107 protein-coding genes, 1 tRNA gene and 1 pseudogene (2 of these 109 only partly in view) are annotated in these 114981 nt (G+C 60.0%); 65 read left to right on the top strand and 44 right to left on the bottom strand.

Annotated elements, in window-relative coordinates:
* Positions 1-1385, top strand: the 3' portion of a protein-coding gene (locus tag CAQUA_RS09140) for an HNH endonuclease signature motif containing protein (RefSeq protein WP_196825404.1). 55 nt of this gene lie to the left of the window's left edge; only the last 1385 of its 1440 coding nucleotides appear in the window; the start codon falls outside the window, past its left edge; the stop codon is at positions 1383-1385.
* A gap of 11 nt (positions 1386-1396) precedes the next feature.
* On the opposite strand, the gene CAQUA_RS09135 is transcribed toward CAQUA_RS09140, so the two are convergent.
* The gene (locus CAQUA_RS09135) at positions 1397-2071 is read right to left on the bottom strand and encodes a hypothetical protein (protein ID WP_196825405.1); all 675 of its coding nucleotides are present in this window, start codon (positions 2069-2071) and stop codon (positions 1397-1399) included.
* A gap of 25 nt (positions 2072-2096) precedes the next feature.
* Positions 2097-3707: an SWIM zinc finger family protein gene (locus CAQUA_RS09130; RefSeq protein ID WP_196825406.1), complete on the bottom strand. Its 1611-nt coding sequence runs from the start codon at positions 3705-3707 to the stop codon at positions 2097-2099.
* A 23-nt stretch (positions 3708-3730) separates the two neighbouring features.
* Between CAQUA_RS09130 and CAQUA_RS09125 the strand changes: the two genes are divergently transcribed.
* Genes CAQUA_RS09125 through CAQUA_RS09095 form a run of 7 tightly spaced genes read left to right on the top strand, consistent with a single transcriptional unit; the run spans position 3731 to position 7974 of the window.
* Positions 3731-4165 carry a hypothetical protein gene (locus CAQUA_RS09125; RefSeq protein WP_196825407.1) on the top strand — a complete coding sequence of 145 codons (435 nt, stop codon included), beginning with the start codon at positions 3731-3733 and terminating at the stop codon, positions 4163-4165.
* Positions 4166-4187: 22 nt separating this feature from the next.
* A complete protein-coding gene (locus CAQUA_RS09120) occupies positions 4188-4922 on the top strand; it encodes a biotin--[acetyl-CoA-carboxylase] ligase (RefSeq protein WP_196825408.1) in 735 nt (244 codons plus the stop codon).
* Positions 4923-5372: a YdbT family protein gene (locus CAQUA_RS09115; protein ID WP_231375601.1), complete on the top strand. Its 450-nt coding sequence runs from the start codon at positions 4923-4925 to the stop codon at positions 5370-5372.
* A 23-nt stretch (positions 5373-5395) separates the two neighbouring features.
* Positions 5396-6547, top strand: a complete 1152-nt coding sequence (locus CAQUA_RS09110; RefSeq protein WP_196825730.1) for a 5-(carboxyamino)imidazole ribonucleotide synthase — start codon at positions 5396-5398, stop codon at positions 6545-6547.
* Between the two features lie 5 nt (positions 6548-6552).
* Entirely contained in the window at positions 6553-7053 is a 501-nt protein-coding gene (gene purE / locus CAQUA_RS09105; RefSeq protein WP_196825409.1) for a 5-(carboxyamino)imidazole ribonucleotide mutase, read from the top strand.
* Positions 7050-7535, top strand: a complete 486-nt coding sequence (locus CAQUA_RS09100; protein WP_196825410.1) for a YdcF family protein — start codon at positions 7050-7052, stop codon at positions 7533-7535. The genes purE and CAQUA_RS09100 overlap by 4 nt, the downstream gene beginning before the upstream one ends.
* Positions 7528-7974 carry a hypothetical protein gene (locus CAQUA_RS09095; RefSeq protein ID WP_196825411.1) on the top strand — a complete coding sequence of 149 codons (447 nt, stop codon included), beginning with the start codon at positions 7528-7530 and terminating at the stop codon, positions 7972-7974. The genes CAQUA_RS09100 and CAQUA_RS09095 overlap by 8 nt, the downstream gene beginning before the upstream one ends.
* Here the strand turns inward: CAQUA_RS09095 and CAQUA_RS09090 are convergent.
* Positions 7971-8204 (bottom strand): hypothetical protein, encoded by a 234-nt coding sequence (locus CAQUA_RS09090; protein WP_231375605.1) that lies wholly within the window; start codon positions 8202-8204, stop codon positions 7971-7973. The genes CAQUA_RS09095 and CAQUA_RS09090 overlap by 4 nt on opposite strands.
* Before the next feature lie 20 nt (positions 8205-8224).
* Here CAQUA_RS09090 and CAQUA_RS09085 point away from each other — a divergent pair, with 20 nt between their 5' ends.
* Positions 8225-8449 carry a hypothetical protein gene (locus CAQUA_RS09085; RefSeq protein ID WP_196825413.1) on the top strand — a complete coding sequence of 75 codons (225 nt, stop codon included), beginning with the start codon at positions 8225-8227 and terminating at the stop codon, positions 8447-8449.
* A gap of 248 nt (positions 8450-8697) precedes the next feature.
* Here CAQUA_RS09085 and CAQUA_RS09080 read toward each other — a convergent pair whose 3' ends face one another.
* Positions 8698-9039, bottom strand: coding sequence for an ArsR/SmtB family transcription factor (locus tag CAQUA_RS09080; RefSeq protein ID WP_196825414.1), 342 nt, complete (start codon positions 9037-9039; stop codon positions 8698-8700).
* A gap of 86 nt (positions 9040-9125) precedes the next feature.
* On the opposite strand from CAQUA_RS09080, the gene arsB reads away from it, so the two are divergent.
* From arsB to CAQUA_RS09065, 3 genes are read left to right on the top strand one after another with little or no spacing between them, the layout of a single operon-like run.
* Positions 9126-10199: an ACR3 family arsenite efflux transporter gene (arsB, locus tag CAQUA_RS09075; RefSeq protein ID WP_196825415.1), complete on the top strand. Its 1074-nt coding sequence runs from the start codon at positions 9126-9128 to the stop codon at positions 10197-10199.
* A gap of 31 nt (positions 10200-10230) precedes the next feature.
* Positions 10231-10662: an arsenate-mycothiol transferase ArsC gene (locus tag CAQUA_RS09070; protein ID WP_196825731.1), complete on the top strand. Its 432-nt coding sequence runs from the start codon at positions 10231-10233 to the stop codon at positions 10660-10662.
* Between the two features lie 48 nt (positions 10663-10710).
* Positions 10711-11133: a hypothetical protein gene (locus tag CAQUA_RS09065; RefSeq protein ID WP_196825416.1), complete on the top strand. Its 423-nt coding sequence runs from the start codon at positions 10711-10713 to the stop codon at positions 11131-11133.
* On the opposite strand, the gene CAQUA_RS09060 is transcribed toward CAQUA_RS09065, so the two are convergent.
* Both CAQUA_RS09060 and CAQUA_RS09055 read right to left on the bottom strand, forming a co-directional pair.
* Complete coding sequence (locus tag CAQUA_RS09060) at positions 11123-11794, bottom strand: TIGR03089 family protein (RefSeq protein WP_196825417.1); 672 nt, start codon at positions 11792-11794, stop codon at positions 11123-11125. The genes CAQUA_RS09065 and CAQUA_RS09060 overlap by 11 nt on opposite strands.
* A 15-nt stretch (positions 11795-11809) precedes the next feature.
* Positions 11810-13378: an LCP family protein gene (locus CAQUA_RS09055; RefSeq protein ID WP_196825418.1), complete on the bottom strand. Its 1569-nt coding sequence runs from the start codon at positions 13376-13378 to the stop codon at positions 11810-11812.
* Positions 13379-13455: 77 nt separating this feature from the next.
* Between CAQUA_RS09055 and CAQUA_RS09050 the strand changes: the two genes are divergently transcribed.
* From CAQUA_RS09050 to CAQUA_RS09040, 3 genes are all read left to right on the top strand, one after another.
* Positions 13456-14331, top strand: a complete 876-nt coding sequence (locus CAQUA_RS09050) for a glycosyltransferase family 2 protein (RefSeq protein ID WP_196825419.1) — start codon at positions 13456-13458, stop codon at positions 14329-14331.
* Positions 14332-14353: 22 nt separating this feature from the next.
* A complete protein-coding gene (manB, locus tag CAQUA_RS09045; protein ID WP_196825420.1) occupies positions 14354-15433 on the top strand; it encodes a mannose-1-phosphate guanylyltransferase in 1080 nt (359 codons plus the stop codon).
* A 292-nt stretch (positions 15434-15725) separates the two neighbouring features.
* Positions 15726-16016: a WhiB family transcriptional regulator gene (locus CAQUA_RS09040; RefSeq protein ID WP_269208583.1), complete on the top strand. Its 291-nt coding sequence runs from the start codon at positions 15726-15728 to the stop codon at positions 16014-16016.
* A 4-nt stretch (positions 16017-16020) separates the two neighbouring features.
* On the opposite strand, the gene CAQUA_RS09035 is transcribed toward CAQUA_RS09040, so the two are convergent.
* Entirely contained in the window at positions 16021-16476 is a 456-nt protein-coding gene (locus CAQUA_RS09035; protein ID WP_196825421.1) for a metallopeptidase family protein, read from the bottom strand.
* A gap of 50 nt (positions 16477-16526) precedes the next feature.
* Between CAQUA_RS09035 and CAQUA_RS09030 the strand changes: the two genes are divergently transcribed.
* Genes CAQUA_RS09030 through manA form a run of 3 tightly spaced genes read left to right on the top strand, consistent with a single transcriptional unit; the run spans position 16527 to position 19660 of the window.
* Positions 16527-17045, top strand: coding sequence for a DUF3499 domain-containing protein (locus CAQUA_RS09030; RefSeq protein ID WP_196825422.1), 519 nt, complete (start codon positions 16527-16529; stop codon positions 17043-17045).
* Positions 17042-18430, top strand: coding sequence for a phosphomannomutase/phosphoglucomutase (locus tag CAQUA_RS09025; RefSeq protein ID WP_196825423.1), 1389 nt, complete (start codon positions 17042-17044; stop codon positions 18428-18430). The genes CAQUA_RS09030 and CAQUA_RS09025 overlap by 4 nt, the downstream gene beginning before the upstream one ends.
* Before the next feature lie 24 nt (positions 18431-18454).
* Complete coding sequence (manA, locus tag CAQUA_RS09020; RefSeq protein WP_196825424.1) at positions 18455-19660, top strand: mannose-6-phosphate isomerase, class I; 1206 nt, start codon at positions 18455-18457, stop codon at positions 19658-19660.
* Here manA and CAQUA_RS09015 read toward each other — a convergent pair.
* Positions 19657-20226, bottom strand: coding sequence for a hypothetical protein (locus CAQUA_RS09015; RefSeq protein ID WP_196825425.1), 570 nt, complete (start codon positions 20224-20226; stop codon positions 19657-19659). The genes manA and CAQUA_RS09015 overlap by 4 nt on opposite strands.
* A gap of 136 nt (positions 20227-20362) precedes the next feature.
* Here CAQUA_RS09015 and CAQUA_RS09010 point away from each other — a divergent pair, with 136 nt between their 5' ends.
* From CAQUA_RS09010 to CAQUA_RS08960, 11 genes are all read left to right on the top strand, one after another.
* Positions 20363-20725 (top strand): DUF4259 domain-containing protein, encoded by a 363-nt coding sequence (locus CAQUA_RS09010; RefSeq protein WP_196825426.1) that lies wholly within the window; start codon positions 20363-20365, stop codon positions 20723-20725.
* A 28-nt stretch (positions 20726-20753) separates the two neighbouring features.
* Positions 20754-22205 (top strand): adenosylhomocysteinase, encoded by a 1452-nt coding sequence (ahcY, locus tag CAQUA_RS09005; RefSeq protein ID WP_196825427.1) that lies wholly within the window; start codon positions 20754-20756, stop codon positions 22203-22205.
* Positions 22206-22210: 5 nt separating this feature from the next.
* The gene (locus CAQUA_RS09000; RefSeq protein WP_196825428.1) at positions 22211-22846 is read left to right on the top strand and encodes a dTMP kinase; all 636 of its coding nucleotides are present in this window, start codon (positions 22211-22213) and stop codon (positions 22844-22846) included.
* Entirely contained in the window at positions 22843-23526 is a 684-nt protein-coding gene (mtrA, locus tag CAQUA_RS08995; protein WP_196825429.1) for an MtrAB system response regulator MtrA, read from the top strand. Before CAQUA_RS09000 ends, mtrA begins: the two co-directional genes overlap by 4 nt.
* A 99-nt stretch (positions 23527-23625) precedes the next feature.
* The gene (gene mtrB / locus CAQUA_RS08990; RefSeq protein WP_435383926.1) at positions 23626-25110 is read left to right on the top strand and encodes an MtrAB system histidine kinase MtrB; all 1485 of its coding nucleotides are present in this window, start codon (positions 23626-23628) and stop codon (positions 25108-25110) included.
* Positions 25103-26833 carry an LpqB family beta-propeller domain-containing protein gene (locus CAQUA_RS08985; RefSeq protein ID WP_196825430.1) on the top strand — a complete coding sequence of 577 codons (1731 nt, stop codon included), beginning with the start codon at positions 25103-25105 and terminating at the stop codon, positions 26831-26833. Before mtrB ends, CAQUA_RS08985 begins: the two co-directional genes overlap by 8 nt.
* 218 nt (positions 26834-27051) lie before the next feature.
* Positions 27052-27468, top strand: a complete 417-nt coding sequence (locus tag CAQUA_RS08980) for a ComF family protein (protein ID WP_231375609.1) — start codon at positions 27052-27054, stop codon at positions 27466-27468.
* A 124-nt stretch (positions 27469-27592) separates the two neighbouring features.
* Complete coding sequence (gene hpf, locus CAQUA_RS08975) at positions 27593-28282, top strand: ribosome hibernation-promoting factor, HPF/YfiA family (protein ID WP_196825431.1); 690 nt, start codon at positions 27593-27595, stop codon at positions 28280-28282.
* A gap of 89 nt (positions 28283-28371) precedes the next feature.
* Entirely contained in the window at positions 28372-30918 is a 2547-nt protein-coding gene (gene secA, locus CAQUA_RS08970) for a preprotein translocase subunit SecA (RefSeq protein ID WP_196825432.1), read from the top strand.
* Positions 30919-31467: 549 nt separating this feature from the next.
* Positions 31468-31914 (top strand): HAD-IA family hydrolase, encoded by a 447-nt coding sequence (locus tag CAQUA_RS08965; RefSeq protein ID WP_196825735.1) that lies wholly within the window; start codon positions 31468-31470, stop codon positions 31912-31914.
* The gene (locus CAQUA_RS08960; RefSeq protein ID WP_196825433.1) at positions 31914-32429 is read left to right on the top strand and encodes a DUF6912 family protein; all 516 of its coding nucleotides are present in this window, start codon (positions 31914-31916) and stop codon (positions 32427-32429) included. The genes CAQUA_RS08965 and CAQUA_RS08960 overlap by 1 nt, the downstream gene beginning before the upstream one ends.
* Here the strand turns inward: CAQUA_RS08960 and rsgA are convergent.
* Complete coding sequence (rsgA, locus tag CAQUA_RS08955; RefSeq protein WP_196825434.1) at positions 32426-33433, bottom strand: ribosome small subunit-dependent GTPase A; 1008 nt, start codon at positions 33431-33433, stop codon at positions 32426-32428. The two genes, CAQUA_RS08960 and rsgA, sit on opposite strands and share 4 nt — an antisense overlap.
* On the bottom strand, positions 33426-34727 hold the full coding sequence (gene aroA / locus CAQUA_RS08950; protein ID WP_376993185.1) for a 3-phosphoshikimate 1-carboxyvinyltransferase: 1302 nt from the start codon (positions 34725-34727) through the stop codon (positions 33426-33428). The genes rsgA and aroA overlap by 8 nt, the downstream gene beginning before the upstream one ends.
* A 25-nt stretch (positions 34728-34752) precedes the next feature.
* Between aroA and CAQUA_RS08945 the strand changes: the two genes are divergently transcribed.
* Positions 34753-35442, top strand: a complete 690-nt coding sequence (locus CAQUA_RS08945; RefSeq protein ID WP_196825736.1) for an SOS response-associated peptidase — start codon at positions 34753-34755, stop codon at positions 35440-35442.
* Here the strand turns inward: CAQUA_RS08945 and ybaK are convergent.
* The gene (ybaK, locus tag CAQUA_RS08940) at positions 35439-35906 is read right to left on the bottom strand and encodes a Cys-tRNA(Pro) deacylase (RefSeq protein WP_196825436.1); all 468 of its coding nucleotides are present in this window, start codon (positions 35904-35906) and stop codon (positions 35439-35441) included. The two genes, CAQUA_RS08945 and ybaK, sit on opposite strands and share 4 nt — an antisense overlap.
* A gap of 32 nt (positions 35907-35938) precedes the next feature.
* Between ybaK and CAQUA_RS08935 the strand changes: the two genes are divergently transcribed.
* Together CAQUA_RS08935 and CAQUA_RS08930 are read left to right on the top strand one after the other, a co-directional pair.
* Positions 35939-36577 (top strand): sigma-70 family RNA polymerase sigma factor, encoded by a 639-nt coding sequence (locus CAQUA_RS08935; RefSeq protein WP_196825437.1) that lies wholly within the window; start codon positions 35939-35941, stop codon positions 36575-36577.
* Positions 36578-36579: 2 nt separating this feature from the next.
* Entirely contained in the window at positions 36580-36849 is a 270-nt protein-coding gene (locus CAQUA_RS08930) for an anti-sigma factor (protein WP_196825438.1), read from the top strand.
* A gap of 73 nt (positions 36850-36922) precedes the next feature.
* Here the strand turns inward: CAQUA_RS08930 and CAQUA_RS11285 are convergent, their stop codons facing one another.
* Both CAQUA_RS11285 and CAQUA_RS08925 read right to left on the bottom strand, forming a co-directional pair.
* Positions 36923-36997: a 50S ribosomal protein bL37 gene (locus tag CAQUA_RS11285; protein WP_100227335.1), complete on the bottom strand. Its 75-nt coding sequence runs from the start codon at positions 36995-36997 to the stop codon at positions 36923-36925.
* A gap of 80 nt (positions 36998-37077) precedes the next feature.
* Positions 37078-37335, bottom strand: coding sequence for a WhiB family transcriptional regulator (locus tag CAQUA_RS08925; RefSeq protein WP_196825439.1), 258 nt, complete (start codon positions 37333-37335; stop codon positions 37078-37080).
* A gap of 458 nt (positions 37336-37793) precedes the next feature.
* Here CAQUA_RS08925 and CAQUA_RS08920 point away from each other — a divergent pair, with 458 nt between their 5' ends.
* Complete coding sequence (locus CAQUA_RS08920) at positions 37794-38264, top strand: hypothetical protein (RefSeq protein ID WP_196825440.1); 471 nt, start codon at positions 37794-37796, stop codon at positions 38262-38264.
* Here the strand turns inward: CAQUA_RS08920 and CAQUA_RS08915 are convergent.
* Both CAQUA_RS08915 and CAQUA_RS08910 read right to left on the bottom strand, forming a co-directional pair.
* The gene (locus CAQUA_RS08915; RefSeq protein ID WP_196825441.1) at positions 38254-39471 is read right to left on the bottom strand and encodes an Rv3212 family protein; all 1218 of its coding nucleotides are present in this window, start codon (positions 39469-39471) and stop codon (positions 38254-38256) included. The genes CAQUA_RS08920 and CAQUA_RS08915 overlap by 11 nt on opposite strands.
* Positions 39468-40805 (bottom strand): DEAD/DEAH box helicase, encoded by a 1338-nt coding sequence (locus CAQUA_RS08910; RefSeq protein ID WP_290178238.1) that lies wholly within the window; start codon positions 40803-40805, stop codon positions 39468-39470. Before CAQUA_RS08910 ends, CAQUA_RS08915 begins: the two co-directional genes overlap by 4 nt.
* A gap of 90 nt (positions 40806-40895) precedes the next feature.
* Here CAQUA_RS08910 and CAQUA_RS08905 point away from each other — a divergent pair, with 90 nt between their 5' ends.
* The 7 genes from CAQUA_RS08905 to CAQUA_RS08875 are packed head-to-tail and all read left to right on the top strand — an operon-like array spanning position 40896 to position 52295.
* Entirely contained in the window at positions 40896-41123 is a 228-nt protein-coding gene (locus CAQUA_RS08905; RefSeq protein ID WP_196825442.1) for a DUF3107 domain-containing protein, read from the top strand.
* Positions 41120-42007 (top strand): DUF3152 domain-containing protein, encoded by an 888-nt coding sequence (locus CAQUA_RS08900; protein WP_196825443.1) that lies wholly within the window; start codon positions 41120-41122, stop codon positions 42005-42007. The genes CAQUA_RS08905 and CAQUA_RS08900 overlap by 4 nt, the downstream gene beginning before the upstream one ends.
* 40 nt (positions 42008-42047) lie before the next feature.
* A complete protein-coding gene (locus CAQUA_RS08895; RefSeq protein ID WP_196825444.1) occupies positions 42048-42770 on the top strand; it encodes a hypothetical protein in 723 nt (240 codons plus the stop codon).
* 20 nt (positions 42771-42790) lie between these two features.
* The gene (locus CAQUA_RS08890) at positions 42791-45829 is read left to right on the top strand and encodes an ATP-dependent helicase (RefSeq protein ID WP_196825445.1); all 3039 of its coding nucleotides are present in this window, start codon (positions 42791-42793) and stop codon (positions 45827-45829) included.
* Positions 45822-49115 (top strand): ATP-dependent helicase, encoded by a 3294-nt coding sequence (locus tag CAQUA_RS08885; RefSeq protein ID WP_196825446.1) that lies wholly within the window; start codon positions 45822-45824, stop codon positions 49113-49115. Before CAQUA_RS08890 ends, CAQUA_RS08885 begins: the two co-directional genes overlap by 8 nt.
* A 34-nt stretch (positions 49116-49149) precedes the next feature.
* The gene (locus CAQUA_RS08880; RefSeq protein WP_231375990.1) at positions 49150-50244 is read left to right on the top strand and encodes a potassium channel family protein; all 1095 of its coding nucleotides are present in this window, start codon (positions 49150-49152) and stop codon (positions 50242-50244) included.
* 2 nt (positions 50245-50246) lie between these two features.
* A complete protein-coding gene (locus CAQUA_RS08875) occupies positions 50247-52295 on the top strand; it encodes an ATP-dependent DNA helicase UvrD2 (RefSeq protein ID WP_196825448.1) in 2049 nt (682 codons plus the stop codon).
* Here CAQUA_RS08875 and CAQUA_RS08870 read toward each other — a convergent pair.
* Both CAQUA_RS08870 and CAQUA_RS08865 read right to left on the bottom strand, forming a co-directional pair.
* Positions 52250-53197, bottom strand: a complete 948-nt coding sequence (locus CAQUA_RS08870) for a hypothetical protein (protein WP_196825449.1) — start codon at positions 53195-53197, stop codon at positions 52250-52252. The two genes, CAQUA_RS08875 and CAQUA_RS08870, sit on opposite strands and share 46 nt — an antisense overlap.
* Before the next feature lie 20 nt (positions 53198-53217).
* Positions 53218-54573, bottom strand: coding sequence for a zinc-dependent metalloprotease (locus CAQUA_RS08865; protein ID WP_196825450.1), 1356 nt, complete (start codon positions 54571-54573; stop codon positions 53218-53220).
* A 96-nt stretch (positions 54574-54669) separates the two neighbouring features.
* On the opposite strand from CAQUA_RS08865, the gene CAQUA_RS08860 reads away from it, so the two are divergent.
* The gene (locus tag CAQUA_RS08860; RefSeq protein ID WP_290178235.1) at positions 54670-55779 is read left to right on the top strand and encodes a YlbL family protein; all 1110 of its coding nucleotides are present in this window, start codon (positions 54670-54672) and stop codon (positions 55777-55779) included.
* Positions 55780-55781: 2 nt separating this feature from the next.
* Here CAQUA_RS08860 and CAQUA_RS08855 read toward each other — a convergent pair whose 3' ends face one another.
* Entirely contained in the window at positions 55782-56450 is a 669-nt protein-coding gene (locus tag CAQUA_RS08855; RefSeq protein ID WP_196825451.1) for a hypothetical protein, read from the bottom strand.
* A gap of 23 nt (positions 56451-56473) precedes the next feature.
* Complete coding sequence (locus CAQUA_RS08850; RefSeq protein WP_290178234.1) at positions 56474-57001, bottom strand: PPA1309 family protein; 528 nt, start codon at positions 56999-57001, stop codon at positions 56474-56476.
* 113 nt (positions 57002-57114) lie between these two features.
* Here CAQUA_RS08850 and CAQUA_RS08845 point away from each other — a divergent pair, with 113 nt between their 5' ends.
* Both CAQUA_RS08845 and CAQUA_RS08840 read left to right on the top strand, forming a co-directional pair.
* Positions 57115-60117 carry a UPF0182 family protein gene (locus CAQUA_RS08845; protein WP_196825452.1) on the top strand — a complete coding sequence of 1001 codons (3003 nt, stop codon included), beginning with the start codon at positions 57115-57117 and terminating at the stop codon, positions 60115-60117.
* A gap of 151 nt (positions 60118-60268) precedes the next feature.
* Positions 60269-60345, top strand: a tRNA-Met gene (locus CAQUA_RS08840).
* Between the two features lie 130 nt (positions 60346-60475).
* Here CAQUA_RS08840 and CAQUA_RS08835 read toward each other — a convergent pair.
* The 6 genes from CAQUA_RS08835 to mobF form a co-directional block, all read right to left on the bottom strand.
* The gene (locus tag CAQUA_RS08835; protein ID WP_196824321.1) at positions 60476-61660 is read right to left on the bottom strand and encodes an IS1249 family transposase; all 1185 of its coding nucleotides are present in this window, start codon (positions 61658-61660) and stop codon (positions 60476-60478) included.
* Positions 61661-61843: 183 nt separating this feature from the next.
* A complete protein-coding gene (locus CAQUA_RS08830) occupies positions 61844-63148 on the bottom strand; it encodes an ISL3 family transposase (RefSeq protein ID WP_196823808.1) in 1305 nt (434 codons plus the stop codon).
* 117 nt (positions 63149-63265) lie between these two features.
* On the bottom strand, positions 63266-64633 hold the full coding sequence (locus CAQUA_RS08825; protein ID WP_196825453.1) for a class I SAM-dependent methyltransferase: 1368 nt from the start codon (positions 64631-64633) through the stop codon (positions 63266-63268).
* A gap of 89 nt (positions 64634-64722) precedes the next feature.
* Positions 64723-65448, bottom strand: a complete 726-nt coding sequence (locus CAQUA_RS08820) for a hypothetical protein (protein WP_196825454.1) — start codon at positions 65446-65448, stop codon at positions 64723-64725.
* A 163-nt stretch (positions 65449-65611) separates the two neighbouring features.
* Complete coding sequence (locus CAQUA_RS08815) at positions 65612-67795, bottom strand: ATP-dependent DNA helicase (protein WP_196825455.1); 2184 nt, start codon at positions 67793-67795, stop codon at positions 65612-65614.
* Positions 67780-69255 (bottom strand): MobF family relaxase, encoded by a 1476-nt coding sequence (gene mobF / locus CAQUA_RS08810; RefSeq protein WP_196825456.1) that lies wholly within the window; start codon positions 69253-69255, stop codon positions 67780-67782. The genes CAQUA_RS08815 and mobF overlap by 16 nt, the downstream gene beginning before the upstream one ends.
* Positions 69256-70095: 840 nt before the next feature.
* On the opposite strand from mobF, the gene CAQUA_RS08805 reads away from it, so the two are divergent.
* The 4 genes from CAQUA_RS08805 (at position 70096) to istB (ending at position 73751) form a co-directional block, all read left to right on the top strand.
* Entirely contained in the window at positions 70096-70449 is a 354-nt protein-coding gene (locus CAQUA_RS08805; protein WP_082313300.1) for a pentapeptide repeat-containing protein, read from the top strand.
* 67 nt (positions 70450-70516) lie between these two features.
* Positions 70517-70921 carry a hypothetical protein gene (locus CAQUA_RS08800; protein WP_196825457.1) on the top strand — a complete coding sequence of 135 codons (405 nt, stop codon included), beginning with the start codon at positions 70517-70519 and terminating at the stop codon, positions 70919-70921.
* 611 nt (positions 70922-71532) lie between these two features.
* Positions 71533-73014: an IS21 family transposase gene (istA, locus tag CAQUA_RS08795; RefSeq protein WP_231375610.1), complete on the top strand. Its 1482-nt coding sequence runs from the start codon at positions 71533-71535 to the stop codon at positions 73012-73014.
* Entirely contained in the window at positions 73011-73751 is a 741-nt protein-coding gene (gene istB / locus CAQUA_RS08790) for an IS21-like element helper ATPase IstB (protein ID WP_331273463.1), read from the top strand. The genes istA (CAQUA_RS08795) and istB overlap by 4 nt, the downstream gene beginning before the upstream one ends.
* Positions 73752-73878: 127 nt before the next feature.
* Here the strand turns inward: istB and CAQUA_RS08785 are convergent, their stop codons facing one another.
* The gene (locus CAQUA_RS08785) at positions 73879-75183 is read right to left on the bottom strand and encodes an ISL3 family transposase (RefSeq protein WP_196823808.1); all 1305 of its coding nucleotides are present in this window, start codon (positions 75181-75183) and stop codon (positions 73879-73881) included.
* Between the two features lie 577 nt (positions 75184-75760).
* On the opposite strand from CAQUA_RS08785, the gene CAQUA_RS11230 reads away from it, so the two are divergent.
* On the top strand, positions 75761-76213 hold the full coding sequence (locus tag CAQUA_RS11230; protein WP_196825459.1) for a GtrA family protein: 453 nt from the start codon (positions 75761-75763) through the stop codon (positions 76211-76213).
* A 90-nt stretch (positions 76214-76303) separates the two neighbouring features.
* On the opposite strand, the pseudogene CAQUA_RS08780 reads toward CAQUA_RS11230, so the two are convergent.
* From CAQUA_RS08780 to CAQUA_RS08750, 7 genes and pseudogenes are all read right to left on the bottom strand, one after another.
* Positions 76304-77011: pseudogene (locus tag CAQUA_RS08780) on the bottom strand (IS30-like element IS1513 family transposase); the annotation flags it as partial.
* A 103-nt stretch (positions 77012-77114) separates the two neighbouring features.
* Positions 77115-77873, bottom strand: a complete 759-nt coding sequence (locus CAQUA_RS08775) for an ATP-binding protein (RefSeq protein ID WP_070839886.1) — start codon at positions 77871-77873, stop codon at positions 77115-77117.
* 14 nt (positions 77874-77887) lie between these two features.
* The gene (istA, locus tag CAQUA_RS08770; RefSeq protein ID WP_196824033.1) at positions 77888-79495 is read right to left on the bottom strand and encodes an IS21 family transposase; all 1608 of its coding nucleotides are present in this window, start codon (positions 79493-79495) and stop codon (positions 77888-77890) included.
* A gap of 280 nt (positions 79496-79775) precedes the next feature.
* Positions 79776-80246 (bottom strand): ATP-binding protein, encoded by a 471-nt coding sequence (locus CAQUA_RS08765; protein ID WP_435383925.1) that lies wholly within the window; start codon positions 80244-80246, stop codon positions 79776-79778.
* A gap of 99 nt (positions 80247-80345) precedes the next feature.
* Positions 80346-81538 (bottom strand): IS3-like element IS3502 family transposase gene (locus tag CAQUA_RS08760; RefSeq protein WP_196823694.1). Its coding sequence is split into 2 segments (ribosomal slippage): positions 80346-81250 and positions 81250-81538, totalling 1194 coding nucleotides; the frame shifts between segments, so codons are not numbered across the junction.
* Positions 81539-81601: 63 nt separating this feature from the next.
* Positions 81602-81874: a P-loop NTPase family protein gene (locus CAQUA_RS08755; RefSeq protein ID WP_231375611.1), complete on the bottom strand. Its 273-nt coding sequence runs from the start codon at positions 81872-81874 to the stop codon at positions 81602-81604.
* A 3-nt stretch (positions 81875-81877) separates the two neighbouring features.
* A complete protein-coding gene (locus tag CAQUA_RS08750) occupies positions 81878-82486 on the bottom strand; it encodes a Mu transposase domain-containing protein (RefSeq protein WP_196825460.1) in 609 nt (202 codons plus the stop codon).
* Positions 82487-82588: 102 nt separating this feature from the next.
* Between CAQUA_RS08750 and CAQUA_RS08745 the strand changes: the two genes are divergently transcribed.
* Positions 82589-83938 carry an IS256 family transposase gene (locus CAQUA_RS08745; RefSeq protein ID WP_196823902.1) on the top strand — a complete coding sequence of 450 codons (1350 nt, stop codon included), beginning with the start codon at positions 82589-82591 and terminating at the stop codon, positions 83936-83938.
* 33 nt (positions 83939-83971) lie between these two features.
* Here the strand turns inward: CAQUA_RS08745 and istA (CAQUA_RS08740) are convergent, their stop codons facing one another.
* Positions 83972-84547, bottom strand: coding sequence for an IS21 family transposase (gene istA, locus CAQUA_RS08740; RefSeq protein WP_231375613.1), 576 nt, complete (start codon positions 84545-84547; stop codon positions 83972-83974).
* A gap of 124 nt (positions 84548-84671) precedes the next feature.
* On the opposite strand from istA (CAQUA_RS08740), the gene CAQUA_RS08735 reads away from it, so the two are divergent.
* Positions 84672-85864 (top strand): IS3-like element IS3502 family transposase gene (locus CAQUA_RS08735; RefSeq protein WP_196823694.1). Its coding sequence is split into 2 segments (ribosomal slippage): positions 84672-84960 and positions 84960-85864, totalling 1194 coding nucleotides; the frame shifts between segments, so codons are not numbered across the junction.
* Here the strand turns inward: CAQUA_RS08735 and CAQUA_RS08730 are convergent.
* Positions 85861-86298, bottom strand: coding sequence for a hypothetical protein (locus CAQUA_RS08730; RefSeq protein WP_196825461.1), 438 nt, complete (start codon positions 86296-86298; stop codon positions 85861-85863). The two genes, CAQUA_RS08735 and CAQUA_RS08730, sit on opposite strands and share 4 nt — an antisense overlap.
* 75 nt (positions 86299-86373) lie before the next feature.
* Between CAQUA_RS08730 and CAQUA_RS08725 the strand changes: the two genes are divergently transcribed.
* On the top strand, positions 86374-87498 hold the full coding sequence (locus CAQUA_RS08725; RefSeq protein ID WP_196825462.1) for a leucine-rich repeat domain-containing protein: 1125 nt from the start codon (positions 86374-86376) through the stop codon (positions 87496-87498).
* A gap of 82 nt (positions 87499-87580) precedes the next feature.
* Here the strand turns inward: CAQUA_RS08725 and CAQUA_RS08720 are convergent, their stop codons facing one another.
* Positions 87581-88378 carry an ATP-binding protein gene (locus CAQUA_RS08720; RefSeq protein WP_196824893.1) on the bottom strand — a complete coding sequence of 266 codons (798 nt, stop codon included), beginning with the start codon at positions 88376-88378 and terminating at the stop codon, positions 87581-87583.
* A 7-nt stretch (positions 88379-88385) separates the two neighbouring features.
* Positions 88386-90020, bottom strand: coding sequence for an IS21 family transposase (istA, locus tag CAQUA_RS08715; RefSeq protein ID WP_196825463.1), 1635 nt, complete (start codon positions 90018-90020; stop codon positions 88386-88388).
* A 266-nt stretch (positions 90021-90286) separates the two neighbouring features.
* Between istA (CAQUA_RS08715) and CAQUA_RS08710 the strand changes: the two genes are divergently transcribed.
* The 3 genes from CAQUA_RS08710 (at position 90287) to CAQUA_RS08700 (ending at position 94329) form a co-directional block, all read left to right on the top strand.
* A complete protein-coding gene (locus CAQUA_RS08710) occupies positions 90287-91345 on the top strand; it encodes a hypothetical protein (protein WP_196825464.1) in 1059 nt (352 codons plus the stop codon).
* 22 nt (positions 91346-91367) lie between these two features.
* Complete coding sequence (locus CAQUA_RS08705) at positions 91368-92717, top strand: IS256 family transposase (protein WP_196825465.1); 1350 nt, start codon at positions 91368-91370, stop codon at positions 92715-92717.
* Between the two features lie 373 nt (positions 92718-93090).
* Complete coding sequence (locus tag CAQUA_RS08700) at positions 93091-94329, top strand: hypothetical protein (RefSeq protein WP_290178216.1); 1239 nt, start codon at positions 93091-93093, stop codon at positions 94327-94329.
* Positions 94330-94998: 669 nt separating this feature from the next.
* On the opposite strand, the gene CAQUA_RS08695 is transcribed toward CAQUA_RS08700, so the two are convergent.
* Entirely contained in the window at positions 94999-95274 is a 276-nt protein-coding gene (locus CAQUA_RS08695) for an anti-sigma factor (protein WP_376993128.1), read from the bottom strand.
* Between the two features lie 684 nt (positions 95275-95958).
* Between CAQUA_RS08695 and CAQUA_RS08690 the strand changes: the two genes are divergently transcribed.
* From CAQUA_RS08690 to CAQUA_RS08650, 9 genes are all read left to right on the top strand, one after another.
* Complete coding sequence (locus tag CAQUA_RS08690) at positions 95959-96513, top strand: ECF transporter S component (RefSeq protein ID WP_231375614.1); 555 nt, start codon at positions 95959-95961, stop codon at positions 96511-96513.
* Positions 96514-96620: 107 nt separating this feature from the next.
* Positions 96621-98867: an ATP-binding cassette domain-containing protein gene (locus CAQUA_RS08685; RefSeq protein WP_231375620.1), complete on the top strand. Its 2247-nt coding sequence runs from the start codon at positions 96621-96623 to the stop codon at positions 98865-98867.
* A 351-nt stretch (positions 98868-99218) separates the two neighbouring features.
* On the top strand, positions 99219-100397 hold the full coding sequence (locus CAQUA_RS08680; RefSeq protein ID WP_196825470.1) for a saccharopine dehydrogenase family protein: 1179 nt from the start codon (positions 99219-99221) through the stop codon (positions 100395-100397).
* Positions 100394-101437 carry an ABC transporter ATP-binding protein gene (locus CAQUA_RS08675; protein WP_196825471.1) on the top strand — a complete coding sequence of 348 codons (1044 nt, stop codon included), beginning with the start codon at positions 100394-100396 and terminating at the stop codon, positions 101435-101437. Before CAQUA_RS08680 ends, CAQUA_RS08675 begins: the two co-directional genes overlap by 4 nt.
* Complete coding sequence (locus CAQUA_RS08670; protein WP_034666004.1) at positions 101434-102186, top strand: ABC transporter permease; 753 nt, start codon at positions 101434-101436, stop codon at positions 102184-102186. Before CAQUA_RS08675 ends, CAQUA_RS08670 begins: the two co-directional genes overlap by 4 nt.
* A complete protein-coding gene (locus CAQUA_RS08665) occupies positions 102183-102920 on the top strand; it encodes an ABC transporter permease (RefSeq protein ID WP_052205195.1) in 738 nt (245 codons plus the stop codon). The genes CAQUA_RS08670 and CAQUA_RS08665 overlap by 4 nt, the downstream gene beginning before the upstream one ends.
* Before the next feature lie 73 nt (positions 102921-102993).
* Entirely contained in the window at positions 102994-103599 is a 606-nt protein-coding gene (locus CAQUA_RS08660; protein ID WP_196825472.1) for a class I SAM-dependent methyltransferase, read from the top strand.
* A 5-nt stretch (positions 103600-103604) separates the two neighbouring features.
* Positions 103605-105374 carry an ABC transporter ATP-binding protein gene (locus tag CAQUA_RS08655; RefSeq protein WP_290178207.1) on the top strand — a complete coding sequence of 590 codons (1770 nt, stop codon included), beginning with the start codon at positions 103605-103607 and terminating at the stop codon, positions 105372-105374.
* The gene (locus CAQUA_RS08650) at positions 105371-107155 is read left to right on the top strand and encodes an ABC transporter ATP-binding protein (protein WP_196825474.1); all 1785 of its coding nucleotides are present in this window, start codon (positions 105371-105373) and stop codon (positions 107153-107155) included. Before CAQUA_RS08655 ends, CAQUA_RS08650 begins: the two co-directional genes overlap by 4 nt.
* 5 nt (positions 107156-107160) lie before the next feature.
* Here CAQUA_RS08650 and CAQUA_RS08645 read toward each other — a convergent pair whose 3' ends face one another.
* From CAQUA_RS08645 to CAQUA_RS08625, 5 genes are all read right to left on the bottom strand, one after another.
* Positions 107161-107850 (bottom strand): SLAC1 family transporter, encoded by a 690-nt coding sequence (locus CAQUA_RS08645; RefSeq protein WP_231375621.1) that lies wholly within the window; start codon positions 107848-107850, stop codon positions 107161-107163.
* Between the two features lie 3 nt (positions 107851-107853).
* On the bottom strand, positions 107854-108045 hold the full coding sequence (locus CAQUA_RS08640) for a hypothetical protein (RefSeq protein WP_231375623.1): 192 nt from the start codon (positions 108043-108045) through the stop codon (positions 107854-107856).
* A 105-nt stretch (positions 108046-108150) separates the two neighbouring features.
* Positions 108151-108741, bottom strand: a complete 591-nt coding sequence (locus tag CAQUA_RS08635) for an anti-sigma factor (RefSeq protein ID WP_196825475.1) — start codon at positions 108739-108741, stop codon at positions 108151-108153.
* A complete protein-coding gene (locus tag CAQUA_RS08630) occupies positions 108741-109316 on the bottom strand; it encodes a sigma-70 family RNA polymerase sigma factor (RefSeq protein WP_196825476.1) in 576 nt (191 codons plus the stop codon). Before CAQUA_RS08630 ends, CAQUA_RS08635 begins: the two co-directional genes overlap by 1 nt.
* A gap of 3 nt (positions 109317-109319) precedes the next feature.
* Complete coding sequence (locus CAQUA_RS08625) at positions 109320-109595, bottom strand: hypothetical protein (RefSeq protein WP_231375628.1); 276 nt, start codon at positions 109593-109595, stop codon at positions 109320-109322.
* A 158-nt stretch (positions 109596-109753) separates the two neighbouring features.
* Between CAQUA_RS08625 and CAQUA_RS08620 the strand changes: the two genes are divergently transcribed.
* Complete coding sequence (locus CAQUA_RS08620) at positions 109754-111400, top strand: cytochrome c biogenesis protein CcdA (protein ID WP_196825477.1); 1647 nt, start codon at positions 109754-109756, stop codon at positions 111398-111400.
* 100 nt (positions 111401-111500) lie between these two features.
* On the top strand, positions 111501-112505 hold the full coding sequence (locus tag CAQUA_RS08615; RefSeq protein WP_196825478.1) for an LLM class oxidoreductase: 1005 nt from the start codon (positions 111501-111503) through the stop codon (positions 112503-112505).
* A gap of 429 nt (positions 112506-112934) precedes the next feature.
* Here CAQUA_RS08615 and CAQUA_RS08610 read toward each other — a convergent pair whose 3' ends face one another.
* A protein-coding gene (locus tag CAQUA_RS08610) for an alkaline phosphatase D family protein (RefSeq protein ID WP_231375629.1) crosses the window boundary here: on the bottom strand, positions 112935-114981 show its 3' portion. Its footprint extends 110 nt past the window's final position; only the last 2047 of its 2157 coding nucleotides appear in the window; its start codon lies off the right edge, out of view; the stop codon is at positions 112935-112937.

Genomic DNA, 114981 nt, shown 5'->3' with positions numbered 1-114981 from the left:
CCGAAGCGTTCTTTAGTACAGAGCGATTCAGCGACGAGATCGTCGCATCAGCGCACATCCTCCGGGAGGCCGAATACGCGCTGTTTTCATGGGCTGCGGAAGACAGCTGTTTGGTGGATGATCTCGATCTTGTTGTTGTTCGGATGCAGGCAAAAACTGGAATGGCCGCGAAGCGCATTAAGAAGGCCATTCTTGCGTACGCCCGGTTGCAAGAACTCCCGATGCTGAGGGCACTGCAGGAGGAATCGAAGCTGCTTGACCTTCCGCGATTGACGGCAATAGACGCAGAGCTTGAGACCTTGGGGAACTCGGTGAGCTACGGGACTTTGTCAGAAATCGACAATTATCTTGTTACGGAATACCTCGTGCCACGCTTCCCCAACCAGCCACTGCCCACCCAGAGGCAGATCAGAAACGCGCTGAGGCGCCTGATCTCTTCCCTCGACGCCGGCCGTGCGTTCGATGAGAAGAAGCGGGAGAAGCGCGAAAAGAAAAAGAAATCAGAAAAGGTCAACGTCCGTTTCCACTGTTCCGGCGGAATTCCGGCGATGGAGGTCACGGCGGATGCCACCTCGATGGCAATGATCAAAGCAGCGATCGAGGACATCGCGCGCGGCGAAAAGATTTCCTACGGCGATGCGTTGGTGAAGCTGTGTACGGGTGAAGTCGTGCCAACGCCGAGGCTCACGCTGTTTGGTTTCGTGCCTATGACGGCCCCACTAGAGCAGGGCGGGGAACCAATCGAGGGCGAAGCGATCTTCTTCCCTGATTCTGGTTGGACCGATTCTGCTGGCCTTGCAACGTTGGAAGACATCGGTGGCGTGGAAATCGCTCGGCTGATTGACTTAGACGGTGTCTCCCACGCGGAGCTCGAAGGCTACGTCCCATCAGCGGCCATGAAGGCCTACTGCAACGCCAGGGACCGATATTGCGTCTGGCCAGGCTGTTGGCGCCAAGCAAAGGACTGTCAGCTCGACCATCGGGTTCCGTTTGATGAAGGCGGCGCAACAACACCGGGCAACTTGTACACCCTGTGCCAGCACCATCACAACATCAAAACCGATCGCCGTGCCTTCTACATTGCTGATCCTGACTCAGGCGATGTCGTGTGGCTTTTCAATGACGGCACCTATGCCCTAGAGCATTCGGATGGATTCTTGAAGTCGCAGCTCACTCCGCGCAACCCGCGGTGGAAAAAATCCCTGGCAGACGTTCAAGAACAACGCCGGCACGTGGCGGACTTCTACGCCAAAGCCCACACGATCGCGGACAAAATTGAGAAGGCTAGTGATGAGGAACTCGCGGACCTCTACCTCGAGCTCCTCTCACTGGAGAATGAGTACGGATTGAGGTTTGAGTTTGATGTCTACAAACCACCGTTCTAGACCGACCTGGGTTACCTCTCGTCGTAGGTTCCCAATTGGTATTCGTTCTGCGGATCGTTCCACCGTTCGTTGAATTCAGCAATGTCTCCGTCGATAGCCTTGATGCTTCCGCCCGAGGCTTTTAAGGACACGCTGTAATGAGCGGTGATGCCTTCTGCTGTCGAGCCGGTGCGTTCGCCCCAGGAGAAGGTAGCCGTACCATCGCCGTCTGTCTCAACTCGTTCAATCGACGTGAACAATCGCATCTCACCGTCTGGGACGCCGTTCACGTAGAAGGCGATCCCGTCCGTAATGGAGGCTGCAGTGTGCGCGGGTTTCTCTACGTCGCCTAGGCCACCGCGGAACACCACCCAGCTAAGGGGATCGCAGGGGTCATACTGGTTGTCGATGTCAGAGATCCAGAAGTTGTAGTCCAGGTAGTCGACGGCAGGCATGCGGCCCGGTTGGGAATTCGATGGGAAGGCATCCCGCGGGTCGTTCCGCAGTTCTGCGCACTTTGGCTTGGCTCGCTCCGCCGGGGGCTTCGAAGTCGTTTTTTCTTCTTCTTCCTCCTCCGACGGTCCTTCGGTGGGGGCGTTGTGGGCTGAGAGGTGGATTTCCTCGTCGATAGGCTGGCTCTGCGAACACCCAGTTGCGGTGAGGCTGAGGGCAGCGAGTGCTGCGAGGATGGTGAGGCGGCGCTGCATTCTTTGCAGTCTAGTAACCATTTGCTCACAGTCCCCATTCTTCAAGTGCGATCGACAGCACAGGATCGCCTAGTGCTTGCTCCCGGAACGCTTTCATGTTGCTGTGCCAAGCCATCAGGGCCTCATCGCTGTTCGGCGCAGTCGGGCTAGCCAGTTTTTGGCGGAGTTCCCACAGCCGACCCACGGTGACGCGGGGATTAGCGGACTCTTTAATGATGCGCACCGAGTTGGAAAACATCAGACCCACGGCCCACTCGGGGTCATAGGCAATGCCGACTTTCTCGGCGAAGTCATCCACGAGCTCAGCCGAGGGTGCACCGTTGGTGATTGCGTCGAAGCCGGTGTCGAACCGATCGAACGTGGTGGCGGCGATGAGTGCGAACTCGTCGGACGAATCGTGGCCTGCTGCAGCCTCCATCGCGCGCTCAAACGTGACGTTGTGGGCGTGCGTCAGGTTGCTAAAGCTCTGCACGGTGGGGTCGAGGAGGAAGCGGTAGAGGAAGAATCGGTAGTCCGCATCCTCATCGAAGTACCGCTGGCATGAATCAAGCAGAAACTCGGGCGTGAACGTCACGGTGTCACGAGGGTCGAGGGCGCGTTCCAGGAGTTCTTCGGCTTCGGTGAACATGCAGCTTTCGTCGTAATACCAAAATAGTTGGTCCTGGTAGTCGGCGTCCGCGACGAGCCGCTGGAGTTCTTCGACGTCATCGAAGTAGATGGCGACGTCGCATGCAAGGTTGTGCACTCGTTCGGGGTGGAGGGGGAACTTCGCGTAGGCGTCGGAAAGCAGTTGGCGAACGTCGTCGTCGTCAAGCCATTGCGAGTATTCGTCGAATTCCGTGGGGACGAATGGTCCCGGCGCGAAGTACGTCTCCAGCAGCCATTCGCGCAGGTGCTCCGGCTCGGGTTCCACGAAGCGGCAGAGTGAAATGTGGTGGCGGTAGGCGGTGTCAATCACGTGGTGGAGGTCTGTCGGCCGCAGCGCCTGCTGCAACGCGCAGTCGTTCATGTCCAGGATCACCCTCTCCAACGCGCGGAGTAGTGGCACACCATTTGCGGGCTGACACGCGGAGTAAATGCGGTTGACCGCGATCATCCAATCGGCGGGGTCCTTCGTTTCACGCGCGCGCTCAATCGCTTCTTGCACTTCCACGAGGTCTTTTGTTTTCGCGTACCAGTGCGGCATCGCCAGGGTGGTCACGGTCGCCTCGATCGGCGGGTACTCCTGTCGCAGGCTGTTGATCAGTTTGAGCAGGTCGTGCCGGCTCATGCGTTCAAGCGCAGCGTCGGTCACTTCGGGCCGGGCGATCGTAAATTGCCACTCAGGTTCGCGCATCAGCCGCATCGCCACAGCGACCGCGTGCTTACACCATGTCGCTACCACCGGGCATGTGCAGCTCACGGAGGGCTCTTCTCTTATCGACGATTCCCGCCACCTAAACGTCACCACGTACGGATAGGTGCCTTGAACCTGTGCATGGAAAGTATCGGGCGTGGAGCGCAGCGCAGTCATGTCGGTATCCATGAGGTCCCGGGAATACATGAAGCTCTTGATGTCCGCGCGGACGGCTAAGCCAGCCTCGCCGATTGAGCGGATCCATTCCACCACGGGTGGCCGCGTGGGATTGTTGCACATGTCTTCAGTCTAAGGTGGTTGCCATGGGTGTGAAACGTGGGAAAAGTGCGATGGCAGTGGCGCTAGTAGTTGGGTTGTTGGCTGGGTGTTCGGGGGAGCCGCAGGGGGAGAAACCGGATGAGAATGTGGCTAGCAACCACCCGGTGGTGACGGAAAGTCCGTTGGATGAGGCACCGGATAGTGTTGCCAGCAGCGTGGCTCCGGAAGCTGGGGAGCCGATCCCGGACGGCACGTACCGTTCGGATGACGGCAAAGTGGAGTTGATCGTTGAGGGCCAGATGTGCTCGCTGAATGAAAAGGTGTGCCGGGTTGATCCGGACCGTTCCGTGCTCATGCGCGTGGAGAACGCGAAGGGCGACGGGGACAAGGATGTCATGCCGTACACGCTCGAGGGGGACACCGTAAAGATCAGCAATATCGGCGGTGATTCAGCGCAGAGGGTGCTCACCCGCTCCTAGATCGCGCCGTTATCATGTGGGCATGACCGTGCGCGATGTTCAACGTATCCAGACCGATGTAGCACAGTGGTGGACTCAGGTGGAGTTCGTGGAATCCACGGAGTCCACGAACACAGACCTTCTGGCCAGCGGCACTCCGGGGAGCGTTTTGCTTGCCGACGAGCAGGTCGGCGGTAAAGGCCGAAAGGGGCGCGTGTGGACGGCGCCGAAGGGCTCCTCACTGATTGTGTCCGTGTGCGTTGAAGCTAGTCCAGAGCTTGGCATCGCGTCGTTGGCGGCGGGGGTTGCCGTGACGGATGTTATCCCGACAGCCACGTTGAAGTGGCCCAATGACGTCCTCCTCGGTGAGAAGAAGGTGGCTGGAATTCTGTCGGAGGCGGATTTCTCCGGGGATGCACCGCGCGTGGTGGTGGGAATCGGGGTCAATGTGGCGTTTCGGCAGGAGGAGCTGCCTGTGGATACCGCGACGTCGCTGAACCTAGAGGGGATTGACGTGGACTGGGACCAGTTCGCGGTGGACCTGCTCATTGCGCTGGGGCAGCGTTTGAATCAATGGGCGACAGAGCCTGAGGCGCTGCTTGCTGATTACCGGGCTGTGTGCTCGACGATCGGGAAGAACGTCACTATCGATACTGGGGCGGGGACGGTTGAGGGGCTGGTGGAGGCCGTCGATAAGCATGGGTGCGTCGTGGTTGATGGGACCTCTTTCTCCGCGGGCGACGTGACGCACCTGCGGCCGAAGGGGAATGGGGCCTAGATGGCGCAATTTCGTCTCGGGCGCGACGAGGTAGTGCTGGCGGATATGTCGCCGCCGGCGTGGCAAATGGTGCGCCCGATTCTGGAGGTGCTTGCGGCCACCGCGTTATTTTGGCTGGCCATAGGCTTTCTGGACCGGCCGAGTACGGGCGTGGACGTGCTGATCCGCAACTGTGTCGTGGCGGCGTGGGCCATCGTGGTGCTGTGGCGGTTTCTTCTTCCGCTGCTGCGTACACGTGGGCAGCGATTCGTGGTGACCAACCGCAGAATCGTGGCGCTCAGTGGCACGTCGAATAAGGTCGATTCCATTCCGCTGGCGCAAATCCGCAGCGTGCACTGCTACCGCGGGGGCCTGAACGTGGGTCTGATTGGGTACCCGGCGCCGGTTTACTTTAAAAAGGTTGGGCGCGTACGGCGCGTGGAAGAGCTGATTAACCGGCAGCTACAGTAGGTAGCGTGAGAGACGCACACGGAATGCCCATCGTCGCGATTATTGGCGACGGTCAGTTGGCGCGAATGATGCACACGGAAGCGATTGAGCTCGGCTTGGCGCCGCGAGTTCTGGCCGGTTCGAAGGAGTCCTCGGCTGGCGAGGTCTTCGGGGACGTGCGCATTGGAGATTACAAAGACCTTTCGGATCTCACGGCCGCGTGTGAGGGCGCGTCGGCCGCGACGTTCGACCATGAGCATGTGCCGAATGAGCATTTGAGCACGCTTATCGACGGCGGGGTGAACGTGGAACCCCGTCCGCACGCGCTGATTTTCGCCCAAGATAAACTGGAGCAGCGGCGAAAAATGACAGAGATTGGTGCGCCGGTGCCTCTCTTCGCGCCGATCGAGTCTTCCGCGGATGCGGGGGAATTCTTTGAGCGCGTGGAGGGGCAGATGTGCCTGAAAGCCACGCGGGGTGGGTACGACGGCCACGGGGTGTGGTTCCCTACGTCCAAGGGGGACGCGATCGCGCTGGTCGGCGAGCTTCTAGAGAAGGGCGTGCCGCTGTACGCGGAGCGAAAAGTAGCGTTTGACCGAGAGCTGTCCGCCATGGTGGCGCGCACGCGTTCCGGTGACGTCGCTGCGTGGCCGGTGGTGGAGTCGCGGCAGCGTGACGGAATTTGCGTAGAGGCCGTTGCGCCTGCGCCGGGTTTGACCGAGGAGCAAGCGGCGTATTGCCAGAATCTTGCGATCACCGTCGCTGAAGAGCTTGACGTCACCGGGGTATTGGCGGTGGAGCTTTTTGAATGCGAGGAGGGAATTTTCGTCAACGAGCTGGCGATGCGCCCCCACAACACTGGTCACTGGACGCAAAACGGATGTGTCACCAGCCAATTTGAGCAGCACCTGCGCGCCGTGTTGAATTGGCCGCTCGGGTCCACGGCGACGGTTGCCCCGTACACGGTAATGATCAACACCTTGGGCGCGGATGAGGAACCGGAGTCACCGATGGAGGACCGGGTGGTCGCGGTGATGCGGCGCTACCCGCAGGCCAAAATCCACCTGTACGGCAAGGATTACAGGCCGGGGCGCAAGATGGGGCACGTCAACGTCACGGGTGAAGACCTCGAGGAGACCCGCAGAATTGCCAAGGCAGCGGCGCACTTCATTGTTCACGGGGAATGGAAGGATTAGACAAAATGGAACCGCTAGTGGGAATCGTGATGGGCTCAGACTCCGATTGGGAGACGGTGGCTCCGGCCGCGGAGGTCCTCGCCGAATTCGAAGTGCCGTTTGAGGTCGGAGTGGTCTCTGCCCACCGAACCCCGGAGAAAATGCTGGCGTATGCGAAGTCCGCGCACACTCGCGGCCTGAAGACGATCATTGCCTGCGCGGGTGGTGCAGCGCACTTGCCGGGCATGGTGGCGGCGGCGACACCGCTGCCGGTGATCGGAATTCCGCGTGCGTTGAAGGACTTAGACGGACTGGATTCGCTGCTATCTATCGTTCAGATGCCAGGCGGCGTGCCGGTTGCGACCGTGTCGATCGGCGGCGCGAAGAACGCAGGGCTTCTCGCGGTGCGAATTTTGGGTGCGGGTGATCCCGGGCTCATCGAAAGGATGGCGTCCTACCAGGAGGACATGGCCGCAGAAGTGGAGCGCAAGGACGAAGCGCTACGCGCCCGACTGTTGGGACAGTGATTCCCTTAGTCGTCCTTGGGGCGAGAGTGCGCGACGGCCAGCCGTCGAAAATGCTCGAAGCGCGGCTCCGTACCGCGAGGGATGTCTTAAGCGTCAGCGGTCGGCGGCCGGTCGTGGTCACGGGCCGGGGTGAAGCGGACGTGATGGCGGCGTGGTTGGTAGCTCACGGGGTTGATGAGAAAGACATCATTATTGAGCCGTGGGCCACGTCCACCAATGAGAACTTAGAAAACTCGTGGGGGTTATTTGCCCGCGCGGTGGGCTCGCCCGTCGAACAGTTGGAAGTGGTCACGAATGGCTTCCACGCGGCGCGGACGCGAGTATGGGCGTGGCATTTGGGTGTGCCGATTACGGTGACATCTGCACCAACTCCCCGACGGTCACGGGCGAAGAACTACGCGCGTGAGGTTATTGCTACTCCTCATTCGCTCGCGCGTGTGGTGTGGCGCAAGGTGATGCGTAGACTTAGGTGCCATGCGTAAACAGTCAAAGATTTTTGCAGGTGTGGCAGCCGCCATCATGATAGCATCGAGCCTTTCTGGCTGCGGTGTTTTCAAAGAGAGCCTCAACGGAACGTACGAGGCAGAGGTCGATGCTTCGGAGCAGGCGGGAGTGGACGCTGAATCCCTCGAGATGCTCGGATCAAAAGATCTGATGAGGATCAATTACGTCCTCGAAGTTGATGGTGATAAGTGCATGCTCCGAGTGAGCAACGAGCTAGTAGGTACCCACTCGCGTGACTGCACCGTCGATGAAAAAAACAAGATTCTGCACTTCCCGGAAACGAACGAGGAAAATGCAGACAAGGTGTTTGGTACTGGGGCCCAAGATGTCGAGTATGAGAAAGATGGGGACATTCTGAGCCTCACTTCCACTGCAGAGGGCGGGGAGACGATCGAGATGACCAGGGTCACCGATTAAGTGTCTGCTTTTTCCGCTGTAGCGATGTGCAAAAGTCGGTCGGTAGAGGCCATTCCGGTCACAACGACGACTGAGCCGCCCGTGGCGAGCGGAGCCATAATCTGTTGATTGAATTCCGCGATGTTCGACCATCCGGTGACCAACCTGCGTGCGCCTGGTGTGAGGTTCGGTGCTCGTTCCCTCGTAATGGTCGCCGTAGAAGCGGACAGTGGGGCCGAAATCACATTCACGATCTACCAAAGGAGCGACGATGACAGCAGGTTTTGTCCCAAGCAACGTCCGTCATTGGACGCTGGCGGAAGCGGTAGAAGCTCGAGATCGTGTCGCGGGGAAGATTGAAGCTAATGGCAAAAGCGTGAAGGAACTTCGTTTCCGCGCATCTGAGTGGTCTCTCAGTGCTGAGGAACTCAATCTTCTAGCTGAATACGAGCGACTTGAACGCATGGTTAAGTTCGCTAAAGGCGAGTCGGTCTAAAACTCCTGAGTATGCGAGATACCGCTAGGTCTATTGACCTCCAGGCCTCAGATTTTGCAGAAGACATAACGCGCTTAGCAACGATCTTTGCCGGAGAAAAGGCTTGTTTCTGCTCTTGGTGCTCGGCATGGGCAGACAGGTACGTACCGAGGGTGCGGATCTCGGCGTAGAAGCCGGTGTCGAGGTGCCCGGAGCCCAGGAGTCGGGAAAGCTGGCCATCCGCTGGGTCCGGTCGCTCGGATGGCTGGCTAATCCATCTGCAATACCGTGCGCAATTCAGCGAAGGGTCCGGGAAGAACTTGGTGGGTGACTGTTTTTCCCTGCCGGGTTTTGCTGGTCAGGCCGGCGTCGGTGAGCTTCTTCAAGTGGTGGGAGACTGTGGGCTGGCTCAAACCGGATTGCGCGGCGAGCTCGGAGACGCTGATGGGGCCGCAGCCGTCTTCGGCGAGTTGGGAGAGCAGCCGCAGGCGGGTGGGATCGGCGAGCACTTTGAAGAGCTGGGCGTAGCGGTCGGCTTCTGCATGAGTGAGTAACCCAGCGCTCAGGGAGCAGCAGGTAGAAACTGTCGGAGGGGTAGTCGGGGCGGCCATGATTCCCACTCTTTCATATTGACAGGGATCAATAAAAGTTTTAGATTTCATATTGATAGTCGTCGATACGAAAGGTGCCCGCCCGCATGTCATTCCTCGATCGCTTCCTGCCCGTCTGGATCCTTCTTGCGATGGCGCTGGGGCTGGGGCTGGGCAACTGGTTCCCAGGTTTGAGCGGAGCGTTGCAGGCCATGGAGGTTGGCAGAATCTCGCTTCCAATCGCGCTGGGCCTACTGGTGATGATGTACCCGCCGTTGGCGAAGGTGCGTTATGACAAGACCAAGGAGATCGCAACGGATAAGCGGCTCATGGCGGTCTCCATCGTCCTCAACTGGATCGTCGGCCCGGCGTTCATGTTCGCCCTCGCCTGGATCTTCCTGCCCGATGCGCCCGAGCTGCGCACGGGTCTGATCATTGTGGGCTTGGCCCGGTGCATCGCCATGGTGCTCGTGTGGTCTGATCTCTCCTGCGCCGACCGTGAAGCCACCGCCGTGCTGGTTGCTATCAACTCGGTCTTCCAAGTGCTTATGTTCGGTGTGCTCGGGTGGTTCTACTTGCAGATCTTGCCTGCATGGCTGGGGCTGCCCACGGCGTCGGCAAGCTTCTCCTTCTGGGCGATCGTGACCTCCGTCTTAGTCTTCTTAGGCATACCGCTACTCGCAGGTGTTCTATCCCGGATAATCGGTGAGAAAACCAAGGGCAGGGACTGGTACGAAGAGAAATTCCTCCCGGCGATCTCCCCGCTCGCGCTGATCGGTCTGCTGTACACCATCGTGTTGCTGTTTTCCCTGCAAGGAGAGCAGATCATCGCCCGTCCTTGGACGGTGGCTCGAGTGGCAATACCGTTGCTCATCTATTTCGTGGGAATGTTCGCCGTCGCGCTCATCGTGGCCAAGGCTTCGGGGATGGGTTACGCGCAGTCGGCGTCGGTGGCGTTCACCGCCGCGGGCAACAACTTCGAGCTGGCCATCGCTGTGGCCATCGGTACTTTTGGTGCCGAGTCCGCGCAGGCGCTCGCGGGAACGATCGGGCCGCTCATCGAGATCCCGATTCTGGTCGGCCTCGTCTACGTCATGCGGGGAATCGGACCGAAGCTGTTCCCGGGAGACCCCACTCTGCCCGAGGAACAAAAACCGGCCGCGAGGAGCTCGGCCGTCTAAGCCTAGAGTTCAAGCCTAGAAAGGAAGCATGATGTCAACTACTCCGAAGGTGCTGTTCGTGTGTGTGCGCAACGGCGGGAAATCGCAGATGGCCGCCGCCTTGGCGGAGAAGCATGCGGGAGACAAACTCGAGGTTCACTCGGCTGGGACGCAGCCGGGAACGTCGATCAATGCGGAATCTGCCGCATCGGTGGCAGAAGTCGGTGCGGACATGTCCGCCGGTACGCCGAAGCCTATTGATCCGGAGATTCTCCGCACCGCGGACCGCGTGATCCTCATCGGGCAGGAGGCGCAGGTGGATCTACCCGAGGGTGCCCGCGGGAAACTGACGCGCTGGGACACGGATGAACCGTCTACGCGCGGTATCGAGGGCATGGAAAGAATGCGGTTGGTCCGCGACGACATTGACGCCAAGGTGCGCGGGCTCGTCGCGGAACTGCTTGGCGAGGATTGCATGGCGTAAGGCGGTGCGGAGGTTCGCTGGGCGCTAAAAAGCCTTAGACTCATTCTTATGCAAACACGGGTGACACGTTGGTTGAGCGCGGCAGCAGTACTGTTCGCTTCCGCGACAGGGGTTAGCGCATGCACCCTGTTTGAAGAGGACATCAACGGTACGTACCAGGCCACGGTCAACGCCGCGGAACAGGGCGTCGTGGATCCCGAAACCGTAGAGATGCTGGGATCTCAAAGCGCGCTGGAAATGAACTACACGCTCGTGGTCGGCGACGGGGTGTGCACGCTGAAGGTTGAAAATGAGCTGGCGGGGGAGCACAAGCGCGACTGCACGGTGAACAAGGACATCAAGGTGTTGTACTTCCCCGAGACCGACGCCGATAGCGGTGAGCTGAAGTACAAAAAGGTCGGCGAAGACCTTGAGGTCACCTCCACTGAAGAGGGCGCCAACACCATCGTGATGAATCGGGTTACGGAGTAGCGGTCACTTTCTCTGTGTCCGCGATGTGCGCGAGGCGGTCCGTCGACGCCATGCCAGTCACGATGACGACGGAACCGCCGCCCATGAGCGGCGCCATGACGTTATCGTCGAACTCGCTCAGCGTCGACCAACCGGTGATCAAAGTTCTACTCGGCGTAGGTGGATTCGTCGGCGCGAAGTGACTTGCTGGAAAGCCGTCGCCGAAGAACTGATCGCCGTAGAAACGGACGGTGGGACCAAAATCGATCGCGCCGGGACTAAGCGTTCCACCCACTTCTACTACGCCGCGACCGAATGGGTCCGCGGACACGACCACCACGTCAGTAGCTTCCGGCCAGTTGTTCTGGTGCTCTTCGGTGGTGAACACGATGCCCGGGGATTCCAGATCGCTGGCCCCTGGTTCGAAGCACGGGACGATCCCAGCAGCGTAGGCGCCTAAAATGATGACTGCGCACTGCCACGTCACCGGTAGGTCAATGAGGACAGTGGGGGAATCGGGGGCGGGGGAGTCGAACTCTTCCGTGAACATGTTGGCAATTTTGTTTGCCCAGTTGTCCAAGGTTACGCCGGAAAACTCCATGCGTGAACCCTGGGTCTCGTCATAGACGGTAAGGCGTGGGGACGCCGGATCGGCGGCAAAGATCGGGGCGAGCATGCTCATGCCGCCCCATGGTAGCTAGTTGATGCACCGGGGCCCGCCGCCCGCGTTGAACTCCGGTGGAGCGTCGGCGGCGCCGAAGTCGTCGCCAGGCGTGCCCACAACATCCTCCTCGGAGGCAGGCGGGATCGATGCCTCATCCAGCGGTCCGGTGTAGTCATCCGCGGTGACCACGACGTAAGAGATGGAGTCCAACGACGCATCCGCGACGACTGGGAGCCCGCCGAGCTTCTCTGCAAGTTTCTTCGCCACTGGGTCTTCGGCATCGGCGGCGAGAATCTGGGACTGCGAATACAGGCCGTATTCAGCATTGGACACGGTGCCCACGTCAACCCCCTCCTTGCGCAAGAAGCCGGCGACGGATGCGGCTTGGCCTTCGATTGTGCCCGCGTTGAGCAAGGTGATGGAGTGTCCAGCGAAGGGATTGTCGTCCTGCTTAGCGTCCTTTTTGTCGTCACCGCCCTGGCCGTCCTGGTTGCCTTGAACTCCGTCGGAGAGATCGTTCATAAACGCGTGGACTTGGTTCGGGTCGACGGTCACGATGGACTCGCCGTAATCGCCGACACCGTTGGCGGAAGTCACGGGGATCGTTGCGAATGTCACGTTGCCCGCCGCTAGATCGGAGAGCTGGGAAGCCATGGACATGATGTCCCAGCCGGAATCCACAACAACGGAGCGTTCCACGGCTGTGGATAGTTCGCGCAAGCGGTTGGGATTGCCCAACGTGCCAGCAGAGAGCACTTTCTGGGTCAGCGAAGCCATGAATGCTTGCTGGCGCACGATGCGGTCCAGGTCGCCGCGCGGCAGATCGTGGCGCTGGCGCACGAAGGCGAGTGCCTCGGTGCCGTTGAGTGTTTGGTATCCAGCGGGGAAGTTCGCGCCGGACAGCGGCTCGTTGACCGCCTCGTTGAGGCAGACCTCGACGCCACCCACGGCGTCAGTGAGCAGAACGAAGCCAAGCAGGCCGACTTGGGCGTAGTGGTCGATCTCAACGCCGGTCAGGTCGGACACTGCGTTGACCAGGCCTTGTTGTGCAGCACGGCTCACGTATTCCTCGAGCTTTTTGCCCTCACTCATGCCGTCGGCAACGAGCTCTTCGCGTTTTTCGTCTGCGTACTGCCCGTAGATGCCGTTGATTTTGCTGTTGCCAAAACGGCGGTCCTTGACGTACGTGTCGCGCGGGATGGACACTGCGGTCGCACGGGAGCCGTCGTTAGGCACGCGCACCAGAATGATCGTGTCGGTGTTGAGCTCGCCCTCGGAGGTTCCGGCGTTGAGTCGCGCGAGTTCCTCGTCGGTCAGCGGGTTGCCTTGGGCGTCCGTGCGGGAATCGGAGCCGACCAAAAGAATGTCCACTGCGCCGTCTGCGCCTTGGAAGTCCTTGGATTTACCCAGTTCAAGCTTCGCGTTGGCAAGGTTGTTGCCCAGCTTTCCCACGGAGTAGTAGCCCATCGCGGACACGAGGATGATGAACGCGGAAATAAAAGCGAGAAACGCTTTGAACGCAGGGTGTCCAGCTTGGCTGATGTCCCTGGCGCGGGTCGGAGCGGCTTGAATAGCGCGCACCTGCCTTGGTTTGTCAGTCACAGAAGTTGCTCACCTTTTCGCCGGTTCAAAAAGCGGGTCACAAAATTATATGACACGACGGCCTAAACTTATGTGCCGTGGATACGTCAAAGCAGTTGGGCATCGTCACAGTCACCTACTCGCCGGGGGATCACTTGCGGGCGCTGGTGGCGTCGTTAAGCGATGCGTGCCAGCAGGACACGCTGTTGGTGTGCGCGGACAACGGCTCGCGCGATGGTGTGCCGCAAGCGGTAGCTGCGGAGGAGCCCGGCGTGGAGTTTCGCCCCACGGGAGGCAACATTGGGTACGGCGCTGCGATCAACGCGGGGGTGAAAGAGCTCGCTTTACGACGATCGGAGGGAACCATCGATGGCCGATGGTTCGTGCTGGTTAACCCTGATGTTCAGTTTGATGAAGGCGCGATCGATGAGATGATCGCCTGCCTTGAGGCGCACCCGGACGCCGGGGCGGTGGGCCCGCGGATTGAAGAAGCGGACGGGTCGAATTACCCTTCGGCGCGTGAGCTGCCCACGTTGGGGACGGGAATTGGGCATGCGCTACTGGGCAACGTGTGGCCATCGAACCCCTTTACCCGCGCGTACAAGGCGGGAGAAGACCTCTCACGAACCCGTACGGCCGGGTGGCTGTCGGGCTCGTGCCTGCTGGTGCGGTGGGAGGCGTTTGAAGCGATCGGCGGTTTTGATGAGCGCTACTTCATGTACATGGAGGACACTGACTTCGGGGATCGCCTGGCGCGGGCCGGCTGGTCAAACGTGTTCTGTCACACCGCCGTGATCCGGCATGACCAGGGCCATAGCGCCAAAAAGCACTCCAAGGTCACCGTGCCTGCGCATCATGCATCGGCGTATAGATACCAGGCTGATCGGCACACACGGCTTCGGGAAATTCCGTTGCGCGCCGCCTTGTGGGCAGGATTGAAGCTGCGAAGCGTGCTGAGTCTCCTTCGCGGTTAAAGCCACGGTAATGTGCATGTACATGGCTGATCCGAAAAATACTGATGCTGTAGTTCTTGTTGGTGGGCAGGGTACGCGCCTGCGTCCGCTGACGGTGTCCACACCGAAACCGATGCTTCCGACCGCGGGCCACCCGTTCTTGGCTCACCTTCTGGCGCGAATTAAGGCTGCCGGTATTGAACACGTTGTGATGGGCACGTCGTACAAAGCTGAGGTCTTTGAGAACTACTTTGGTGATGGTTCTGCATTCGGGCTGGAAATCGAATACGTCGTGGAGGAGGAAGCGCTGGGTACTGGCGGGGGAATCCGTAACGTTGAGCCCTACTTGCGCTTTGACAATGCCATGATTTTTAACGGCGATGTCCTATCGGGTGCTGATCTAGGACAGATTCTTGAGACGCACACTGAGAAAAACGCCGACGTTACGCTGCACTTGGTGCGAGTGGCCGACCCTAGCCAGTTTGGTTCGGTGCCCACGGATAGCGACGGCAATGTGCTTGAGTTCTTGGAGAAGACGGAAGCGCCACCGACTGATCAGATTAATGCAGGCTGTTACGTGTTTACCCGTGACGTGATCCGCTCGATCCCTGCGGGCCGCCCAGTGTCGGTCGAACGCGAGACATTCCCGGGCTTGCTCAGTGCTAACGCGAAGATGGTTGGCCACGTAGACATGTCTTACTGGCGCGACATGGGGCGCCCCTCGGATTTTGTGCAAGGCTCCTCGGACCTCGTGCGCGGAATCGCGCCGTCGCCACTTTTGGAAGGGCGTACGGGCGAAGCGCTTGTCGACGATTCGGCGGCCGTTGGCGGCGGAGCGATCATGGTGGGGGGCACCTCTGTTGGGCGCGGCTCGGACGTAGGTGCCGGTGCGCGTCTCGATGACTGCGTTGTCTTCGATGGCGTGACAATCGAGCCGGGGGCCGTGATCCGTGATTCCATCATCGCGTCCGGCGCGCGGATTGGCGCCAACGCCCGCATCACTAATTGCGTCATCGGTGACGGTGCAAGCATCGGCGCGCGCTGCGAGCTACAAGGTGGCATGCGTATCTGGCCTGGCGTGAGCATCCCGGACAAAGGCATACGCTTTTCGCCCGACGCGTAGCGACACGCCGCGTACCGCCAAATACGTGCACCGTAGTAGTTTTAGAGCCCTAAGCTACTATATGTAGTACCCCCGCCTGTTACCCCCTGTGACGGGCGGGTGTTTCATATGTGACTAATGGGATTAACGACGTGCGATTCCGTCGACATAACGAGCATTTTTTACAAATCCGTTCCCGTGAGGTTGACGCTATTTAGTGCGAAAGTGTTGAATCGGTTGCAGAGCCACGTCGAATGACAACGGTGTAACTAACTAAGAAATTCCGGACAGCGAAGAAAGGAACGGGACAGATATGGCAGACAACGCCATCCTCCGCGGCGCAGCTGCGGGCGGCATGACCCTCGACGAACTGTTCGGCACCGTCGAGCAAGAGTGGCAAGATCAAGCTCTGTGTGCCCAGACGGACCCGGAGGCGTTCTTCCCGGAGAAGGGCGGATCCACGCGTGAAGCGAAGCGGATCTGCCAGGCGTGCGCCGTGCGTGATGAATGCCTGGAGTACGCGCTGGAGCATGACGAGCGCTTTGGTATCTGGGGTGGCCTGAGCGACCGTGAGCGTCGCCGCCTGCGCCGGCAGATCGTCTAGCTGATTACAGATCCTCGGGGGACATGTTCAGGTAGGTGGCTACGAGCCGCCTGATGACCCATTCCAAAAGCTCCGCTCGCTCAGTGGCCGTGGGGGCGCGGCGTTCAATCGGCATGCGGAAAACTACGAGTCGTGCGCGCGTCGGGCGGCCTGCTCTGTCCACCCCGGCGTTAAGGACTCGGCCCAAAGGAACCGGTCCGTCCGCAATGATCTCGTCCGGTAACACCGTCATGTCCGCGCGCAGGCGCATCCGGGGAATAGTGTCAACGGCCAGGTCAACTCCGGCGAGCTGATCGGCGTAGGCATTGTTGAAAGGGGCGTACGCCTCGACCACTGCTCGGTCAAAGTCCAAAGAACGCGTGGTGTACCGCGGAACCCCCACGGGGAGTATCGGCCCTCGTACGCCGCGTCCGTGGGAATCGCGACGCGGGGGGATTCTGGACGGATCATGGGCGCTCATGTGTCATCAATGTAATGTAAACGGCCCCGCGGCGTTTACACTTGGGCCTTGTGAATCACTTCCGTCGCTGTTGTCGCCCCGGGTGCGGGCGCCCCGCAACATCGACTCTGGTGTATGCGTACTCGGAGTCCACGGCAATCGTCGGGCCGCTCACCGCGGTCCCTGAGCCGCACGCGTGGGACTTGTGCCAGAGGCACTCCGAAAACATTTCCGCCCCGGTCGGGTGGGACCTCGTGCGTATTGACCACGTGGCGGTCGATGATGATCCGGAATTGACGGCGCTAGCGGAAGCTGTGCGTGAAGCCGGCCGCGTTACCACTGGTTTAGTGGACACCGCGAGGGACCCGATCGAGTACGACACGAAACGTGATTACACTGACCCTGAGACATCGAACCACCCGATCTATAGAACGAAGCGGGTGGGGAAGACTTTGTCAGAGCATAAAGCCGCGCGGCGCGCACACCTTACGGTTGTGCCAGATCCGGAACAACCGCGTAGAGCAGAAAATAACACCGAGAACACCGAGAACACTGATAACACCGAGAATAAGGACGATACTTTTTCATGAGCGAGACCCGCACACGTGACCGTGCAGATGTGACAAGCGTTATCAAGGCCTATGACGTCCGCGGGATCGTGGGTGAGCAGATCGACGCGGAGTTCGTGTTCGATGTTGGTGCGGCGTTCGCGCACATTCTCCGCGGTGAAGGGGAGACCACCGTTGCCGTTGGGCACGACATGCGTCCGTCCTCGCCGGAGCTCGCGGCTGCGTTTGCGCGTGGAGTTAACCAGCAGGGTGTAAACGTGATTGAGCTGGGGCTCACCTCCACCGATGAGCTGTACTTCGCTTCCGGTTCGCTCGAGTGTGCGGGAGCTATGTTCACGGCCTCCCACAACCCGGCGCAGTACAACGGCATCAAGCTCTGCCGGGCCGGTGCAACTCCGGTGTCGCAGGACTCCGGTCTCGCAGAGATCACTGACATGCTGGTCGATGGGGTTCCTGCGTATGAGGGGGAGACCGGAACCGCCACCAAGCGTGACGTGCTGGAGGACTACGCGCAGTTCCTTCGTGAGCTGGTTCCGGTAAGTGCGGACCGTAAGCTGGTCGTCGCGGTGGACGCTGCCAACGGGATGGCGGGCCACACGGTGCCTGCAGTCCTGGGTGGGGTGGACAGCATGGACATCCGGCCCCTCTACTTCGAACTCGACGGTACGTTCCCCAACCACGAAGCCAACCCGCTGGATCCGAAGAACCTGGTTGACTTGCAGGAGTTCGTCGTTAAGCAAGGTGCGGACATTGGGCTTGCGTTCGACGGTGACGCGGACCGATGCTTTGTTGTTGATGAAAACGGCGCGCCGGTGTCCCCGTCGGCGATTACTGCGCTGGTGGCGGAGCGAACACTGGCGGATAACCCTGGTGCCGCGATCATTTACAACGCAATTACTTCCCGCGCTGTGCCCGAGCTGATTGAGGAGCACGGTGGTCGTGGCGTGCGGACGCGCGTCGGGCACTCCTACATCAAGGCGCACATGGCCAAGGAGGGTGCGCTATTCGGTGGTGAGCACTCGGCGCACTACTACTTTGCTGAGTTCTGGAACGCGGACTCTGGCCTGGTTGCCGCTCTGCATGTTCTGGCGGCGCTCGCGGAGCAGGACAAGCCCCTAAGCGAGCTGATGGCGAAGTATGACCGTTACGTCGCGTCCGGGGAGATCAACTCTGAAGTTCCGGACCAAGCAGCGGCGATGGATAAGGTCGTTGAGGCTTTCGCTGACCGGAGTGAGTCCGTGGACCGCCTCGATGGCGTGACGGTGAGCTTGAAGGATTCCGCAAACTGGTTCAACGTGCGCGCATCGAACACGGAACCGCTGCTGCGCCTCAACGTGGAGGCGCAGACGCAGGAAGAAGTCGACGCGATCGTCGATGAGGTGCTGGGCATCATTCGCGGCGCGTAGTCGCGCGAAGGAAGGGAGATCACAATGGAGCTTCTGACTCCAGCGATACAGAACTACCCGTGGGGGTCGAAGACGCTCATCGCGGCGCTACAGGGGCGCGATGTACCGACCCTGAGCCCGGAGGCGGAATTGTGGTTTGGGGCCCACCATGCCGCGCCCTCGCGCTTGAACGGCGAGGGACTCGACGGGGTGATCGCGGCTGACCCGGAATCAACCCTGGGTCCGCGAGTGCGGAAACAATTTGGAGATTCGCTTCCATTCTTGATGAAGCTGCTCGCCGCAGACGAGCCACTCAGCATCCAAGCGCATCCCACCCTGGAGCAAGCGATCGCGGGGTTTGAAAAAGAGAATGAGGAAGCGATCCCGGTGGGGAGTTCCACGCGGAATTACAAAGATCCCAACCACAAGCCAGAACTCATCGTTGCGTTGACCGACTTCCGGGCGCTGGCGGGATTCCGTCCTATTGCAAAAACCATGGAGCTTTTCGACGCGCTGACGTGTGGCCGCTTGAACCGCTACTCCGCGATGCTTGATCCGCAGCACGAAGAAGAATCTCTGCGCGCCCTGCTGACCACGCTCATCTCCCTACCGCGGAATGCGCGCCTGGAGCTTATCGACGGGATCTCGGAGTGCGCGCGGGCGATGGTGGCCGGTGACGGTGAAGAATTTCCCGAGTGGATGATTGCCACCGTGCAGAACTACCTTAATCTCACCGAAAAGTACCCCGGCGATGCCGGTGTTTTGGCCGCACTGCTTTTGAACTACTTCGTGCTGGAGCCAGGAGAGGCCCTGTTTTTAGGAGCTGGTCACCTGCACGCGTACATGGGTGGTCTCGGCGTGGAGATTATGGCCAACTCCGACAATGTCTTGCGCGGGGGACTCACCAGCAAGCACATCGACGTTCCGGAACTGGTGCGAATTTTGAACTTCACCGCGCTGGAGTCACCACACCTGGCTACGACGACTCAGGCTGGCGTCACTGCGTTCCCCGTGCCGATCAACGATTTCATTCTGTCCCGCCACGCCCTTGGGGGAACAGGAAATGCCAACACGCTCATCGCCGAGTCGGATGGGCCGGCCATCGTGCTGTGCACGGCTGGCAAGGTCACGGCCGATGGGCGAGAGCTTTCTGCTGGCGATGCCGCTTGGCTTCCCGCTGCAGATGGGCCGGTGGAGTTTTCCCTTGCCCCAGGCAGTGATACCGCTGAGGTGTTCTTCGCCCGGGTTTAAGGCCTAATCGGTTCTGACTGCCGCGGTTGGTCTCCTGAGTCAACCGTAGGGGTAGCGTCAGCTGGCGTGTTCTGCTGAACGCTCTCCTCCGGAGCGGACGGCTGCTGGGTTAATTCCGGCTGCGTGTTGGGTTGGGTGTTTTCGTCCTGCTTCGGGGTCTGCGGAGCAGGCGAAGTCGATGGCTGCTCCGGCAGCACGTTATTCGGGCGGTAGTGCTGCTGCGGGGCTACCGGTGCCGGCGGGTTAACAACAGCTCCAGGAGGAGCGAGCGGATCGGAGCCGACCGCAGCGCCAGGATTGAGGGCGGGTTGAGCGGGCTTGGGCCCGCTCATGCTCTCATTGGATGACGTCGCTGCCTGCGTGCTAGGTGGGGTTGACGCTTGCGAAGCGGAAGCTAGCGATGATGTCTCAGTAGTGTCCGCGTCTGCAACGTTGCCCGTAAACCCTGCATTGTCCTGGGAACCCGCCTGCACGGACGTTGATTTCCACACGACCATGCCGATCAGGCCAGCAAGGAGGATGCCAAGCGCCATGAATACGGCGACCTTTCGATTGCTGGTATCCATGCCGGCCTCCTTTCCGCCGAGAACCTATCAGTAACAACTTGGTAACAAACTATCAAAAAACGAAAAAACTCGCTATGGCATGTTTTTCGGTGTGAGCTTGTTGCCAAGCCAGGTTCAAATCACTATTAAGGGGATCATGAGCATGTGGGACAGTGAGATCCTTGGCGATGAAGGTAACGTTGATTTTCTTGATGATCTAGCTGAGCTGGATTCGGAAGATCTCGTGGAAGCGATCCAAGATGCGTGTCTGCTTGCTGCGGATCCTGATTCCGCGAGCGAGGAAGAAATTCTCAATGGCAGGGCAGCGGCAACGATCGTGGCGATTTGGGAGGGTGCGCCATTTTCCGCGAGCGACATCATCGCTACCTACCCCTTCATTCGTTCAGCGGGAGTGGAGCTGGATGACAAGCTGACAGAAGCTGCAGTTAAGGTTTTGGAAGCTATTGACACCGAGGAGACTGAGTCGGATGTGGACCAGTTCCTCGAAGCCCTTGTTTAAGGGCCCTCGTTTAAAGGAGAATCTCCACATGGATTTCAAGGTCGCCGACCTATCACTCCACGCTGCTGGACGTAAGCAGATTGAGCTTGCGGAACACGAGATGCCGGGGCTCATGCACCTGCGTGAGGAATACGCTGAGGAGCAGCCTTTGGCGGGGGCGCGTATTTCGGGCGCGATTCACATGACCACCCAGACCGCGGTTTTGATCGAAACCTTGGTCGCTCTGGGTGCGGAGGTCAGGTGGGCCTCCTGCAACATCTTCTCCACTGAAGATGCGGCTGCCGCAGCCGTGGTCGTGGGCCCCGCTGGCGACGAGGACAATCCGCAGGGCGTTCCGGTGTTCGCATGGAAAGGTGAAACGCTCGAGGAGTACTGGTGGTGCATGAACCAGATCTTTGAGTGGGGCACTGATGCCAACGGGGACGCTGTTTTTCCGAACATGATTCTTGATGACGGCGGGGATGCGACGATGGCGGTCATCAAGGGCATGGAATTTGAACGCGCTGGCGCTGTCCCAGCAACAGACGACTCCGATGAGTTGTCTGACGAGCAGGTCGCGTTCTACGAAATGCTGCGTGGTGTTCTTGCGGCAAAGCCGGAGAAGTGGACGCGAACCGCGGAAAGCGTGCGTGGCGTCACGGAAGAAACAACGACCGGTGTTCACAGGCTGTACCACTTTGCCAAGGAAGGCACCTTGCCGTTCCCGGCGATGAACGTCAATGACGCGGTGACCAAGTCCAAGTTTGATAACCGCTACGGCACCCGCCACAGCGTGATCGACGGTCTCAACCGCGGTACGGACATGTTGATTGCGGGCAAGAAGGCGCTTGTCTGCGGATACGGTGACGTGGGCAAGGGCGTTGCGGAAGCTCTTGACGGCCAGGGCGCGATTGTGTCCGTTACGGAAATCGACCCGATCAACGCCTTGCAGGCCCTGATGGACGGCTACAAGGTGGTGACCGTCGACGAAGCGATCGCCGAGGCGGACATCATCATCACCGCTACGGGCAACTTGGGCATCATCACCTTCGACGACATGATGAAGATGAAGGATCACGCGGTCCTAGGAAACATCGGCCACTTCGACAATGAGATCGACATGGCGTCGCTGCTGCACCGCGCTGACGTTGAGCGCACCAACATCAAGCCACAGGTGGATCTGTTCACCCTGCCGAGCGGGAACTCGATCATCGTTCTGTCCGAGGGGCGTTTGCTGAACTTGGGTAACGCGACTGGACACCCGTCGTTCGTCATGTCGAATTCGTTCGCAGATCAGACCATCGCGCAGATCGAGCTCTACACAAACGGTGCGCAGTACGACAATCAGGTGTACCGCTTGCCAAAGATCCTCGATGAGAAGGTGGCGCGCATCCACGTCGAAGGCCTTGGTGGCACGCTCACCGAGCTCAGCAAGGAGCAGGCTGAATACATCGGTGTTGATGTTGCAGGCCCCTTCAAGCCAGAGCACTACCGCTACTAAAAAGCATGATCATCGCGATAGAGGGAATCGACGGAGCGGGCAAGAACACCCTGACGGGGACGCTCATCCACGGGCTGGAAGCGGCGGGGCTGCAGGCGGACAGGCTGGCGTTTCCCCGCTACGCGGATTCAATCCACGCGCAGTTGGCCGCTGATGCCTTGCACGGGAAGATGGGGGATCTAACCGATTCTGCCCACGCGATGGCAACGCTGTTCGCCCTGGATAGGTACGGCGCTAAAGCAGAGCTTGAAGCGTACAGCGGCAGTGGGGATCGGGTCTTGATCCTGGACCGATACGTTGCGTCGAATGCGGCGTACACCTCCGCGCGGACGGGTAATGCATCTGATCGGCAGTGGGTGTATGACCTGGAATTTGGCCGGTTTGGTGTGCCGCTACCTGATGCGCAGGTGCTGGTTGATACGTCGCCGGCGATTGCCCGGGATCGCGCTCAGCGCCGCGAAGAAAACGACGCCTCGCGCACCCGTGACCGCTATGAGCGGGACGCGGCGCTCCAGGATGCGACCTTTGCGGCATACCGCGATCTCGCGCGCGATTTATGGGCGGGCCGGTGGATTACCACGATGGATGCGCAGCCTATTATTGAATTTGTTCTCAAAATGACGTCGAAAGGACACCCATGACGCCGAAAATCCTCGTGGTCGATGATGACCCCGCGATCAGTGAGATGCTCACGCTGGTGCTTGACACCGAGGGTTTTGAAGCGAAACCGGTGACAGACGGTGCTGAGGCAGTGCCAGCATTTCGCTCCTACAACCCGGATTTGATCTTGCTGGACCTGATGCTGCCGGGCATGAACGGCGTGGATATCTGCAAGGAGATCCGCAAGGAATCCAACGTTCCCATCGTTATGCTCACCGCAAAGACGGACACAGTGGACGTGGTGCTGGGACTGGAATCGGGCGCGGATGACTACATCACGAAGCCGTTTAAGCCCAAGGAGCTCGTGGCCCGCATCCGTGCGCGTTTGCGTCGCGTGAACGAAGAACCGGGCGAGGTTTTAGAGATCGGCGACCTCACCGTCGATGTGCCGCAGCACATCGTGACCCGGGGGGATGAGGAAATCGGGCTGACACCGTTGGAGTTTGACCTGCTCGTGGAGTTGGCGCGCAAACCCAATCAAGTGCACACGCGCGAGGAGCTTCTCGAGTCGGTGTGGGGGTACCGCAACGCGTCCGATACCCGCTTGGTCAATGTTCACGTCCAGCGTTTGCGCTCCAAGGTGGAGCGCGACCCGGAAAACCCGGAGATCATCCTCACGGTTCGTGGAGTGGGATATAAAACCGGTCGCACCGGCGCGTAGCACGCACTGTAGGGAGAAACGGCAGTGAGCCGCGTCAGGGTCGTTCGAGACCGGATGGTGGAAAGATGGCGAACATCAATCCAAGTCCGGTTCGTGAGCATGGTGCTCATCGTCTCGTCGGTAGTCATGCTTGTCCTCGGGTTGGCGCTCGCCTCCGTCTTTACCCAGAGGTTGGTCGAGGCAAAACTGCGTACGGCTGAAGAAGATCTGGTCAGGGCACGACAAACGGTCGAGCAGCAAATCAGCCTGTCGAACTCTTCGTCCACGTTGCAAACCAGGTTGAATGCGGCGCGTTCTTCCTTGACTCAGCGCTCCCAGGCTGGGGAGGTGTCGAGTGTTTATGATCCGGTGCTGGTTGCCCCGCAAGAGGACGGGACGCTGGTGGTCTCGCCGGAGGGCTACACGATCCCGCCGCGCCTCGTGGAGTTTGTGGAACAAGGCCAGATTTCCTATCAGTTCAGCACGATCACCCCGGAAAGCGGTCGGCCCTACAACGCGCTGATCATCGGTACTCCCACTACATCTGAAATCGCTGGATTGCAGGTGTACCTCACGGTCAGCATGGATTCAGAGTCGAGCACGCTGGCGTTGATGCGCGGCATTTTGGTCTCAGCGGCAATCGCCGTTGTTGTCCTGCTGGTGGGTATCGCGTGGCTGGCGTCGCAACAGCTGGTGGTCCCGTTGCGTTCAGCATCCAGAATCGCCGGAAGGTTGGCCAGTGGCCACTTGCGTGAGCGAATGGCAGTCGAGGGGGAGGATGAGATGGCGCTTCTGGCGCTGTCGTTCAACAACATGGCCGACAAACTTTCAAGCCAGATCAACCAGCTCGAAGAGTACGGCGATCTGCAGCGACAGTTCACTTCCGATGTGTCGCATGAGCTGCGTACCCCGCTGACCACGGTGCGCATGGCGGCCGACATGATTGCCATGGACGCCGACAACTTGGAGCCGCACACCAAACGTGCGTCTGAGCTGATGATCCGCGAGCTCGATCGCTTCGAGGCCTTGCTTGCTGACCTGCTGGAGATCTCGCGTCACGACGCCGGAGTGGCGGAGCTTTCCGCAACCGCGATGGACCTTCACACCCCGATTGATTCCGCATGGAACCAGACCAAGGTGCTCGCTGAGAACGTTGGCGTTCCGGTGGAATTTTCCATTCCCCCGCACCCGATTGAAATGGTGGGGGACCCGCGACGCATTGAACGCGTGGTGCGCAACCTGATTGCGAACGCGATTGACCACTCCGAAGGAAACCCGGTCAAGGTTGCCGTTCACTACAACGATGAAGCCGTAGCGGTGACCGTCACGGACGCCGGCGTGGGATTGAAGCCGGGCCAAGAGGAGCTGGTGTTTAACCGGTTCTGGCGCGCGGATTCTTCCCGCAAGCGTCACTCGGGCGGCACCGGCTTGGGGCTGGCCATCTCCCGCGAGGACGCGCAGCTCCACAACGGAATTTTGGATGCCATCGGTAAACCAGGGGTTGGCTCGCAGTTCCGTCTGGTGCTGCCGCGCGACCCCGAGGCAGGCTTTAAGGATGCCCCGGTTGAGCTCACTCTTCCGAAGGGGGGAGAGGTACATGCGTAACCTCCGATCGTCGATAAGCATGCTGAGCTTGCTGTGCGTAGCAACCTTGACGGGGTGCACGACGCTGCCGTCGAACACCGAGCCACACGCGATTCGTTCCTTTGAGCCCACCAAGCCTGATGCTCCGGTGATTGTTCCGGAAGACGGGCAGCAACCTGACCTCATCGTGCGGGATTTCTTTGCTGCGTGCGCGCACCCGACGAGCGATTTTGAAGTGGCCCGCAACTTTCTCACCCCCCGCGCTAGTGAAGCGTGGAATCCCGGGGACAAGAAATTGATCGTGGAAGGCCTAGACATCAAAACGGCGCTTGGCGACGAGGGGTCGGCGAAGCCCAACACGTTCCTCGTGACGGCCAACATCGTTGGGGAGCTGTGGCCGGGTGGCGCGTTTGTGCCCAACACCGGGCAGTTTGAGGGTGAGCTCAGCGTGGAGCAGGTGAATGGACAATGGCGCATTTCCAATTTGCCGAATGATCTGGTGCTGGAACGCACTGAGCTGAGCAAAAACTACCAACACATCAACCTGTACTTCTTTGATGCGCCAGGTCAGAGCCTGGTGACGGACAAACGCTGGGTGTACTCACGCCATAAGGCCGTGGATTCAGAACTCGCCAGGATGCTGGTGGAAGGGCCAGCGGAGCAGCTGCTGCCGGCGTTGAGCGTGGAAACCCCCGAAAGCGTGGCGTTTGTCGGACACAACCAAGGCCGCTACGAATTCACTGGTTTTGGGGATGCAGACGAGCAGACCCGTGCGCGATTTGCGGCCCAGCTGGTCTGGACGCTGGCCATCGCGGGGATTGCTGGCCCATACTCGATCTACGCGGACGGGACACCGCTCGTGGGCGGGAGTCCGGAGCTGAATACTCGGGATTTCACTGACTTGGATCCATCCGGGCGGGTACCGGGTGGCCGTGCTGTGTACGCGCAGTCCAACGGTAATGTCTTTCGCATCAAAGAAGGTGAAGTCACGCCATTGCCCGCTCCCCTTGGTGAAGGGGGGCGCATCGCGTCCATCGATATTGCGTCTGACGGGGCGTATGCAGCGGCGCTTAAGGACTCGCCTGATGGTGAGCAGGCCTTCTACTTCGGCAGTATGGACGGCGACACCGTGGCCTTCCACCGCGAGGTGTTCCGGGCGAAGTCAATGACGCGGCCAACGTTTGAGACTGACCACCGCGTGGCGTGGACCGTAGCTGATGGCTCCAGGATCAAGCGTGCTGTGCGCTCCGCGACGACGGATGATGTCACGGTTTCCGACGTTGACCTCGTGCTTCCCAACGGGGTGGAGGAGAACATTTCGGTCCTGCGCTTGTCCCGCACCGGCGCGCGTGCAGTGTTCATTGCCGGTGGCCGACTCTTTGTGGGTGTGGTCAAACGCGATGAGGACGGCGGCAGGTCCATCGTGAACGTTGCGGAATATGCCCCGGATCTTGGTGGGGCTGTGAGCGCGGAATGGCAACCGGACGGATCACTCATCGTGGGAACGTCCAACGTCATCGCGCCGGTGGTTCGGGTGGAACAGGACGGGTTCTCCTCTGAGCCGCTGCCGATTGGCAACATCACGGCACCCGTGGTGGCCGTCGGATCTACGGACTCGACTATCTACGCAACGGATTCAAGCTCGATTTTGGAGCTGCCCGCCAAGAACAGGAACCAACCTTTCTGGCGAGAGGTACCTGGCTTGCAGGGGATGCGATCCGCGCCGATCATCGCGCGCCGATAGGACACATCGTGCACTCGCTAGGGGAGCTGATCATTCCGCGGCGGTGCGCGGGCTGCGGCGCCCCGGGCGATCACCTCTGCTCGCGGTGCAAGCGCGGCTTAGCCTCGCCTCCGTACCGCGTTTCCCCAGCCGTGAATCCGCTGGTACCTGTGTTCGCCCTGGGGCCGTACGCGGATCCACACCGGGCCGTGATTTTGGCCATGAAGGAGCACAACAATATGGCGGTGCGCCGCCATATAGGTGCTGTTCTATCCGCAGCGTTGCAGTATGAAGAAGCGCGCGGGGAGATCCCCTACGGTGCGACGCTCGTGCCGGCCCCGACCAGACCGAGTTCTGCGCGTGCTCGCGGCGGCGATCACGTCACGGCGATGTGTCGCCACAGCGGGTACCCGACGGTGCCGGTGTTGGCGCTTCGTGAAGGCACCGCCGATCAAGCCCAGCTCTCTGCTGCTGCGCGGCGCACTAACATCGCCACAAATCTTGAGCTTGAGCCCGGTTTTGAAGCGGCGCTTGCCGGACCGTTAATCGTGGTAGATGACGTAGTAACTACCGGCGCTACGTTGGAATCTTCCGTCGCTACGCTGCTCGCTCATGGGGGAGACGTTGCGGCATGCCTTGTGCTCTCCGCGGCGTGATGAAGGTGAATTAAAAGAGGCAGGCCGCGCGACATCGGAGAATTAACATTAGGTATAATTTAGGTGAACCACACCAATAGAAATGTTGGTGAAAAAGTACGGTTCACTAGTAGGGAGGATGCAGATGACTTCTGCCGACGACAATGCACGAGCAACCTTGAGCCCTGAGGCTCAGGTGACCATCACGGGCCGCAACGTGGAGGTGCCCGAACACTTCCAAGAGCGTGTGAACACCAAGCTGGCCAAGATCGAAAAACTCGATCCGACCCTGACGTTCTTCCACGTTGAGCTGCAGCACGAGCCGAACCCACGCCGTGAGGCTCGCGCAAACCGTATCCAGATCACCGCTACCGGCAAGGGCCACCTCGCCCGCGCTGAGGCGAAAGAGGACAGCTTCTACGCTGCTCTGGAATCCGCCATTGGCAAGATGGAGCGCTCCCTGCGCAAGGTGAAGGTCCGCCGCGAGATTTCCCGCTCGGGCCACCGTGCACCGAAGTCCGCTGGCCAGATTGCCGCTGACTTGGTTGCGGAGGCACACGAGGCACGCGTGCCGCAACAGAACTACTACGACGTTGACCCGTACGCGGATAAGGTCGAGGACCAGACTCCTGGGCACATCGTGCGTACCAAGGAGCACCCGGCTACCCCGATGAGCGTGGACGATGCTCTCAGCGAAATGGAGCTGGTGGGGCACGACTTCTACCTCTTCATCAACTCTGAGACCGGACGCCCGTCCGTGGTGTACCGCCGTCGTGCCTACGACTACGGTCTGATCACTCTCGTTGAAGAGGGTGTTGAAGAGACCAAAGAGTAGAGGGACTAGAGACTGAAGATTGGCCTAACGCGTGTCGTGCGTACAATAGCCCTTTAGATAAACAGCTATTTACAAAGGAAGTACGACACGTGTTTGGTTTGTCCAAGCTGCTGCGCGCCGGCGAAGGCCGGACGGTGAAGCGTCTGTCTAAGATCGCGGACCAGGTCATTGCGCTCGAGTCAGAGTACGAGAAGCTGACGGATGAGGAGCTCAAGGCCAAGACCGCCGAGTTCAAAGAGGCTCTTGCTGACGGCAAGAGCCTCGACGACATTCTGCTGGACGCCTTCGCTACCGCTCGCGAGGCGTCCTGGCGCGTCTTGGGGCAGAAGCACTTCAAGGTGCAGGTTATGGGTGGCGCCGCCCTGCACTTCGGAAACGTCGCGGAGATGAAGACCGGTGAGGGCAAGACCCTGACCGCGGTGCTTCCCGCGTACCTCAACGGCCTAAGTGGCAAGGGCGTTCACATCGTGACTGTGAACGACTACTTGGCCAAGCGTGACGCCGAGATGATGGGTCGTGTTCACCACTTCCTTGGTCTTGAGGTCGGCGTGATTCTTTCGGAGATGCGCCCGCCGGAACGCAAGAAGGCGTACGACGCAGATATTACGTACGGAACCAACAATGAGTTGGGCTTCGACTACCTGCGCGACAACATGACGCGCTCCACGGACGAGATGGTGCAGCGCGGCCACAACTTCGCGATCGTCGATGAGGTTGACTCGATCCTTATCGACGAGGCCCGTACGCCGCTGATTATTTCTGGTCCGACGGACTCGACCAGCCAGTTCTACACCGTGTTTGCTCAGCTCGCGCCCCGTATGCGCGAGGGCATTCACTACGAGGTGGACAAGCGCAAGCGCACGATCGGTGTGTCCGAGGAGGGCGTGGAGTTCGTCGAGGACCAGCTGGGCATCGACAACCTGTACTCGCCGGAAAACTCCTCCTTGGTGAGCTACTTAAACAACGCTATTAAGGCGAAGGAACTCTTCGAACGCGACAAGGATTACATCGTCCGTCAGGGCGAGGTGCTGATCGTGGACTCGTTCACCGGCCGTATTCTGCCGGGCCGTCGCTACAACGAGGGCATGCACCAGGCCATCGAGGCCAAAGAGAGCGTTGAGATCAAAAACGAGAACCAGACTCTGGCGACAATCACGCTGCAGAACTACTTCCGTCTCTACGACAAACTCGCAGGCATGACCGGTACCGCAGAGACTGAGGCTGCGGAGCTGCACCAGATTTATAAGCTGGGCGTTGTTCCGATCCCAACGAACAAACCGATGATCCGCCGTGACCGCAGCGACATGATCTTCAAGACCCAGGAAGCGAAGTTCGCTGCCGTCGCCGAGGACATCGCAGAACACGTGGAGAACGGCCAGCCGGTGCTCGTGGGTACGACTTCTGTGGAGCGTTCCGAGTACCTTTCCCAGCTGCTGAATCGCAAGGGCGTTAAGCACAACGTTTTGAACGCGAAGCACCACGAGGAGGAAGGCCGCATTATTGCTGAGGCGGGTCTTCCGGGAACCGTGACGGTGTCCACCAACATGGCCGGCCGTGGTACAGACATCGTGCTTGGTGGTAACCCCGAAGTTTTGGTGGAGCACAAGCTCAAGGAACGCGGACTGGATCCCTTCGAGGATGAAGAGGCGTACCAAGAGGCCTGGGACGAGGAGCTGCCGAAGGCGAAGGAACGCTCCAAGAAGCTTGGCGACGAGGTGCGTGAGGCTGGCGGTCTGTACGTGATTGGTACGGAGCGCCACGAGTCCCGCCGCATTGACAACCAGCTTCGTGGTCGCTCTGGCCGACAGGGTGACCCGGGTGAGTCGCGTTTCTACTTGTCCATGCGCGATGACCTGATGGTCCGCTTCGTGGGCCAGTCGATGGAAAACATGATGAACCGCCTGAACGTGCCGGACGATGTCCCGATCGAGGCGAAGATCGTGTCCAACTCCATTAAGAACGCTCAATCGCAGGTGGAGAACCAGAACTTTGAGACCCGTAAGAACGTCTTGAAGTATGACGAGGTGCTCAATGAGCAGCGCAAGGTCGTGTACCGCGAGCGCCAGGACATCATGGCGGCAAAGGACATCAAGTCCCAGATTCGCCGCATGATCGACGATACGGTTGCCGCGTACGTCGATGGCGCAACCGTTGAAGGCTACGTCGAGGACTGGGACATGGACGAGCTCTGGAGCGCGCTGGAGTCGCTCTACGGCCCGACGATGAGCTACCAGGAACTGATTGATGGCACTGAGTACGGCCGCAAGGGTGAGCTGACCGCCGAACAGCTGCGCAAGGCCGTTACCAAGGATGCGCAGGAGCAGTACGACGCGCTTGAAGAGCAGATTTCTGCGATCGGTGGCGAGGATCAGATGCGTGAGGTTGAGCGCATGGTGATCCTGCCGATCATCGATACCCAGTGGCGCGAGCACCTGTACGAGATGGACTACCTGAAGGAAGGCATCGGGCTGCGCGCGATGGCACAGCGCGACCCGCTGGTCGAGTACCAGAAGGAGGGCGGCGACATGTTCAACGCGATGAACGATTCCGTGAAGGAAGAAACCGTCCGCCAGCTGTTCATGCTGCGCAAGCAGTTCGAGCGTGACGGTGGCGAGACCACCGTCACGCAGGCCTAGCGGAAGACCACCGTCACGCAGGCCTAGACCACCAGCAGTTCACAGGACCCGGAACGATTCGAGCTTTCCGTTCTTGACGGAGCCGACCCAACCGTAGACCTCTTCCCCGCAGGTCGCGGTGCCACAAAATTCGCCAGTGTCGGAGGCGTGGCTGGATAAAATCGTGACGGGTCCTTTTTGTAACCCGCGGCGTTGCCGGGCGCCGACATGTGCGCGAACGACGGCGGCGAATTGGTGGTTGCGTAGATCTGCTACCTGTCGTATGCCGAACGTTGCGTCAAGGGCTACCCGCACTAAAGGTGACAGCGAAGGCTGCTCATCCGGGCGGGGCGGGGCACCGGGTTTGCGTGCGCGGGGCACGAGCACGGAAACGTGCGTGTGACCGGGGACAGGATAAAAAGAATTCATCAGCGTTGCTCCAAATAAATGGGGAGAAAAATCTCCAACAGCAGACGCGACGTGGGCTTGGGTATCATTGTGGCACGCATGGAAGACCACCGCAATGGTCTTCCACCTCAGCTCAAATCGTGTGGGAGGCTTAAACACGTCATGCCGGAAACCAGCAGCGGAAATGGTTCAGGCCAAGTCCAGGGCTTGATCGTCGATTACGTCGGTGTGCTCGACGTTGATGATGAAGACGCGCGTCGTTGGCGCGACCTTTTCAAGGTTGTGCGTGAAGAGGGAGTGGCTACCGCCATCCTGTCGAATGATGAGGGCGGCCCGGCGGCTGACCACATCCGTGAATGGGAGTTCCGTGGCGTTGTAGACGCGGTGGTTCTTTCTGGTGAGGTTGGCGCCGAAAAACCTGAGCGTGCTGCGTTCCAAGCAGCAGCGGATGCAATCGACGTTCCGCTGGAAAAGTGCACCATGATCGATGACAACATTTCCAATGTCCACGGTGCGATTGAGTACGGGATGATCGGGATCCTCCACACCGCGTTTGATCGCACGGTGGTAGAAATCCAGTCGCTTTTAGGCATTGAGGGCGAGTTCTAGTGCGCGTGTACATCCCGGCAACGTTTTCCATGCTTGCCCAGTTGGAAAGCGATGGGTTGATTCATCCCCGCAGTGGGTGGGGTTTCGCGGTCACGGAAGCCCTCAGGGACTTTTACACGGCTGGTGATGATGAAGAGCTCGAAGCGGTTGCTTTCGACGAGGCTGCTCTCGCGTCCATTCGTCTACTCGCGATCGGTGATGAGGTGTTCCCGCACCGCCGGGTGGTCATCTCCGCGGATGTGGATGATTCCGCGGTTGCGGCCAATCCAGACATGGGGGAGGCCGTCGTTAAGCTCGCTGTGCCAGTAGAGGTCGCGAATGTTGCCGCGATCCACGTGGACATCGAAGGCTCAGAGGCCGCGACCGCGAAAGCGATTGAATGCGTGGATGCAGCGGATTTGGGCGACGAGGATGCTGAGCTCACGGTGGGGGATGCGCAAGACAATTACCTCGCGTTCTACCACCCTGATGAGCTGGGTTTTTTGGTGCTGATGGGGTCGGCAGAGACGGATTAATACGTCTCATTACTGCGCAGCGCCGCGAGCAAGCGGCGCACGCCTTCGACGCGCCGTCCTAAAGGCGAATCGGCAGGAAACTCATCCCATGCGCACTCTGGGTCGGCCGGCGGGCCAGCATGAGTGCATCCGCGGGGGCACTTCTCGGCCGCCGCAGCGAGTTCTGGGAATGGCTCGATGACGTTGTCCGAGGACACGTGAGCAAGCCCGAACGAACGGATGCCAGGGGTGTCCACGATCCATCCCGCGGCGTCGCCCTCGGGTAATGGGAGTGCCACCGATTGGGTGGACGTGTGGCGGCCTTTGCCAACGCCGGATACTTCGCCCGTTTCCCGGTTCGCGTCAGGGACAAGCCTGTTGACCAGAGTCGATTTACCAACGCCGGAGTGGCCAATCAGGGCGGAGAGCCGGCCGTGAATTTCCGCCTCCAAGGCCTGGGTGTCGTCTTCGATGCCGGTGCGCAGGACCGTCACATCCAAATCCGCGAGCTCTTGAACGAACTCGCTGGGATCGGCGAGATCCGTTTTAGTCAGGCACACGATGGGGGTGATCCCGCCTACGAACGCCGCGATCAGGGCGCGTTCAACAAATCCGGTGCGCGGGGGCGGATCAGCGGCGGCGCAGACAATAAGCAGCAGCTCAGCATTGGCGACGACGACGCGTTCGTAGGGGTCAGTGTCATCGGCCGTGCGGCGCAGTTCCGAGGATCGTTCCTCACGTTTCACTATGCGGGCGAGGGTGTCTTTCTGGCCCGATGTATCCCCAACGACGCCGACTCGGTCGCCGACCTCAATAGACGTGCGTCCCAGCTCACGCGCGCGCATGCAGACAACCTTGCGCTGTTCGTTGTCAAGCACAACGCCCCAGCGCCCGCGGTCTTTGGTGATGACTAGGCCGTGCTCAGCATTGTCGTGGCTCGGGCGATCCTTGGTGCGGGGCCTGGATCCTTTGCCTGGCCGCACGCGCACGTCGGATTCGTCATACCCCCGAAGCCCTCTAGCCATTGACCATTCCCGTCCACATGTCGGCGAAGCCCGGCAATGTCTTTGATGTGGTCTCGATGTTTTCTACCTCAACGCCCTGGGTTGTCAGGCCGATGATGGCTCCGGCTGTTGCCATGCGGTGGTCAGCGTAGGAATGCCACAGTCCGCCGTGAAGAGGGGATGGGGTGATGCGAATGCCGTCCGGTAGTTCTTCGCAGTTGCCGCCCAGCGCATTGATTTCTGCGGTGAGCGCAGCGAGCCTATCGGTTTCATGGCCGCGGAGATGAGCAATGCCAGTGAGCACGCTTTCAGTTCGCGCTCGTGTTGCCAAAGCCGCCACGGTGGGTGTGAGCTCCCCGATGTCACTCATGTCGATGGTGATTCCTTGTAGTCCATCGGATGGACCCGTGACTTCCAGGGAGTAGGAGGGGCCGTCCGCGACAAGCTCGACGCGAGCCCCCATGTTTTCGAGGATCCCGCGGATCGCGTCACCGGCCTGCGTGGTTGCTGTTGGCCAATGCGGGATCGTGACAGTGCCCCCAGTGACAGCAGCCGCTGCCAAAAACGGAGTTGCGTTAGACAAGTCCGGCTCAATCACCCATGTACGACCCGCGATCGGACCCGGTTGGACGGTCCAGCTTTGATGTTCTGCGCGGCGCTCCTGCGCAACATCTACTCCCGCCGCTTCGAGCATCTCGACGGTCATTTCAATGTGCGGTTGGGAAGGCAAGCTGCCGCCGGTGTGCACCACGGTCACCCCGTGGTCAAAACGCGCTGCAGACAACAGCAGGCCCGAGACAAATTGTGAGCTGGCCGAAGCATCGATTTCGACCGTGCCGCCGGGAGCGGAACCCGTACCCTGCACCGTGAATGGAAGCGTGTCACCCGCGACGGTCACGCCGAGTCCACGCAAGGCGTCCAGGATGGTGCTCATGGGGCGTAAGCGCGCCTGCTCATCACCGTCGAAAAGCACCGCGGAATCCGCGAAAGCCGCAACCGGCGGGACGAACCGCATGACAGTGCCCGCGAGCCCGCAATCGACAGTTCCGCCGCCCAGCGCGCCGGGCTGGACGTGAATGTCAACCTCGTCGCCGATGCGTTCCGTGGTGAAGCGCACACCCATTGATTCCAGAGCGGACTGCATGAGGTCGGTGTCGCGGGAGCGCAGCGCCCCCACGATGCGCGACGGTCCCTCCGCTAGCGCGGTGAGAATGTACGCGCGGTTGGTCATGGATTTTGATCCTGGAATGACCTGGCGGGCGGTGATGGGGTCTGGGTGGTACGGCGCGGGCCACGGTTGCGTCATGCGGCTCATCCTACCGGCACGCATAATGGTGGCCATGTGCGGACGATTTGTTCTTTTCACCACCGACGACGGATTAGTAGACGAAGTGGGACGGTTGCCGGGAGTGGAGGCGGTAGAGACCCCGCAGGGGCTGCCGGGGCCGAGGTACAACGTGGCGCCTACCCAGACGGTGCCGTTGATCCGCTTCGAGCAGCTCGACGGGGGAGAAGCGGCGTCAAAAGCTGTTATTGAGCCCGCACGCTGGGGACTTTTTCCCAGCTGGAAGAAAGATGATTCCGGCCCGCCGCTGTTCAACGCGCGCGGAGAGACGGTAGCGGAGAAACCGTCGTTCCGCTCCAGCTTTGCCTCGCGCCGGGCCATTATGGTGCTCGACGGCTACTACGAATGGCACGAGAAGAAGCCGTACTTCATCACTCCGGACGAAGGGCTGTTGTACGCGGCCGCGTTATGGGACACGGGTTTGGATCAGCTGTCCACAACGATGGTGACCACGGACTCCACTGGCGCGATCGCCTGGCTACACCACCGCCTGCCGCTGTTTCTGCGCCCTGATGAAATTGCGACGTGGGTTCACGGGACCCCAGAAGAAGCGCTGGAGTTACTTCACCCGTCACGGATGGCGGAGGCGCTTCAGTGGCGCCCGGCAGCACAAGAGGTGGGCAACGTGCGTAATGAGTACGCGGAGCTTATCGGCGAGGGTGAATTTACGCGGGAGCCTGCTTAGGCTTCGAGGTCCGCGAAGGTGCCGTCGGCGTGGTCAATTAGCTGCTGGGGCGAAATTTCGACGCTGAGTCCGCGCGCGCCGGCGGAAACGGTGATGAGTTCAGCGTCCTTAACCGAGTTGCTAACAAACGTGGGCAAGGCGGTCTTCTGCCCAAAAGGTGAGATCCCGCCCACGATGTAACCGGTGACCCGCTGCGCGTCCTTGGGATCAGACAGCGCCGCGGTCTTCCAACCGAGTGCGCGGGCCGCCTTCTTCAAACTCAACCGCGCGGAAATAGGGACGCAGCACACCCCGAATTCACCCTTGTTTGCAACCACCAAGGTCTTCAGCGCCAGCGTGGGGTCAATTTCCAGCTCTTCCACTGCGTGCGCTCCGAAGTGGTCATTACCAGCCTCATAGGACAGGAGGCGGTAGCTCACGCCAGCGGCGTCGAGCACGTTCAGTGCGGGGGTCTTGGAAGCCATGGACGCCACCGTACCAAGTAGACTTCCAAGTTATGGCTGAAACTGATGCCGATGTAGTACGAGCGGATTCCACCGACGCCGAGCTTGCACAGCGCTTCGCGGACGAAGCGATGCCGCTGCTGGACCAGCTCTACGGTGGCGCGCTAAAGATGACCAGAAACCCGCAGGACGCGGAGGACCTCGTCCAGGAGACCTACCTCAAAGCCTTCAACGCGTTCAACTCGTTCAAACCCGGTACTAACCTCAAAGCCTGGCTATACCGCATTATGACGAACACCTACATCAACAACTACCGCAAGAAGCAGCGCCGTCCGATTGAAACATCAGCGGAAGACGTCACCGACCGGCAGCTGTATACCTCCAGTTCGCACGATTCCACGGGGCTGCAGTCGGCGGAAGTTGAGGCCTTGAAGAACCTGCCGGACAGCGCAATCGCGGACGCGATGAACTCGCTGAACGACGATTACCGGATGGTGGTCTACTACTCCGACGTGGAGGGTTTGGCCTACAAGGAAATCGCCGAAGTGATGAATATCCCATTGGGGACTGTGATGAGCCGGCTCCACCGCGGAAGAAAACAGCTCCGCGAGTTGTTGAAAGACGTAGCACAAGAACGCGGCATCGGTGTTGGTAGCACCCCTGCCAACACGGGAAGCGATCAGGAGAACTAGCCATGGCCCAAGACTGCTGCATCGACCATGATGAGGCGCACGCTTTGCTGTGCGAGCTGTTCGATGAGGACATCACCGCAGAACGCAAAGAAGAAATCCGAGCGATCATCAGAAAGTGCCCCGACTGCTTCCGGCAGCTCGGCCGCGAAGAAGAGATCCGGTCACTGGTGAAGCGCTGCAACTGCGCAGACCGCGCCCCAGAAAGCCTCCGGCAGCGGATCGTGCAAACAATTTCTATCAGCTACACCGAGGCCACGATCTACCGCGCATAGCACGGGCACAAAAATCGCCCCGCCTATCAGCTCCTTTAAGAACTGGGGCAGGGCGATTGGTTGTTCGCGATACTTATGCGTTTGGACGCTTACCGCGGTTTGCGCTCTTCTTGCGACGGTCCTTGCGCTTACGGCCACGCTTGCTCATGGTGAACTCCTTTGTGCTATTGGATTTAGTCCAATTAACCCTATCGGCAGGGCACGCCGTAGGGATAATCGGTCCGCGGTTTAGGCAGAAACTGCAGCGCGCTTGCGGGCCTTGTTGCGGCGCTTGAGTGCGCGGCGCTCTTCTTCAGACATACCGCCCCACACGCCAGCGTCCTGGCCGGTTTCAAGTGCCCACTTCAGGCACATGGAGCTAACTGGGCAGCGGTGGCAGACCAGCTTGGCCTGCGCGATCTGGGCAAGTGCGGGGCCGGAGTTACCGACCGGGAAGAACAGTTCGGGGTCTTCGTCGCGGCATACTGCTTCGTGGCGCCAATCCATGGTGATGTCTCCTTTTTAAAAAAGTCTGGATTAAAAGTGTGGTTAAATATTCTGGGTGTTGTGAGTGCGCGCCACTAGCAGCCCTTTTAGCGGGGATAACAGGAAAACTCGGGCATGCGCGAAGGCAGGCGAGTAGACGTCATCCTCGTGTGAGGGCTTTACGCGGGTGTGTCCTTGCGGGTGGACCGGGCGGTGTTTCTCGTTGGCTGCGAGACCCGTCATCCGATTCACTTTTTGTTAACTTCCTAGCGGCTGGAAGTTAATGGCTAGGTAACTAGCACTTTGTTTTTGCTACCCGACGATAATGACACGTTCACGCCGGTTCCGCTAGGGTTACAGGCAATAATGTGACCTAATTCATAGCGAAGTAATTTGGTTATCCAACCTGACTAAGGGTAAACGCGCCTTGGGTGCGGCTGGAATGATGGTGGCGTCGCGTGGGGCGATACACTGTTCCCGTGAGTGAATATGAGAGCCTGCCAGCACCAATCGCTATGAAGGTGGCTGCCGTAGCCGCGATTATCCAGTCGGTGGCCGTGATTGGCTACGGCGTTTACTCCGCTGTGGAAACAGCGCGTGGTGGGGGAGAATCGTCGATTGAGTCCACGACGGGTGCCGCCGATTTCGTGGGTTATGGCACGGCCGTTTTCATCATCGCGGTCTTCGGTTTTGTGATCTACGCGGCCGTGAACATTCTGCGCGGCCGGCAGTGGGGGCGCACGCTGATCATCTACATCAACATCATTTTGCTCGGCGTGGCGTTCTTCATGTTCCAAGGCGGTGCTGCCCAGCTTGGGGCTGTCACGGTGGCGTCCGTGATCGTGGTGTTAGTTGCGGCGCTTCACCCGAAGTCGCGCCACTGGGCCGAGTCAAACTTCGTCGCTAAGCGTGAGGCGCAGGCACAGAGTTCACGTTCAACTAGACGGTAGCGTCAAGAATTACTAGTTCTAAGCCACGCTTTTCGACGATCGTAGGGCCAGCGGACGCCACGGATACTGGCCCGTTGTAGCCACCGCGATCCACGGGAATGTTGGTTTCAGCTTGCTTGGTTTTCCAGTTGGCCACGGTGATGTTGCCGGGGGTGGCAAACAGGAGCCTGTCAGCAACCGCGACGCCCGTGCCCAGGGGTGTGTCCTTGAAGATGAGCGTGACCTGCAGATTATTGGGGTCGAGCAGCATGAGGTTCGTGCCGTCGTGGTACGTCATGTTTTCCGGCAAGTCAGACGTCTCAACCCTGGCAACACCGAAGGCAGCGTTCGATAGAAGGTTGGACGGGGGCACTTCCGCCTTGGCTGTGGATGAGCCGTCTTGGCGGTACGCAGCCACTGTGCTTTCCGCCGGATCATAGATGGCCGCGAGTTCTTGGCCAACGGCCACCAGATAGGAGCCATCCGGAATGAGGACGGAAGAATGCAGCTCCGGTTTACGGGAATCTTCCGGGGTGGTCTTCTGCAGCCGCAGGTAGCTACCGTCTTCGCACTTTTCGGTGACGGCGAATAGGTCGGACCGCGTCATCGCTGAGGTGAGCTCGCAGTCGGGATTGGGCTGCATGTTAGGTTCTTGGGGCGCTTCCACACGTCCGTATTCCACGGTGCGCACCATGTCGTCGCGCCACAGCTCGGCGCGGGTTTGGCCCACGATTCCAACGCGGTCGTTAGACGCAAAGCTCACAACGTCATCGGGCGCAGAAGAAGAACGCGTCCGGTCATACTGCCCGGTTGCCGCGTTGATGGCCACGACATCACCGCATCCGACTGACGTGCGGTAGATGGCAACGACCTTGTTCCAGGCGCTTTCTAAACCACACAGCTCCGCATCTTTGCGGGTGTATGACCACACCTTGGTCTGGTCGGCCTTGTACGCAGTGATCGTGTTGTCGGAGTAGGCAACGATCAGTCCGTTGACTACCAGCGGGCGCTGCCGCGGGGATTCGTCAGCAACGCGCCAGCTTTCCGTCAGTGCGCTCGGCACAACGGCAAGGACGCCTTGGTCCGGGACTTCCTCCGCAGCAGTTTCAAGGTGTGCCTGCCTGATCGGTGCGCTAAAAAACGCCCACACTAAGGCAACGCAGCACACGGCTGCGATAACGGCGGTGGCGATTAGATCATTCTTTGTGCGGCGCAGAGGTGTGCTCATCGGCGATTACGCTTCCTTCCGTTTCCACCTTTTCCGCGTGGGGTGCGGCGAGGGCTGCCTCCGCCGCGGGAGGCGTGAACCTCCCGGGCTGGACCGACGGTTGATTCGGCATCCTCCGGGATATCCAACGCCTCGTACAGTTCCGGGGAGGTGGAGAACCACGATGGGGGTTCCGGCTGATCAAGGCCAAGTTCGTCGCTGATCAGCTTCCACTTCGCTGCCTCATCAAATCCCACCAGGGTCACGGCAGTGCCAGAGCGCCCAGCACGCCCCGTGCGCCCGATGCGGTGGACGTAGGTCATGGGATCATCGGGGGTCTGGTAGTTGATCACGTGGGTGACATCCTCGACGTCGATTCCACGGGCAGCCACGTCGGTGGCGACCAGGATTTCCACTGTTGCTTCGCGGAATGCGTTCAAAGAACGTTCGCGCGCTACCTGACCAAGATCACCGTGGACCGATCCAACCTTGAAGCCGCGTGCTGCGAGATCTTCTGCAACTTCCGCTGCCGTTCTTTTCGTGCGCGTGAAGATGATGGTTCGTCCGCGGTTTCGCGCCTGAAGGATCTTGGCCGTGACTTCGGGCTTGTCCATCCGGTGTGATTGGAACACCACCTGGTTGGTGGTTTCATGCAGCGAGGATTCGTCGGGGGACTCTGCTCGGATGTGGATAGGCGTGTTCATCATCGAACGAGCGAGGGTGAGGATCGGCCCCGGCATCGTTGCTGAAAACAGCATGGTCTGCAGCGGCTGGGGCAGCGCACCCCACAATTTCTGGATGTCCGGGAGGAAGCCCAAGTCAAGCATTTCGTCGGCTTCATCGAGGACAAGAATCGCTACCTGGTTGAGCTGCAGGTCGCCGCGTTCGTACAAATCCAGCAGACGGCCCGGGGTGCCAACAACCACATCGATGCCGTTGTTCAACGCCTCAATTTGCTCGTCGTAGGGGCGCCCGCCATAAATCGTCGCTAAGCGAAGAGGCGTGTTCTTCGCAGCAAGCGCGAGGTCTTCACCCACCTGGACTGCGAGTTCGCGCGTGGGCGTGACAACGAGGGCGCGCGGCGTGCCGTCGAGTTCGGCGATGTCCGCGGAGTCGAAGACGCGATCGAGCACGGCGACGCCGAACGCGAAAGTCTTGCCCATGCCGGTGCGGGCTTGGCCGATGAGATCCCGGCCATCAAGAGCCAACGGCAAGGTGAGCTCTTGAATGCTGAAGACACGGCGCACCCCGTGATCAGCGAGTGCGTCCACGATTTCTGCCGCGACGCCAAGCTGCGCGAACGTTGGTGGCACAGCCGATGCTGACTCGGGAGCTTTCTCGGGTTGCGTAGGCACGTCAGTAATCTTAACTGGCCGCGGTTACAATATGACTATTAGTTACTGGAGCTTAGAAGAAGCTTTCAAAAGATGAGGGAGTGCACTTAGATGGAATTGAAGATTGGCCTCGTGGATAGCCCCCGGGAGCTTTCCGTTACCTCCAGCGCCGACCAAGCTGATGTGGAAGGACAAATTGTCAGCGCCATTGAGTCGGGCGACGCGACCGTGACCTTTGAAGATGAGCGTGGCATGCGCTTTGTAGTGCGCACCGACCGCATCAACTACGTGGAGCTCGGGACGTCGTCTCAGCGGACAGTGGGCTTTGGCGGGGCATGAGTAACCACCGCCGCCCACAGCCGCAGTCTGATCCCGCCCTCGTGCGATTTGCGCGAGTCTACGGGTGGCGTGCGTACGCCATCCCGGTGTTGGCGGTAGTGACTGTTTTCCTCATCATGAGCATCCTGCGCACGCCGGAGGATGAGATGGTGGGCGCGCACACCAGTGAAGCACAGCCGACGTCGCTTCAGGCCCCGCGCCAGTTGCCCGAGGGCGACGTTGCTCCGACCCAGTTGCCGCCTGGCGCCGAGTTCGCGCAGCAGGGGGATGGAACGTACCGCACCGTCGGCCAGCCCGGCGCCACCGTGGGCGAGGGCAAGGAAAATACAGTCCGCTACGTGGTGGAAATTGAAAACGGTGTGAATACCACCGGTTATGGCGGGGACGAGGCATTCGCGGCGATGGTCGATGCCGTCCTAGCTGACCCGCGCGGGTGGACTAATGACCCAAGGTTTCGGTTTGAACACGTTGCTCCCGACCAGGACCCGACTCTGCGCATTCAGCTGACGTCGGTGGGGACAACGCGGGAGAAGTGCGGGGCGGACATTGAGATCGAAACGTCCTGCCGCCTGCTTGACCAAGAAACGGAGCAGGATCGCGTGCTGATTAATGAATCACGCTGGGTGCGCGGCGCCGTGCCGTTCCAAGGTGACCTGGGGCAGTACCGCCAGTACATGGTGAATCATGAGGTCGGGCACGCGCTGGGCTTTGCTGATCACGTTCCGTGCGGTGGGCCGAACCAGCTCGCGCCGATCATGATGCAGCAGACCTTGAGCATGAGCAACGCTGAGCTACGCAAGTTCTCTAATGAGTCCGTGTATCCGGATAACACAGACACCTGCCGCCCCAACCCGTGGCCGTACCCGCGTCCGTCTTCTACCTAGAGCTCAAAGCCGGCACTTCACGCCTAAGAAAGGATTCCCGATGGCGATTATCCCCGGGCATGTACTGACGTCGTTTAATGCCGAGGGTGCTCCGCTGCAGCCATTGGGGCCAGCGTGGGATAACGGCGTGCGGTGCGGCACGATTGCGATTGGTTCTGCACCCTCGCACACGAAGTGGTCGGCTGGGGTGCGTGAAAAGCTGCACGTGGAGGGCCTGCGCATTGCGCGGCCCGTCCGTTCCTTCGATGGGCGTTTGGTGGTCGGCGGCTACCGCGCTTCCGATTTCATCGACGGCTTGCCGCAGGCTCGTATCGACGAGGCGGTGGCTGCTGCGTTGCGCTTGGATGACGCGCTCGCGGAGGCGAAAGTAGAGGTCCCGCGGCTGGATAATGACACGGTCTTTGCGCGGGCGGATCGGGCAGTGTGGGAGGAGCACACGGTTGGGCCACACGGCCAAGCGGTACACATGGATTTCCTGGGGACGTGCGTTTTTTCAGGCAGTTTGCCACCGGCTATCACCGACATCGTGCCTCCAGTGTTCCCGCGTCCGCGTGGGTTTAGCGCGGCGCTCGTGCTTATCGACGGCCTGCTGGCGGGAGCGGTCGATGAGGGCGTGCTGGAGCGGTGGTCCCACGTCCCCGACATCGGGTTCCTGTGTGAACGCGCGCTGGACTACCGGGAAATGGTTGCCGTGCAGCTCGGGAACACGAAATCGAACGAGAGTTCGATATTTGAGAGTGTCCGTGCGCTGCTCGTGTCCTAGCGCCCTGTAAGAATTGGTCCATGGCTTCGAAGCAGGGACGTACCTCACCGCCCACACCTCGGGTGAAATTAGTGGAGAATTCCGCCCGCCCGCTTAACCGGCAGTGGGATCATGACCTGCCCACCGAAGGGCGCGTGAAGGTGACAGGGGAGGCAGGATCCGGGGTCACCAGCTTTTTGATCGACACGGCTGTGAACGTCATTGAACGTGGTGCTGATCCGTCGGGGGTTGTCTTCATCACGTCTTCTAAGGACGCAGCGGCGCGCGTTCGCCGCGCAATCGGCGTGCAGTTGAGTCAATCGCAGTTCCTCGTTGATGAACCGATTGCCCGTTCCGTTCATTCCCTAGCGTTTGCGATCGTCCGCCAGCGTGAAGGTGAACAGATCCGGTTAATCTCCGGTGCGGAGCAAGACATGGCTATCCGGGATCTGTTGGCTGGCCATGAGGAATATGGGACGGGGTCGTGGCCCCTCCAACTGCGCCCAGCCTTGCCACTGGTGGGGTTTGCGCGTCAGCTGCGCGATTTCTTGCTCCGCGCGGTGGAGCGCGGCGTAACGCCCAATGACCTGCGGGAAGCTGGAGCGGACAATTCTATTCCCGTGTGGTCTGCAGCTGGGGACTTCTTGGAGGAATACCAAAAAGTCATGGCGCTGTACGGAACCAAGAGTTACTCCGCCTCAGAGCTGGTCGCGGAGGCAGTGCGGGGCCCACTCCCGGAGAAGTGGCACACGGTGATCGTCGATGATGCCCAGCACCTGTCGCCCTCGGCGGTTGAGCTGGTCCGCCGGTTGTCCAGCGCTGCGCATCTCACCGTGGTGGGCGGGGACAGCGAGCAAAGCGTGTTCCAGTTCCGTGGTGCCGCACCAGAATTCTTTCGTGAATTTGATGCCCCCACGATTGACCTGGGGCGATCTCGCCGAAATCCAGAGACCGAAGTGGTGATTGCCGGAAGTGCCTCCTTGGGCACGGCGGCGGTGGTTGACCGCGTGCGCCGAACGCACTTGGGCGTCGAAGGTGTTGCGTGGAAAGACATCGCGGTGATTGTGCGCTCGACGTCCATGATTGAGCCGATTAGGCGCGCACTCATCCAAGCCCGCGTCCCGGTGGCGGTCGATCCCACGGACGTGGTGTTGGTGGACCAGCCCATCGTGCGGGCGATGATGCTGGGCTTGGAAGCTCTCAACGGGGAACTCAGTACCGCGCAATGGCGTGAGCTGTTGCTCAGCCCTGTTGGCGGTTCGGATCCGGTGAGCCTGCGCAAGCTGCTTCGCGGGCTTCGGCGCGGTAACCCGGACCGGCGCCCTGAGGAAACATTGAGCGACCTGATTGCTGGCGACTTAAGTGATGCGGCTGCTCTTGGGGATTTCGAATCTGTGTTGACGGAAAGAGAGCACGCAATTTTGCAGCGCATCCGTTCAGTGCTGGGCGCGGGCCGTGCCGCATTGGAAGCAGGCGAGGGCGTGGAGGCGGTTTTGTGGGCCGTGTGGTCTGCCACGGGTTTGAGCGAACGGCTGCTTCATACCGCCTTGCGCGGCGGCGCAACAGGGTCGCAGGCGGACCGCAGTCTGGATGCAATCATGGCGTTGTTTGACGCCGCGGGCGATTTTGCGGAACGGCGTGAAACTGCCGGACTAGATGCCTTCATCGCCCACATTAACGGCCAGGAACTTCCCACGGGAGTGCGCGATCGTCGCGTTGCTCGCCCTGACGCTGTCGCGCTTTTGACCGCGCACGGCGCGGTAGGCAAAGAGTTCCAGATGGTCGTAGTAGCCGGTGTGCAGGAAGGGTCCTGGCCGCAGTTAAGTGAAACCGGCTCCATCTTCCGCCAAGAAGACTTCATTGATTACCTAGATTCCGGTATCGATCCCGCGACCCCAATTTCACATGTGCGGGATCGTCTTGCGGAGGAACGGCGGCTATTCCACGTCGCTACCACTCGTGCTCACAAAAAACTTGTTGTGACGGCGGTGGATGTTCCCGACGGCGATGAGATTGTTGAACCATCGCGGTTTGTTGATGAGCTGTTGGAAAACGTGGGCACTGAACCGACGGTCTACGCCGCAGGGGAACCACTTCGCGTTCTGGCGCGGGAGGATCTCATCGCCGAACTACGCCGCAATGCTGCTGATGAGTCCGCCGATGAAAAAGTGCGCGAGGCTGCAGCAGAGCATCTAGCGCAGCTGGGTAACGCCGGAATCGCCGATGCGTCACCTGAGAAGTGGTGGACGCTCACGGAGCCGTCGACAAGCGAGGCGATGCCCACCCGCAACCGACTGTCCCCCTCCCGGATTGAGGCTTTGCTGAAGTGCCCGATGCGCAGCGTGGTTGAAGACAAAGTAGTGCCGTTTACCAGCACGCACATGGCGAAGGGAAACTTACTCCACTACTACTTCGAGGCCTTGGAACGCGGCGCTGATTATGAGGCTGCGAAGGCGATGACTCTCGCCGCCTATGAGTCGCTGTTTGACGTTCCCTTTTGGATGGCTGAGTCTGATCGCGCAGCGTTTGCTACGGTGCTGGAGCGATGCCGGAACTGGCTACGGGCTGTTCCGGATGAGCGCCGACTCCTCGGCGTTGAGGTCCCCGTGGAGGTTCAGGTAGCACACGACCTGACGATCAGCGCCCGCATTGACAGGCTCGAGGATCTTGGGGACAACACCGTTCACGTTTATGACCTAAAGAGCGGGATGAACGCTCCGACTAAGGCGAAAATGCCGGACCATGCGCAGCTGGCTGCCTACCAGCTCGCGTTGAGCAAAGGCAAAGTGAAAATGACGCACGGGCAGCCCACCGTGGTCACCGCCGACGACCATGAGGCCGCCTTGAACGTAGATGGTGCGACGCTGTTGTACCCAGAAAAAAGCCAAAAAGTGACCGCGTTGACCCAAGAGGCGAAAACTGCGGAAGAACTCGACGAGTTTCTGGAGCTGATCAGCTCACTTCCGGCAGAGATGACGGGCCCACGACTACGCGCGCAGGCTGGCGACCACTGCACGTACTGCAAGATCAAGGCGCTGTGCCCAGTGCAGCCGGAAGGAGAGAAGGTGCACCATGGTTGATTCAGTTGAAAACTTTGCTCCCATCGACCCCGCTGAGCTGTGGCGTCGCCTTGGGCACAAACCCACGCCGACGGACCAGCAAGCTGGGGTAATCGGTGCTCCCCCTGGGCCACTGTTGGTTGTTGCCGGGGCCGGCGCCGGAAAAACTGAAACCATGGCGAATCGAGTTCTGTGGCTCGTCGCCAATGGTTTTGTCCGGCCTGAGGAAGTTTTAGGGTTGACCTTTACCCGCAAAGCGGCAGCGGAACTGAACCGCCGTATTCGCCGCAGTGTGGAACGGCTTTCTACACGCGAAGACGTGATGCGTGACGTAGACCCTTCCGGGACGTTGGCGAAGTCCCTCGCTGTTGTTGCGCCGTCGGTGTACACGTATGACGCGTACGCGGGTCACTTGGTCCGTGAATACGGTCTGCTCGTTCCGGTGGAGCCGGATTCACGCTTGATCACTCAGGCCGAGCTGTACGCGATCGCGCGCGATGTGGTCTCCAATTATCAAGGCACACTCGTCGATGATGGGGGACAGACCCCGGCGGTTTCCACTGTTGTAGCCAACGTCTTGGCTTTGTACAACAAGATGGGCAATGAGCTGACCAATGAGGATTCGCTGGCGCTCCACGCCGAAGCATTCACGTCGGCGGTCAATGAATTTCCCAAACCCAATGCAACGCTGCGCAAGTGGCGCGACAACCAGAACCTGCGCATGCGCATGCTTCCGTTAGTGCACGCGTTGCGGGATGAGTTGAAAGCGCGCGGTCTGTCAACGTTCAACGAGCAAATGTCGGCCGCCGCCACCATCGCGAGGGATCACCCGGAGGTTGGTAAAGCCCAGCGGGCGCGGTACCGGGTGGTCATGCTGGATGAATACCAAGACACGTCCCATGCGCAGCGCATTTTGCTCCGCAGTTTGTTTGGTCGTGGCCGCGATGCCGGCAGCCAGTTCCCACATCCACTGACAGTGACAGCGGTGGGTGATCCGATGCAGGCAATCTACGGTTGGCGTGGCGCCACGTCGGCGAACCTGGGTGCGTTTACTCATGACTTCCCCACGCCGGATGACAAGCCAGCGGACAAACTGCAATTGACCATCTCGTGGCGTAACCCGCCGGAGGTGCTCACACTGGCCAATCATGTGTCAGACACCCTGCTTGGCCCCGCGGGGGATAGCAGCCGCCCTGTGGAACCTCTTCAAGCCAATCCCTTCGGCGGGGCCGGGACAGCAGAGCTGGGTTACTTTGCCACGGCCGAAGAGGAACTGAATTTCGTCGCGGATGCTTTAGCGAAGGAGTACCAGCGCTGCACTGAAGAGCAAACGCCTTTTGATGCTGCGGTGCTTGTTCGAAAGAACCGCCACTCTGCCGGTATTGCTCGCGCCCTGGAAGAACGCGGTGTCCCGTATGAAGTCGTCGGTGTTGGTGGCCTGCTCACGGTGCCTGAAATCAAGGACGTAGTGGCGCTTATGACCATGCTGGTCCGGCCCGATGATTCCGCAGCTGCTCTGCGGATTCTGGGTGGGCCACTATGCGGGCTTGGGCTGAAAGATTTGGTTGCTCTTGCGCAGAGGGCCACGAACCTCACGGGAGCGGGCACCAAGACCAATCACCGTGATGATGAGGCAGAACTAAGCACTGACCCGCTGGAACGGCTTGGTCAACAGATTGAGCGGTTGAAACTGGAAGCGGTTGCGGAACCAGGTGAAGTTCAATCGCAGGCGGGGCTTGGTGATGCTCTTGCGGACCTAGGGGAGGAAGACCGTTACAGCGCTGAGGGACTTCGGCGGCTACGTCAGCTGGCCTCCATGTTGCACCAGCTGCGGCGCAACAGCTTGGGCAAGCCGTTGCCAGATCTCATCGATGACGTGGTCAGTGCAAGCGGGTTGCGGATTGAGGTTCTGGCGCGGAACTCACCGACCGGGACGGTACACCTGGATCGGTTCGCGGACGTTGCCCTTGCCTACCCGGGGTCTGACGTGGAGGGTTTCCTCGACTACCTAGCATTGGCTGCTGAACACGAAGATGGTTTGGCCCCGGGCGCTGTCCCCGCGAAGGACAACCGCGTTCAGATCATGACTGCCCACAAGTCCAAGGGCATGGAGTGGGAAATCGTGTCCGTACTGCATGCCGATGAGTCGACGTACAAGAGCGAAAAAGAAACCTTCCTCAATCGGGTTACCCACTTCCCAACGAGGGACTTCCGCGTCGAAGAGGTTCTCGCGGCTACTGAAAATAAGAAAGAATTTGAGGCCTACTGCAGTGACTACATGGAACGGCAGAAGGAGATCCAGGACGAAGAATCCACGCGTTTGTTCTACGTTGCCATTACGCGCGCAGCCCGGCGGCTACTGGTTACGGCGTCCGAAAAGCCACCGTATGGCCAATTTGAGGCCCTACACGCAATTGCCGAATCAAATGAGGATTTACCAGGCATCCAGGTGCTTCATTGGTGGGATGGGGTTGAGGCCGAGGATGAGTCTGAGCCAGATCCTTTAGTTGGTCTGTGGCCTGATCACTCCCCGGAACCTAACCAACGCCATGCCGCCGATCTGGTTCGGTCCGCTGGTGACGCGCTCTTTCCAGTGGCAGATGATTCCGAGGATCAGGTAGTGGATCAATGGGCAGTGGATTCCGCCGCCATCATTGAGGAATTCAAGGATGCACAGAACCCAGTGTTGGAAGTGGAGCTTCCGCAGGAGCTCACTGCATCGGATGTGGTGGCACTTCGCGCGGATGCAACGGAGTTTGCGCGCCGAGCACGTCGACCGGTTCCGTTCAAACCCAACGCCTACGCCAAGCGCGGAACCGCTTTCCACGAATGGATTGAGGGCTTTTACGGCGCGCGCCCGTTGCTAGATGAGGATGAGCTGCCCGGGATTGATGAAGCGGACTTTGATGCCGCAACACTCGCACGGTTGAAGGATGCGTTTGCTTCCAGCCACTGGGCGTCCAAGACCCCTGTGAAGGTGGAGCACCCGTTTGAGATCGCGTTGGGTTCCGCGGTGGTGAGAGGCAGGATCGATGCTGTCTTTGAAACCGACGACGGGTGGATCGTTGTCGACTGGAAAACGGGAACTAAGCCCGCACCGCGCCAGATGGAGTCCGCGAAGCTCCAGCTCGCGGTGTACCGCGAAGCGTGGAAGCGCTATGTGCGCGACGATCGCCCCATTCAGGCTATGTTCTTCTACGTACGTGACGGCGAAGATTTTGCCCCGCGTGACTTACCTGAGCGTGATGAACTTGAACGGTTACTGCAAACATCGGTTCAGGCAGGTCTATTGTCGAGTGATGGGTGAAAGGCGGTGATGGCGGGTGGCCTTCCGAAGCAAGCTGGGTTTACGGGACCGGTTCAGAAATGACGGTGAACTGACAAACCTTCCTGATCACGCGTTGCTGAACGTTATTCGGTTGCCGCAGTCAGCCCGTGCGACCCCATGGGTGTTGTTCACCAGCAGGATCGGCTACGCCGTGCTCATCGTGTTCGTGATCGCGCTCGTGGTCTATTTCGATCGGGGTGGGTATTCCGAGCCGCTGACGTTCATCGACGCGGTGTATTACTCCACGGTGTCGTTGTCCACCACCGGATACGGTGACATCACCCCGGTCACGCAGACCGCGCGACTGATCAACATCTTTATCATCACACCAGCCCGAGTTGCCTTCCTGATGCTCTTGGTCGGTACAACGCTGTCGGTGCTCACTGAAGATTCGCGAAAAACGCTGCAACTACAACGGTGGAGGAGAACCGTGCGCAACCACACCATTGTCATTGGATACGGGACAAAAGGCCGTTCCGCGGTCGACGCGTTGTTGGCTGAAGGCATGCTGCCCTCCCACATCGTTGTCATTGATGGCGACAAGGAAGCTCTCGCGCACGCTGAGAACAAGGGAATCGTGGCTGTTCACGGTAACGCGACGAAGTCCGACGTGCTGAAGATCGCGGGTGTGTCCCGCGCGCGTTCAGTTGTGGTAGCCCCTTCCTCCGATGACACCGCGGTGCTTGCTACGTTGTCGATCCGCGAAATCAACCCCAGCGTCCACATTGTCGCGTCCGTTCGCGAAAGCGAAAACCAGCACTTGCTTGAACAATCGGGCGCGGACTCAGTGGTGATCTCCTCTGAAACCGCGGGTCGCCTCCTAGGTATCGCGACCGCGACGCCGTCGGTGGTGGAGATGGTGGAAGATCTACTCAGCCCCGATGAAGGATTCGCGGTGGCGGAGCGAGTGGTTAGTGACGATGAGGTGGGAGCCAACCCGCGGCACCTCGCTGACATTGTCCTCGGTGTGGTGCGTTCGGGTGAGCTTTACCGTATCGATTCCCCAGAAGCGGAGACCGTGGAGCCCGGGGACAGGTTGCTCTACATCCGTTACGCCGACGGTGCGGCGGATACGCAGAATCCCCTTGAGCCCCCGGAAGAGGACTAGGGATGGTCGACCTAGCGCAGCTTGATCCTGATCAGCAGGTTGCCGCATCCGCTCCGCGGGGGCCGGTATGCATTCTGGCCGGCGCTGGTACGGGTAAAACCCGAACGATTACCTACCGCATCGCGCACTTGATCGATGAGGGCTTTGTTTCCCCGCAGAGGGTTCTGGCCGTCACGTTCACGTCGCGTGCCGCCGGGGAAATGCGTGATCGGCTTCGCGTAATGGGCATCTCGGGTGTCCAGGCGCGCACGTTCCACGCGGCCGCGCTGCGCCAACTCCGCTACTTCTGGCCGCAAATCGCGGGTGATCTCCCGTGGCAGCTGATTGACAACAAGTTTCCGCTCGTCGGACGCGCCGCGCGGGCAGTGGGTATGGAATCCCACAAGGACATGGTTAGGGACCTGCTGGGGGAGATTGAGTGGGCGAAAGCCTCGCTGATTTCCCCTTCGGCGTACGTGCAACGGGTTGAGGAGAGCCCGCGTACACCGCCCGCGGATGCGGAGAAAGTGGCGGCTGTCTACCAGCGGTATGAAGACTCGAAGACAAGCCCTGACGGGATGTTGTTGGATTTCGATGATCTGCTGTTGCACGTTGCCGGCGCGTTGGAAAACGCCCCTGCCGTAGCCGAGGAATTCCGCGCGCAGTACCAAACGTTTGTGGTGGATGAATACCAAGACGTCACGCCGTTGCAGCAAAGGGTGCTGGATGGGTGGTTAGGTGGTCGCGATGATCTCACCGTTGTGGGGGACGCGAACCAGACCATTTATTCGTTTACGGGGGCAAGCCCCGACTATCTGCTGAACTTCTCCCGGAAGTACCCGCACGCAACGGTGGTGAAACTGCAAAGGGACTACCGTTCCACACCGCAGGTCACGGATCTGGCAAACACAGTGATCGGCAAAGCGACTGGGCGCGTAGCGGGAACCCGATTGGAGCTGCAGGGCATGCGCGCCCCGGGGCCGGAGCCAACGTTCGCGGCCTACGATGATGAACCGACGGAGGCGCGCGAGGTAGCGCGCGCGATCTCCACGTTGATTGCACAGGGAGTTCCGCCGCGGGAGATCGCGGTTTTGTACCGCATAAACGCACAGTCAGTTGCGTTTGAGCAAGCATTGTCGGACGCCGGGATCGTGTACCAAGTGCGCGGTGGTGAAGGATTCTTCACTCGCCCCGAGGTGCGTGAAGCAATCTCCGCGCTGGTGAAAGCCGCGCGGCGAACAGACTTGCCCGATGACCCGGTAGCAATCGCAAAGGCCGCGCTTGCCCCGCTGGGCTTGAGCGCCACTGAACCCGAAGGTGCGCAAGCCCGTGAGCGTTGGCAAGGGCTCAACGCACTGGTTGGCCTGATCACGGACATCATCGCCACGCAGGAGGCCGACAGCCTCGAAGGGGTTCTGCGTTCCCTGCGCACCCGCGCTGAATCCAAGCAGCCGCCGTCTGTTGACGGCGTGACGCTGGCCAGTCTGCATGCCGCGAAGGGGTTGGAATGGGATGCCGTTTTCCTCGTTGGCTTGGTGGAAAAAACTTTGCCGATCTCCCACGCGATTAAGGCGGGGGAGGAACAGATTGAAGAGGAACGGCGGCTGTTCTACGTAGGCATCACGCGTGCGCGTGAGCACCTTCAACTGTCGTGGTCCTTTGCCCGTCAAGAGGGCGGCCGTGCTTCGCGGGAACGTTCCCGCTTCATGGACGGAATCGCCCCGCAGCTGGAGATTGAAGAGGCGCCGTCGAGGCTGACGCGCAGCCGGCTATGCCGCGTTTGCAACGGTGTTCTGACGGCGCCAGCGGACAAATCCCTCGGCCGCCACCGCGACTGTGAACCCACCTACAACGAAGCTGCCTTTACTGCGTTGAAGCAGTGGCGGTTGGATACGTCGCGGCGTGAGCAGCGCCCCGCGTTCATGGTGTTCACCGACGCAACGTTGTTGGCGGTTGTCGAGTCAATGCCGTCTTCAGCAGGGGAATTGCTGGATATTTCCGGAATCGGACCTTCCAAACTTGAGCTTTATGGCGAGGAAGTTCTGGCGGTTCTGGCGCCGTTCCGGGAGTGATCGGTTTCGGTCTGGGCCGTGTCGGTCTGGTCGGTTTCGGTCTGAGCGGTTGGGGAGTGCCGCAAGAAGCAGACGGGGCACAGTGGGTGCGGGTGATCGAGTCGTTGGGTGACCATGGGCATTCCAAATGGGTCGGCGGTGAAGACGTGCCCGGGCACTGGGGCGGGGGCGGCGACGCCGGGTGGGTCGGGGATGCCAAGGATCCTGCGTGTGATCACGGTGGCTAGCATCGCGCCGGAGAGGACGACGCTCGGGTCGAGTCGTGCAGGGGTGGCTGCTGCGGAGACTGAGATGTTGTGCCACTGCTCGTCGTGGGCGGTGTCCGCTAGGTGGGCGCACATGGGGCAGGGTCCGTGGGGCCCATAGGATAGGGGGCCGACGCGCACGCGTGCATCGACGGTAGCCACGGGAATGCGCCAGCCTGTATGGAAAGTGAGCATCCGGGAAATCTGGGGAGTGTCCGCTAGCTGGTCAACGATGAGGATCGGCGCGTCAGAATCGGTCCGGTCTAAAAACCCGGCAATGGTTTCACCGCTTACCGGCATGCGGACCGAGATCCCCAGGGCCTGAAGCGCTGAAGCTATCTGCCCAGCGAGTGCAGATCGGCCCAGTAGTAAAACCCGGTGGCTCACCGCCGGAACCAGGATGCGGTACGCAACCAAATCGTCGATAAGCTCGCGTGCGCTCGTGGGCGTCATCCCGTCCAGGTCCGCGCAACTGGAAACGAGGTCTTCGACGTCAATGGGGTCGTGCGCACGCTCAAACACAGCGAGAGCCTGATCAGCTGGCACGTTGATCGCACCGCTGCGCGTCGCGTCGACGCCGAACTGAATGGTCGACTCATCGCGCCGCAGTACGCGAACCCCCGGTGCGAAACGGACGGTTCGAACTTCGCTGTTCATTTCTTTCCCCCCTCGTAGTCCTACTCGCTGTCCGGTGCGCCTCCTGCGCGACGGTCGTCTTCGCTGGGGCCGGGTTCGTTTTTCAGCATTTCTTCGAGCTTGGCCACTTCCTCATCGAAGCTTTCATCCGGCGCGTCATCCAGCAGGGTGTCGATGAAGGCCGCGGGGTTTTCCAGGTGGTCCGCAGTAGGCAGCAGGTCTGGGTGCTCCCACACGGCATCACGACGCTCGGTGCCCACGGCATTGGTGATGCGGCGCCAGAGTTCCGCGGCCTCATTCGTACGGGGATCGCCGAGCGGGATGCCCACGATGTTGGAAAACGCGTGCTCCGCGGATCCGCCGGTTGCGCGGCGGCGAGCCCACGTTTCCGTCAGCGCGGACACGGACGGAATGCGGTCGTTGAGGGCTTCTGCGACCACAACCTCAACCCACCCTTCGACGAGCGCCAGAAGCGTTTCCAGCCGTGATGCGGCACCAGCGTTGCGGGAGCCGATCTTTGGAGAGAGGTCGAGGTTTTGCAGGCCAGCGAGCGATTCCTGCATGCGAGCAGGATCGCCGGACTCCATGTTGAGGTCGCGCAGGGCTTCCTCAATGTGGGATGTGTCCAGCTCCAAGCCGACTGCGTATTCCTCAACGGAGGAGACGATGCTTTCAACCAGCCACGGAACGTGCGTGAAGAGTCGGGTGCGGGCTGCTTCGCGCGCGGAGATGTAGACCAAGACTTCCTGCTTGGGAACAGAAAGCTCGGTAGCGGTCGATTCGATGTTCTTCGGCACCACGCCGATGATTCCGCTCGGCGCCACGGGAAGCCCAAAGTCAGTTCCGGTGAACGCGGAATTAGCCAGATCGCCCAGCGCACGCCCCAGCTTCGTGCCCAAACCCATCGAGTTGAAATGCGTGATCATCGTTGACAGCGGGCCCAGCATTTCGCGTGCCTCCGCCGGCATCATGTCTAGTTGTGCGCGAGCCATTTGCTTAGCGACGGGCTCCACAAGCCGTTTCCACATCGGCATCGTGTTTGTCAGCCATTCGTCCGGACTCCATGCTTCCGGGCGCGCGCCGGAATCGGGGAGGGAGGTAGCGTTGTCCAGCCAGAGATTGGCCAGGCGGACAGAATCTTGCACCGCTTGGCTGTCATTGGCGGTTGATCCAGATTTGTTTTTCAGCTGTTGACGGGCGGCGCGCAACGCGACGTCAAAGTTGACCGCTGAGGGCTCCGCCGAGTCATTTCCGGGCGCGCCGGGCGTGCCGGGCATGCCCGGCATGCCACCAAACATGCTGCTGAACTGGTTAAAAAATTCCCCAAAACCACCGGGACCTCGGTCGTCACCGTCCCGGTCGTCGTTAGAGAAAGAAAATCCAAATCCTGAAGCCATGCAGTCCACCCTACCGACTGTGCGCAATCACTGGTTCGAGTCGGTTTTGGCTCGCATTGGTTTTTGGTGCCCGGCTACTGATGTAGGCTAAGCCGGGTGAATCAGACCCCCGCGCCGACGCGTCCCACCCCGCCGTTGTGGCGGACAGTTTTTGCGTGGGGCGTCATCCCGGTGACGTTGGGGGTCGGGCTGACCGTACTGGACCACGTCCCGGGCACCGATATCTCCCTGACCGTTCCGTACGCGTCCGAAGGGCCTGGGCCAACGTTCAACACGCTCGGCGAGGTCGAGGGCACCCCCGTCATCCAGATTGAGGGCACGGACGAGGACCCCACCAGTGGATCGTTAGATATGACGACGGTGTCGGTGCGCACCGGCATGACGTTTGGCCAGTTCATGTACATCTGGCTGACCACGGGGGATTCGATCGTCCCGATCGAACAGATCATGCCCCCGAACGTCAGTGAGGAGGAGATGAAGGAGATGAACAAGCAAGCCTTCCTCGCCTCCGAATCAGCGGCAACCGTCGCCGCGATGCGCTACCTGGGTAAGCCAACCCGGGTTGTGGTCTTTGAAGTCGTTGATAAGTCCGCTGCTGATGGTGTGGTGAAACCGGGGGACACCATCACCAGCGTCGGGGGAGAAAAAGTCTCTGAGCCCACGGAAGTGCAAAAACTGATCCAAAAACGCGCGCCGGGGGACACAGTCACCATCGGCATTGAGCGCTCAAAGGAGGACGACAAAGAGGGCGCGCTGGAGCGACGCGAGGTTGAGGTCACCCTTGGAAAGAATGAGAAAGATGCGTCCAAGGCGTTTCTAGGTATCAGCATGACCTCTGAGCCCGTGGGGGACATCAGGGTGAATTACAACCTCAATGACATCGGCGGACCCAGCGCCGGGATGATGTTCTCTCTCGCCGTGATCGACAAACTTTCCCCCGGTGAGCTCAACGGGGGCAAAAACGTCGCGGGAACGGGCACGATCGCTGAAAACGGCGACGTCGGACCCATCGGTGGCATCGAGCACAAAATCGTCGGCGCGAAGAACGCGGGTGCGGAACTCTTCCTTGCACCGAGCGACAACTGCGCCGCAGCGGCCAAGGCGAAAAGCGGCGACATGGTGATCGCCAAGGTCAGCACGATCGCTGACGCCGTGAAAGCGATGGAAGATTACGCCGCGGGGCGCGACGTAATCACATGCAAGTAGCGCTAGTTTGCCACAGTGACGGTTTCGGTTACCTGGGGATCAGATGATTCCTCAGCCGATTCGGTGCTGCTCGCGTCCGTTTCGCTACCTTCACCGGTCAGCAGCCCCAGGGACTCGATGCGCTCCTTGGGATCTTCATTGCCGGTTTGCATAAACTGCTGCAAAACCTTGCCGTCCTTGTTGTCCACAACGCTGATGACTGCGGAATCAGCCAGGGACATCCAGCCGACGATGCGGTCCCCGTTTTCCTCAATCACCTTTGCGTTGCGGGAGGACGTCAAAAGCTGGGTGGTTGATGAAGCCTTCGAATCAGAATCGAAGAACTGGAACTGGCCCACTTCCGGTCCCGAGCACTCGTAGTACTCCTTGCGGGATGCAGAGCAGGACTTGAACTCGTCGAAAAGCGAATCTGGCGCGACGGACGCGAAGATCTCCCGCACTTTAGTGATGGTGGGGTCTTCCGCCTCGGACGTTTCCGTGGTGGACTCTTCTGCGGACGAGGAGGTTTCCACCGATGTCTCAGCAGGAGTCGTCTGCGTGTCGGGGTCTTCCTGCGTGGTACACGCACTCACTTGGGCCGCGAGGCACACCGCAGCGGCTGCCGCGAGAACACGGGAGAGCCCAGTCTTCCCGCCGCGGGTGCGGTGTACGGGTGAAACGAAAATCGGCACGGGTGTCTCCTTTAAATCCGGTGTTAGAACGCGGCGGGCGGGGTAGTAGCGTGCCCGTCGAACCTCCCCAAACTATATCGGAGAGCCGAAATCACTGCCGGAGCAACCGCGTCACCCCCGCGGAGTTCATCTGCCCCGTTGTCCTGGGGGATGCTCAGCAACGTGGTCTCCGGACCTGCGCGCAATACACCTGAGACAAGCAGCGCGGGACGGGCAGCACCGTCGTCGACCGGCGTGGAGCTTGGGTCCCGAAAGCGGATCTCCTGGGCCAAGATGACGCCTTCAACCGCGTCCGGCCACTGTGTACTGGCAATGTAGGCGGCTAACTCATCACTTCCGGACACAAGCTCTTCCGGGAGTTCATCTTGAACCACCAGTGTCAGCGGCGCCGATTCGTCGTCAAGCGAGCGCTGCAAAGAACCCGCAAGAACAACCGTGGGAACTAAAGCGAACAGCACCGGCCGCGAAAGCGGGGCGAGGTTTCTTGCGTACTCCACAGCTTCGCTCATCGCCGCGTTAAGCGCTTGTTGGGTATGGGCACGATCGGACACAGGGAACCCTTCGATGACGTTGGACGTTAAAGACTTTAGGCTTAAATGTTAGGGCTTAATTGTTAGCGCTTAAAAGTTAGCCGAGATAGAACGCATACATAAAGGAGCTGGATGTGGCCACGCGCCTCAACCGTCCCCGCCCAAGCGGTGGGAAATCCACGAACCGACTTTTGACCATCGTCGCCATCATCGGTCTCATAGTTTTTGTGACACCGATGCTGGTGGGCCTCTACACAGACTTCCGCTGGTTCGGTGAGATCGGCTATCGCGGAGTGTTCTCCAAGACATTGCTCACCCGCGTTGTGCTGTTCCTCATCTTTGGCCTGCTCGGCCTGGGCGTGAGCTTCGCGGCGTCCTACCTGGTGTGGCGTGGGCGGCCGTCGCTTCCGAACGCCGCGATTTTCGACGACCCGACGTCGCCTGCGGCTCAGTACCAAGCCAGCGTTCAGAACACGGTGCGCGGCATGCTTGTATGGCTCCCCGTCTTCGTCGGTCTGATTACCGGTGCGATCGGTCAGGGTGCCTGGCGCACGTTCTTGCTGTGGATTAACTCGAAGCCGTTTGGTTCTGCCGACGCTCAGTTCGGCCGCGACCTTGGTTTCTACGCGTTCACGCTGCCGGCGCTGTCAGCGCTCGTGGGTGTGGCGTCCATGCTGCTCATCGTCGCCTTCTTCATCGCCTTGGTGGGGCACTACCTGCTGGGCGGAATCACCGTGGGCAACAACATCAAGGGCACTAAAGGGTCGATGACCAAGGCCGCCCGCATCCAGCTTGCAGTCACGGCAGGTCTGTGGATGCTGGTCAAAGCCGCTGATTACTGGCTGGACCGCTACGCGCTGACGTACGACCAGAATGATGTTTTCACCGGCGCGTCCTACACCGACATCAACGCCAGCCTGCCCGCCCGCATCATTTTGGTTGTCATCGCCGTGATCGTCGCGGGCGCGTTCTTCGCCTCCATCGTGTACAAGGACATGCGCGTGCCCATCCTGGCAACCGTTTTAATGCTGGGTTCGTCTGTGGTCATCGGCCAAGCATGGCCGGCATTGATTGAACAGTTCTCCGTAAAACCGAACCGTGCGGCGAAGGAAGCTGAGTACATCGACCGCAACATCAAGGCCACGCGCGAGGCGTACGGGCTGACGGACGACAAGATCACCTATGAGCAGAACTGGGGATCCGGGGACACCAAAGACGGGGAGGTGGGCAACGATAGCGCCACGATTTCTAACATCCGCCTGCTAGATCCAGAGATTATTTCCCCGACGTTTACGCAGAACCAGCAGCTGCGTAACTTCTACGGATTCCCCGATACGTTGGCAATGGACCGCTACACCGTCGATGGTGAGCTGCGGGACTTTGTTGTTGCCGCACGTGAGGTCAACCCCAATGCCCTGAGTGAAAACCAGCGTGACTGGATCAACCGCCACACCGTCTACACCCACGGAAACGGCTTCATCGCCGCGCAGGCAAACATCGTGGACGAGGCGGCCCAGGATGCGGGGTCCACCCGCGGTGGCCTCCCAGTGTTCTCCTGGTATGACTTGCAGTCCAAGGGCAACGAGACTCGTGAGAAGGCCGCCCAGGACCTAGGCATCGCGGTGGACCAGCCACGTGTCTACTACGGTCCCGTCATCGCCTCTGCTGAGGACGGCCGGGATTACGCGATCGTCGGTGACATCGGTCAGGGCGACCTGGAATACGACACGGAAACCACTAAGTTCACCTACGACGGTGAAGGTGGCGTGGGCATTGGCAACTGGGTGGACCGCACCGCCTATGCGCTGAAGTACCAGGAGATCAACTTGCTCCTGTCTGACCGCGTGGGCGGCAACTCCAAGATTCTCTACGACCGCGACCCGCGCCAGCGCGTTGAAAAGGTTGCGCCGTGGCTCACCACCGATTCCCAGACGTACCCCGCGGTTATCGACGGCCGGATTAAGTGGATCGTCGATGGCTACACGACGCTGTCGCAGCTGCCATATTCCCGCCGCACGTCCCTGTCGGATACAACGCAAGATGCTCTCAACCCCGAAGGGACTAACCAGCGCCTTGTGAACAACAACGTCGCGTACATCCGCAACTCCGTCAAGGCCACTGTGGATGCGTACGACGGAACGGTGGACCTGTACGCCTTCGATGACAATGACCCCGTGCTGAAGGCGTGGATGGGGGCTTTCCCGGATTCGGTTAAGCCCAGCAGCGAAATCTCTGATCAGCTGCGCCAGCACCTGCGTTACCCGCAGGATCTGTTCAAGGTCCAACGTGAGCTGCTTGCCCGCTACCACGTGTCTGATCCCGGCGTGTTCTTCAACAACGACGCATTCTGGTCGGTGCCCAACGATCCGACAGCGCCGGAAGGCCGCCAGGAATTCAACCAGCCTCCGTACTACATCGTGGCGTCTGATCCGGAGACCCACAAACCAACGTTCCAGTTGATCACCCCGTACCGCGGCCTGAACCGCGAGTTCTTGGCGGCGCACATGACCGTGACCTCTGACCCGGAGAACTATGGCAAGATCACCGTGCGCGTGCTGCCCACGAACACCCAAACCCAGGGTCCGAAACAGGCCCAGGATGCACTGATGTCTTCCGACCAGGTGGCGCGTGACCGCACGTTGTGGACAGGGTCCAACACGTTGAAGAACGGTAACCTGCTCACCCTTCCGGTGGCTGACGGTGAAATCCTTTACGTTGAGCCGATCTACTCGCAGCGCAAGGACCAGGCATCCGCGTTCCCGAAGCTGCTTCGCGTGCTTGTCTTCTACAAGGGCCGCGTGGGTTACGCGCCGACCATTTCCCAGGCGCTCAACCAGGTCGGCATCGATTCGAAGGCTGCCCAGGACATCGACCTCGTCGGTGATGAAGGCGAGGACAACGACGGTCAGCCGGACCAACCAGACGCGGAGAAGGCCCAGGCACCGTCCGACCAAGCAGACAAGAACGACGCCCCACCGGCACCCGCGGGCCCAGCCAACCAGGAGGAAGCCGTCAAGCGTATCGACGACGCCCTGCGCAACCTTGAATCCAAGCGCAACGGCAGCTTCGAGGAATACGGCAAGGCTCTCGACGAACTGGACAAAGCAGTCGCCGAATACCAGAACATGACCAAGTAGGGACTCGCGTAAGGGCCTGTGCCCAAGCGTAGTGCCGCAGCCTTCTACCAGGCGATTTGGCCTTATCGGCTCTGCGTCGTATAGTTGCTAACCGTTGTCAGCGATCAGGACATACGGACTGATTGCTCCGACGCGGTGAGTAATCACCTGGCGCGGGGTGGAGCAGCTCGGTAGCTCGCTGGGCTCATAACCCAGAGGTCGTCAGTTCGAATCTGGCCCCCGCTACCAACTTTGATCCCCTACCAGGAGAAATTCCCGGTAGGGGTCTTCTTCATTTCCGGTCAGAATCGCGAGTTAAGTGGGTTAATAGACAAAAAGTGTGTCTGGTCGGCGTGTCGCCGGTGGGGCACGCTTTTTGTTATTTGAGGGGTCCTTTTCTGATTCCTACTGAGTGTTCGTAGTCGGTTGGGATAGCGTTGTCGTAGAAGGCTGGTCGGCCTGTTTGATGGTCGGATTCGTTTCGGTCTTTAGTGACGAGATCGGGAACTTTGGCGAGTTGATCTTGTCCGAACCTGCACTGCCTGGCGATCTGTAATGGGGCGTCAGGCAGTTGCGTTTTCGAGTGCAGGTACCATTCGAGCATTTTGCGTTGCCGCTCTCCTGATCTGCCGCGGTGGGCGTCAGCGATGCGTTTGAGTTGGGCGTTGATCCCGCCTTCAAGACTGTTGGTGGTTGCTGCCCACCGGTCGGGTTCGAGTGCGTCTGTCGGGGGTTGGAGGTAGGTGAACAGCCAGTTGTTGCGTGAAAGGTGCACAAGCGAGTTGTAAGCCCTACGCACACGGATATGGGTCCATTCCCATTGGTGGTTGAGGGTGCGGCGCTCTTTGGGTAGGAGTGTTTTCTCGTTGAGGAAGGCCTTGTAGACCACTGCGAAGTCGTGTAGACGCAGCGTCCATTCCCGGGCTTGGTCCACGGTGGTGATCGTGGTCAGTTTCAGCGCTAGTGCATAGATGGCCTTGCCGGCATCGGTGCGGGGGCGTGTTGTGGTGTAGCGGCGGACAACGCGTTGGGCATGGACGAGACAGCGCTGGATCAGCGTGTTGGGCCAGCAGGCTTTGATGGCGGATAAGGCGCCTTGGCCGCCGTCGAGGACGACGCATAACGGTGCGGCGATGCCGCTTAGTAGTTGAGTGTAGGCGTGGGCTGATTCGCTTTTAGCCCAGTGCCAGGCGATGACGTGGTCGCGGCTTGCGGCAACCAGCAGGCAGCCAGCGTCGGTGTAGGTGCCGTCGATGAAAATCTGGTCGTAGACCCGGTGTGGGTCTGGGGTGTTGGGAACATCGATGAGCCAAAACGGGGCGAACCGGCGGTCGAGCGTGCGGCGGGAGACGTTCAAGGTACCAGCTACGTCGTTAAGTGACGCTGTGCCAGTGACGTAGGCGTGAAACGCTGTGAAGTCCCGAGCTTGGGTTTGGTCGGTGCGGTGGCGTATGAAGGTGGCTCCGCAGTCTTTGCACCGCCACCTAGTGGAGCCTTTGGGAGTGGGACCGTTTTTCTTTGTTTCCCCATGACATGAGGGGCATCGTGGTCTGTTTGGTGTCACCGGGAAAGCACACCAACACCCCGCTAGCACATGAAGGTGCCATTCCGGTGGATTGAACGAAAAACGAGCCAGAATAAGGCGAAAAACCCTATTCGAGCCCGATTTATGCAGCCTGATCAGCAGATATACCGGAAATCAGACACACATTTTGTCACTTAACCCAGTTAAGTGGCTCTTCGTGTTTTAGAGTGCGTTGATCTTGGGTTGGAGGCCTCCGGAGTGGATTAGGCACCGCAAGATGTAGTGGTTGATGTTGCGGAATCCGAGGGCGATGCCGCGGAGGTGCTCGAGGCGGCCGTTGATGGCTTCGACCGGGCCGTTGGAGGCGCCGATGTCGAAGAACGCGAGGATGTCGGCGCGGCGTTTGTGCAGGGTACGACCGAGTTGGGCGAGTTCATCAAGCCCGGCTTGTCGTAGCCCGCGCAGCCGGTTGATCAACCGGCGCATCTTCGTTTTCGCGCGGGTCTTGTTCGGGTCTTCGTAGCAGTCGATGATCTCCTGGTACACCAGCCACGTTTCTTGCAGCACGGCGTAGTCGTCGTCGTAGTTGAACAACACATCCAGGCGGTGCTGCTGCTCACCGGTTAAAAAATCGATGCGGGTGAGCATGGTGCGGCGGTTTTTATATAACGGGTCGTTGGTTCTGCCGCGCCTGCCGTAGGTTTCACGCTGCAGCCGCTGCCGACACGCGGTGACTTTGTCGCCGGCAAGACGCACCACGTGAAACGGGTCCATCACCCGCCTGGCCTGAGGCAGGGCTTCATCGGCTGCGGTGGCGTAACCCTGAAACCCGTCCATGGTGATCACCTCCACCTGGTCGCGGAAGATTTTCGGACGTTGGTTGATCCAGCGGGTGAGCACTTCGGCGCTTCTGCCCGGGATGACATCAAGCAACCTGGCCGGTTGGCCGGTGTGCTGGTAAGTCATGTCCACGATCACGGTGACGAACCCGCCGCCGGCAGCCTTGCGGTTGTGGGCCCACTTGTGCTCGTCAACCCCGATGACGCGCACCCCGGCCAAGTGGTCGGGGTCGGCGACGAGGGCTCTGGCCATGGACAATGCGAGATCGCATGTCAGCTGCCAGCTAATCCCGAGTGCTTTGGCGGTGGCGGCAACGCTCATCCGGTCGATCGCTAAGCGCTGCAGGATCCAGCGCACCACCCGGTGGGTGACCTTCGAGCGGTCATCAGCGCAGGAAAGCGAAGCCCGGAAAATCTGCTGGGCGCAGGAATCGTTGCTGCATAGATACCGCGGCACCCGCACCCGCAGCCGGGTGGGAAACCCGACCACCGGCAGATCCACCAGTTGCCGGTAGGTGTGATCGCGCAACAAGCCCGGTTGCTGACACGACGGGCAGGCATTGATCGGGTCGAGCGTTTCACAGTCGATAACGGTGCACTCGTCGTTGTGCGCGGCATTGGTGATCGCCAACCCAAGCTCCGCGGTGCGGCAAATGGTGTCGGCGACGATGTTGGAACTAGGCTGCATACCAGGGTCCTTGTTGGGTTGTGGATTGGCTTGAACACCTAAATCCTTAACCCAGCAAGGACCCCCACATCTTGTGCAACACCCCAGCACCCCAAGAAACGACCAACGCACTCCCAATCACGAAGAGCCCGTAAAGTCGCGGTGGAGAGTTGTAGCCTCCGGGTAGAGCAGGGAGCTAATGCGAGACGCGATCGGATCGAGTTCGATCCCGGTAACTTCGACGGTGTTTGGTGCCGCACCGATAAATCCGCCTATGCCAGATCCTGGCTCCAGCACGTGGCCACGGTCAAATCCCGCTGTCTGCAGCGCATCCCACATAGCTGTTGTGACCCCAGGAGCGGTGTAAAAGGCCGTGGTCACCGAGGCTCTGAGCTGGTCAATGCTCACATTGTCAGGAAGGGCGGCCACCAGGTCGTCATATTCACGTGCCCATTGATCATTATTGGAACGGAAAACCTGGTCAGCAGCACCCCAACCTGAATAGGTTGCCAGGGTTGTCTGCTCCTCGGCTGTCGGCCAGCGATTTTCCTCATCGAGTGTTGCTAGCAGTTTGATGGCCTCGATGTTGGCGTGAGCACGTGCCTTCGCACCCTGAGGTGCCAGAGACTCAGCAGGTGGAGAAAAGCTCAGCGCGGTACCGGATCGTGGTTGGTCGGCAGATGCCTCGGTGTGCGTGTCGTCCTCATCGGCGCGGACGGCGATTTCGGCATATGCGTCAGTGAGCAGTTCGTCGAGATAAGACTGCACGTGGACAGGAGCCGACTCACGCAGGGTACTCAGACTCTCGTGACTCGCCTGCAACTGGGTCTCGTCGAGGTCCGCCGGAAGCTCGGAGAGAAGTAACCGAGCCGGGTCATCATCGGCGGTTGTACTACGGATATGGCCCTCGGCCCAGGCCATAATTAGCTCGTCTCGGTCAAGATGCGCCAGCAGCGCATCGCGAACAAAAGGACTAGTGGTGCGTCCTAAGCGCAGCTGCTCGCGATAAAACTGCGGGTTCTCTGCCACCTGGTCAGCAACAATCAGATCTGTGGCATCATGTGCCCAGTCTCCCAAAGCAGACAGTGCCTCACGGGCAGGCGGAGTTAGCTGCGTGGTGAAGTCGGGGGTTTCCCAGCGTTCAGTAATCTGGCGAATGTTGTCGTCAGTAAGCTCGTCAAGGCCGACGCGCCCAAAGGCAGCGTCGGCAAGCAACAAATCCGTATCGTCAGGATCGCGTCCGTCGGTGTAGAACCGGCCACGGCGAGCCAGCTCTAAATGCGCGCGTGAAATATATTCCTCGGTGGCCGCTGGGCTGTTGACCATAGCTGTCAGGTCATCGACGGATTGTTCAGAAAACACGCGACCAACGGTGGCCCAAAACGGGTTATCAGCCACCTCGCCGTTGGCATCACGAACCAAGCCCGACCGAGTGGCGAGCGCTTCAAGCTGGCTCCGCCACGTCTGCAGAGCATAGCCTTCCAGGGATTCTGGCTGGTCGACCAATTGCTCACGCTGGTCGAGGTCAGCAGCCAGTAGGCGGTACTGGTCGGCGGTAATAGTTGCAGGGCTGGTAGTTGGCTCGCTGCTCGGCGCTAGAGTAAATCGGCCGCCCGGGAGGAATTCTCCTCCTCGGCCAGATACTTCGCGGTTATCGGTTCGGTTAGCTCCTGGTGGATAATCTGATTGGCGGTGAGTATCTGCTCCTGCTTCCACAGGTTTCGCATTGCTTCCGCGCTGACCGGATACTCGGCCTTCCGGTTCATCCACTGCTGAAAGTGGTGAATCTTGCGCTGCGTCAGTAGCAAATCGACCTGCTCGTTCAGATTCTTCCACCGGTCGTCGATTGTCGCTGGATCGGTGGGAAGCCCCAGTTCCTGGTGTGCTGCCAAAACTGTTGATTTCATCACTGCGTTCTCGGCTGCGGATGTCCGGTTGAAGGGACGATGCGCCAGCAGTAGTGGATGAAGTATTGCCCACTGCCCAGGGTACTTGGCCTGAGCCGGGGCTAGGAGCTGGGTTGCGAACTGGTGTTGGCGGAACTGAAAAATCAGGCGTCGACGATTCCGCGCTACGTCGGCGTCTGTCTCCTCCGGCGCTCGATTGTCCTCCAGTTCCTTCGTGATTGCTGGTAGGAATCGTTCGCTGAGTTCGTCGGCCAGAGCCTCTAGAAACTGGTACACCTGCGGCGATGTCGCTGGCTGATCCATCAGGAGCAGATACTGCCGAATCAGTCTCGTATCGAAGGTCTCCACGTCGTAGTCCGGCATCAGCCAATGGTCGTCCGGCGGAGTCCAGTGGGCGGATTCGATCAGCGGCATTGTTCTTCTCCTTGTCGATATTGGCGAGTGAGTCGGTGTCAAAGAGTGACAACTGGTCGTTGCTAGGCACGTTCCTGCGAGCCATACTATCGCTCCTTCTTGAGGTTATAATAGTTATAGGTAATTTTCAACGGTTTTCTGAGGGTGCTCGATTTTTTCGACGTTAAAGTTCGAAGTCGCTATCCTGTGAAGTCTCATACTCGATTTGCGGGATGGTGGATTGGTTGGTGTGCTCATGGGCGGCGGCTCGACGGGCGGGTCCCTGTGCTGCTGCTTCCTGTGCGGCTGTGCGCACGCGGGCGCGGAACATTTCACGCAACTGCTCACGAGAGTGTTTAGAATCATTGTTTTCCTGCACTTTCCTTTCGGGCGTTTCTGTCACAGTGACGTTTTCGAGCTGTGTGGATAACTCGACGGCAAACGCGTGTAGTTGCATGTCGGTCGTTGGGGTCATCGGTGGGATATGCGTGTCCTTTAGCGGTGAACCAGGGGAGTGAAGCTGGTCAATCCGGGAAGCGATAACCGCGCCGAGATCACGTTCGGTAGCGTCGTATCGACACACCTGTGCGAGACGGTCGCGGAGATCGACACCGCGTAATGCGGCACGCCCCGCCGCGGTGCGAATGCGAGAGACTGCCTGCTGGTCAATGCGATTGGCGGCGTTGATGGGCAGTTCGTCAAGGAGGTGCTCGGTGGCACTTGCTGCGTAATCAGCAGCGAGGGCCTGCACTGCGGTGCGATACAACTGACGCTGGCGTTGTGGGTCGGAGTCTTGATTTGCAAGATTCTCGGCGATGTCGGTGGCTGCAACGTGGCCGTGGTCGCGATGGACGGCGCGTGTCAGAACATCGCGAGCGGTCGGCGCTTGAGCATCACCGTCCATGTGGAGGTGTGCTTCTTCTTCGGCTTCATCGATGCTGGTATCTGTGATTGCCCAAACGTGGTTTTCTGCTCGTCCTCGGGTTAAGGCCACGTAAAGTCCGCGTCTATCAGTAGTCGAGTCCACCACTGCGTGAGTGGTATCGACCGTGACACCTTGGGCGCGGTGGATCGTGGAGGCATACCCCAGCTGGCAATGCTGGCGTACATAGTCGGCATCGAGAACAATCCCGCGACCATTTTCAGTGTTAATGGCGGTGATTGAGCCGTCTTTCCCAATGCGGTCAATCTGCCATTTCTGGCCGTTGAGAATCTTGTGTTCGCTGCCGTCAGGCTGCCGCATGACCTGGTTACGGCGGGTCAGAATAGTGTCACCAACATAGGCGGTGTGATGATCTCCAAGCTGCGCTTGTGGCGGGTTTTTACGCAAAAGACGAGCTAACCAACCGGCGGAGGCTTGCACCTTGCCACGGTCGATAAGTTCGCGCTGAATGCGAGTGTTGGCATCATCGACCACCGCGTTGGTGGACGCGACGAGAAGCGTGGAGCGTCCACGGTCAAAATCTGCCAACCACGCATCCACGGCACCAGAGACCATGTCGGAACGTGTACCGCCGCTAATCCAGCCACGCCGGTCGTACTCATCGAGTCCAGACGCATCGCCTCGACGGGTTTTCAGGCCAGCATGAGCCTGGGCGGTATCGTCACCCTGCCGCATCACCTGGTCAAGCTCGACGGCAGAAGTGCGCTTACATACGGTACGGAACAGGCCACCGGTTTCCACCGCGTCAAGCTGGTAGGGGTCACCGACCATACGCACGACTGCGCCTGTTTCCTCCGCGATTTCGACAATGGCGGCCAAATCATCTGTGCTTGCCATGCCCGCTTCATCAACGAGCAGCATGTCGCCAGGTCGAATAGTCTTACCAATCGCACGCTGGATTGCGTCCACATTCTTCGGGCTTGAACCAATCCTCCCGCGCCAGCGGTAGGTCAGTGACGCCAACGTATGGCCAGTTTCGTTGATGTCTCCGCCGAGAGTCTTGGCAGCGACCGCCGACGGGGCGAGCGCGAAAACCTGTTTACCTGAGTTTCTCCACGTGTCGGCGACAACGGCCATCGAGGCCGTCTTACCGGTGCCGGCGGGGCCAACACCGGCGACCGTTTGCATTCCGGCAGACAGCAGGTGCCGCGTCAGCGCTTCCTGCCCAGCATTGAGTGCAAACCCTTTAGCTTGCTGGTGGCGTGCCAGAGCACGGTCAATCTCGGCGTTGGTGACAACGTGAGCTGTTGGCTCGACAGCCGAGTCCAGGACAGTGTTTTCCGCCGCAAGTATGTCGGCGCTGGTGTAGACAACCTGGTCGGCGCTGCGGTCAAATAGTTCACCATCTTCGGTAAGCAGTCGACCGGGAATACGGTAGGACGGCTGTGGGGTCAGGCGTACAGCAGACTCTAAAGCTCTGTCCATGACGTGTGCGGTGGCGAGGGCGCGTTCGCGCTGGGAGGGGAAAATCCAGGAAGAAAGTTCCTGCTCCACAGCAGTGTGGAGGTGGTGGCGTCGGAATTCGGAGCGCCGCGATACTGCAAGAGCAATCGCTGATTCCGCCTGTTCAGTAACAAAATCACCCCACCCGTCGGAGTCAACCGCCGGTGCAATTGCTCGGGCATCAGGTGCGTGAGAGACATTTTTTCCACCGCGTCGGTAGCCGAGTTGCCGAAGAACTGTCGGGCTTCGGCCTGCCATGTTTGACGCAAGGATTCCAGTGATTGCGCTGTGTCCTTGCTCGGTCGAGTATCCAACACGGCTTGTTGCCAGAGCTTTCGGCTCGCGCGCAGTCCCGGTGTCCGCCCGTGTGTCTGCCGGTAGGCTTCTCGAAGTTGCTCATATCGTGGACGCGCGCCAGCGCGTCGTTTGGAGAAATGAGCAATCATCTTGGGATCAATGCCTGCGATTTCCCACACGGGTTGTTTGGCAGGGTCGGTCTCATAGTTAGTAAACGCGAGGTCGAGTTCATCTCCTAGTCGCTGCATCATGAGTGCGTTGTAGTGGGTGGATGCGGCAACGGCAGACTTCATCAACGACATTCCTTCAATGCTCCGCCACTTTCCGTCGGGGCCTTGGACTTTGTTTGAAACCAGGCAGTGCGTGTGAAGATCCGGATCACCGCTACGGGTGTCGTAATGGACAAACTGTGCGGCAATGAGGCCGCGCGTGCGCGTTAACTTCTTGACTCCATTGACCTCACAGCGGGTACGCAGTGCTGTCTCATCGAGCCAATCCAGGCAAGCAGAGACGCACTCATTGTGAACGGCCTCAATGGTTTTCCGCGTCTCCTCGTCGCCGAGTGCCCACAGCACAGAGATAGACTTCGCTGGTGAAAACGTCAGGTCGAAGCCAGCAGTAGCCTGGCGAACGGAGTTTTTCTTCTCGTTGACCCACGCCAGAATCTCCTTTGGCGTCGCATTCGAGTAGCCGGTTTCGTCGCTGTAGTGCTTGCGTGCGACATCGACCGCGATGGTGTTTCGTTCCTGCTCGGTGGGCCTGCGCCCAGCGTGGTAACGGAACTGTTTCTCCATGGTCGATAGCTCTTTGAGTACCTGATGGCCGCCGGAGTAGAACGGGTAGGCGCGACCGAGTTGTACGTCAGCAATGGACGCGCCGTTGGCGATACGGGAATCGGCCTCGGGGTGAAGCCCCTCGCCGTAGAGTGCAGCCATGTGCTCCTGGGTGACAGTTGTGCCTGCTGTAATGGCAGTGGAGTCGAGGCCGGTGAGTCCGCGCCCGTACCAGCGGCCAGGGGGAGTACCGGTGGCTTGGTAGTAGTCACCGAGTTTGGTTTTTGTCTCTGTGTCAACGTCGGCAGTGGCAACGTTGCGTAGGAGATAGGCGTACCCATCTCCTGCGTTGACCACTCGAATCGACATCATGAGCGTGACGCTAGGAAGAAAAATTGCAGAAGTTAAGACCTACTTTTGGGGTCTGAACGATGACGAACTTAAGCTATTTTTCACCCTTGAGCGTTCGCGCTGGTCAGCCCCTAAGAAGTGGCAGATGTACATCTGCAAGAGGTGTGTTGCTCTTTAGGAGCAATGTGAAAAACACCACAAGAACGGTAAGGCATGTACTGATAGTGACTTGGCGGATATGCTTAAGCACAGATCTTCGAAGTTAGTACACGAGAGAAAGTGCTCAAATGAGGAAAAGACTAGGCATCATTGCTTTGGTCGCATTCGGCGCAATGATGGTTCATGCTCCGATCGCTGAGGCATCTTCGGAGGTAACGGATTTTGGAAGCATTGAAGGACTGCCGGTCTCAGAAGATTCGTTAAGTTCGGAATTACTTCTACGTGGTGCTAAAACAGCCTTTATGTCAGGCGGGGGAGACGGCTATCGGATTGTCGGAGAGTGGGACGACAAGAATGGCCGACGAGTAGTGATGCGTGAACGTGCTCGGTCAAAGATTCAGTCAAAACACGGGCTTAGTGCTAATGCGCCGCGAGTAGTTACCCAGTATGCTCCCAAGATTGAAACCTTTAACGGCGGAGATAGAGTCGAATACCGATTGCCGATGGATCATATTCGATGTGAGGGATGGGGGCCGACCAGGAAATGCCGCAAACTGGAGACTCGGGATGTTCTGGCAGTAGTCGGATTCAACAAGGTCACCGATGGGCGACCATATGGTGTTGTAACAACATACTGCCCATGGGTAGAGGGACGCTGTCCTGACTGGGTAATCAATTCTCCTCAGCTGAAGTAGGTGCTCGATGTACAGAGAAATGTCTGAATCCTCTCGTCGAGAATTACGAGGAAAAGACCTGAGGGGTAAAGATTTCTCAAACTATGATTTATCCGCCGCTGATTTTGAAGGCTCCCAGTGCCAGGGATGCTCCTTCCGAGGAGCAATGCTGGCGTGGTCTAACATGAGGAATGCGAACCTAATTGATGCAGACTTTGAAGGCGCATTCCTTAGCGAGGTTGATTTTCGGGGCGCGGTACTTGATGGAGCGAAGTTTTTCGACGCTTGTCTTCTACCGGTTTATGCTGAACCTGAGCAGTTCAGAAACAGCATAGGACTGGCCACATCCTCCGTTGATATACACCGTCCAGATGGAAATTAGTGAGTGTTAGCGCTTGTTGTGGGGGTAGCGTCTTAACTTTGTTTCTGCGCGGTGTTTTTCTTTGGGCATGGTGACTAAAGACAGAAGAGCACAAGCCCGCCGTCGTGCGCGCGAGCTTCAAAAGGAAGAAGCCGACCGTCTTGCCCGTATGCGGTCAGCGCGTACTGACGCATTCATCGCGTTAGAAGCGTTGGACGACGCGCTTGAGTCATTTGGGCTGGCGCTTGATAAGTTGCTGGGCGAGGGAGAGAAAAAGGGAAAGCTGGCGAAGGACTTCACTGTTCCCATGCGCCGGATTAATGAGGCGCTTGATCTCGTTGGTTCACCGCACGCCCGCAAAGCGGAAACTGAGCAGAAACCGGACAGCGATGATGAGGCAGACGACGATACTGAGGTAGAGGAGTCCAACTCTGATGGGGGTGCAGGCGAGGAGCCGGATGCCAATGACTCGGCTGCCAGCAACAATTCCTAATCGTGTCGTTGAGTCGTTTTGGAGAAAGGTAGTGAAAAGTCCGTCTCCTGATGGATGTTGGATTTTCACGGGAGCGATTTCTTCGCCTGATGGCTATGGTCGGATTAATTTTCGTGTTGATGGTCGGCAGTATTCGGTGTCAGCGCATCGTTTCGCGCTGATGCTTTCCGGCACTGATATATCGAATTCTGATGTTGTAGCGGACCATCGTTGTAATGAACCGCTATGTGTACGGGTCGGTTCACATCATGTGATCGCGTCGACTCGGGAGGCAAATGCGCGATACGCTTCGCTGACCGGTCGAGCACGTGGCCAGCGCCCAGGGTTGGACACTCAGAATCGGTTGTGTCTGGTCTGATGTAGGTGGTCCAGTTCGGCTTGGGAAGTAGTCCGTTTCGGCGGCCTGTTTTGGTCCGTTTCAGCGCGGAAAATTAGGCCACTTGCCCATGTGGCTGTGACTGGTGTGGCCCCTTTTTTGGAAAGGGAAAGGGCCATGCCGATTAACCACCCCAGTAGGTTTCTGTTCCTGAGAGATGTCCCATCTTCGTTTGGCCGCGAGGTCCGGGACTTGGGTTTTTTAGGAAGGGACCAGAAAGTAGATGACGATCAGCATGACCACGATCGAAACTATCAGACAGCTCGATGACGAGGGAATGTCTAGACGAGCGATCGCGAAGGCGGTCTCGGTATCGCGCGCTACGGTCGATAAGTACGTCAACCAGGACGATTTCAGCCCGACCGCGCCGGTGACGACACGCAAACCAGGCTCAATCGTGCTGGGTGAGGCGTTGTGCGCGGTTGTTGATCAGTGGCTTGAGCAAGACCAGCGCATGCCACGCAAGCAACGCCACACTGCGCAACGCATTTGCGACCGGCTTACCAACGAGCATGGGTATACGGGCTCGTATTCACCGGTGCAGCGCTACGTAAAGCAGTGGAAACAGGACCACCAGGCTCCGGGGGATGGGTTTATGGAGTTGGAATGGTCACCGGGGGTCATCCAGGTCGATTTCGGCCAGGCAGAAGTCATCATGGCGTCAGCCGCGCGGGTTGTGCACCTTCTGGTGGTGACGTTTCCGTATTCAAATATGCGGTTTTGCAGGGCCTTTGCCGGCGAAACCGCTGAGTGCGTCATTACCGGGCTTTTAGATGTCATCGACGCTGCCGGCGGGGTGCCGACTGAGATGGTCTTCGATAACGCGACCGCTGTTGGGCGCCGTGTCGGCCCGAAAGTGGTGGAATCGGAGCTTTTCGCCGCGTTCAAAGCGCACTATAGGACGAAGGCGCGGTACTGCAATCCGTACTCGGGCCATGAGAAAGGCAATGTGGAAAACGCGGTTGGGTTCATCCGCCGAAACCTGCTTGTGCCTGTGCCGGAAGTAGCCTCCCTGGCGGAGTTGAACACCATCTTGGAGTCCGGGTGCGCCGCGTTTGCTACCCACACGCACTACAAGAAGGCAGCCACGGTCGCTGAACTGTTCAAACAGGATCAGCAGGCGCTGAAAGCATGTCCGTCGGTGCGGTTTAACCCGGTGCGTTTCGAAGTGCGCCGCACCGACAAAACCGGCGTTGTCACCCTAGACGGCAACCGCTACCTGGTCGGGCCTGCCTGGGCGAACAGGCAAGTCACGCTGGAGTTGTCCCACGACACCGTCACCGTTTTAGACGACGACACCAAACGCATCATCGCGCTGCCGAGAGTCTTCGGCACCGCAGAATCGACGGTGATCAACCCGATGAGTTTGCTGCCTGGGTTAGCGAAGAAACCCGGGGCGTGGACGAACTCACCGCTTCGCCATCACATGCCGGACGCTGTCGTGGGCTACCTCGACGGGGCGGATACTGCTACACGCCGGGAGTTTTTCACCCACGCCGAAACCACCGCCACAGAATGCGGATTCGACGCCACCGTCACCGCAGCCGCCGCACTATTAGAAACCAACGCCCAACCAACCGGGCCTCATCTGGGTATCGCCGCACGCTACAGCGCCCCACCACCAACACAACAAGCGCGAGCGAACCTCACCACCTACGACCAGCTCCTTGCCACCACAACCACCACCTCACAGCATGCGGAGGCGACCTCAAAGTGAGCACCGATACCACCAACAACAAAGATCGCGTTGTCGTACTTGGACGCCAGCTCTACCTCACCACCGCCGTGTTACGCGAGTGCGCAGACCATGCCACCCCACGCCAGTGCGACATCCTCATTGAGCTCTTCGAAGCGGAGCTTTCTTCCAGGGCCGCATCCCGAGCCCGCCGCCTGATGCACCGCGCGCGTGTCCCGGTACGCAAAACCCTCGACAGCTACGACTGGTCCCCGGTCGCCCTGCCCGCCGACATCACCCGCGAACACCTCACCACACTCGACTTCCTCAACGGGTGTGAAGACCTCGTCTTCTACGGCGATGTCGGAACCGGGAAAACACACCTCGCTATCGCACTGGTCACCCAAGCCTGCCTTCAAGGCATCCCAGCAAGGTTCTTCACCGCCGCAGGACTCGTCGACCATCTACGAAACGCGAAACACGCAGGCAAGCTCGACAAAGAGCTCGCATCCCTGGGCAAAAACGAACTTCTCGTCATCGACGAACTTGGCTACATCCCCATCGACACCGACGGGGCAAGACTTCTCTTCCAAGCAATCGCCGACGCATACGAACAACGCAGCCTGATCAACACCACCAACCTTGCATTTTCCCAATGGGGCCAAGTCTTCGGAAACGACGACATGGCAGCCGCCGCAATCGACCGCATCGTCCACCACGGCCGCATGATCACCTTCACCGGCCAGTCCTACCGCATGGCAAACGCCCTCATGAAATAACCTCCAAAACCCCAGCAACGCTCACACGGCCCAAAACCGTGCAGACCTGGCCTAAAAAACCGAGCCGAAATGGCCTACTACAACTTGACAAAACACAACCATTTACTGATAACAGGCTCTTCGTGTTTTAGAGTGCGTTGATCTTGGGTTGGAGGCCTCCGGAGTGGATTAGGCACCGCAAGATGTAGTGGTTGATGTTGCGGAATCCGAGGGCGATGCCGCGGAGGTGCTCGAGGCGGCCGTTGATGGCTTCGACCGGGCCGTTGGAGGCGCCGATGTCGAAGAACGCGAGGATGTCGGCGCGGCGTTTGTGCAGGGTACGACCGAGTTGGGCGAGTTCATCAAGCCCGGCTTGTCGTAGCCCGCGCAGCCGGTTGATCAACCGGCGCATCTTCGTTTTCGCGCGGGTCTTGTTCGGGTCTTCGTAGCAGTCGATGATCTCCTGGTACACCAGCCACGTTTCTTGCAGCACGGCGTAGTCGTCGTCGTAGTTGAACAACACATCCAGGCGGTGCTGCTGCTCACCGGTTAAAAAATCGATGCGGGTGAGCATGGTGCGGCGGTTTTTATATAACGGGTCGTTGGTTCTGCCGCGCCTGCCGTAGGTTTCACGCTGCAGCCGCTGCCGACACGCGGTGACTTTGTCGCCGGCAAGACGCACCACGTGAAACGGGTCCATCACCCGCCTGGCCTGAGGCAGGGCTTCATCGGCTGCGGTGGCGTAACCCTGAAACCCGTCCATGGTGATCACCTCCACCTGGTCGCGGAAGATTTTCGGACGTTGGTTGATCCAGCGGGTGAGCACTTCGGCGCTTCTGCCCGGGATGACATCAAGCAACCTGGCCGGTTGGCCGGTGTGCTGGTAAGTCATGTCCACGATCACGGTGACGAACCCGCCGCCGGCAGCCTTGCGGTTGTGGGCCCACTTGTGCTCGTCAACCCCGATGACGCGCACCCCGGCCAAGTGGTCGGGGTCGGCGACGAGGGCTCTGGCCATGGACAATGCGAGATCGCATGTCAGCTGCCAGCTAATCCCGAGTGCTTTGGCGGTGGCGGCAACGCTCATCCGGTCGATCGCTAAGCGCTGCAGGATCCAGCGCACCACCCGGTGGGTGACCTTCGAGCGGTCATCAGCGCAGGAAAGCGAAGCCCGGAAAATCTGCTGGGCGCAGGAATCGTTGCTGCATAGATACCGCGGCACCCGCACCCGCAGCCGGGTGGGAAACCCGACCACCGGCAGATCCACCAGTTGCCGGTAGGTGTGATCGCGCAACAAGCCCGGTTGCTGACACGACGGGCAGGCATTGATCGGGTCGAGCGTTTCACAGTCGATAACGGTGCACTCGTCGTTGTGCGCGGCATTGGTGATCGCCAACCCAAGCTCCGCGGTGCGGCAAATGGTGTCGGCGACGATGTTGGAACTAGGCTGCATACCAGGGTCCTTGTTGGGTTGTGGATTGGCTTGAACACCTAAATCCTTAACCCAGCAAGGACCCCCACATCTTGTGCAACACCCCAGCACCCCAAGAAACGACCAACGCACTCCCAATCACGAAGAGCCCGATAACATCCAAGCAGTAATGCTATCTATTTTGTTTGGAGTAAAAGGTGAAAAGAGTTAAACGGCTATCGATTGCCGGTCTTGCTGCTGTTGCTGTTGCTGTTGGTGTTCCGAGTGTTGCTAACGCTGATACCACCATGGGACCTTACCGAAACGAGTTCACATGCATGCTTCGTTATGCGCATCCTACAACCCAGGCCATGGTCACGAAACCCTGCTATAAGGGTGCAGACGGAAAATGGTACTTCAAGCACCGCTACTAACAACAAGCAACTCCGAGTGACCTACGCTGGAAAGATGAAATAGGATGAATTTTTATTTCATCTTTCCGGTATTACCATCGCCTACGAAATAAGACAGCGATAAACGTCAAGTAGGTATTTTGCTTAAAAAATCTAATCTCGGAAGGTTTCTCCAGTTCAGCTTGATAGGCGGCTTGGGAACTATTGTGAACCTCGCAGTGTTTGTCGGACTTTCTAAGTTTTACCAAGCACTAGGTGCTTCCGGAGATTCAGTTCTTCTCAACTTCCCTGCAGAAAGAATAAACTTCCGTTTGGACCACCTATCTATATCAATTGCTTTTATAGTGGCCAACGCTTTCAATTTTTTTCTAAACAGGGCTACCACTTTTAAAGAGTCTCATACTCGGCCAGTAGCTGGAAGCGTAAAGTTCTTCATCATTGGCCTAGTCGCATGTCTTGTCCAAATTACGGTCTTTTCCATGTTGACTCGACCAACTTTTATGCAACTACCAACCAGCATTTTGAACGAAACCTCGGGGTTGAGGAATCCGAAGTATTGGGCCCAAATAATCTCTATTGCCGTGGCTACGCCTGTTAACTTTTTGGGAAACGTACTTTGGACCTTCCGAGAGAAAAACAGCCTTGCCTTTAATAGCTAGTCAAACAAGTGAAATTGCCTTGTTAATTTGCCATAGTTGTAGGCCGCTTCGAGCTAATCCCCGTACCAGATTAAAATGTAGGGGGCGGAATCAAGCGGTGGATGCGCCACGCTTGAATAGTTCGTTAAGTATTTCACGTGGGGTTGCGCCGCCGAGGATTTGTCGGGGTGTTTCGTTGAGCTCATTTTGCACCCACGCGACATGTTCGGGTATGACGGTGGCAAAGTCGGTGCCCTTTTTGTAGAACCTGCGCCTGATCTCGCCGTTGGTGTTCTCGTTGGTTGGTCTCTGCCACGGTGAGTGCGGTTCACAGAAAAACACCTGGCAGCCGTCTTTAATCTGGACTTGTGCTGTGACAGCCATTTCTGCGCCTTGGTCCCATGTGATGGTCTTTAGCTGCTCGGTGTTGAGGTCTTTGACCATGTCCTGCAGGGTTGCGACCACGGTGTGTGAACTGTGCTCATCGGGAAGGTGTCCAAGCAGGGTGTAACGGCTGGTGCGCTCTACTAGGGTAATCAGCGCGCTTTTGCCACCTTTACCAATAACAAGGTCGCCCTCCCAGTGCCCGGGAATAGCCCTGTCATCAGCTTCCGGGCTGCGGTGGGTGATCTCAGCACCTTTGATCCAAGGGCGACCGGTTAACACGCCAGCGTTTCGGGCACGACGCTTGCGTGTTGAGCCGCCGCGGATAAGTACGTCTTTAGTCTTCATGACTTCTTCAAGCTCGGCTCGCAGGCTGCCTTTGCCTTGAATGTATAAGGCACTGTAGATCGCTTCGTGGGAAATACGCATGCTGTCAGATGCGGGTTTTTGGTACCGGTGTTCCGGAGACCCGGTACTGCCGGGTTCCGGGTAGTTGGTACCGGGGGCCGGGCCGACGGAGTCGGCCCGGCTGTTTGCTTTATTCGTCCGGTTCTATTGGGGTGGTGGCCTTGCGCATGTCGAAGTCTCCGATGCGGATTCGGTGGCCGTTGTTGAGGCGGCTAACGAGTGAATCGGCTCCGACTCTGTCGGGGAGGGCTTCGACCCAGTAGGCGGCGGCCGATTGGGAGGAGATCAGTGTTGGGAGCCGACCGTCGCGGTCGAATATGATCTTGCTCAGGTCTTCTTGCCCGCGCTGGTTGATGCTCATGGTCATAAAATCGTCGATGATAAGGACATCGACATTGATCAGTTTCCGCATCTTATCGAGGTAGTTCTGGTCAGTCGGTGAGAAGACCGCCAACATGTCTACGAGTTGGTCTAGCCGGTAGTAGGCCACGGAGTATCCGGCTTGACATGCGGCGACGCCGATGGCGCAGACTATGTATGTTTTCCCTGTTCCGGTCGGCGCGAGGATGTGAATGTTGGTCGGATTTTCCCGCCAGTTGGTCGCCGCGATTCGTTTCAGTTGGCGCATGTTGATGCCGCGTTGTTCTGCTCGGGTGACTTCAGCAAGGCTCGCGTCCGGGTATCGGAATTGTGCCTGGGTGATGGCTTTGGCGATGTTGCGTTGTTGCCGCTGTGTGTAGGCCTCTTCGACTGCTGCGAGGAAGATGTCCTCTGGTAGCGCATCCGCGTAGGCCTCGTCGTTGACAATCTCGTAGAAGACATCAGCGAAGGTCGATACGCGAAGCTTTCGCATTTTTGCCCGTACTGTTTCGTCATTGATGTTGCTCATGGTTCACGCTCCTTCTAGTTTTCGTAGTGGTCAGCAGGCCGGATGAAGACGGCGTCAGCTGCGTCGCTGGTAAGCGGGGCGCCTGGGCGTTGTTGGTTCTTCGTCGCGGGCTGTGTCCTTCGCCCTGGTGCAGCAGGGTGCTGCTGAGCGTGCGCAATGTCAGTCTGGATGCGCTTGATCACAGCCATAGTTGGAGCCAGCTTCTTTTCTAAGACCTGCTGGCACGCCGGCTCGAGGGTGGTTTTGCTGTGCTTTTTGCCCAGGTTGGCCAGCACGTTGCGAGCTTGGAGAAGTCCGCGGGGGACGGCGGCACTATTACGATCGAGGATCATCGCTATGACTGTGTGCGTTGCAGAACCGAACGACGAGGCCCAAGCCAAGAGTTCGTCGCGGGTGAGCGCCTTGTGGCCTTCGTCATCGCTGCTTGGCCCATGGTTGGGATCAGTGGAGTACCGGTATTTGAATCCGTGAAGGCGTGTGTGTTCAGCAACTAGTTGATCGCCGTTGAAGATGCTCACCAGTTGCGGGGTGAGCCTGACCGTCACTGCCTCTCCTACCAGCTGAAATGGCACAGAGTAGTACTGGTAGTCACAGGTGATGTGCCAATTACGGTCGACTTTGAGCCGCTTGTATGACACTTCCGTAAACGGTGTCGGCGGCAGATCGCGCATCACTGATGCTTCTTCTTGCTCAAAGCGCATGCGCCGTGTTGTGCCATCAGCCCGTGTCATTGCGCTGTTGATATCGGCAAGCCGGTCAGCGATTGCCTCATTGAGTTCATCGAGATTGTAGAAGACCTCGTCGCTGAAATACCCGAGTATTTTGGCGTAGGCGATTTTCACAGCACGTTCTACTGCCGCTTTGTCGCGTGGCCTGCCAGGTCTTGTCGGCACAATCGTGACCCCGTAATAGTCGGCAAACGCTGCGTAGCGGTCAGTGACCATCCGGTAGCCTGAATGCTTCCTCGGCCGGTAGGTCGCCGTAGAGGCATTATCCGGCACGATGACCGCCGGTAATTTGCCAAGATAGTTCAACGCTTTGACGTGGCACTCAATCCAAGCCGGCATCTTCTCATTCGCAGCAGCAGTGACGTACATCAGTCCTGAGTACGGGCATACCGCGATAAACAGTGACGCCTTGAATGCGGTATCACCACTGGCCTGATCCACCACCGGCACTTTGTCGCCAGCCCAGTCGACGTAAAGCTCTTGCCCCGGCTCATGGGTGACGACTTCGACAAGATCATGAGCACGGAGAAATTCATTGAGCCCACTGCAAAACTGGGAGTACTGGTACTTTGTCTTGTCCGTCGGACACGGCTGCGACAAGTAGTCCATCCACAGCTTATGCCTGGTCACGTGCTTTTTGCTTTGGAGCTTGCGTGCAAGGGCTTGAAAATCAGGCTGGTCGTAGGACATCGTCCGCTTACTCCGGCCGTCGCTGAATCGTTCATCGAACCATCCCGGTGGGAGTTGGCGGAAACGCTCTGGCGTTAGTGCCTCATCAGCGATGACTTTCTTTGCGCGGGATACTTCTCGCCGTGAACATCCCAATGCGTGTGTGATCTGCGCATAGCTTGCACCGTCAAGGCACATCGCGATGATCTGTTTGAAGTTGGCCACAAGGACCGGCTCCTTCCAAGTAGATGTTGACGCGACACCACCGGATTGTGGTGTCGCCAACATCAACTATGAAAGAAAACCCCTTGCAGTACCGAGTACGTGGAACACCGGTACCAACTACGCGGACTCGCGGTACCAACTACCCCGAATCGACACGCATGCTTTCATCATCGCTGAAAGCATGTGTTTAGACCACGTGTTTAGTAACGGTGTGGTGAGTATCGGGTAACGCCCGGGTGAGTTTCGAGTAACTCCCGGGCGTCTTGGGGTTTCGGTGGGGTTATGGGGTCAGTCGCATGTTGGTGCCTTCGAGTGTGATGATTTCGGCGCCGGCGACGAGTCGGTTGAGAATGGATTCGGCGATGACGGCATCCGGGATGGATTTGTACCACTCGTCGGGTGTGAACTGGGATGTCACGATGGTGGATCCGCGGGGTTCGCGCTCTGCGAGGATATTGAGCAGTTGGTGTGCGGTAGCGGCATCGATCGGGGTGGTCAGGAAATCATCGAGGACTAACACGTCTGTGTGGTGGAGGTCTTCGAGGAATGTGATGCGGGCCGGGTCGTCGTGTTTGAGCACGGCGAGGTGGTTGGCAAGTGTGTCGGTGCGGAAGAAGCGTGCGGAGTAGTCGTTTCGGCACGCCGCGGTGAGCAGCGCTTGGGCGAGGTAGGTCTTACCGACGGAGGATTTGCCCAGGATGACAATGTTTTGTGCGCTTTGGCACCATTGGCAGTGAGCGAGTCGGGTGATTTGCTCTTTGTTGATGGTGCGGCCGGGCGTGTAGGGGGCCCGGCCCCCGGAAAGTAGACACCGTGGGGGTGAAATTATTGGCTTTACTCTAGCGCATTGTTAGGAAGCGTGAGTTTCGTACTCAATGGGTGTGAGGTACTTGCACCAGGAATGCCTTCGGGTGGTGTTGTAGCGCGCACACCATGCGAAGACGTCGCGCCGGCAGACTAGCTGATTGGAAAAGACTTTCTGGTCTTTGAGCACTTCTCGTTTCAACGCCGCGTTAAACGACTCCGCGAGTGAATTATCAGCGCTGCTGCCAACTGCTCCCATCGACTGGGTGACGTTGAGTCTTCGGCAGACAGCCTGAAACTGCGATGAGGTATACACGCTGCCATGATCTGAGTGGAAGATCGCCCCGGAGAGACTGCCACGGGTACGGCGAGCATGCTCGAGCGCTTCTTCGACGAGGTCGGTGCGCATGTGGTCTGCGATCGCGAAGCCGACGAGCATCCGCGAGTAGCAGTCAATCACAGAAGCCAGATACATATTCGACCCGTCTGCGATCGGCAGATAGGTAATATCGCCGACGAGGATCCTATTGGCAGCTGGCGCAGTGAAGTTACGCTTGACCAGGTCAGCGAATATAAAGCGATGACGCTCACGCTGCGTTGTCGTAACCTTACGTTTTTTCGTGTAGCCGCGCAGCTGAAGCTTCCTCATAATCCGGGCGATGCGCTTATGGTTGACCGGTCCGGTGCTACTGTACGCATCGTTGAAAGTCAGCTCGGCGGCAATGCGTTTTGCGCCGTAGAGCTGCCTCTTGTCGTCGAAGATGGCCTGGACCTTGGCTCCGAGTATGGCATCATCAACCAGTCTGCGGTGCCGCTGGGCGCTGCTAGCTTTCCATTTGTAGTAGGAGCTGCGGTTTAACCCGAGTACGGTGCACATCCGCTTGACCGAGTAATCGGTGCGGTGGTCATCAACGAACCGGAAGCGGATCACCAGTTCGTCTCTTCCATGAAATATTTGGCTGCCTTACGCAAAATATCGCGTTCTTCTTTCAGGCGGGCGTTTTCCTGTTGCAGCTGACGTAGCTTCTCAGCATCGGTCAGTTGCCTCGCACGATCAGCACGTAAGCCCGCTGAAAGCTGGGGTTTCGTGCCAGTTCCGTACTTATCAACCCATACGCGAAGCGTGGAGCGGTTGATCCCTAAATCAGCGGCCGCAGCGTTCAACGACACCTGTGGATCGTTCTCGTACATCGCGACCGCGTCGCGCTTGAACTGATCCGAATAAACCTTCCTAGGCATGGAGGTAGATTACCTTTCCCCGACTCAACACAGCCGGAATCAGAGGTGTCTACCAAACAGGGGTCAGGTCCAGGTGATGTCTTCGATACAAGCATCGGGATTTGGCGATCGGGATGCTTTGAGCAGTTTGTTGACTCGCCTCTCACGCTTGGCCGCTACCTCTTTATCCAACGCGTAGAGCACCTTGTCGGAAAAGCTCCAGTCGTCGAATGCGGGATCGGCGGCGATGTCGATGACGCTTTGTCCGAAGGCGGTCATGCGCAGGTCGGTAAAGATCGGCAGGACTGATTCGTCGAGGAAGCGGGCGGATGCTGATGCTGGCTGTGGGTGGGGCATGGGTTATGCAGATCCCTTCTTGGTGAGGTTTTCGAGGCTGAACTGGGCAGCACCACCGAGGTAGGCACCGCGGGTGTCACGCGCTGTCGGCGCAGGTACGTCTTGGGTGGGTCTGCTTGTTGGCAGATCGGTTGAAAGGTCAGTGCCTGTAGGCCGTGTGGAGGTGTCTTTACGCACGGCGGCCATCATGTTTTTCACCGCGGTATACGACACGGCACGCCTAGCACCGTCGGTGGACACCAACCGCCTGCAGGCTTCTTCGAGAATTGGCTTGTTGGCGTGTTTGCCCATGTTGAGCACGTTGCGGCACGCTTGGTACGCCTGGGCAGGGATCGCTTTGGCTTCGATGAGCTCGGCAATCACCTGGCGGGTGGCCGGCCCGATTTTGGCGGCTTCGCGCAAGAAGTACTCGCTTGTCCACAACCCACGGGTGTCACCCATGTCCGCCGGGATGTGGTCGGTGTCGGTGACATACACCCCGCGGGCACGCGCGAGTTGGTGGGTGGCCACACGCTGCCCGGCGTCGAAGACGGCGAGACTGTCACCGGTGATACGCACGTCCACGGTGCGGCCCACCAGCTGGTGCGGCACGGAATAATGCGCGTTGTGCACTCTGATGTGGAAATTGGGCGCGACTTTGGCGCGTTTCCATTCGGTGAAGGGTGTCAGGAAGTTTGTGTGTGAGGCTCTGATCTAGAAGGAGTTTCACCGATAATGACTACGGTGTCACCGAAGAAAAGCCATGACCCGGCGAGGGTCAACGAGATCAGCGAGAAGCTGATGGAAAATCCTGAGCTCGCCAGCTTGATCAGCGAGCTGTCGGCTTCCGCTGATGATGCCAGCGAGCTGGTCAAAGGCCTGCTGCAGGCATCAATCAACGCTGGTCTGCAGGCGGAGATGGATGCGCACTTGGGCTATAGCCATTCCGACCGCAAGACGAAAGCCCAGGTGGAAACCACACAGAGCAGCAATCACCGCAACGGGTCGTACACCAAAACCGTCAACTCCGGGTACGGCGCGGTGGAAGTGACCGTGCCCAGGGATCGTGCCGGCACGTTTACTCCCCGGATGGTGCCCAAGGGCGCACGCCGGCTCACAGAACTCGACGACATGATCATCTCGCTCTACGCCGGCGGGATGACAGTGCGCGATATCCAGCACCACCTCGCGACCACGCTCGGGGTGGATATGAGCCCGGATACGATCAGCACCATTACCGATGCGGTGTTAGACGAGGTCATGATCTGGCAAAACCGCCAGCTCGACGAGTTTTACCCGGTGATCTTCCTCGACGCGCTACGCGTGAAAATCCGCGATGGCCACCGCGTGGTCAACAAAGCCTGCTACATGGCGGTTGGTGTCGACATGGACGGCATCAAGCACATCCTGGGATTGTGGATCGCTGAAAATGAAGGCGCCGCATTCTGGGCATCGGTGTGCGCAGATCTGGCCAACCGCGGGGTCCAGGACGTGTTCATTGTCTGCTGCGACGGGCTTAAAGGCCTGCCGGAAGCCGTGGAGGCAACCTGGCCGAATTCCATGGTGCAGACCTGTATCGTGCATCTGATTCGGGCTGCGAACCGGTGGGTGTCGTATCAGGACCGCAAGGGAGTTTCCCGGGCGCTGCGTGAGGTCTACACCGCTCCCAATGAGGAGACGGCACGTGCCAGCCTTGATGCTTTCGAGGCCAGTGAACTGGGCCGGAAATACCCGCAGTCGGTCAAAGTCTGGCGCGACGCTTGGGAGCGGTTCGTGCCGTTTCTGCAGTTCCCGCCTGCGGCCAGGCGGGTGCTCTACACCACCAATTCGATCGAGTCGCTGAATGCTGAACTGCGTAAAGCTACCCGTAACAGGGGCCAGTTCCCGAACGATACCGCGGCGCTGAAGACGCTGTGGTTGATGATCTGCAACATCGAGGACAAGCGCGCTGCGCAGCGGGCGAAGAAAGCCAAGCGCGACGTTGAGTGCAACGGCTATATTGAAGGAGCGAAAGCCACCGGGTGGAAACAAGCCATCAACCAACTAGCCGTGGCTTACCCCGACCGATTCGCGGACTACTTGTAAACCAAGCCCCCGCACACAAAGAATCGGACACCCTCATTCGGTGCGCTGCCACGGCGTTTCAGGCAGCGCGGTGAGCACGTCGCGTTCGAACTGATCGAACAATGCGCGTCTGCTCGTCGCATTGCCGCGAAACGGTTCGGCAGCGTTGATCCCATCGACCACAGCGGTGATCTTCGCGTTGAGCTCGTCTATCCCGACGCACTGGTGGCCATCGAGTGCGTGGATGACGTGCTGGGTGACGATCTTGACTGCGGCTTCGACGCTGGCCTTATCCTTGGGTCGTTTCGCCCGAGCCGGCAACGCGGCGGTGTTGTAGTGCTCCAAAAACTCCTCGTAGGTGGAGTTGACCCGGCGATTTTTATCCGCGGCACTGATCGCGTTCGAGGCTGTCGAGGCGTTATCCGGCACGATGACCTCGGCGACCCCGCCGAAGTACTCGAACGCGCGGATATGAGCTGCAAGCCACGCGTCCTGGCGCTCATCCGCGCACGCGCAGGCGAACACCATCCCCGAATACGGCAGCGAGGCGACAAAGACGCTGACCTTCGAGCCTTGCCCGCCGGTGGGGTCACACAGCCGCATCTTCGTGCCAGCCCAGTCCACCTGCATCGTATGGCCCGGGGCATGGGTGATCCTGGCGGTCAGCCCGGCTGCATCAACGTGGACCTGACCCCTGTTTGGTAGACACCTCTGATTCCGGCTGTGTTGAGTCGGGGAAAGGTAATCTACCTCCATGCCTAGGAAGGTTTATTCGGATCAGTTCAAGCGCGACGCGGTCGCGATGTACGAGAACGATCCACAGGTGTCGTTGAACGCTGCGGCCGCTGATTTAGGGATCAACCGCTCCACGCTTCGCGTATGGGTTGATAAGTACGGAACTGGCACGAAACCCCAGCTTTCAGCGGGCTTACGTGCTGATCGTGCGAGGCAACTGACCGATGCTGAGAAGCTACGTCAGCTGCAACAGGAAAACGCCCGCCTGAAAGAAGAACGCGATATTTTGCGTAAGGCAGCCAAATATTTCATGGAAGAGACGAACTGGTGATCCGCTTCCGGTTCGTTGATGACCACCGCACCGATTACTCGGTCAAGCGGATGTGCACCGTACTCGGGTTAAACCGCAGCTCCTACTACAAATGGAAAGCTAGCAGCGCCCAGCGGCACCGCAGACTGGTTGATGATGCCATACTCGGAGCCAAGGTCCAGGCCATCTTCGACGACAAGAGGCAGCTCTACGGCGCAAAACGCATTGCCGCCGAGCTGACTTTCAACGATGCGTACAGTAGCACCGGACCGGTCAACCATAAGCGCATCGCCCGGATTATGAGGAAGCTTCAGCTGCGCGGCTACACGAAAAAACGTAAGGTTACGACAACGCAGCGTGAGCGTCATCGCTTTATATTCGCTGACCTGGTCAAGCGTAACTTCACTGCGCCAGCTGCCAATAGGATCCTCGTCGGCGATATTACCTATCTGCCGATCGCAGACGGGTCGAATATGTATCTGGCTTCTGTGATTGACTGCTACTCGCGGATGCTCGTCGGCTTCGCGATCGCAGACCACATGCGCACCGACCTCGTCGAAGAAGCGCTCGAGCATGCTCGCCGTACCCGTGGCAGTCTCTCCGGGGCGATCTTCCACTCAGATCATGGCAGCGTGTATACCTCATCGCAGTTTCAGGCTGTCTGCCGAAGACTCAACGTCACCCAGTCGATGGGAGCAGTTGGCAGCAGCGCTGATAATTCACTCGCGGAGTCGTTTAACGCGGCGTTGAAACGAGAAGTGCTCAAAGACCAGAAAGTCTTTTCCAATCAGCTAGTCTGCCGGCGCGACGTCTTCGCATGGTGTGCGCGCTACAACACCACCCGAAGGCATTCCTGGTGCAAGTACCTCACACCCATTGAGTACGAAACTCACGCTTCCTAACAATGCGCTAGAGTAAAGCCAATAATTTCACCCCCACGGTGTCTACTTTCCGGGGGCCGGGCCCCGTGCTGAGCCACAAGCTGGCGAAACCGCTCGTAGCTGTAATACCGCTGGCCTGTGCCCGCAGGCTGTGCGGTGTAGCGGCCCCACAGCACCTGCAAAGTCACCTTGTTGCGCCCGGTGCGCGCCTTGGCGACAGCGTCGAAATCGATCGGGACGAAATCCCCTTGAGCATGGCTGCGCCCGTCGACGAACCAGTCCGCCAGCTCATGATCCGCAACCCCACGAAGTTGCTCACGCGTTGTGATGTTGTGTTCCACCAGTGCATCGCGGGCTTTTTGCACGGTGGTGTGCGAGCACCGCGAACTCGAACAGATTTGGCGGACAGACCAGCCCTTGAGCACTTGATCCATTACCGCCCGGTAGTCAGTCACAATCAGACTCCTCTGGTAACGCCGCGTGCCCTGAAGTCACGCGGTCACCAGAATCCTCCCCCGGACTGTTACTCGATGCTCACCAATGCGTTACTCGATACTCACCACGGTGTTACTAGATACGACCGCGCAACAACCAAGCTCCCTGCATCTTGGGGGAATATCACCACGATTGGTAGTGCTGCGTTCGAGAACAACCAGTTGACGGCACTCCCTGAGTCCTGGGGGAACATCACCACGATTAGTGAGTTTGCGTTCTCTCACAACCAGTTGACGGCACTTCCTGAGTCCTGGGGGAACATCACCACGATTAGTGAGTTTGCGTTCTCTCACAACCAGTTGACGGCACTTCCTGCTACCTGGGGCAGCATCACCACGATTGGTGACTGGGCGTTCCTTAACAACCAGTTGACGGCGCTCCCTGCTACCTGGGGGAAAGTGGAAGCGCTTGGTGATGGAGCGTTTAAGAACAATAATTTTGAGGACTTGAGTGATTCACAACTAAAACTCGCTGAAAAGAACGAGAAGGCTTTCGACCACTATGTTTTTCCATACGAAGAGCCGTTTACTTACCAAGATAAAGGTGATCACATAGAGTTAACTGGGCTATCAAAATATGGCAAAAGAGCACTTGAGGACGGAATATCCTTCCCTAATTTTCCTGATGAGATCGACGGTAAGCCAGTAACCGAGATTGGTGACAACGCATTTGCCAATTTGAATATTCAATATCTCCCGTTGTCTTGGAACAAGATCACTTCGATTGGAGAGAACGCATTTTCTGGAAGTAATATCACCCACCTTTCGTGTGACTGGTCTGGTATTACCCACATTGGGGAAAATGCTTTTAAAGACAACAACCTACAAGAACGTCCTGACGGGTGGGAGGACTTCAGCCTTCAGATGAGAAGTGCTTTTGATCTTGGTACTCGCAACCTTCCGAAATCAACACGTTGTGGGGAGCATTCTGAGATCGAGGAAGCGAAACAGTTCACGCCAGACCTTGAACGTGGTGGTCTAAAAATCACCGTCAAGGACGAAGATGGCAATCCAGTTGAGGAAATGATTGCTGGTAATCTTTACGATTTCGAGGTCACTCTCCAGATCCCAGATGATGCTCAACCGGGTGATTACCTAGATGTGCCAACTATCGACATTCGTGACAACAGAATCACTGATGGAAACGAAGCACTTACGTGACGGGCGTTTCTTTTCGGTACCGGTAGGGCGGTATCGGGTACCGGGGTGTTGGTGGTTGCCGGTACCCGGTTTTTACCCCCGGTTACGGCTTTCGGGGTTGACGTAGCCGTGTGGGTGTCGTAGGGGCCATCCTTTCTTGTTTGATGTCGTCGCGGGTTCGCATGTCTTCTCCTGTCAGGGTGAGTTTCGAGCCGTGGTTGGCGAGTCTGGACATGACTGCGTCTGCCAGTGCTGCCTCGGAGAACACGTCGTACCAGTAATCGGGTTCGTGTTGGCTGGCGATAACGGTAGAGGCATGCTCACGCCCGACGAGCAGGTTGAATACCTGGTTCAACGCGTGCGCTGAGACATCGGTGGCGAGAAAGTCGTCGATGACGATGAGTGCGGGAGCCTGCAGGTCGGTGAGGAGTTGTTTGCGGGCCTGGGGATGCTCAGCCGCAGCGTCGAAGTCGTTGGCCAGGTCGTTGAGCCTGTAGTAACGGGCGGTGAGCTTTTTGCGGCACGCCGCGACGGCCAGGGCTTGAGCGAGAAAACTTTTACCGGTGCCGGTAGCTCCCACGATGATGAGGTCTTTGCCGTAGTCGATCCATTCGCAGGTTGCGAGCCGGTCGATGCGGTCTTGGGTCACACCGCGGCCGGGATAGGCATCGAAGCGCTCGAGTGCGGCGGTTGAGCCAAGGAGTTTCGCTTCACGCAACCTTGTCTGTATGACCTTGTTGTCGCGGGCTGTGAGCTGGGCTTCGAGGGCTTCTTTGATCTTGTCTTCGAAGGAATCGTTATCGCGCGAGGGGTCGTTGACGATCTCCTGGATCGTCGCGGCGAACACGCGCATCCCGCGCAGCGAGCCGAGCTTGTCGAAATCTTCATCGGTTAACGCCATGATGCTTCTACGCCTCCTCACCGAATTCAAGCTCACTGAACTCGAACGCTGCTTTGCCCCGTACGTGCGACGCCTGGGCTGGTGGTGCGGGACGAGTCACCGGCCTGGTTGACGCGGCAGATGATGTAGGTGATTGCGCACCACCTGTGGCGGTGGCGGTGGCGGTGGTGGTGCGGGTTGCGAGGTCTTTGATGGTGTCGTGGACTTTGCGCACCGACGGGACCATGTGGGAGTCGAGGACGTCTTGGCAGGCTTGTTCAAGCAGGCTGCGGGAGTACTTCTTCGACAAGCTCAGCACGCCAAGGGCGCTATTGTAGGCTTGGGCTTCAACTTGGCGGGCGTGAAACATCTGGCGGATGAGTTCGTAGGTTGCGGCCCCAATACTTTGAGCCCATGACTCAATCCGGCCCCGATCCCACTTCGTGGCCAAGTCCTGATGCTTTGCCGGCACATGCTCTTTATCTGTGGAGTACTGCATGTTGCAAGGCTTTTTACGATGGGAAGCGATATGCTCACCCGCGCTGAAGATGTCGACGACATCGTCGAAGATCTGCACGTCAACGCTTTTGCCGGCGAAGCTCCACGGCACAGAGTAGAAATGCTTCTCAACTTGGACGTGGTAGTTCACCCCGGCCTTGGCTTTACGCCACGTGGAATACGACCAGCGCTGTTGAGGCAGCGGGCGCAATGCTTCTGCTTCGCTTTCAACAAACAATTGCCTGCGGCTTGCGTTGCGGCCCCGGAATCCTTCCCGGTCGTTGATCCAGTCGACCTGCGCCGCAATAGCGGCGTTGAGAGCGTCGAACGTGGAGAACTCTTGGCCCGATAACGCTTCCACGACCCAAGTCTGGACGATATCGACCGCCTTTTCCACATGGGCCTTATCCCTGGGTTTACCCGGCCTAGCCGGGGTGATCCCGCACCGGTAAAACTCGGCAAACTGCTGGTAGCGCTCATTGACTTCACGCACCGTCGTGCCACGTGTGACCTGGTTGGTTGCGGTCGAGGCGTTATCCGGCACGATGCGCACCGGCACGCCACCGATATAGTCCAACGCGTCGCGGTGGGCACACAGCCACGACCGCATCCGCATATCCGGCCACGCACTGGCATGGATAAGCCCCGAATGCGGCAGCGACGCCACAAACACATACGCCCGCGCACACACCCCTGTCAACGGGTCAACAACTGCCATGGTTTCCCCAGACCAATCAACGCACAGCTCCTCACCAGGGGCATGGGTCAAAAGCGCAGTCAGGTCGTTGACATCGACGTAATTTTCAAACAGCGCGCAGAACTGCCGGTAGGAATAATGCTGCTGACCAGAAGCAGCCTGACGCCGGGTGTATTTATGGTGCTCCACCTTCAACGTCACCCGCTCACCACGTCGGCGCCGGGCAGCGATGCCTGCGAAATCCGGTTCCACGAACGCATCTGAATCCCGCCGGCGATTATCCGGAAACAACTCCGAAAGCTCCTGCGCCGACAACGCGGTGATCGTGTCCTCGTCCATCCCAGTCGAGCGCAACACCCGACTGGCCTTATCAATACTGCTGCGCGAACACCCCAAATCCGACGTGATCTGCGACCACGAGCGGCCTTGCACAAGCGCCAGCATGATCAGCCTGTAATTGGTGACCACACCAAACTCCTTCCATGGTTACGCGGCCCGCGCGTACACACTGCGCAGGGCCGTCAACCACAGACTGCCAACCTAACTACCCCCGGTACCCGATACCCGCACACCCAGTACCCGATACCCGCCCGACCGGTACTAAAAACCGAACCCGGTCACTTACGCCTTTTATCTCTAACACTGACTTCCTTCCCCTTGTCGATCCTGAAACTAACAAGGTCGTTGCGAACTACATACCTCCACGCAGTTATGGAGAGAATGGGCGCATTGTCGTGGCGGATGAAGCTAAGGATCTCACTGGACGTGGAGTGAAGTACACAACCAAAACCAGTGTAGGAAAAGGTGAGTGTGGAATTAGAAACCAAGAAGTATCCTATGATTTCACAGTTAATGGACACGTTCTTGATAAGCAGTTCGCCACAAACGCTCCGCTCAGGATCGAATTTAAACCATGCCAGCGCAACACTTATCCACGTCCAGTTGGTTCTCGCCCTATTCCACAATTGAAGTGTAATGCGGAAGTGTCGAACACCACTTTGCAGTACATTCAAAACCGTAAGCGGAATGAGATGAAGCGGGATGAGATCATTGGATCTTCATTCTCTATCACTCCAGGTGAAGTTCAAACCTTCAAGAAAGTCTTCTTTGAGATCGACCTTGGAAAATCTGATCCAGGACTAGCGATTGATAGAACTTTTGCACCCGAGCTTGAATTTGAAATCAACAACCGCGTCTTCAAGGACGAGTTCCTAGAAGGTAGTGAAACAGCAGCATGGTGGTTAAACGTTCCTCCCGCTTACTGGGCGTATCCAAATGAGGAAATCATTGAGAAGGTTAGGGCGTACGCTTCTGAAGTGTCGCCAACAAACGACGATCCGTTCTTAACTTCTGATAGTAACACTCACAAAGTGAATGTTTTTTATGCGGATCTCATTAAAGAATACATTCAAAACGAACTTCTTGATGGTCCTGTCAAGTTTGACCAAGACAGGAAGCTGATTACATTTGCCTTCGATGACGAAAATGGATTCTTGTCTGCGCCAAAGAATGCTCTAGGCGAACCATTCGCTCAATACGGTTCTGATCGTTCTGATGGTTTGGATATTAAATTTAGCCTTAAATCCAAAGAAGGTACTGTCTGGGCACCGTATACGGGACAACAGACCTACTCGATTTACACCCGTTACCAAACGGATACTGATGAGTACAAGGGGGAATGTCTCCAAGAGCTAAGTTCTCTACCAGAATCACAGCTTTCCGGTGTTGCGTGGGGTGAACCAATTAAGCCGGTAGTTCCGAGAGTGTCAGGAAGTTTGTGTGTGAGGCTCTGATCTAGAAGGAGTTTCACCGATAATGACTACGGTGTCACCGAAGAAAAGCCATGACCCAGCGAGGGTCAACGAGATCAGCGAGAAGCTGATGGAAAATCCCGAGATCGCCAGCTTGATCGGCGAGCTATCGACGTCCACCGACGATGCCAGCGACCTAGTCAAAGGCTTGTTGCAGGCATCGATCAACGCTGGGTTGCAAGCGGAGATGGATGCCCATTTGGGCTACGGTCACTCGGATCGGAAAGCTAAAGCCCAGGTTGAACCCGTCCAGGGCGGCAATCACCGCAACGGGTCGTACATCAAGACCGTTAGCTCCGGGTACGGCGAGTTAGATGTGACGGTGCCTAGAGATCGTGCCGGCACGTTCGCCCCGCAAATGGTGCCGAAGGGCTCGAGGCGCCTGACAGAGCTTGACGACATGATCATCTCGCTGTACGCCGGCGGGATGACGGTGCGCGATATCCAGCATCATCTCGTCACCACTTTGGGGGTGGATATGAGCCCGGATACGATCAGCACCATTACCGATGCCGTGCTCGATGAGGTGATGCTGTGGCAAAACCGCCAGTTGGATGAGTTCTACCCGGTGATCTTCCTCGACGCGCTGAAAGTGAAGATCCGCGACGGCCACCGCGTGGTCAACAAGTCCTGCTACATGGCCGTCGGCATCGACATGGACGGCATCAAGCACATCTTGGGGCTGTGGATTGCGGATAACGAAGGCGCCGCATTTTGGGCATCCGTGTGCGCAGATATCGCCAACCGCGGCGTGCAGGATGTCTTCATCGTCTGCTGCGACGGGCTCAAAGGCCTCCCGGAAGCAGTAGAAGCTACCTGGCCGAACTCCATGGTGCAGACCTGCATCGTGCACTTGATCCGGGCTGCCAATAGGTGGGTGTCCTACCAAGACCGCAAACCCGTCTCGGGTGCGCTGCGCGAGATCTACACTGCTGCCAACGAGGACACCGCCCGCGCCGCGTTGGACGCTTTTGAGGCATCTGAGCTGGGGCGGAAGTATCCACAGTCGGTGAAAGTCTGGCGGGATGCCTGGGAACGATTTGTGCCGTTTTTGCAGTTCCCGCCAGCGGCACGCAGGGTGCTCTACACCACGAACTCGATCGAATCGCTCAACGCTGAACTGCGTAAAGCTACCCGCAACCGAGGGCAATTCCCGAACGATACTGCGGCGCTGAAAACGCTGTGGCTGATGATCTGCAACATCGAAGACAAACGCGCGGCCCAGCGGGCGAAGAAAGCGAAGCGCGACATTGAATGCAACGGCTATATTGAAGGAGCGAAAGCCACCGGGTGGAAACAAGCCATCAACCAACTAGCCGTGGCATATCCCGACCGATTCGCGGACTACTTGTAAACCACCCCCCGCACACAAACAATCGGACACCTTCGTAGTTCCTCCAACTTCTACAAGCACAACGTCTACGTCTGTGACACCCACAAGCGAGAAACCATCCCCAACCACCGAAGAAACAGTTACTATGACCCTCCCTCCAAAGACGGTAACTGTGACTGAAACTCCAACTAGCACGGTGACATCTACTCTTGCTCCAGTTACTAAGACTGAAACTCCTATTCCAGTCACTACCACTCTTGACCGTGTAACAGAGACGGAGACACCAGCTCCTACGACGGTAACTCAAGAACGTGAGACTAGAACGGAGACACCAGACCCAACGACGGTAACTCAAGAACGTGAAACTAGAACGGAGACACCAGACCCAACGACAGTGACTGATGCTCCGGTTACAACCACAGTCACTCCAGATCCAGTCACTACCGTTCTTCAACCGGAGACGAAGACAGAAACTCCGGCACCGGTCACTACCACTCTTGAGCAAGTGACAGAAACAGAAACTCCAACACCTACAACAGTGACCAAGGAGCGTGTCACCGAAACTGAGACCCCTGCTCCAACCACTGTGACTAAAGAGCGTGAGACAGCGACCGAAACACCTGACCCAACGACGGTTACTAAAGAACGTGAGACCAAGACGGAAACGCCTGATCCAACCACGGTTACTGATAAGCCTGTAACAAGTACGGTTACCCCTGATCCTGTTACCGTTACTGAAACTGCACCTGTTGTAACCAAGACGGAAATTCCAGTTCCAGTAACTACAACCCTCGACCGCGTTACTGAAACGGAAACCCCAGCCCCAGCAACAGTCACAGAGAAGCGCGAGACAAAGACTGAAACACCAGCACCAGTCACAACAACTCTCGACCGCGTTACTGAAACGGAAACCCCGGCTCCAACCACGGTCACTGGTGATCCCGTGACTTCTACAGTGACTGCTGATCCTTCTACGGTCACCAGCACCCCAGCACCTGTTACGGTCACTGGAACTCCAGAGACAAAGACAGTCACCCCAGATCCAGTGACTGTGACTCTAGAGAAGCCAACGGTGACTACAACTCCAGGTGATGAAGGTGAGTCAACCACCCCAGCACCAAGTAGTCCTGAAACCACTAGCGAAGACACTCCAGCGCCAAGTGGCACTCCTCAACCAAACGAGGACACTCCAGCACCTACACCTACAGATAGTGCTGAACCTCAACCTAGCGAGACGATAGAGGAATCAACCACTCCTGCTCCAGGTGACGGTGAACCTACTACTGAAACTGCTTCAAGCGATTCACCTGAACCTGATGCTGATGATGAACGCAAGGACGGTGACAGCGACAAGCGCGATGACAGCGAGTCTGACTCCGTAGACGATGATGAGCGTGATGGCGCTAAGGTCACTGATCGTGACAGTGGCAAGGACGCGGGTGACACTCCACGTTTCAAGCCAAACCCTGGTGCTCCATCGAACACGAATAGTGGCATCGTTCCTAAAGCTCCAGCGATTCCACCATTAGGACAACCAGCTCCAGCTGCTCCTAGTGGAAAGGGTGCGATTGTCGATACTGGTGGACACGTTCAGACCTCACTCTGGACAAAGATCGTTAACTTCTTCCGTTAGGGTGAACCCTCCTGGCGAGATCCTGATGTGATCTCTCAAGGCGAGAGTCCCCTTGGGGTTATTCCTCAAGGGGACTCTTCTGTGTCTGAGTGGGGCGTGTGGGACACTGGCAGGCGTTCCGTTGTGAGTGCGGGCGTGTCACTCTGGAGTGCTGGCGGGCGTTCTATTGTGGGTGCGGGCGTGTCACTCTGGTGCGCTGGCGGGCGTTCCATTAAGGGTGCGCGCGTATCACTCTGGGACGTTGGCGGGCGTTCCATTGTGAGTGCGGGCGTGTCACTCTGGTGCGCTGGCGGGTGACTCAAAGCTAGTCAGAAGGGTTGTGTGCGTTGTGTGAAGTGGGGCGGTCGTTCGTAGAGGTAGAACTGTTTTAGAGTAGTGTTCGTGCAGGTAGAACTGTTTTCGCAAGACGATTCGGGAAATGCAAGGGGTTTTTGATGGGAAGTGTTTTAGAGTGGGGCGGGAAATGAGAGGTCACACAGTTCTGCAAAACCCTCTTGAAACCCGGTTAGCTACTCAGCTAGCCGGGTTTCGTGCATTGTTCCGCCGTCATCACAGATGCCCGGCGATGCGCCCGGCCCGAATAGGTGACACCGCAGGAGCCGAAGCTGGTGTGAACTTCGCTCTCGCCCGGTGCTCGGCGCTGAAGCGCGCCAAGGGATGGAACTGGGACTAGAGCGTCACGTTGGCCAGCACCGCGCCGGTGGGTTGCGCCGCGCCGGCGGCGACTTCCTCGGTTACGAGGACTGAAGCAGTTCCACCGGGCAGCGGCATCCACACGTCGTCGTGGGGTTCTTGGCCGATGACTCCAGCCGATTCCACGGCGCCGTCGTCCATGACTGCCCACACTTGTGCCCCCATGCCGTCGTCGAGAGCTGGCTGGCCGTTGACCATGGCGCCGCCCTTGCCCATGTCAGAGCTGATCACGATGTCGAGGCTCGCGCCCATCGCGTCGGCCTGACCTTGACGCGCGTCTGCCTTGGGGATCGAGGACGCAGGCGTGGTGGAAGTATTTGCCAACGTCCACGCCAATGACGAAGTCATAGGCCATGGGTGTGTTCCTCCTAGCGATGAATTAGAAGTTGGACTATTTGAGCTTCATCGCTGGGGGTGGTCGGACATACTTAGTACTGGCATCTACATTACTGTGAGACCTCATACCACCTGGGCTCGGTCAGGTTCCTATTAGCAGTTTGAGTATGTCACTGTCTTCGGCGGCATCACCCCCGGATCATTTTCAGACAGGGGCGGGAATAAGCCATACCGAAGCCAGCGACTAGTTCTACTGTCCTTTCAGACGGCGGGAACGGAAATAAACATAACCCGCCCAATCGGGTGGACAGGCTATGAATCTTCGGTGCCCTGAGGTGGAACTGCTAACAACGAAATGGGGGGGGGAACGGGGGCAAAGTCAATAATTCGAGTCTGGCATAAGTGGATAAGGATTGCCTAACCTAATACTGTTTCAAGTTATGGTCCCGATCGGGAATCGGCAACGGAAGCGAGGCGGCGACGATGAACAGAAAACGTGGATCGACCAGAGAACCCCTCTCCGGAGGGGGAGTCGGGGACGCGGGCCCGGACGGGACGGGCGACGGCGACGCGGTGGCGTCGCAGACGGACGACGGGCGGTTGGTACACGTCGCACCGGTCGCAGTGGGTGGCCGACCATCCACCCGCGACATGCTCGTCGCCGCCGCGATCGGCGTCGCGGGGTCTCTCATCGTCGTGCCCCTGACCTACCTGCAGGTGTTCGCCGGCATCGCCCACGTTTATCTCGTCGCGGCGACGCTCGGGTTGTGGTTCCTGCCGTGCGTCGTTCCCCTCATCGTCGTCCGCAAGCCTGGCGCGAGCCTCATCGCGTGCCTTGCCATGGGCGTCGTGTCCGCGGCGACCACCCCGTTCGGCGTCGCCGCGATCGGGGCGCTGATCATGGAAGGATTGCTCATCGAGCGTCCGTTCATGGTCACCCTGTACCGGCGGTGGACGCGTCCCCAGTTCGTGGCGTCGGCGATGTTATTCTCCGCGCTGATGGGAACGATGGCCCCGCGTGCCGTCGGCGTCGACTCGCCGACCACGCCCATGGCCCTGATCAGCTTCGCCGTAGCCTTGGCATCGAGCCTGGTGTTTTTGGTCCTGGGCTTTGCCGTCGCAAAGGGGCTCCGCAGCCGCGGGGTTACCCGATGACCGGCGGAGCGCCCGCGTGCGCCGGTGCGACACGCGGGACGGCCCCAGCCCGGTTGCGGGTCAGTGGCGCGGGAGTGCGGCACGCCGATGGGCGATGGGCACCCGACATGGTGGACCTCTCCTTCGATTTCGGCACGTTCAACGCCATCACGGGACCCGTGGGATGCGGAAAGACGAGCCTGGCCCACCTCATCGCTGGGCTGATACCCTCGCACATCCCCATCGACCATGCCGGATCCGTGCACATCGTCGATGCCGACGGCACCGAATGCCCCGTGGACCGGGACCGGGTCACCTTCGTCGGGCAAGACCCGGCGACGCAGGTGCTCACGCTCCGAGTCGTCGATGACGTGTCCATGGCCCTCGAGTTTTCCCTCGTGGAAGCCGGCATCGTCGCCAAGCGATCAGCCGAGGCCCTAGCGGAGCTCGGGCTGTCAGAGCTCGCGGAGAAGGATCCGTGGGCTTTGTCGGGCGGGCAACGCCAGCGGATGGCCATCGCCGGTGCGGTGGCCAGGGCGCCGGAGGTCATGATCTTCGACGAGCCCGCGGCCCACGTCGACGAGGACGGTCGCCGGTCGCTGTTCGCCGCCATCCGTGACTTGCGGGCCCCGGGGCGCGTCATCCTGCTCATCGAGCACGACCTCCGCCCGTTCGACGGGTGGGTCGACACGGTGACGATCCTCGATGCGGACGGGAGCGTCGCCGACCACGGAGCGCCGGATAGCATCGCGGTGAAGGGCATTGCGACGACGGCCGCGACCGCCGGAACGCCAAACGCCAGTACGCCGGGCACGGGGGCACCGGACCGTCCCGGTCCGGACCGGCGGCGAAGGTCCCGGGGAGCCGGGAATGGCGCCGATCCGGAATCGGAGGCGGATGCCGTTCCGCTGCTGGCCTTGACCGGAGCCAACGTGGCCCGGGGCGGGGAGCGGATCCTGAACGGGGCTGATCTGACACTGGAACGGGGCGAGATCCATGCTCTAGTCGGCGCCAACGGAGCCGGTAAGTCCACCTTGCTGGCGGTGCTGTCGGGCCAGATGAAGGCGGGAGCGGACATACGGATCGACGGCGAGTCCGCCCGGCGCGCCCCCGACGCCTTCGCGTCGTGGGCGTTCCAGAACCCCGAGCACCAGTTCACCCGCGCGACCGTCGCCGCGGAAATCGCCTCCGCGCTGGCCGGCACGGACCCGCACGGACCACTCGGCGCCGATGAGCTGAGGAAACTGCGGGAAGCCTTGTGCCCCCGGGCACTTGACCCTGTCTCGCCGTTCGTCCTGTCGGGCGGACAGAAAAGACGGTTGGGCATCTTCCTGGCGGTGGCGGCCAATCGCCGTTTGCTGCTTCTCGACGAGCCGTTGGCGCACCTGGATTCGCCGAGCTCGCGCATCGTACTGCATACGCTGGCGGAATACGCCGGGGCCGGCGGAACCGTTGTGTTCACGTGCCACGACCGCCGTGCCGCGCGAACGTGGGCGGATCGGGCGAGCATCGTCGCCGAAGGGAAGGTCGCCTGGTCTGGTCCCGCGGCCGACGTGCCGGCTGCCCCGGAGTCGTCCCGGCGGGATCGTGCACTGCCCGCGGCCGGCGCAGGGACGTCCGGGAATGAAAGCCCCTGGACCAGTGAATCCGCCTCTCGAAGGCGCGCAGGGTTGAACCCCATCACGATTGTCGGGGCGGTGATGCTCGTCCTCGCCGCCGGGCTGCTCTCCGGTGGAGACGCCGTTGTCACGCTGACGGTGGTCGCGTTCCTCGCACTCGCTGCAATCGCGGAGCGCGACGTTCGGGCGACGGCGGGGAAGGTCCTCCTCGTCCTGTTGATCGGGGTGTTCTTCGGCCTGCTCGGGTGGCGCTCCGAGTTCTACGGCGGTGGGGATCCGGCGGAGGCCGTCCGCCGCGGCATCCGTCACGGACTGCTGCTGACGGCCGTGTTCGCGGGGACGGTCCTGGTCTCCGCGTGCATGCGCGTCGAGGAGCTTTTCGACGCCATGGTGCAACGCTTCCGGGTGCCCTACACATGGTGCACCATAGCGATTTCCGGGGTGAGCATCGCGGCGTTCCTGCGCAGCGAAATCCCCCATCTGACATGGGCGATTAGATTGCGCTCGATGCGACCGGGGCAGTCTTTCCGCTCCGGCTTCATTCGCGCGACGACGCCCGCGCGCATCGCCTTTCCCTTGTTCGTCAGCGCCGTGCGCTGCGCCGAAAAGCTGTCCTTGACCCTGGCGATGCGCAACTTCGGCCGCCATCCGTGGCGCACCTTCCGCACCGATCACCCCTGGCGAGTGCGTGACGGATTCGCGGCCGCAGCGTCCGCCGCGGCCTTCGTCGCCGCCCTGGTGTCCGCAGTGACTTGACGGACGCCCGGAACCGGCGGGTCCCGGGCCCGCGAGCGTTTCCGAGCTTGTGCGGAGACGCGCCCCACCCAGTTGCTTCACCCTTTCAACCCTTCAGACACATCCTCCGGGTCACGCCATGCGGGCCCGGTCCGCCCGGCACCGGCATGGCGCCGACAACCGAAAGAGGTACCAATGAACACGATCCGGACCACTATTCGTTCGTCCTCGGAGAGGATGCCGCGCTGACCGGGGCCCTCATCGGGGAGTACATCGAACGCCGGCGCCAGGCGCCGGAAACGGACGACAGGGCAGCGGACCCGTCGTCCGAAGGAATCGACCGGTCGCGGGACCGGGGAAACGAGATGGAACATGACTGACCGACGAAACGGCGGGGAAGCACGGGACCGCGACGCGGGCGAACCCGTGAAAGTGCTGGTGGCCGGAGGTACCGGCGTCACCGGACGGCTCGTCCGGGGGATGCTCGGCGTCGTCGATGGGATTGAGCTGGCCTACACTTCCCGGCAGAAACCGGACGATGGCCCGGGGCGGCACTTCCCGCTGAGGATCGCCGCCGGCCACAACGAGATCTGCAGGGTCTTCCGCAAACACGATTGGGTGGTCAACTGCACCGGCCCGTTCGAGGTGCATGCAGACTCACTCGCCCGTGCTTGCATCGACTCAGGCACCGGGTACATCGACGTCAACGATTCGATCGACGCCCGCCGCGCGATCATGGCCCTCGACGGGGATGCTCGGCGGGAGGGGGTTCCCGTGCTCACCGGGTTCGGCCTGTGCCCGGGCTTGTCGACGGCCCTGTTGATGCTCGGGGCCCGCGCTGCGGGGGCCGAAGAGGTCCGCGATGTGCGGGTCGATCTGCGAATTGGCGCCGACCAGGAATCCGGGGCCGCGTCGGTCGAGTCGATGTTCCGGACTATCCGCGGCGGATACCGCACGATGCTCGGCGGCACCATCGTCGAGGTGCGGCGCAACCCGGTGTCGTCGCAAAGCGGAATCAGCTACGAATGCCCGGACATCGACGTCGTACGCGAGGTGTGCCCCTCGATCCGTGGATATTCCTACCACGGCGCCTTCGATGCCCTCCCCGATGAGTCGGTGGAGAAAATCCGCACGTCGAGACTGTACTCGATGCCCGTTGTCTCCGGTCTGCTCGCCCGTCTCGGGGCGGCCGAGACATCGCGGAAGGCGCGGGCGAAGGGCACTCCGCAACCCGCCGAGCTGGTCGTCGCACTGTCCTCCGCCGGCGCGGGCGATGCGGGGCCGGCGGCCGAGACGACCGTCGTCCGGGCGACCGGCCCGGGTTCCTACAAAATGACCGCGGCGATTGCTGCCGCCACCGTTGTGGCGGTCGCGGGGAAGCCGGTCGCGCCGGGGTGCCGGGATCTCGTCGGCCACCCCCGGCTCCTCGAACCGGTCCTCGCCTTCGCCCGCGATGCGGGCATCCATATCGAGGTGCCACATGACAACCCGACCACGGGGCCGCTGCCGACAGCGGCCCACTGCGATACCAAAGAAATGGGGAAACGATGACGGATCAAGCTGAACGAGGTGCGGCGATCGTCGTCCGCGACCTCACGAAGAGCTACCCGATTGCGGGCAAAGCGGGCACCCCGCCCGAAGGCGGGGCAGGTGCCCCGCCGGACGGCGGGCGCAAGGGAAAGCGCGGTGCCCGGATGCGCAAGCATGTGCTCGACGGCGTGAGTTTCACCGTGCCCACCGGGGCGATCGTGTCGTTCCTCGGCCACAACGGTGCAGGCAAGACCACCCTCATCCGAATCCTGTCGACGCTCATCACCGCCGACTCCGGCGAGGTGAGCATCTTCTCGCGCGACGTGAAAGAGGACCCGGCGGGCGTGCGCGCTGACATTGCCACCACCGGCCAATTCGCGGCGATCGACGAGAACCTCACCGGCCGGGAGAACCTGGAGTTCTTCGGGCGGCTGCGTGGACTCGACCGCGCCGCCGCGGCCGCCCGCGCGACGGAACTGCTCGCGCAATTCTCGCTCGCAGACAGTGCCTCGACGCTGGCGTCGGCCTATTCGGGTGGCATGCGGCGCCGCCTCGACATCGCCGCGTCGCTGTGCGTCGTGCCCAGGCTGCTGTTCCTCGACGAACCCACGACGGGGCTGGACCCGGTCAGCCGCGAAGAGCTGTGGGGCTTCATCCGGCAACTGCGGGACGACGGAATGACCCTGGTGCTGACCACCCAGTACCTGGAAGAGGCGGAGGCGCTGGCAGACCACGTCCATCTGCTCAAGGATCGCCGCATCGTCGCCAGCGGAACGCCGGAGGAATTGCGCCGCGCCTTCGGGTCGCACGTGCTCCGCGTGTCCTTCGCCACCGCCGCCGAGGCGGAGGCGTTCGCCCGCTGCCTCGGGGGAACGTGCCTGGACGGCGCCCGCGTCGCGGGGAAGTCGGTGTCCCTCGACGTCGACCCCGGACCGCGGGTCCTCGTGGCGGTGGCGCAGGCGATGGAGGCCTCGGAAGCGTTGCCGGATTCGCTGAGCGTGTCGCCGCCCACCCTCAACGAGGTGTTCATATCGATGAACGCAGGGGGTGCGGCGCGATGAGTGCGACGTCGGTCGCGGCGTTTCTCCGTCGGGATCTGCTGCTGTTGCGACGCAACACCGCGTCGCTGATCTCCATGTTCGTGGTTCCGCCCCTCTTCCTGCTGTGCCTGTACGCGGTGTTCGGGTACTCGGCGGAGCAATCCGGCTTCGGGTACCTGCGTTTCGTGCTCGGCGGCTGCCTGTTCCAGGCGGCGATGTTCACCGCCGCGGCGTCGGCGATGGCGGTGGGACAGGACGTCGAATCCGGGCTCGTTGACCGCGTGCGCGTGTTGCCCGGGGCCACAGGCGGCTATGTCGCCGGCAGGCTCGTCACCGATGTGCTGCGGATGTCCGCGTCGATCGCGGCGCTGCTGGTCGTCGCGTGGGCCTGCGGCCTCGACATGGCTGTCGGTGACGTCGCGTGGACTGTCCTGTGGTCGCTGCTCGCCGCGGCGGTCCTGTCCCTGGTCACGGACGGGGTGATCCTGATGGTGCCCGCCCCGGTGTCGACGGCCTCATCGATCCAGGCGCTGGAAATGCTGCTGCTCATGTTCTCCACCGCGTTCATTCCGGCGACCGCTTTGGACGGCTCCCTTCGCGACGTCGTGCGCCACATGCCTTTTTCGCCGGTGATCGAGGTGATTAGGGCGGCGTCCCCGGACGCCTTCCCGGATCGCGCCGGGGAAGAGGCCGCCCTGTGGCTCGGTGTCGCGGCGGTCGCCGGAATCGTCCTGTTCATCCGCCGGTTCACCTCGAGGAGCGAATCATGATTGGCGCCATCTTCGTGCATCTGCGGCGCATCGCCCACATTTGGCTGCGGCGCCCCGACTTCTGGTTCATGACGTTCATTGCTCCGCTCGTGTACCTGTTCATCGTCAACCGCATGTTCGGTGGCCTGGTCAGGCAGCTCACCGGAGAGTTCGAACTCCGGAACGCGGTCATCCTGGTCGTGACGGCGTGGGCGTTCATCCTGGCCATCACGGGATCATCCACCGTGTTCGTTGAACGCAGCAATGGCTTCCACGAGCGGTTGATCACCATGCCGGCGCCGTACGCGGCCGTGCCGGCCGCACGGATCATTGCCGAGTTCATCCGGATCATGGCGATGACGGCCGTCGTCGCGGCGGTGGCCGCCTTGCTTTCCGACGGCCCACCGGAGGTGTCCTGGTGGTGGAGGATCGCGGTGACCGGCGCGATGGTTGCCGCGGCGGCCGCATGCACCGGCACGTACATCGCGTTCTCCATCACCAGCCCCCAGGGTTCCGTGGCCCTCATCCCGTTAATCATCGTTGCGATGTTCGTCAACACGGTGCTCATGCCCGCCGACCACTTCCGTCCCCTCCTGCGCGGAATCGCCGGGCACACCCCCGTATCCGCGGCCGGCGAGGCCGTCAACGGCACCGGGGCTGCGGGTCTGGTGGTCTGCGCGGCCTGGTTCTTAGGCATCGCCGTGCTCGCGGCGTGGGGCATCGCCGTGAAAACGAGGCCGGGGGAGTCTGCATGACGGCCCGCGAATCCGAGCATCTAACCCGAAACCGCCGCGTGGACGCGGCCCACACACCCGGAGACAGAACCAGATGAAGTCGATCGCCCAGATCGTCCAGAACAACCGCAGGCTCCTCGCGGCCTACGAGGACAAGGTCCAGCCGAGGTTCCTAAGCCGCTATGCGCTTGAACCGATGGACGCCGCCGCCGTGTACCGGAAGCTCCGTGCGCTGGATCCCGGGCCGGATGCGCCGGCCCGGGTCCTCGACCTCGGTTGCGGAACCGGGTGGCTCGCCCGCATGCCCGCCGCTGAGTCTCGCTATCGCAGGGCGAACATCGTCGGCTACGACCTGTCGCCCAATGCGATCCGCATCGCCCGCGAACGCGCCGCCGCCGACGGGCTTGGGGCCCGGACGGAATTCCACGTCGCCGACGTCCTCGCGCCGCTCGGCAGGGTCTCCGGGCTGCTCGCCGACGGCGGCATCGCTTACGTGCAGACGTTCGTCGAGGATCCCGACGTGAACGAGCGGGTCGACATGGCCGTCATGGCGAAGATGGGCCACCGGGTGTTCCGGGGCAGCGAGCTCGAGGACCTCGCCGAAGCCAACGGGCTGAAGCTGGACGGAGCCTCACGCGCCGGCATGGTGTATTTCTGCACTCTCGCGAAGAAAAGCGCGATCGGGGAGGCGGGGAAGTGAGCGCCGTGGACGGGACCGTAGGCCCGTGGTCGCTGCTCGCCCCGATTCGGACCCGGATGCGTGCGGTGGTCGCGTTATCCGTCCTGTCGTCGGTGGCTACCGTCGCTTCGCTGGTCGGCATCATCGACATCGCGATGACGTACCCGGAGGCCCCGGAGCATCGGACGTGGTTGGCCGTGGTTGTCATCGTCGTCGCCGCGACGGTGCGCATGGCTGCGGACGGCGCCGCCGGCATGCTCTCGCACCGGGCGGATAACGACCTGCAGCTCCACCTCCGGCGCCGGCTGGTCGCCCAAATCCGGAAGTTGCCGCTGGGCTGGCTGGACGCCCGGCGCTCGTCGGGAATCATCGAGTCGGTTGAGAAGGACGTCGCGGCTGTCCACCAGCTCATGGGCCACACCGTCGGTGAGACCGTGGTGGCGGTGCTGGTTCCCCTGCTTTCCCTCATCGCGCTCGTCGCGGTGGATTGGCGGATCGCGGCGGTGGCGGTCGTCCCGGTGCTGGTCACCTTCGCCCTGATGGGCGTGATGATTTCGCGCGGAGCCGGTCTTCAGCGCGACTACGAGCGAGCCTCCGAAGGAGTGACGGCTGCGGTCATCGAGTTGGTGCGCGGTATCCCGGTGATGAAGTCCTTCGGACGCGCCAGCCAGGGCGCGGGTCGCTACGATGCCGCGGCGTTGTCGTTCGTCCGCGCGTGGTCCGCCTGGTCCCGGCAGTCGAACATCTATCTCGGGCTCATCGACGTGGTGACGTCCCCGACCACAGTCCTCGCAGTGGTGTGCGGGGCCGGCCTCGCACTGAGGGACGCCGCGGGCGGCATACCGGAGGGTCTCGTCGCCGGGCTGGTTCTCAGCCTTGGACTCTCCGCGGCGATCGTGCGGGTGGCCATGAACTCCGAACCCATCATCGCGGGGATCGCCGCTCTGAAGTCCATCGCGGAGGTGCTGAGCACGCCGCCGATCGCCGAGCCCGCCGATCCGGTGCCCGCGCGCGGAGGCGCGCTCGAGGTCCGGAACCTGGTCTTCTCCTACGGCGATGGGCCGCGGGTCCTCGACGGGATGTGCGCGACGTTCGAACCAGGGACCCTCACTGCGCTGGTGGGGTCCTCCGGTTCCGGAAAGTCCACCGTCGCCCGGCTGTTGGCGCGTTTCCACGACCCCGTTGAAGGCTCGGTGCTACTGGGCGGCGTCGATCTTCGCGACATCGCCGTGCGCGACGTGCACCGCTCGGTGTCGGTGGTGTTCCAAGATCCACAGTTGTTCACGCTGCCGTTGCGGGAAAACATCCGGCTGGCCAGGAGAGACGCCACCGACGACGAAATCATGGCGGCCGCGAAGCTCGCGAACCTCGATGCGGTCATCGCGGCGCTGCCGAAGCGCCTGGATTCGGTGGTCAACGTCGACGTGACCTTTTCCGGTGGTGAGGCGCAGCGCGTGGCCATCGCGAGGTCGATCGTCACGGACGCGCCGGTGCTCATCTTCGACGAGGCAACCGCTTACGCGGATCCGGCTTCCGAGGCCCTCATCCAGTCCGCAATCGAGCGTTTGGCCCGTTCGCGGACGGTGATTGTGATCGCGCACAGGTTGAGCACGATCCGCAACGCCGACCGCATCCTCGTTCTCGATGGGGGAGCGGTCGCGGAGGCGGGTACCCACGACGAGTTGCTTGCGCGCGGTGGCCGCTACCGGGATTTGTGGCGCGCGTTCGTGCTCGACGACGAACCATCCGCCCCGCGGGGCACTGAATCAGACGATGAAAAGGCGGCAAACCGATGATCCGGGACTTGTGGTCGATGACGGATCGGCACTCGAAGATGACGCTGGTGTGGCTCATTGCGTTGGCCACGCTTGCCGCGCTGGCCCAGGGAGCGGCGTTCGTCGCGCTGCTGCCGCTGCTGTCGGCTCTGGCCGAGGGAGATGATGCGACGGCGTGGCGTTTCACCGGCGTCATCGCCGGCCTCGCGGCCGCCCATGCGGTGCTGTCCCTCGCCGCGGGGACAGTTGGCAGGGCGAATTCCGCAGCGGTGCTGTCGTCCCTGCTGCGTTCCCTGGGCGAACGCGTGCTGACGTTGCCACTCGGGTACGTCACCAAGTCCACGGCCGGCCGCTTTTCGGAGATGGCGTCGTCGGGTATCGCGTTCGCGGCGTCCGTGCCGCACGTGATCCTGCGGCCCGTCATCGCCGCGGTGGTTACGCCGACCGTCATCGCCTTCGGAATTCTGGCGGTGGATTGGCGCGTCGGTTTGGTTCTTGTCGCGTCAGCGCCGGTGCTCTTCTTCGCCTACCGGGCCATTGGCCGGGTCGGCGGGGAGTCGGACGAAGCGCATGCTGAGGCCGTCGCTGCCGTCTCCGGCAGGCTGATCGAGTTCACCCGCGGCCAGCAGGCGATTCGCGCCGCGGGCGACGGTTCGGCGGCGGACGCGATGGTGGATGAGGCTATCCAGGCCCAACACGATGCGTTCGCGAAGGCGACGTCGACGCAGGGGGCAGCCATCGGACGGTTGGGTTCGATCGTCCATGCGGTGTTCACGGCGGCGGTGATCGTCGCCGTGGCAGTCGCCGCGACGGGCGGGATGGCGCCGGCGCATTTGGCGCCGATACTCATCGTGCTCGTCCAGTTCACCGGACCGATCACCACGGCGGGAGCGTTGTCCGGCGGTTTCGGTGCGGGCCGCAACACGTTAGCTGCGTTGCGTGACCTGCGGGCAATCCCCGCCCTTCCTGAACCTGCCGCACCGGAGCTGCCCGACGGGCATGACGTGGAGTTCCGCGGCGTGAGCTTCGGGTACGGGGATAAGAAGGTTCTCGACGACGTCAGCTTCCGTGCACCTCAGGGAGCGCTGGTTGCCGTAGTGGGACCGTCGGGAGCGGGCAAGACGACGGTCATGCGGCTGCTGTCGCGTTTTCATGATCCGGACTCGGGGGAGATCCTCATCGGCGGGGTGCCCTTGCCTCGGATCGGCACCGACGGCGTGAACTCGCTGGTGACCCCGGTGTTCCAGGAGACGTTCCTTTTCGACGCGTCCGTGCGGGACAACGTGGTCTTCGCCGACCCCGGATTCGGTTCCAGGCCCGGTGACGGGGACCGCTTGCGCGAGGCCGCCCGGCGATCCGGGGTGGACCGCATCGTGGAGCTGCTGCCTTCCGGGTGGGATAACCCGGTGGGGGAGGAGGGGACGCTGCTGTCGGGAGGCGAGCGGCAGCGCCTCGCCATCGCCCGGGCGCTTCTGAAGGATTCCCCGGTGGTGCTTCTCGACGAGCCGACGTCCTCGCTGGATGCGGCCACTGAGCGGGCGATCGTCGGCACGATGGAAGCGTTGCGCGGCGATCACACCGTGATCGTCGTCGCCCATCGCCTGCACACCGTCCGCGATGCCGACCTCATCGTCGTGCTTTCGGAGGACGGGACGGTCGCAGAACGGGGCACGCACGATGAATTGCTGGCGAAGGGCGGCCGCTATGCCGAGTCGTGGGCGTGCCGGACGGGGAGTTCCCCGGGATCCAGATCCAGCTCGTCGTGGACCACCACGACGACGGCATCGGAGAAGCGCGGATAGCTAGTTCATCTCGCACCAGATTGGCTTAGTTCCCAGGAGCCAAAGCGCACCGCGCAGACACCCCAGTGGAGGAGCAAGAGCACGAGGAGCGCCAAGGAAAGTGCGTGCCAGCCTTCGTCCCAAGCACCCAAGCACAGAGTGCCCACGGGGAAGGTAGAGCCCCACCAACCAGGGCCGTAGGGCGCCCAGTGGAGGACAGCCTCGTAGAAGCAGTACATGGCATAGAGGACCCACGGTACGGCGAGGGTGAACATGATGAGGCCGTACAGGTGAGTGTCGAAAAGCAATGTCGATGCTGCCGTCGACTGGCCGACAACACCGAGGGGAATCCACGCTGTACCCGCGGCTGCGCCACGTGGGCGCGTGCGGGACCAGTAGCAGTAGAGGAAGAGCGGGATCGCGGTGAAGAACGTGAGGAAGAAGCACAGCTCACCCGCGTAGTGATAAAACTCGCCGTGATGGGTGGCCAGCTGCCCGGCGGATGTCGCGGCGACCATCGGGGACACCAGCGCCAAGCCCCACGGGAACGCAGGCTCGGTGTAGTGAGCGGACTGCTTCCACAAACCCCAGAGTTGCCACAAGCACACGATGATGGCCAGTGGCGCGCCGATCCACCAGCTGATCAGCTGGAACGCATCGTTGCCCGTGAGTGCCGTCCACGCCGAGCCGCACGCGAGCAGCCCCATCGCGTACATGCCTCACGCCGCCATGTTCTGGCGCCGCGGCGGCTCATTGCGCACGCCGACCGTGAACACAACAAGGAGCCCCGCCGCGATGAGCGCAAAAACGACCTGGGCTACATGAAATCCATGTAACCCAGTCAAACTCGACGCAATCGAGGTTCCCATTAAAGCGCCGGCCCAAGCGGGACCGAACTTTGGCAACGTCATAGGACTAACGCTAGGCCTGCCACCTCGTCTCATCCACTTTGGGTCGGGGCTTTGTGGTTTTTAGGACGCGAATGGCCTGAAGCGCGCCAAGGGACGGAACTGGGACTAGAGCGTCACGTTGGCCAGCACCGCGCCGGTGGGTTGCGCCGCGCCGGCGGCGACTTCCTCGGTTACGAGGACTGAAGCAGTTCCACCGGGCAGCGGCATCCACACGTCGTCATGGGGTTCTTGGCCGATGACTCCAGCCGATTCCACGGCGCCGTCATCCATGACCGCCCACACTTGTGCCCCCATGCCGTCGTCGAGAGCTGGCTGGCCGTTGACCATGGCGCCGCCCTTGCCCATGTCAGAGCTGATCACGATGTCGAGGCTCGCGCCCATCGCGTCGGCCTGACCTTGACGCGCGTCGTCGGCCTCCATGATTGCGTGCATTTCGTCGACGCCCTGGGCTGTCACGGATTCGCGTGACTCGTCCACAGTGAATTGGGTGACCGCGAACCCGCCACCGGCGATGAGCACAACGGCGGCTGCTGCGGCGGCTGTGAGACGTCGCCCGAAGCGGTTCTTCCGCGCGGTATCGAAGTCAGCGACCTGGTCGGTGGCGTCGATACGCTCCATGATGGAGCGTTTGAGCTCCGGTGGCGGGGTGACCGGCGTGGCCGCGGAATTGAAGAGGTCCTCGATATCTTTATCCATCACAGGCCTCCTTTCAACGACACGGCCTTGCGAAGCTTTTGCAACCCGTCGCGTACCCGGGTTTTGGCTGTTCCGAGAGCGACGCCAGTGGCATCGGCGATTTCTTGGTGGGTGAGTTCCCCGAAATACGCGAGCATGAGCGCACTTCGATGGGGCTCTCCGATTGAATCAATGAGTTCTTGCAGCTCCTCAGACTCTAGTCGCTGTTGAGCTTCGTCCTCAGCGGCAGCGACCCACGTGGTCAGTTGACTGTTGAAATCGTCGGTGTCGCGGGCTTGGGAGCTGCGCCAGCTCCGCAGCCGATCGATGGCTCGCGATTTGGCGAGCCGCAGTACCCATGACTTGGCGCTGCCGCGGTGTGGGTCGAAGGTGTGGGCTCTCTGCCATACCTCCACGAAGACTTCTTGGGTGACCTCTTCCGCTTGGGCCCGGTCACGCAAGATGTGGGTGGTGAGACCTAGAACCTGTGGGGCCAGAACGTCGTAAAGCTCGGCGAAGGCGACTTTATCGCCCGCGCGCACACTTTCTAAGAGACGGTCAGGATCCACAGAATCTAAATCTAACACCTGGGTCATGCGCTACTTGGATTCCATCATTTTGTCTTCGCTCATCATGGCATCGGAGGACGGTGCCATGGAATCGCTCATCATGGCATCGGAGGACGGTGCCATGGAATCGCTCATCATGGCATCGGAGGACGGTGCCATGGATTCGCTCATCATCGCTTCGGAAGAAGGTGTCATGGAGCCGTCCATCTTGTCCTCCATCTTCTCCTCGGAGTTGTTGCATGCGATGAGGCCGGTCGCGGCGATGACGATGGCGCTGGCGCTGGCGATTGCGCGGTTGATAGACATAGTGTCTCCTTCACTTTTTCGGTTCGCAGGCGCAGTGTTTCTGGCCCGTCACTGAGTACTACGGAGCCGGGGGCTGATGTGGATTGGACCAATCCGGTGCGGGCGCTCACTCCGTAGTGCTGGGTGTAGGAAAGGCAACCGGAAAGTAGAGGAAACTCATGATCAGCGTGATTCTTGTCGGATTCATCGGAGGTGTGATCACAGCATTGTCGCCGTGCATTTTGCCGGTGTTGCCGGTGGTGCTGGGTGTCAGCGTCGGGCGTAAACCGTCGCACGTGGTGGCAGGGTTGGTCGTGAGCTTTGCCGCGATCGCGCTGCTGGGTACGTTGCTGCTTAGTGCGCTGCATTTGCCGCAGTCGGTGTTGCGCTGGGCGGGCGTGGTGTTGCTGGCATGGGTGGGGCTGGGAATGATTTTCCCGCCGGTGGGGGAGGTGTTGCAGAAGCCCTTTGACGCGCTTCCGCGCCCCACGGCATTGCAGGAGAAAACGCGCGGCAAGGGCGGTTTTCTCATCGGTCTGGCCCTTGGCGCGGTGTACGTTCCGTGCGCGGGCCCGGTGCTTGCAGCGGTGACGGTGGCGGGCTCGACTGGGCAGATCGGCTGGAACACGGTGGTGCTCACTGTCGCGTTCGCGATTGGGTCCGCGCTGCCGCTGTTCGTGTTCGCCCTGGCGGGCAACAAGATCGGTGACAAGGTAGACGCGGTGCAGAGCCACCGTAAGGCCATCGGCGTGCTCATCCTGGTCTTCACTGTGGCGTTGGCTCTCGACGCGCCGGCGGCGATCCAGCGTGCGCTGCCGAATTGGACGTCGTCGCTGTCGAACCGTTTTGAGAATTCGGACTTGGCCAATGACGCTCTCAGCAAGGTCGGCCCAACTGGGAGCGGTTCACTGCAGTCGTGTCGCCGCGCCGACCCCGCGCAGCTGCAGGATTGTGGCCCGGCACCGGAATTCGCGGGGCTGACGAACTGGATCAACGCCGACCAGCCGCCGAGCCCGCAGGACGGTGGTGTCATGCTCGTTGATTTCTGGGCGTACGCCTGCATCAACTGTCAGCGTGCGGGGGAGCACATCACCAAGCTTTACGACACTTATCGCGATTCCGGCCTCACCGTCGTCGGCGTCCATTCCCCTGAATACGCTTTCGAGCACGACCTGGACAATGTCCGCAACGCCGTAGAAAAGGAAGGTATCCACTACCCGGTGGCGCAGGACAATGACTTCGCTACGTGGAGGAATTTCAACAACCGCTACTGGCCAGCTCGCTACCTGGTGGACAAGCACGGCAACGTCCGGCAGATCGTGGAAGGGGAGGGAAGCTACGCCGAGACAGAAAAGCTCGTGCGTGAATTGCTTATCGACGCCAACCCCGACGTCGATCTCCCCGAACCGGTCGAAGGCGGCGAAGCAGCAGGCGGTACAAAGGGCCGCAACCCGGAAACTTATCTCGGCACTGCGCGCGCCGAGTACACCAAGCAGCCCGGTTACACCGACGGCGAGCACGACTTCGGTGAACCGGCCGCCCCGGAGCGCGGCATGTTCACTCTGAACGGGATGTGGATTCTCGAGGAGGAATCGGTGCAGACCACCAGTGGAGGACACCTGGACATCAACGTCTTCGCCAAGTGGGTCCAGCTCGTGGTTTCGGGTGAAGGCGAGATCGAGGTCGAGTATCCGGACGGTGCGATAAAGTCGTTCCCGGTCACAGATGGAACCCTCGACCTTGTGAAAGGCGACACGCCCACCGAGGGAGTGTTGCGCATCCGGCCCACGGCAGGCGTGAAACTGTATTCGTTGACCTTCGGCTAGGCAGAGACGATCTGACTTTTATGGCGAGCATCGGGGCTGTCAGCTTCAACGGGCAGTAGGCATTCGCGAGTCTTTACTCCCTATGGCCTAGGGTGTGGTCATGAGCCAATCCTCCTTACTCGATCGTTCGGATGCGCCGTACTGGTCGCTGCCTGGGTTTAAGGGTGCGTTCCGTGAGGGCGAGCTCACGTTAGGTTTGACGTTGCCTGTAGAAGAGGATGCGGAGGAGAACCCTAAGGACAGCCTGGATAACCAGGTGCGGTTGATCCAGAAAGCCGAAGCCGGCGGGTTCGCCGCAGTCTGGGTGAGGGACATCCCACTGCGGGTGGAAACGTTCGGGGACGTGGGTCAGGTCTATGACCCGTGGATGTACCTGTCGTATCTGTCATCAGTTACATCAACCATTGCGTTGGGAACCGCGGCGATCGTCGTACCACTCGCGCACCCGCTGCTCTTGGCAAAAAGAGCAGCGACGCTTGATCGGCTCAGCGGTGGTCGGTTCCTGATGGGAGTCGCAACGGGTGATCGGCCGGAAGAGTTTCCTGCTTTCGGAATCGACAAAGGCGAAAGAGATGAGATCTTCCGGGAAAACATTGCGGTGTACCGCAAGGCCACTACGACAACATATGAGCCCATCAAGTGGTCCGGCGGGAAGATGGGCGGATCAGATGTAGTACCCACACCCCAGGCGACGGAGGTGCCTTTGCTGGCTACCGGGTCGTGTTTGCAAACGATGGAGTGGCGCGCTGAGCACACGCATGGGTGGTTGATGTACCACAAGGGGCTAGAGGTGCAGCGCCAGAACGTCCGCAATTGGCGCACAGTTGTGTCTGACTGGGCGGACCGCACCGGGGTGATTGGCACGCCAGCGGCGTTTAAGCCCTTCGCGGAATCGCTGTGGCTGGATATTCACCCTGATCCGGACGCGCCAGCATCCGGCGGCAACTTCGGGTACCGGTTAGGGCGCAACGCACTCATTGAACTTCTGCGCTCCCAGCGGGAGGTTGGAATTAACCACGTCATGGTGAACTTCCGCACCTCCACCCGCCCGGCGGAAGAGCAATTGGATGAACTGATTTCTCACGTCATCCCAGCCCTTGACTAGCCCTAGACAAGCCCTAGACAAGCCCGAACCCAGCGCCTATACCCGCACCGAACCCAGCGTCACGGCCGAGCAAAGTTGGCCCGGAACGTTCGGGAGGGTGAGCAAAGTTGGCCCGGAGCTTGAAAATGAGCCTGAAAACGGCAATTTTGGGCGTTCCCGGCCAACTTTCCTTCGGGAGCCGTGAGCCGGGAGCCGCAGGCAGGGGCGAAGTTGGCCCGGAGCGTTCGGGGGTGAGCAAAATTGGTCCGGAGCGTTTGGGGGTGAGCAAAGTTGGCCCGGAGCTTGAAAATGAGCCTGAAAACGGCAATTTTGGGCGTTCCCGGCCAACTTTCCTTCGGGAGCCGTGAGCCGGGAGCCGTGAGCCGGGAGCCGGGAGCCGCGGGCCGGCTGGCGCGCCAGTGGGCTGGCGCGGGCTGGCTATGGTTAGGGCTAGCGCGGCTGGAGGACGGCGTCGGGGGCGGGTTCGGAGGTGCGGGTGCCCACGGTCGCTTGCACGGGCAGGCCGTGGAGGGTGACGGCATCCATTTGGTGCGGGTAGCGGGGGACCTCGTGGGAGGTGTCCTCCTTGGCCCAGGCGATCATCTGGTGGGCAAGGACATCGCGGGAGTTGGGGTCGAACTTGTTCTGGAACCAGTACTCAAAGGTCGCCGATTCACGGGTGTAGTGGATCAGGCCGTAGCCGTGATCGGCCCATTCGAAGTATTGGACTGGGAAGTTCAGCCCCATGAGAGCCTGTTCCGCGGCGCGCGTTGCGGCGATCACGGCAGGGGACCCAACGCGCAGCAGACCGCCGATCTGATCGTCGGCGCCGCCGCGTCCCATGGAGGTCGGGGCGAATTCAACGCCGGCTGAGAACCAGCGGTTGTTCTTGCCCTTCCGGTTGCCCGTGGTGGTGCGCACCGCGCCAGCATTGAGGTTGCCGGGTTGCGCGCCAGGGCGCTGGTTAACCCCCATAACGCCGGAGACGTAGGGGTTGGACATGGCGGAGGCGCTGAGCAGGTCCGCGCCCAGGGAACCGTGGGCGTCACCGGAGATCATCACGGTGTTGCTGATGTTCGCCCGCAGGTAGTCCACCAGAAGCTTCTTCTCAGCTGGGTACTTCACCCAGCGGGACAGGCCGAATTTGATCAGTTCGCTACCCGGAGAGCCCTCAACAATATCCGGGATGTCCACCGCGGTGAAGAAGGTTTGCTGCGCGATGGTCTTCCACACCACGCCGGTGTCTTGAGCATTCTGGAGGTTGTCGATCAGGTAGTTGTACTGCGTCGTGCCCATCAACGACGGTTTGCCCGCCGGCAGGTGGTCGGTGCGGGGTTTGTGCAATTCACCGCGCACGTCGTCGTATTTCGGGATGCCCTGTTGCGCATCCAGGCCGATCACGCTGACCAGGTCGCCGTAGTCGACGCGGCGGTAGACCAGCGAGGGGTCTTCCGGCACGGGGTATGACCCGTCGTCGATAAGCAGCCAGCGCCCCGAACCGTCGGCGAGGACGGGGCGCGAAGGCGTCCACTCCCAGAACGCGCGCATCGTGTCCATCAACGTGCAGGTGTGCGGGATCGCCACGTCAGGGATGGTCAGCTCGTTTCCATCGAAAGGATCGATGTCGTGGTTGTCCCACAGAATCGTCCACGGGTGCTGTTGGTGGCAGCGCACCCAGTTCGCGTCCGAGTGGTGCAATGCGTAACGACGCCGCACTTCATCCAGGTTCTTCCAGTCGCGGTTGTCCGGGTGGTCCAGCCGGTTCGCGCCAGCGCCGGCACGGAAGCGCACCATCTCATCCTTGTCAATGAAGTCGTAGATGTAATCACCCAAGTGCACGACTAGGTCAACATCGTTGCGCTTAGCCAAGTGGCCAAGTCCGCCCCAGTAGGCGGACCAGTAGGACGAGCAGGACAAAACAGCCATGCGGACCTGGTCAACGCCGTGTCCGGCCGCGGTACGGGTGCGGCCCACCATTGACCTCGTGCCCTCATGCGTGAATTGGTAGTAGTAGGTGGTGCCGGGCTCAAGACCGGTGACATCCACTTTGATGGTCCAGTCATGCTGAGCAAGCGCGCGCTGTGAGCCTTGCTTGACGACGGAAGACATGCCAGGATCCGTTGCCACCTTCCACGTGATCTCCGGTTCTTCACCGGGCATGTTCGCGCCGGGTGTGCCGTTGGGGTCACGCTGGGCAAGGGTGACGCGGGTCCAAATGATCACTCGATCGGTCAATGGATCGCCGGAGGCTACACCATGAGCAAAGGGAAGTTCCGCGCACATGGGGTAATCGTCCACCGGCACGATTCCGGTGCCGCCGGATTGGGTGGGTGTGTTATCAACCTTGCCGCCGTGTGGGTCGTTGCTGGACCCGCCCTCCATGGGTGTAAACAGGGGGCGCGACGATCCGACCGAGGACCCCACCTGGGCGCCAGCGAAGGCGTGGGAGGACATTCCCAAACCGATTACTCCCGCTGCGGTTCCGGCGCCGCGAAGA

The sequence above is a fragment of the Corynebacterium aquatimens genome (assembly GCF_030408395.1).
Classification (GTDB): domain Bacteria; phylum Actinomycetota; class Actinomycetes; order Mycobacteriales; family Mycobacteriaceae; genus Corynebacterium; species Corynebacterium aquatimens.
Note: the sequence above shows the minus strand (reverse complement) of the source record. Positions and strands in the feature narration are given on the sequence as shown.

What these genes read in the sequence shown, in the direction of transcription:
- istA (WP_231375613.1), bottom strand. Translation starts at nt 84,547, where the DNA reads ATGCAGGTGGACTGGGCTGGCACGAAGATGCGGCTGTGTGACCCCACC.
- arsB (WP_196825415.1), top strand. Translation starts at nt 9,126, where the DNA reads ATGTCATTCCTCGATCGCTTCCTGCCCGTCTGGATCCTTCTTGCGATG.
- CAQUA_RS09035 (WP_196825421.1), bottom strand. Translation starts at nt 16,476, where the DNA reads ATGAGCGCCCATGATCCGTCCAGAATCCCCCCGCGTCGCGATTCCCAC.
- CAQUA_RS09065 (WP_196825416.1), top strand. Translation starts at nt 10,711, where the DNA reads ATGCAAACACGGGTGACACGTTGGTTGAGCGCGGCAGCAGTACTGTTC.
- CAQUA_RS08925 (WP_196825439.1), bottom strand. Translation starts at nt 37,335, where the DNA reads ATGGATTGGCGCCACGAAGCAGTATGCCGCGACGAAGACCCCGAACTG.
- hpf (WP_196825431.1), top strand. Translation starts at nt 27,593, where the DNA reads ATGACTTCTGCCGACGACAATGCACGAGCAACCTTGAGCCCTGAGGCT.
- ahcY (WP_196825427.1), top strand. Translation starts at nt 20,754, where the DNA reads ATGGATTTCAAGGTCGCCGACCTATCACTCCACGCTGCTGGACGTAAG.
- CAQUA_RS08630 (WP_196825476.1), bottom strand. Translation starts at nt 109,316, where the DNA reads ATGACCCAGGTGTTAGATTTAGATTCTGTGGATCCTGACCGTCTCTTA.
- CAQUA_RS08725 (WP_196825462.1), top strand. Translation starts at nt 86,374, where the DNA reads ATGCTCACCAATGCGTTACTCGATACTCACCACGGTGTTACTAGATAC.
- CAQUA_RS08945 (WP_196825736.1), top strand. Translation starts at nt 34,753, where the DNA reads ATGTGCGGACGATTTGTTCTTTTCACCACCGACGACGGATTAGTAGAC.
- CAQUA_RS08755 (WP_231375611.1), bottom strand. Translation starts at nt 81,874, where the DNA reads ATGCCCCACCCACAGCCAGCATCAGCATCCGCCCGCTTCCTCGACGAA.
- CAQUA_RS08805 (WP_082313300.1), top strand. Translation starts at nt 70,096, where the DNA reads ATGTACAGAGAAATGTCTGAATCCTCTCGTCGAGAATTACGAGGAAAA.
- CAQUA_RS08705 (WP_196825465.1), top strand. Translation starts at nt 91,368, where the DNA reads ATGACTACGGTGTCACCGAAGAAAAGCCATGACCCAGCGAGGGTCAAC.
- CAQUA_RS08720 (WP_196824893.1), bottom strand. Translation starts at nt 88,378, where the DNA reads ATGGCGTTAACCGATGAAGATTTCGACAAGCTCGGCTCGCTGCGCGGG.
- CAQUA_RS08915 (WP_196825441.1), bottom strand. Translation starts at nt 39,471, where the DNA reads ATGAGCACACCTCTGCGCCGCACAAAGAATGATCTAATCGCCACCGCC.
- CAQUA_RS09060 (WP_196825417.1), bottom strand. Translation starts at nt 11,794, where the DNA reads ATGAGCATGCTCGCCCCGATCTTTGCCGCCGATCCGGCGTCCCCACGC.
- CAQUA_RS08665 (WP_052205195.1), top strand. Translation starts at nt 102,183, where the DNA reads ATGATTGGCGCCATCTTCGTGCATCTGCGGCGCATCGCCCACATTTGG.
- CAQUA_RS08830 (WP_196823808.1), bottom strand. Translation starts at nt 63,148, where the DNA reads ATGCAGCCTAGTTCCAACATCGTCGCCGACACCATTTGCCGCACCGCG.
- CAQUA_RS08695 (WP_376993128.1), bottom strand. Translation starts at nt 95,274, where the DNA reads ATGGGCGCGAGCCTCGACATCGTGATCAGCTCTGACATGGGCAAGGGC.
- CAQUA_RS09080 (WP_196825414.1), bottom strand. Translation starts at nt 9,039, where the DNA reads ATGGCCGCCCCGACTACCCCTCCGACAGTTTCTACCTGCTGCTCCCTG.
- CAQUA_RS08785 (WP_196823808.1), bottom strand. Translation starts at nt 75,183, where the DNA reads ATGCAGCCTAGTTCCAACATCGTCGCCGACACCATTTGCCGCACCGCG.
- CAQUA_RS08685 (WP_231375620.1), top strand. Translation starts at nt 96,621, where the DNA reads ATGGTGGACCTCTCCTTCGATTTCGGCACGTTCAACGCCATCACGGGA.
- CAQUA_RS08875 (WP_196825448.1), top strand. Translation starts at nt 50,247, where the DNA reads ATGGTCGACCTAGCGCAGCTTGATCCTGATCAGCAGGTTGCCGCATCC.
- CAQUA_RS08675 (WP_196825471.1), top strand. Translation starts at nt 100,394, where the DNA reads ATGACGGATCAAGCTGAACGAGGTGCGGCGATCGTCGTCCGCGACCTC.
- CAQUA_RS08800 (WP_196825457.1), top strand. Translation starts at nt 70,517, where the DNA reads ATGGTGACTAAAGACAGAAGAGCACAAGCCCGCCGTCGTGCGCGCGAG.
- CAQUA_RS08635 (WP_196825475.1), bottom strand. Translation starts at nt 108,741, where the DNA reads ATGGATAAAGATATCGAGGACCTCTTCAATTCCGCGGCCACGCCGGTC.
- ybaK (WP_196825436.1), bottom strand. Translation starts at nt 35,906, where the DNA reads ATGGCTTCCAAGACCCCCGCACTGAACGTGCTCGACGCCGCTGGCGTG.
- CAQUA_RS08775 (WP_070839886.1), bottom strand. Translation starts at nt 77,873, where the DNA reads ATGAGCAACATCAATGACGAAACAGTACGGGCAAAAATGCGAAAGCTT.
- CAQUA_RS09135 (WP_196825405.1), bottom strand. Translation starts at nt 2,071, where the DNA reads ATGCAGCGCCGCCTCACCATCCTCGCAGCACTCGCTGCCCTCAGCCTC.
- CAQUA_RS08640 (WP_231375623.1), bottom strand. Translation starts at nt 108,045, where the DNA reads ATGACGTTGCCAAAGTTCGGTCCCGCTTGGGCCGGCGCTTTAATGGGA.
- CAQUA_RS08670 (WP_034666004.1), top strand. Translation starts at nt 101,434, where the DNA reads ATGAGTGCGACGTCGGTCGCGGCGTTTCTCCGTCGGGATCTGCTGCTG.
- CAQUA_RS09110 (WP_196825730.1), top strand. Translation starts at nt 5,396, where the DNA reads ATGCCCATCGTCGCGATTATTGGCGACGGTCAGTTGGCGCGAATGATG.
- CAQUA_RS08620 (WP_196825477.1), top strand. Translation starts at nt 109,754, where the DNA reads ATGATCAGCGTGATTCTTGTCGGATTCATCGGAGGTGTGATCACAGCA.
- CAQUA_RS08645 (WP_231375621.1), bottom strand. Translation starts at nt 107,850, where the DNA reads ATGTACGCGATGGGGCTGCTCGCGTGCGGCTCGGCGTGGACGGCACTC.
- CAQUA_RS09025 (WP_196825423.1), top strand. Translation starts at nt 17,042, where the DNA reads ATGAGCGAGACCCGCACACGTGACCGTGCAGATGTGACAAGCGTTATC.
- CAQUA_RS08820 (WP_196825454.1), bottom strand. Translation starts at nt 65,448, where the DNA reads ATGCCGCTGATCGAATCCGCCCACTGGACTCCGCCGGACGACCATTGG.
- CAQUA_RS09040 (WP_269208583.1), top strand. Translation starts at nt 15,726, where the DNA reads ATGGCAGACAACGCCATCCTCCGCGGCGCAGCTGCGGGCGGCATGACC.
- CAQUA_RS08905 (WP_196825442.1), top strand. Translation starts at nt 40,896, where the DNA reads ATGGAATTGAAGATTGGCCTCGTGGATAGCCCCCGGGAGCTTTCCGTT.
- CAQUA_RS08985 (WP_196825430.1), top strand. Translation starts at nt 25,103, where the DNA reads ATGCGTAACCTCCGATCGTCGATAAGCATGCTGAGCTTGCTGTGCGTA.
- CAQUA_RS08900 (WP_196825443.1), top strand. Translation starts at nt 41,120, where the DNA reads ATGAGTAACCACCGCCGCCCACAGCCGCAGTCTGATCCCGCCCTCGTG.
- mobF (WP_196825456.1), bottom strand. Translation starts at nt 69,255, where the DNA reads ATGATGTCGATTCGAGTGGTCAACGCAGGAGATGGGTACGCCTATCTC.
- CAQUA_RS08615 (WP_196825478.1), top strand. Translation starts at nt 111,501, where the DNA reads ATGAGCCAATCCTCCTTACTCGATCGTTCGGATGCGCCGTACTGGTCG.
- mtrB (WP_435383926.1), top strand. Translation starts at nt 23,626, where the DNA reads ATGGTGCTCATCGTCTCGTCGGTAGTCATGCTTGTCCTCGGGTTGGCG.
- CAQUA_RS08865 (WP_196825450.1), bottom strand. Translation starts at nt 54,573, where the DNA reads ATGGCTTCAGGATTTGGATTTTCTTTCTCTAACGACGACCGGGACGGT.
- CAQUA_RS08660 (WP_196825472.1), top strand. Translation starts at nt 102,994, where the DNA reads ATGAAGTCGATCGCCCAGATCGTCCAGAACAACCGCAGGCTCCTCGCG.
- CAQUA_RS09130 (WP_196825406.1), bottom strand. Translation starts at nt 3,707, where the DNA reads ATGTGCAACAATCCCACGCGGCCACCCGTGGTGGAATGGATCCGCTCA.
- istA (WP_231375610.1), top strand. Translation starts at nt 71,533, where the DNA reads ATGACCACGATCGAAACTATCAGACAGCTCGATGACGAGGGAATGTCT.
- CAQUA_RS08965 (WP_196825735.1), top strand. Translation starts at nt 31,468, where the DNA reads ATGCCGGAAACCAGCAGCGGAAATGGTTCAGGCCAAGTCCAGGGCTTG.
- CAQUA_RS08650 (WP_196825474.1), top strand. Translation starts at nt 105,371, where the DNA reads ATGATCCGGGACTTGTGGTCGATGACGGATCGGCACTCGAAGATGACG.
- CAQUA_RS08870 (WP_196825449.1), bottom strand. Translation starts at nt 53,197, where the DNA reads ATGAACAGCGAAGTTCGAACCGTCCGTTTCGCACCGGGGGTTCGCGTA.
- CAQUA_RS08815 (WP_196825455.1), bottom strand. Translation starts at nt 67,795, where the DNA reads ATGGACAGAGCTTTAGAGTCTGCTGTACGCCTGACCCCACAGCCGTCC.
- CAQUA_RS08885 (WP_196825446.1), top strand. Translation starts at nt 45,822, where the DNA reads ATGGTTGATTCAGTTGAAAACTTTGCTCCCATCGACCCCGCTGAGCTG.
- CAQUA_RS09095 (WP_196825411.1), top strand. Translation starts at nt 7,528, where the DNA reads ATGCGTAAACAGTCAAAGATTTTTGCAGGTGTGGCAGCCGCCATCATG.
- CAQUA_RS09000 (WP_196825428.1), top strand. Translation starts at nt 22,211, where the DNA reads ATGATCATCGCGATAGAGGGAATCGACGGAGCGGGCAAGAACACCCTG.
- CAQUA_RS08935 (WP_196825437.1), top strand. Translation starts at nt 35,939, where the DNA reads ATGGCTGAAACTGATGCCGATGTAGTACGAGCGGATTCCACCGACGCC.
- CAQUA_RS09010 (WP_196825426.1), top strand. Translation starts at nt 20,363, where the DNA reads ATGAGCATGTGGGACAGTGAGATCCTTGGCGATGAAGGTAACGTTGAT.
- CAQUA_RS08680 (WP_196825470.1), top strand. Translation starts at nt 99,219, where the DNA reads ATGACTGACCGACGAAACGGCGGGGAAGCACGGGACCGCGACGCGGGC.
- manA (WP_196825424.1), top strand. Translation starts at nt 18,455, where the DNA reads ATGGAGCTTCTGACTCCAGCGATACAGAACTACCCGTGGGGGTCGAAG.
- CAQUA_RS08895 (WP_196825444.1), top strand. Translation starts at nt 42,048, where the DNA reads ATGGCGATTATCCCCGGGCATGTACTGACGTCGTTTAATGCCGAGGGT.
- manB (WP_196825420.1), top strand. Translation starts at nt 14,354, where the DNA reads ATGGCTGATCCGAAAAATACTGATGCTGTAGTTCTTGTTGGTGGGCAG.
- aroA (WP_376993185.1), bottom strand. Translation starts at nt 34,727, where the DNA reads ATGAGCCGCATGACGCAACCGTGGCCCGCGCCGTACCACCCAGACCCC.
- CAQUA_RS09120 (WP_196825408.1), top strand. Translation starts at nt 4,188, where the DNA reads ATGACCGTGCGCGATGTTCAACGTATCCAGACCGATGTAGCACAGTGG.
- mtrA (WP_196825429.1), top strand. Translation starts at nt 22,843, where the DNA reads ATGACGCCGAAAATCCTCGTGGTCGATGATGACCCCGCGATCAGTGAG.
- CAQUA_RS09125 (WP_196825407.1), top strand. Translation starts at nt 3,731, where the DNA reads ATGGGTGTGAAACGTGGGAAAAGTGCGATGGCAGTGGCGCTAGTAGTT.
- CAQUA_RS09085 (WP_196825413.1), top strand. Translation starts at nt 8,225, where the DNA reads ATGACAGCAGGTTTTGTCCCAAGCAACGTCCGTCATTGGACGCTGGCG.
- CAQUA_RS09115 (WP_231375601.1), top strand. Translation starts at nt 4,923, where the DNA reads ATGGCGCAATTTCGTCTCGGGCGCGACGAGGTAGTGCTGGCGGATATG.
- CAQUA_RS09070 (WP_196825731.1), top strand. Translation starts at nt 10,231, where the DNA reads ATGTCAACTACTCCGAAGGTGCTGTTCGTGTGTGTGCGCAACGGCGGG.
- CAQUA_RS08890 (WP_196825445.1), top strand. Translation starts at nt 42,791, where the DNA reads ATGGCTTCGAAGCAGGGACGTACCTCACCGCCCACACCTCGGGTGAAA.
- CAQUA_RS09015 (WP_196825425.1), bottom strand. Translation starts at nt 20,226, where the DNA reads ATGGATACCAGCAATCGAAAGGTCGCCGTATTCATGGCGCTTGGCATC.
- purE (WP_196825409.1), top strand. Translation starts at nt 6,553, where the DNA reads ATGGAACCGCTAGTGGGAATCGTGATGGGCTCAGACTCCGATTGGGAG.
- CAQUA_RS08930 (WP_196825438.1), top strand. Translation starts at nt 36,580, where the DNA reads ATGGCCCAAGACTGCTGCATCGACCATGATGAGGCGCACGCTTTGCTG.
- CAQUA_RS08980 (WP_231375609.1), top strand. Translation starts at nt 27,052, where the DNA reads ATGGCGGTGCGCCGCCATATAGGTGCTGTTCTATCCGCAGCGTTGCAG.
- CAQUA_RS08745 (WP_196823902.1), top strand. Translation starts at nt 82,589, where the DNA reads ATGACTACGGTGTCACCGAAGAAAAGCCATGACCCGGCGAGGGTCAAC.
- rsgA (WP_196825434.1), bottom strand. Translation starts at nt 33,433, where the DNA reads ATGGCTAGAGGGCTTCGGGGGTATGACGAATCCGACGTGCGCGTGCGG.
- CAQUA_RS08625 (WP_231375628.1), bottom strand. Translation starts at nt 109,595, where the DNA reads ATGTCTATCAACCGCGCAATCGCCAGCGCCAGCGCCATCGTCATCGCC.